Raw genomic sequence first — 87,763 nt, 5'->3', positions numbered from 1 at the left:
TGCAGCTATCGCCAGTAGAATTTGAAAAGCGCTATTTCCAGAGCTTGGAGAGTGTCTAGGAAAGCCGGGGCGATTCACTGTATGGACACCAATGATATTCAAGGTCAATGCAGGTTTTGAAGATACAAAAGGTCGCACCAATCATAAAGAAAGGCTGTGACCGTTTAGCCCTAGGTCTCTAGAAGCAATCGATTGAAGGAGAAAGCCGATCCACTCCTGCACTAGCCTACTCCTCTTCTCAAACAGATCCCCAAGTCACAAAGGGGGATGTTGTTCTCACCAAAGACATGCCTTTCCGTTCATACGTCCACTCGAGAAAATGAGAACCATATTTCAGGAGGCTAGGAAAACCTAGGCAAGGGCTCTTGATGACATTTTTTGATCGTTTTATTCGGCTTTTTCAGCCTCAACAATCAGCAGATCCAAATCACTCTCAAAGCCATCATTCATCGAACGAATGCACAACACCATCCATAAACGATTAAAAGAGCCTATATCGAGCCTTCAGGCAGACTTCGATGCAGTGGTTAGCCGTAGCTCCTTTCTTACCTCAACTCCTGTTAAAGAAGGGGTTCCGATAAATAAATTTATATCAGCTATTCATGAAGGCTTCTGGCATGACTTGCTTGATATATATGCTATTGGGAATGGGAAATTAGCATCGGGATGGCCAGATCTGGAGTTGAGCGATGGAACATCATTCAACTTCGTTGAGGTAAAGGCCCGTGACCGGCTTACTCCCAATCAAAAAGATACCATTCCAATACTTATGGGCCTTGGCCTGAAATGTCGAGTCATAAGATTGATCAGACGATTATCACTTACCTATAGGTCCGACCTAAACGCAGCCTGATGAAGGCAATGGCATAAGAAGGCCCAGCGCTTGGCCGGGCTTTCTTACCTCGAACACTCTTACCGAGGGACGCAGTGACCGCCCTTATGGTGTGAGTTCGTTCCGCCTGTTGGGGAAGTACCCTTGGGGCATGCGCTCGCTACCATGGGTGCGGCCAGAGCAATCATCAAGCTAAGCAATGCAATCTTCTTCATACGGACCTCCATTTTCCTAGCGACTAAAATCAGTCCTCATTGATATCGACTTAACGTTATCAAGCTTTAGGCACTTGAAGAAGCGAGAAAACCCAGCCTGAGCTGGGTTAATGGCTCTAGGAGAGCGGATACCAAGCCTAAAATGATTTCTTAGAAATCATTCTCCTCTAAATCAAGCGTTAAAGTTTCACCATAACGCGGATGAATCTGGTTCATTTTTGATATGAAATCAGAATAGTCTTTGCTCAATTTCATTATCGTAACCGTTGACGCCAGATGCTCTCTTAACTTTGGATGCCCTTTATCGCTTGTAAGACGCCTATGAAGATGGCCCTTCTTCGTGTCTTTGGAATTCTCTTTTTTTAACTCTGCTAGAAGACCAGGTGCGATTCGCTTATAAACGATATCATTAGTAAGTACGCCGAAATATTGAGGTCGATATTTGGCATTTTCTGGAGGATAGGGAAGCCCTCTAAGCCTAAAAAGATGTTCATAGTATTCAGGCGGGAACGTTCTTACCCAAGGCTGAAGCTCTTTCGCTACAAAAGCTTCGAGAATCTTTGCTAGTGCATCTCTAGCACGGTCTTTCTGATATCCAGTAGCCTCGTCGACCAATGCAACGATGCCAACACGAGCAAATCCCCTAACTAAAAGTTCGGCCTGATCCGCAAGCTTCTTCTGCCTTGCCGGAAGCGCTCCATCACGTCTGGCGGCTAAGATTGCATCACATATCTCAGCCAGGAGGGTGGCTTGATAGCCATAAGCAACACGTCCGAAGGTGTCAGCAGTAAATTTTATGGGATTAGCTAATGAAGTAATTGCCTCTTGCGAGAGATAAGGCTTGATAGCTGCACTTTCTAAGAATGCGGTGAATCTATCAACGCCAGCAGTGGGTCCCCCTCTCGTTATTCCTACCCCTGACATTACTCCGCGCTGCGATAATACGCGGGTCCCGTCCTCTAAGACATAACATGGAATCTCTATCCCACCAAGGCGCAAGGGATGGTCAGCAGAGCCGTGAGTAGCTTTGGGAAGTTTCGCTATTTCCGATTTTGCCAAAGCAGCTTGCCTAGCTATCTCAGTTCTTCTTTCTGGAGTAAGCGAGTTTGCTCTAGCAACTGCGCCTTTTGCTTTACCTTTTGGTTCTGCGCCATCCATATTGCATCCTCAAATTTTTGTTTGAGCTTGCAATTTAGCCTATAAGATGATATTTGCAAGCACATGCTTGCAAATTCCGATCAATCTCGCACCTTTCTTGACGTCACAGCTTTTACGCTAAGTGCGGTATAACCAGTGACGCAAAAAGAGGGTTTTAACCCGCAAAAATAACTTGAAACCCTTTATCAACGTGAGTTCTCAGTGGCGCACAATCGGACAATGCACTGCCAGTTTATTATATAACGCATTGCGTTATATGACGCATCACGTTATACTGCGTTCACACAAGTGGAGCGCAGTTGTGATCAAGACCTTCAAGGATAAGCAGACACAAGCAGTAGCTGACGGCAGGGTTGCCCGCAAGCTGCCGCAGGACATGCAGAAGGTTGCTCTTCGTAAGCTGCGTCAACTTCAAGCCTCGATGAAACTGGACGATCTGCGTATTCCTCCGGGCAATCATCTTGAAGCGCTGAAGGATGACCGCGTAGGTCAACACAGCATCCGTATCAACGATCAATGGCGCATCTGCTTCCGCTGGGTTGACGGTGCTGCCTACGATGTTGAAATTGTTGATTACCACTAAGGAGGTGAGCCATGACTCACACTGACACTGACGACATCACAACCGGCGAACTCCTCCCTAATGTTCATCCAGGCGAGATTTTGCTTGAAGACTTCCTAGAGCCGATGGGTATTACTAAGAACAAGCTGGCAACATCCATTGGCGTGCCGGCTACTCGTATCGGCGAGATCGTCAAAGGTGATCGATCAATTACAGCTGATACAGATATCCGGCTGTCTCGTTTTTTTGGCACTAGTGAAGGCTATTGGCTTGCGCTGCAGAATGCTTACGATCTGGAAGAAGCTCACCGGGCTGGGCATTATGACGACATCCCAGGTCATGCGGCCTGATCTATACACTCAGCCTTAACCTTTAGCTCCTCTGCTTCCATAATCCTGACGTCATAAAAGACGTCAGGATGCCTTTTATTCTTCGCGTCACAGAGCTTCATTTTGAGCAATACTTGAATATGGGTAGGCTTGAGTGCTGAAAGTTGACTACCTCGATTGACCGCGGCTGAGGCTTCTTTAATCCTGTTATGTTTAGTCATAAACAGACCTCATAAAGGCTTGAAACCAGAGGGTCAGCTTACTCCGTATATATTTTGACTACACCCTCTAAATATATGAACAGCCTTACGCTATAACAGCCGCTAGGCCTATCTCTGCCTGTGAAGCCCGCTCACAGTGTCTATAAAGGAAATCACTCCACTCCTGCATCAGCTTCCTTCTTTTTTCCAGTAGGTCCCCACGGTTGTATGCCGCTTCTACCTTGCTGCCCAGCGTATGCGCCAAGGCCATCTCACAGACCTCGCGTGGATAATTCGTGGTCTCCGCCGCCCAGGTTCTGAAGGTTGCGCGAAAGCCATGCGGGACGGCCATATGAACCTTTAAGGTATCCAGTACGCGGCCGATAGCATTGCCGGGAATACAGCCCGTGCGGCGACTGTTTGGGAAAACCCACTCCGGATGCTGGCCCTTCTGCTGGCTGATCACCTCAATCATGGCCTCGGTCAGCGGGATACGATGTGTCTTGCCCGTCTTCATGCGCTCGCCCGGGATAGTCCAGAGCTTGTGCTCAAGATCCAGCTCGGACCAGCGTGCGCCGCAGGTCTCGCTGTTACGGGTTGCGGTCAGGATCATGAGTTCTGTTGCGCGTGCTGCAGCACCCTCCAGGCTATCGAGTCGATGCATGAGCCGTGCGGTATCCTCGGCAGACAACGAGCCAAACGGCTTGATCCTGCTGCCCTGTTTGGGCAGGAGCTTGTCCAGGTGCCCGCGCCAGCGCGCCGGGTTCTCCCCTTCCCTCAGTTTTCTGGCCTTGGCCGCATCGAGGACCAGTTCAATACGGTTGCGCAGGCGACTGGCCGTTACCGGGATAACGCTCCAGATAGGCTCCAGCACTTCCAGGATATCATCGGTATCGACTTCGGCAAGAGGCATTGAGCCAATCACGGGAAAGACATGCTTAGCCAGTGAGTTCTGCCACTGCTGCGAGTGCTTGATGCTCCAGCTGGGCGAGTGCGTTCGAATATAGCGGGCAGCCTCGGTCTGAAAGGTCTTGGCTTCCAGCTTCTCAGAGGATCTGCCCTCACGCTCTTTCCGGCGCTCAAGGACTGGGTTGATTCCACGAGAGATTTCAAGCCGGTACTTGTCTGCAGCCAGGCGCGCATCACGTAGGGAGACTGCCGGATAGCTGCCCACCGAAAGATCATGCCGCCGGCCATTGATCATGTACCTATATATCCAGCTCTTGCGCAGCTGGGCGGAAATGCGAAGCTGAAGGCCCCGTCCGTCCTGATAGCTTCCGGGCTCAGCAAGGGCTTTAACGAGTTTGGGCGTGAGCTTGCTCATGGTTAGTCAATATCAACAAAGACAGGCTGAAGTACCCTGCTGGCGCTCTGCTCTGGTGTTTCGTCCCAGCACCAGCAACCGCGACTCTCCCACCACGACTCCAGAAGATCACACGAATGATCAATATAGGGAGCGCCGTCGTGGTATGCACCGCAGTTGGCGACGTAGTTCTCCCCCAGCAGAATGGCAAAGCTCTCATGCTCGATGACCAGTGCCTTGCCCGGATTGGCCTGTAACAGACGGCGGTAGGCTCCTATCATGCCGCGATAGGTCGTCAGGTCGTGTTCGCACTCGCTGTCCCAGGCCGCAGGCCGTGCTGATACCTCCCGCTTCAGTTCGGTGGTGGCTTCTCTACGGTTTCCGAAGAACCGGCGACTCCCTTCCGGCCAGGACAAGATCCATTCCTCCTGTCCTTTGGGTTCGGCCATGTAAAGAGCACCGCTGGGATGCGTCAGCTGGATCTCGGATTGACTGGTCATCGGAAGGGTCTCCAAAGTTGAGGGTATATTCCCTGATTAACGTTCTGATTTCAAAACAATGTATGAGGACACGGTATCCTCATACATACATACCTATAAGCCCCATGAAAACTGCGACTATGCAATAGTGCCTAAAGGTGTCCCACACCTATTCCCCACAGCTCGCCTGCCTCAAACGGCTAGCTATGTCCTAGCGCCTGAGCCAGCGTCTGCCGGGCTACCTGAACAGGGCGATCCACCATTTCGGTGATGAGTGGCGAAAGGGATATGGCCGAGACTGCGCGTTCCAGCCGGTCAAGCGAATTAACCAGTGCTGGCGTAGCCCTGCACAAGGCATCGATACGTGCCATATCCTTTACCCGGATACCGGTGGCGTTCCACTGCTTGAGCAGCAGTGAGCCAAGGTCATCATCCAGACACAGGACGCCAGCCCTCGCATGGGTCTCTTCAGGCAGGTCGAACAGGCACAGCGGGCGACTATCCAGGCACAAGGCATGGTAGTGATCTGTCTTGTACTGCCCCTCGCTGATGGTTCCTACCGCTATTTCCTCAGCCTCAATTCCCAGGTAGCGGGCCAGCGGTGGAAGCCACGGAGCAGTGACCAGTGCATGCGCTAACCCAGACGCCATGCGGCTTTCAGGCTGGCCGCAGATGATAAACGGCCTGCCGTCGCACAGTACCGCTATACGCTGTTTGCCATCCATAAGCGACAGGCGTTTGAGCTTCAGAGGCGAGCCTGCCAGCGCTTCAATGACTCGGCTGGGCGCGAGAACACAGGTCTGCTCGGGATCAACCAGAGGCGCGGGCTCTTCCCGGAGGGCCTCTTCACTTTCATCCTGAACCGGCAGACGAACAGGCCTCGCCTGCTCCGGTACCACCCCATGGCTGGTGAAGGTTTGAAACCATCCCGCTACATAGAGCCGCTCGCTGGTGACATTGGGACGGCCATTAGCGCCTAATTCCACCAGGTCATGCTCGGCAAAGGCCAGAACTCGATCGACGAACCGTTTAATTTCAAGCTCACTGAGCGAATGCTTGGATATATGGATGCCCCCTTCAAGTTTACCGGCATGAGGATTGAATTCACGTGCTTGTTGAAAGACGACTTCATTACGCCCGTTCTTCTTTAACAACCCTTCGGACGTTATCTCAAACGTAATAGTCTGAGAGCGCATGATCGTTCTTTTAAAATCAATTTCCGTAACTTTAAGCGAGGCCATGTCCAACATCACATCAACTACCTGCCCAGACTCCCTGACCTTTTGTTTGGTCTTGTAGGTGCGGTAGTGAACATTGCTGATACAACTGGTGAGAAGTGCCGGTTCCTTGATTGAATCAACAAGTGAGATAAACATGGCTGACCTGCCTGAACACTGGAAGTTACTTCCACTGTCTCATGCAAATCCGATTATGCAAGTACTCCGAAGGGATAAAAGTTAACTAAGCTGGAAATAAAAAAGCCTGCGCGAGCAGGCCTTGATAATCAAAGTCAGATCAGGCCACACTTTCCTTTAATTGCTTGCCCGGCTTGAACGCCACCGACTTGCTGGCCGCAATTTCGATAGGTTTTCCCGTCTGGGGGTTACGCCCGGTACGCGCTGCACGTTCCTTGAGACTAAAGGTACCGAACCCTACCAGAACCACATCCTGACCATCCTTTACGGACTCGGTGATTGACTCGACAAAGCCGTTAAGCGCAGCCTCAGCTTCCTTGAGCGTCAGCTGCCCCTTCTCAGAAATAGCCTTTACCAGTTCAGATTTGTTCATGCTGTTTCCTCTTGTGGTTGAACCGTTATACCCGATCTTGCGGACGCCGTTCAAAGCAGGTGACTACGGTTTTCTGCTCACCGTCCCGGATCAGGAGATACAGGAATTTGCTGGTCTCGTGTCCCCAGGTCTCCACCTCATCCACGCTGCCAAACTTGAACAGCTTGTGGCGTCTGATCCGCTCTGGCATGGGTACCAGCCTAAGCTCAGGATGCGAGAGCCTGCGTGCCAGGCTTGACCATGGACAGCGGGGTTTGCCACTGCTGACACGCTCAAAATAGGCATCTACTGCGTGCTGGGTGAGACTGATTCGGCCCAGGGCAGGCGTTTCCAGCATGACCTTGCACTGGCGATATTCTTCCGTGGGATAGACATACTCCACTTCGCCAAAGTCAGGGTCGTCACGATTGAACGGCAGATCCCGCTCATTGGGCACCTGTGTCTTGGACCCGTAGAGTCGACCCAGTAACGCCGCATAGGGATACAGGTGCTTGGGTGGAAGGCCATTGCCCAGGATCTCAACCATGGACTCATCCGTGACACTTAGATAAATACCGGCCCCTGTTATGGGATAACGATTAAATACCTGCTTGAAGTAAAGAAGATGTCTAATGGCTACCAGTTCAACGGCCAGTTTGACATCCTTTATATACTCCTTGAACTGGACAGAAAGTACACCCTTCTTTTTAAGACCTGTCCACCAGTAGACAAGATAACTTCCATCATCAGCGAGTTCAGTTCGGGTTGATAATAGCATCATGATCTTTTCCCCAGCGACAGGAGAGGTTGTTTGATATAACCTACCACCAAATTTCAGAATGCAAGTCATGGGTGTAAATTTTCTGAAAATACATTAGCTCAAGGTCCAGTTAGCCTCTAGGATAAATCTGTCCCTGATAACTAATGAGCACACCAATATGAGTCTGTTAATTGAATACCGTGAAGCTGAAGCCGAACTAAAGCGGCTTAAAGAACATCTCGACTCTTTGAGTTCCAGTGATGAACTCAAACAGGATCTTAAATTCGTCGAAGAACTTGATGCCCTGATGCAAACCTATGGCAAACGCCCCCGTGACGTCGTGGCTGCAGTAGCCCCGGAGCTCCTGCAAAAAAAGGCCAGTGCTGCGCCAGACGAGCAAAGCAATCCCCGCCGCGCCCGTAACCTCAAGGTCTACCGGCATCCGGAGACCAACGAGATCATCGAAACCAAGGGCGGCAACCACAAGGTTCTCAAGGCATGGAAAGCCCAGTACGGCGCCGACACGGTAGAGAGCTGGATGTCGATCAAGAGCTAAACCCTCCTCATATCTGCGTACCTGCCAGATAGAAAAGAAAACCAGCCCGAAGGCTGGTTTCTTTTTGTCACTTAACAACAAGGTTGTAGCATTCCTTCCCGCATTTCTTCACCAGACGGTGAATGATGCGAGCCGCCATCGTTGCATACGGCCCTGCACAGGTCACAGGACCCTGAGCCGCATACTTTATGATGAACAGAATGCGCGCCTGTGTTTCCCGGGCATCGAAACGATCCCGGATCAGGGCAGCATAGTCCTGCTCGCTCCCCTCCCAGCCGGCCGGAGGCGCAAAAACGCCTCGTGTGGCCGAACCCGGAGTGGTGTCGAGCAGATCAGCAGGCAGGTGTGGATTGGAGTGCATGGCTTAACCTCCCACTACGCTGCGAAGAAGCGCCAGGCTCGGGAAACCCGAAATGCCCTGACGAATGATCACATCGTTCCAATCAATTCCTTTACTGCCGGAAGGGATTGGTGCGGTAGGAAGTATCACGATCACCCTGATACCCTGCTGCTGCAGACGCAGCTTGAGCCTCATGGCCGCCGATTCACCCGTGCAGGATCTGTCCTTGTCAGCCCAGACCAGTACCGTGTGAACCCCTGCTGGCGGTGTAAAGCCTTCAAGCAGTGTTGCATTGACCGTGCTCCAGGTAGCAATACCTGTTGCGCGGTACGCCGAGAGCGCTGTTTCCAGCCCTTCAGCGATTCCAAGTACACCGTCCACTGGCGTACCCATCTGGATTGCCGCGCCTCTGATCGATTTCCCCTCGGGGACCGGCATCATCTTGCGCGGACTCTCCACATCGGCCTTGCTACCCGTACTGCTCAGGTAGGTTCGGTGAAGGGTCAGGATCTCACCCTTGTTGTTTACAATGGCGCAGACAATGGCCGGAAACTTCCCTATCTCAGCGATGGTTTCCCGCTCTTCCCCGGTCTCCATATCCACTTCCGTCACGGTATCCCAGTACGGGAACGCCGGATGAAAGCGTACGCAGTCATTGTCCAGCCAGTCAGCGCCCCCTCGCGGCAACACCTTGCGTCCCTGCAAATACAACCGTGCAGGTTCAGCCTGTGATGCGTTCAATGGTAGCGACTCACGCCAGTGACGCTCGACGTTCAGGCTCTTGCGATCTGACGTCGATGCGGACACGGGCTTACTCTTGACCAGTGCAAGCCTGGGTTTTTCCGGCTCAATAATGATGGCCGGTGCTACCGGTGGAGCTTTCACAGGTTCAGGTTCAGGCTGAGGATCATGCTCAATCACCTCGTACCCAAAGCGCTCAGCCAGGTAGGCAGGTGGCTCATCCTCGGGGGAGGATTGCTCTGTGCCTTCCTGTTTTGCCTTGAGTGCCTCGGCGCGCGCCTTCAGATCAATGGGACCACGACGACCGGGTTTAACCAGTCGCGCCCACTCATCATTGCTCGCCTCTTTAACAGCCGCTTCACGAACCACCGCAGTTTCCTGCATGGCACGTGGAGCGCTGTGGTCCTCAGCTGCCTTTTCCCGCGGACGGGACTGGACAGGACGAGGACGCCTCTCGGACGTCTCACGACGTTGATACCGTGGGGGTTCAGGATCAACCCTCAGGAACTCGGCAACCTCTACAAGCGCTTCCGGAAAGTTTATTCCCTTCACAAAACACAGCAGGGAAAGACCATCACCAAATGCACCGCAGCTGTTGCAGATCGCACCGCCTCGGACATTGAAGTCCTTGAACAGGCGAAACCCGTCCGTTCCACCATGGACCGGGCAAGGCACATGACGACCGAGTCTGGAGATGGCGCGTTCCAGATCAGGCGCCAGTGCCCGCATGATGCCTACCCATCCATACGCCGACGCCTGATCCTTGACCTTCCTGCTGTCGTAGAACTTGCGTGACTCTCTTGCTGTATTGCTGTTCATACGCTCACCTTTCAACGTTGGATTGTGTTGGCCCCAACCCGAAAGGGAGCCTTCCCCATAAGGGAGAAGCCCCCTTATGGGTGGGTAATTGACGTGGCTAACGAGCGGCCACGGATTGCACCTGCGCCTCGAACTCCAGAAGGAGCCTTTCAGCATTGGCAAAGCAGATTTCGCCTGCGTTAAGCCTGCGAATCAGGTCGACCTTGTACATGCCGATCGCCCATTCCCTTGTCACGCTGAGGCGTTCGAGGGCACCACGAGAGATCCTGACGTAGCCGGCCATGATCAGGGATTCGAGCACCTGCTCTGGTGTGGCCCAGGTCATGTGCGCTTTCATCCCCTTGCTGTCGAAGTACTGCGCGCGATACATGCCGGGTGTTGATGGGTCAGGCATGATCACGGCGTAGCTGCGAAGCTTTGGATGTTCCAGCTCAAGGCCAAGCAGCTCACCGTTGGTTTCGATGAGGATGGTTCGCCAGTGCCGGTTCATTTCGATGGCCTTGGGCATCAGATGCCGGATAAACCAGTCGTTGGAAGTGCCTTCTGCAAGGCCCTGTTGTAGCTGTACAAAGTGCGGGTGGTCGCTTACGTGGCTCATGACTCTTCTCCAAAAAGAAGGGGCACGAACCCCCAGGGGGCTGTGCCCCATGGGGTATAAGCGGTATCGCTACCGCACCAGTCGTTGAACACGAACCTTTAACGCTTCTGGATCACATCCGCTTTCCTGCGCGCAGACGGTGAAACTGAAGGGTGTCAGGTGATCGTCTTCAACCCACTCGATCCATTCGTCTCGGGTGGAATTACAGGTTTTCGTCGAAGCCAGTGCATGCAGGGCGTACTGAAGCATCCGCTGCCGGAGCAGGCTGATTTCTTCATCGGTCCACTGGATGCGACTCTGTTCCTCGGAGGAGGCGTCGAGTAGCTCTTCGAAAAACAGGAGGTCCAGGCACAGCTGCAGTTCATTGAAGCGTGCAAGGGCTCTTCTCATGGCGTGCTGCTCCAAATGAAGGGCAGCACGACCCCAAAGGGGCATGTCTGCCCCAAGGGGTTTAACAACATCACAGGAGGGCCAGACCGCAGCCCCCTGTGATACCGGATCACACGGCAACACCCGTCAATGCATCACTCATCAACTGGAATAGCGTGTGTTTAAGGTCATTTACGCTTTCGATCTGAATCGACGACGCAAACAGGCTCGCTACCTTTGCACCTTTGCCGACACCAATACCGATCATCTCGATACCGCTGCGCTGGCAGAGCTGCACGACGTGCTGGCAGGACCCGACGTTATTGGGTTCGCCATCCGTTACCACCAACACCATTTTCCGTCGCTCCCGGGTCTTGCTCAGCTCGAAAGCCGAGTACCAGATCGCTTCGGTCATGGGTGTCCGGCCATCCGGTGAGAAACTGAACCGGCCTGCATTACGGCTGACCTTTTGTCCATGCTTCACCACACTCCAGACGGGCTGACGGCTGTTTTTGCAGAAGAACGTAACTGCCGGGTTTACCCCGTTGATCTTCTCCAACCCCAGCGCCAGTGCCATGGCGGCATCACGAGCAACCTCATAAACGTGTTCACCGGAAGGCATGAGCTTGTCCATGGACGAACTCATGTCTACCAGTAGATGAACCGCCGTATCAGGATGCTTTCGTTCAGCACTACGCCGAAATATGCGCGTATCACCACTGACGAGCCGATGGAGCCGGTTCGTGTCCAGATGCCTGCCATGACGCCCCGGGGTATACCCGTTGCGCTGGCTGGCCTGAACCAGGCCCATGAGTTGCGACTGAATCCGGCTGGATGCTGCCGCCACCTGTCCAATCAACATCTGCCCGGACGCCTGATCATTCATCACCTCAAACGCTGTGGGTACGTTGATAACAGGAGCAGTTTGATCAGTACCGGAGTTGAGGTCAGCCCGAAGGGCATCTGTCTTGTCCTTGAGATGATCGTCTGCTCGTGCATCAAGGATCTGCTGCATGACACCGGGACTGCTGGCGTCTGCAACATCTCCTGTACTCGAAGCGCTACCCGTGGGAGCGCCTTGATCGGGACCCTGAGCGCTGGAACTACCTGATCCAGTGCCTTGAGCATTCCCATCATCGCTATCAGACCCTTGGCCACCCGCTTGACCTGAACCAGCCTGAGGCTGAGTCGAGTCCTGCGGTGACGGCTGGCTCTGAGAAGCCGGCTGTTGCGCGTCCTGCTCCTTCTGGGCTTCCTCTTCAACCATCCTGAGAACTTCCCGTGAGAGCACCAGCGCATCCGCCGTACTTTTCAGCTGCCCTGCTCGCCCTAACAGGACCGCCAGACGAACCTGTACTCCTTTCGGAATGACCTGTTCATAGACGGCTGTTGTGGCAACCAGCGTGTCCTCAATGGCGTGCTGCCCTACTACCTTGCATTGCAGGAAGTACAGGCAGTACGCCTCGAGTATCCCGGCAGGATGAGTATCCCTTGTCGGAATCTGGTAATGACCCTGATCAACCATGTACGCCGCTACAGCATTAAGCGTTCTGGCTGTACCGGGATAGAGCTTGATCATCTCGCGCTCAATCCGGCAGTCTTCAAAGGTGTTGAGCATCGTTCTCAGAAAATCCGAACGCGCTATTTCATCCCTTCCGACTTCAAAGTCAGTCATCCTGACGTGCGCGGCTTCATGTGCAAGGTAGCCCCAGAGAGCATCCCCAAACCTGTCGCCTTGTACGTTAGGTACCACAATGGTCTGGCCATCAGTCATCGCCTGCTGGCCACCCACGATTACCTTCACACCAAACTTCTCGCCATACGCAGCCGCCACGATGGGCAGTGCCGCGAAAATGCTCTGGGAAGCCTTGCTGGAAGCCGTTGCAGTCATGTCACACCTCATTTTTTTGAAAAAAGGAGGACAGACCATCCCCAGTAGCGGGAATGGCCCGCCATGGGGGGAAAGAAACAGCGACTACAGGTAGTAGCTGTCCTCAGGTTCAAACATCTCGAACGCCGGAGCATTCGAAGGCTGAGCCTGTGTTACCGGTTGTGCCACATCCTTGACCGATGACTCGGAAAGAGGTGATGCAACCGTGGGAGAAACAACCGCGGAATCTGCCGGAGCAGGTGCCGTGGGTTTCTTTGCCGCTTCGTCAAAGAACGAATCCATATCATGGAGAAGCTCGTCCAGATCAAAGCTCTGTTGAACGGCTTGAGGTACCTGACGCGCCGGCTTGACCGGAGCAGCAGAAGCCTGAGCCGCTGGTAGCGCTGTAGAGTGAGCCTGAGGTTGCTGGGCCGGTAGAGCAGGCTTTGCATCAGGATCAACCTTACGTGATGCTGCGTGCTCCGTTGATACGGGTAACGAAACATCAAAGCTAAAGGCATCGTCGTCGGGCTGTGCAGCAGGATTACCATCTGCAAAGTCCTTCATCTGGGCCTGATCACGCAGGATCGTGACGACCGAGTAGATCTGAAAGAAGAATGGTGCACCGATGGGACCGTGATCAGCGTGCTGATCGTAGCCATCAACGGTTTCCCTGAGCAGGCTTACTACAGGCTCGAAAGCCCGGTTCAGAAAGCTCAAACCATCCACCTTGTCAGCCAGGCATTCCAGACGCTTGCGGGTACGGACACTGATCTCAGCCTTACCACGAAGGTACTTCTGATAAAACTCGTCCGCTTCCGTTTCGATTTCCCGAAACAGTTGACCTGCAAGGCCCTTGGTCTGGTCTGCCAGACGCTTCTCAGCGTTTGGCTCGCCGGACACCGGCTGGATATGAAACACCTGATAGTTGAAATCCAGACGCTTCTCTACGCTATTACGATCCAGGACGCCGTTACGAATAGCCTCTTCGTAGCCGACATTGTTCGCAATCCAGTTCTGGATAGAACTGTCGTAGTTGCCCAAAAAAGCCTGCTTTTCCTGCTCGAACGTGGTTCGAGCCGTTTCAAGCTTGCCCAGTATTTCCGAAAGCTTGCTGCGAGGAACGGCCCATCCGGTCAGGAAAGGAAGTCCATAGCCCTCCAGCATCCGGCGTGTCGCACCGCGAAGCGAGCGAAACACCTTGAGCGATGCCGGATCGCAGATCGTCTTGTTACCCAGCTGAGCCACACGGTCAGGGGGTAGCTCGCCGCCTTCACCCAACTTGATATCCTTGTCTTCCAGGCGAACCTGTCCGCTCCAGATATCGTAGTCAGCGTTCACAACGACCAGCTCTTGCAGTAATGCCTTGTCAACTGTCATGGATACATCCTCGGAAGAACCGCAGACATATCCAGCCCATACGGGACAGATATGCCCCGGCAGGGTTGAGTTGAAGGTGTCGCTAAAAGTCTTGCTAAAGGGTGTCGCTAATCTTGCATCGTTAGGAGGTATGCAGCCTCTTTTCGCTCCACAGGGGAGTGAAACTGTACTTTCCGCAGCGTCCTTCACTGCCATGCATGAAGCTAAATGCTCAGCAGGGTCAGGACGCTCTGGAAAGGCGAGCAAAGCTCGCCTACTGCATCAGTTCAGGTAAAAGGACTCCGGCTCAGCCGAGGCGTGTTCAAGAGGGGCTAATACCGACGCTTCCACAACATTCTTGGGCGCCAGCTCCTCACGAACCGTGACTCGAACACGATCCGAGGTCTTTTTCCGGTACTTCTCGAAATCCACCATCTGTTGTACAGCGGGATTGGCATCGATCGCCTTCTTGTAGTCGATCTGGCCCTGAACCTTGAAGCGGGTGATCTGAACACCGGCATAGTCGGCCTTCATGAAGTCACTCATCATCTCGGTCAGCTGCTTCAAGTGCTTGTCCTGCTGGGCTTCAAGGTTTTTGATCTGCTCCTTCAAGCCAGCAATACGTGCTTCAAACAGCCTGTAGTGCTCCGACTCGTAGATCCAGCGGGAGGCTTCCTCACCTAACGGCAGATAGAAGTCCTTTTCCGGATCCTTGGGCGGTTCATTACGCAGGCTTACGTCCTGCCAGAAGCCTTGAGCCTCGGTCATGAGCTGCGCGAGCAGGTCACGGTCAAGGGGGATCTCAAAGATCTGCAGCGGATCATTGCCGTGCCAGAAGACCAGCCAACCACGGCGGGACCCTGTACACAGCATCTGGTGCTGCACCTGACAGTAGTAGAGCTGGTACGCCTCCGATTCGGTACCGAGCCGGCAGACCTCCTCCCACGTCTTGTCGGAAGGACACTTGAGCTCGACCGGCTCGCCAGCATTGTTAAGACCGTCCAGGGACGCCCGTAACAGCGCGTTCCTGTCCGACTCGACACATACCGGCAACAGCATGTCCCCGGTATGGTCCTCAAAGGCCTTTCGGGCATCGTCCTCGTGCTTGATGCCATAGCGCACCAGAGGATTACCGGAAAGGTCCACTTCTTCACAGTACCCAACCTTCTCGGCCCACAAACGCCAGCGGGTCTTGTAGGGGCTGCGTCCCAGAAGAATGCAGGCGTCGGTTGCGGTAATACCGCTCTTACGCCAGTTAAGCCATTCATCAGAGCCTTGCGACAGATTGATGATGTTGTAGCCCATGTGCTCTACCTCTTTTAAGTGATGCGAAAAAAAGGGGGAGCACCCCATAGGGGAATACTCCCCCAATGGGTGGGTTTACTTACTCAAGGATCACGGGATATAGGCGCCTTCGGCGTCTTCCAGTGAGTCCTTGATGTCAGCGAAGAGCCCGGCAAATTCCGAGTCCTGCTCTGACATGTCATGAGCCGTCTGATCCATCCCAGACTCAGCCTCGTGGGCATCGTCAAAGGATTCATCGGACTGCGTGGTCTGTACACCTGAGGTCACATCCTCGGCAGACACGGGGTCGGCCTCGGGTATGGCTTCGGTTGCACTGCATAGCTCAGCCTCACGCAGGCGGTTGATGGCGTATTCACGCTCAGCCCCTGAGAAACGCTTCCCTAGCCACTCATAAGCGCTCTGCCAGGCATTTACCGGCTTGGCACGCTCGATCAGGCGATCGACAACAATCCCGATATTCAAGCACTGTCCAGTAGACAGAGTTGGTTCGGCTGTTGCCCTTGCTTCTCCCTCAACGACTCGACTGACCTTGTTGCTGATGTCGACTTCGCTGATACGTTCGGCCTCGTCCTGATCAACGATCCCGACAAACCCAAACGCAAGCCGTGCACACTGGATCATGGCCTTGTGACGATGCATCCGCTTGGGGTGCGTACGCCACGGCCCGTCGATGTTGCGATAGACCTCATCCAGATACTCACGAACAATCGTGGGATGTTCCTTGTCCCGGCGATACATCACGCACTCGATCCATTCATGGGCATCCACTTTCGCACCATCAGGTCTCACCATGGACGCGGAGTAGTTGAACGTCATGCCCTGATACTCAGGGTGTGAGTTCACGATCCGGGACCAGCCATCTACACCCACAACCGGAACAATCCCGTTGTTACGGTCCGGAAAGGCATAGATCTCCTTGGTGAAGGGGTTTAGCTGGTACTGCTCGGCCACAATCATCAGTGCCATCATCTGCACGTCGGTTGGACCTGAACCGTTCCGCTGCTTGAAGGCTGTCGCTTTCAAGGTAGTCATCAGTTTCGTTTCATCTACGCCATATCGCTCAGCTACTCGGGTAAGCAATCGCTTGCCTTTGGCTTCGGACAGGGTTTCAACGTTTTGAACTGTTTGTGTTGCCATTTCAGTGCTCTCCATACAAAAAAGACAGAGGCACTGCCCCTGACAAGGGAGTACCCCTGCCGGGAATCGCCAGTAACGGCGATGGTTAAGTCACGCTATTTGATAAACATTGGCTTGCCGGGTGCGAACTCCATGACCCCAGGACTCTTGCGAGGCTCTGTGTTGGTAATGGAATAAGCCATCAAACAAGCAAACGCTAACCAGAACAGATATCGAAATACCGTCATGCTGTAAGACCCAGTCTCATCGCATCTCTGACAAAATCAGCATGCAATACACGATCAGATCTCTGATTGAAGTACTCACCCAGAAAACCTGCATCTGTCTCAAGCTGCTCTGAATCGTCCGCTTCAAGCAGGAGCTCAACCTCAAGCCCTGCTTTCTCTAGATCCCTTGCAGCCCTGATCAGCATCAGCAGGGGACGATAGCTACCCACGGTAACGCCTATTTCTCCGTGGCCCGTCAGCGTCTCGATACGAATGCTGCTCCAGTTACTCCAGGTCCAGGTCCCTGTTGCGCTGTTATGGTTATAACCGCGCGGCGCCAGCAGGATGCTGTCTTCAAACCATTCACCGTCGTACAACATGTACGGCAGATCGGATTGAGGCATACCCAGCAGTCTGTGAGAGGTCTGAAACGAATCGACCAGTACATTGCGCATCCGAGGAAAGCTTTCCGGCGCTTGCGCATGCCGGAACCACCAACAGATATCAACGTTAACCAGAGACGCTTCGTTACCCACACAAGAGGTTTCAGCAACCTGATTCATAAGTACCCTCCTTACTCAAAAAGAAGGGGGTACCCACCCAAAGGGGTAAGTACCCCTGTTGGGAATCGCTGTTGCCAGCGACGGTTATAAGTAGAAGTCCTCTCCAGCCACACTTTCGAGCTGAGCGGCCCATACCGACTTATCCAGACCCAGGGTCATGGCATCGGCAATGAATCCATCCAGCACAGCAGGATCAGGACAGTTCTGATCTATGAACTGAGTCAGGGCCATGTAGCTTGCCTCGATCACTTCAAAGTCAGCGGTAGCACTAAGCAAAACCTCCAGCAGATAGCCTGCCTGCTTTACATCCCGCACTGCTTTCAGCAGGAGTAGAAGCGGACGATAGACGCCATCCTCCAGATAGATTTCACCTGAACCATTCAAGCTCTCAGGGCAGAAGTTGTTATCTCCAGCCCCAGGGCTACCCAGCATTGCCCGTGTAATGCAGGCCTTTTCCAGATCATCCCGATACAGCAGATGAGACTCATGGGGCCTAGCAATACCCAGTAATTCCAGGGAGTCCATAAACGAGTCGCAGAAGAGCTGTGCGACAACGGGTACGTCATGTTGTGGGACGGACTTTCCAAGCATCCAGTTGACGTTGCATGAGCGTTCGGAGGTTGCACTTACCACAGAGGTATCCTCCTTAAGCCCATTCGCTGCCAAAGACATCTGATGCTAACTGGATGATCGCCGTTACTTCCTCGGGCTTGGCACGACGCAGGAGCGCCATTTCAAGACCGTACTTCAAAGCAGTGGGATGTCCCTTGAACATGCAGGTAAGCGTGGCCCAGCGCTTCAATGTCCGGGTGGACATCGTGACGCTGATACTGCCGCCCTGACCGTTTTCGCCCTTGAACAACTGGCGAACATGCTGGGCTACCTTGATCATGCCGTTACGCAGGATGGCCGGAAGCTTTGGAAAGGCTGACTCAAGAATGAGGGCATCCACGGCTTCGTCATAATCCACGACAGCAACACGATAACGGTCCATTGACGCGATGTTTTGCATGGAGATGCCCTGATACAGCCCCGAGGCATCACCTTGCCCAACAGAGTTACCCGTCGCCACCACCCTGAACATCGGATGGGGCTTGATGATCTCGCCGGCGTTCTGAGCGATCACCAGAGGGCGACCTTCCAGAATGTCGTTAAGACCCGAGAGCTCCGAAGGGTCCATCATGTCGATTTCATTGATCAGGAGCACATGCCCATGCTTCATGGCCAGAGCCAGAGGCCCGTGCATGAACTGCATGGTGGGTGCTGCGCCAGGTGTCGCGCTCACAAGAGCGTGATGCCCGATCAGATCAGACAGCTCCATACGTCCGTGAGCTGTTACCTGCTGAACCGGCCAGTTAAGCCGACCGAGTACCTCGGTGATACCACTGGTCTTGCCGGAGCCCGTAGGCCCGGTGACGTAGTAGGCATCGCCATCAGGTTGGTGCAGAAATGCCCGAAACTCGATTACAAATTCCTTGCGGAACACATAGGACGAGTTGATCTCGGGGATAAAAGGGTTGGTGGTATCCGCAAAGCCCATGATCGACGCATTATCACGCACTTCGATATTGAACGTGGACGCCAGCGGAAACTTAACCAGACCGTTGTTTGTTGCTTGCATGGTGAGACTCCAGAAAACGGGCACACCAGCTCCTTGGGGAGTCAGGTGACGCCCCGAGGGGTTGAAGGGAAACGCTAAAGGGTGGTGCTAAAAGAGATTTCTAATCTTGCATCGTTGGGAGGTATGCAGCCTCTTCTTTACTCACGGGGAGTAAAAAACCGGATCACGCAAAGGCACTGGAGGCCAGTACGCTTGGGCGATCAGGTTCACGAGATGCAGATGATGCTGAAAAGCCGCTGGGGCTTGGAGGGGTATCGTCTGATCCGTCACCCCAGGGGGATGAACAGATCAGAGCGATACCGGAGGAGACATTACACAGAGATCAAGAGACCCCGGCGCAAGTAGGTAGGCTTCTCTAAGTGGTCCCAATTCATGCTCTCTTCAGAGAAGCAGGGCGTTGCGACCGCTTCCACAACATCAGCCGGAGCTGGCGCCGCAGGAGCCTTTACTTTACGAGTAAGCAGATGCTGGATCAAAGCCCAGCTTCTTTTACCAATAACACATGCCAGTTTACGACTGAGCTTACCCAGCCGTCGCAGTCCGAGGACGATGCCTTGTTCAAGTGTCTGGGTCAGCCAGACGCAGTACTTGACGAGCAAGTAAGCCACACCAAAACCTATACCCAGAATGAACACTACAGCGCCTACAAACAATACGAGGTGAAGTATTGAATACATGGTGAGTTTCCTTCAGTGAAGGGGGTACTCACCAGTGTCTGGGAGTGGTCCCCCAGATTGGGAATATTGCTGAAGCTTAAAGTGGTAGCAGCCACTATCAGTTCGCAGAGCGAGTGATAGATTTACAGTAGCGTATTTTTTGAAAGGCAAAAGCTGTGGTTGATACCCGCGCGGGCACGAACTTGAAGAAAGTTGGGGAAAGTTTAAGGCAATTTTCAGCAGCGCAGCTCGAATCAATCCGGCCAGTCAGGCTATTTCAGTATAAACAGGCATAAAAAAACCGCCCAGCGGACGGCTTTTGGATAAGGCAAAAAAAAGCCCCTAGAAGGGGCTTTTTGTCTGAAGCATCAGGAATGACGTTCGCGAAGCGCCTTGCGGGCTTCTGACTCGGAACGTTTCTGGCACCACAGGGCGTACAGACCGGTCCCGCCCATGGTGATAAACACAAACGTGTAAATTAATAATCCGGCAGCAGTCTGGCTCATAAGTTAGTCCTCGACCGTCATGGCTATGCCTATAAACCATAGGCCCGTACCTATCAAGGTAGCGCACATGGACAGGCCAGTCGAGGGGCTAACGAATACACTGATCAGACCAGCAGCTACTGCCGTCGTGCCAACCTTGCGAAGATCTTCGGCAAGTGCCTTGTATTTAACCTTTTTCATGCGAGTGTCGCTCCATAATCTCAGAGCGCACTTTTCCCCGGACGGGGCAGTGACGCCCCGAGGGGTTATTAAAAGAACAGCTAAAGGATGTTGCTAATTTTGCATCGTTAGGAGGTATGCAGCCTCTTTTCACTCCACAGGGGAGAGAAACCGATTAACCAAAGTTGCGGAGCGACAACTCAGCTCAACGGCGCTTGGCTAATCGGTTTTAGGAGGACATGGAAAACCCTGCGCGTAAGAAAAAGCGCGGGCTGGTGGTGCGATAACGTTGAGCGCAAGGCTCACGTGATACTGCTTAAAGGATGCTGAGGCTTAACGTGGTAGCTGCCACGTGAAAGCAAGAGTAGCGAATTTTTCAGCATTGAACAGCGGTGGTTGGTACCCGCGCGGGCACCAAAACAAACAAAATCAAAAAGCGCTAGCAAGTACAGTCGAGGATGTGCAGGACAGTGAGTGTCAGCACGGCTGTGCCGGTAAGCGACCCGATGACCAGTGCAATTTCCTTCCAGCTTAATGTAGAAGCTCTTTCGCACTGCTTGAGGAATTCAGCATGCTGTTTTTGCTGTTCTTCGCGTAGCTCGGCCAGATATATTTCGGACTCTTCTACGGTTCTCATACTTTGCGCTCCGGATTGGGATGGCTCTATTGAAAATACTTCAGAATCTCGCCGATGCAAGCGTGGCAAGGTGCGATCAAGCGGACTTGCATCCAGAGGTTCGTGGGGTACGGTAGTAGTGAAACTACAGATTCACCGCTTCACGAGGACTTCCACATGCAAGATCCAGCTATCCCAGACACAGAACGCTGGCCCACCACTGTCGAGTCAGCCGTCGAGCAGCTCCTGGCCATGCTCAGTGAAGAATCCAAGAGTACCGTTCGCGAAATGCCGGAAGAAGAGCTGATCCATTGCCACTATGGGTTGGGCATGGCCATCCGCAACGAGTTTGGCCTCTGGAAGGGAAACGAGAAGCTGCTCAAGGCAGCCTGTCCAGAGGGAGGGCACCCTGACGATGCCTCGATGGCTATCATTCGGGCGCTATGGGTTTGGCTTCGTTCGAAGCAGGTTATAGAAGGCGTCTACCAGACACTTCATTAACGTGTAGCCAATGCGTGACAAGTCCAAGACGGCTGATCTGTCAAACCGAATTTTCGAAAATATTTGACCCTAAAACCCGTGGTTGGTACCCGCGCGGGTATCAACCACGAGGCTTTGGACGGCATTTCCTGTAGTACGGTGATCCTTGCACTAATCCACAGGGGTTGCTTTATGAATAATATGACCATTCCGCCCGGTTCAATACCCGAGCCATCAGGAAAAAAAACCATTCAGCTCACCCGCACGTCGGTTATGCCCAGCAGCTATTCCCGGCCCATACTGCGACGGTCAATTGAGGTTGCATCTGACCACGCGCAAAAAATGTTTGAACGTACTTTCAGTCGCACCTCCTACTCGTGCTTTTCCATTGAAGTGATCCTGCAGATCATTGGAGAGGAAAAGTTAGTCGACAAGGCGCTTCTGACCATCAGTAAACTCATCAAGAACAGTGAAGATCTGATCGACAAGCAGATTGCTCAGATTACCGAACTCAACAAGAAGCATGAGCTTGATGAGAATTCCGGCTACTCGAATCCGGCCATCTACCATGCAGACATTACGAGTCCTCTAGCCATGCAGTACGCCAAACTGCTGCTTAAGTTCGACCACATGGTCAAGATGATCGACGTCCTGTGGATGAATGGCTTTCTGGAGTCACGTCAGCGTACCAAAGCCCTGCATGACTGGCGCAACAATATCTCTCGCCTTTCCAGCCGCATCATCAGCATCGAGAAAAATGCCCGCATTGACGCTCACAAGCGGGGCAAGCAGGAGGAGGTAGACAAAACCGCTCCTGCGCGAGCAGATGAAAACGATGCCGCCGCCTCGTTGAACGAAGCAATGAACCCTCAGGACGGTATTGACGATGCGTTGCCGGGAGCCAGCGAGTCCAGGCCAGGGGACTTGAGAAAAAAAGGTGATCCCGATTCTGAGGACGACCTTACAGAGCCGGTGCCGGTTTAGGCGAGATCCATGAAGAGTGTCTATATTGAGCGGCTTAGGTCGCTCTTTTTTTAGCGCCAGACTTGCTCACAGGACATCTATTGGTAGTTTCAAGGGAACGGGGGAGAACAACCATGAACACATTAAAGATTGCATCTGTACTGCTGACCGCGGCCATCATGACCGGATGTGCCAGCACTTCTTCAGAGCCCACCGGCAGTTATGCCAGGCAGGTAGCAACCGCAGGCGGACTGCGCCTTGAGGATCAGAAGGTACCCAAGGCTCAGTACGACGCGGCGTTGAGTTCTGTAACCGACGCTGGCCTTAACACAAGCGTGCTGGCCTCCTCCCACGGCTTCAACATGGGCGGTGGTGCTGCGCTTGGAGTAGGTTTGGCTGCGTGGTTGTTTAGCCCTGCGGCACCGGAGCAAAAAGATGCAGTGATAGCATTCGCGCCGATGAGTCTGGGGAATAAAGACCAGGCCTCGGACAAGTTTGCGAAAATGGTGGGTGAGGCCTACAAGAAGGCCTTTGAAGAGATGGAAGGCTTTGTAGCCTCTCCAGTTATCTATGAAGATTTTCTTGGCAAGCGTTACAAGGTTGCAGGCGTAGGGCCAGGCTGTGCAAAAAGTGCTGAGGCTCCTAGCAGAAAGTGTCTTTTTACTGCTGAACTAGAAACGCCTAAAGAATCAGAAGCCCCTAAAGTTGCGGTATCTAACCAGCGAGAGGTATACCGTTTCGGCGCAAGGGATGGAGTGTTGTTTGAGGATACATATGATGCTGATGCTTTTGACAAGCAAACCTTCCTGCTTAACGTAAGTAAGCATCTCCCAGACTGGGCATATGTCTACGCCGCGCCGGTGCGTAAGGTCTCGCCCCCCATGATCTTCCATAAAGGGGAAGTGCATTACTTCGTCGTGCCTGACGCTTGAGTGAGGCTCAGTCCATGACAGCGAAGTCAGAAGAAAAGGATGAGCTTCAGGAAGCGATCGAGGCGCTGGCCAGACTGCGAGTCAGAGGGCCGGCACTGCTCAAGATCGAGCCGCAAACCGTATCGGTAGACCCTTATGATCCAGACTTGCAAAAGAACCTGATTGCTCACCTTGGCACAAAGGCCAGACGGTTGATCAATTTTACCGTTGGCCAGTGCTACACCGAGCATGGCTTCCCGGTGTTTGTCGCTGCGAATCACCGGAAGTGCGTGTTTGGCCGCAAGTCCCTCGCGCCTGATCAGATCATCTCGGTCGAAGTCATCGAGACGCTAACTGAAGAAGACAGGCAGCTGTTTCCGTGGGAGGAGCTTCAGAGCAGGACGCTGTTCATGCTGGCGGTCAAATTGGTCACCGCCTACCGCCCTGCGCTGTACCTGTACCTGAACCTCAACAAGCCGATATCAAGGGATACAGGCATGTATCAGGATGCGCTAGCCAGAGCCCAGGCCCTGTGCGCTGCCATCCAGAGGTTCAAGGAATCAAAAGGGATTTAACAGGGTGTAAATAGAAAGGGGACCTAATAGGTCCCCTTTCTTCGTACCACTAGTTGTCCCGTTTAATTCTGCAGCCCTCCTGGTGCGGCCATCGCATCCGTTGCTCGCTTGGCCGCGCCCTTGAGGTCTACCTCATTGGTAGCCCGGACAGTACGGTCCACGCTGTTTTCACGCAGCTGGTCGGTGTTCAGGAGACTGCCCTGCCCTGTGAGCGTTTCCAGCGTAACGTTTTCGGTAGTCGGATAGAGGTTGTGCAGGTTCAGGAGATTGACCCATTCAGTAAGGTCAATGGTGTCCCAGTTGAGTTGGCCAATCTCATCGATTGTAAGCCCACCGCACTCCGGCTCCTTGGCTTTGCCCCAGTTTTTGCCGAGTTGAGGTCTGGCCTGCTCCTGAATGATGCGGGACAGCGGTGAGTTAAAGCAGCAATACGACTCGCGCTCTTCGATACAGAGTCCCGCTACCTTTGTCTTGCAGTACTTGCCGACCTTGTGGCAGTTGCCCAGCTCACGCTGCGCATTGAGCTCGAATTCCTCCTGCTCGCATTCCCAGATCATTTCCATAATCACCATGGCAATGACGTAATAAGTGTAGATGGTCATCAGAAAGCCCAAAGCACTCGATGCCCCCTGAACTACAGTACCGCCCGGAGTTTTACTCAAAGCAACATCTGTAGCCTCGCTAGCGGCTGCGCTAGCTGCTCCAGTACCTCCTTGCTCAACTGCCGTGCCCATTGCTTTATAGAAAAGATTGTTGAGTTGAGCGGCTAGCTCCTTCTGAACTGTCTCGATGGCTTTATTCTTTAGGCCAATAATTCCATCGTAAAACGATGTAAACGGCTTGGTGATGGGCTGGAAGGTATTGACCACGGGGTTACGCAAGGTGGCGTAGCTGCTCTGGATGGTGCCCAATGCACTTCCGCTTTCAATGCTCATGATTGCTGAGTCGATCTTGGGTACCGCCAGGACCAGTGCCAGGTAGTCGCCTACCGAGACGTTGGTTGGCTGCTCGCAGCAGTCCACCGATCCGCCGATGGCTTTCTTGCACTCACCCGGTTCGGCCTTGAAGATCTCGCACTCAACGTTGGTCGTGGCATCGGCCTCGGCACAGGCCAGATCCTCGCCCATGAACTGCGCCGCCTGAAGCAGCGATGCTGCCTTGTCGAAGTCCTGACTCACCTCTCGCGTGATGCCTATGCACTCTGCGCCCATGCAGCTCACCGAACGCTGGCAGGCCTCGGGATTGTCCACGCACCCCGGAAACGCCTCGGCCAGATCAATCTTGAGCTTGCACGCCACATTCGAGGTCGCCGCACCACAGTCATAGGTCTCGGTAAAGCGAATGCACTCACCGGTCTCGGTGGCCTCACTGCACACCGACTTTACCAGCCCGCACTGGGGATTGTCAGCCAGAGGGGTGCAGGTGTCCTCATAGCCGTCTATGGACTTACTGGCATCGATCGTGGCAGTCATGCTGCGGCACATGGGCGAGATACCCGAAAGCCCGGTACTTGCGAAATCACTCTCGCACACCCTGACGCCGTTCTGGGTCATGCAGCCTGCTGAATCCAGCGCCGGCATCTCTGTGCAGCTGTAGGAGATGTCGCTGTAGTGCTTGGTTGCCTCCTTGGTACGCGCCAGACAATCAGCCGGGTCCCAGCCGTTGTCCTTTACCGCCTTGGTCGAGTCATAGTTAAGCCGGATACGCCCATAGCCTTCCCCTTCCCCAGTAACCGAGACGCGGATCTTGAAGCGCACCGTGGAGCCCGCCTTGACGTTCTTGAACAGGCTGGTGACATCTACCAGGGGGTTGGCGGTCCAGCTGGTGTTCAGCTCACAGGCGCCAGCCGTCTCCGGTGGGAAGTTGTTGTTGGGGCCCTGCCAGATGAGTTTTTCCTGACCGGCAGGCCCTACCCAGACCTGCATATAGTCGTCCCACTTGGCGTACTCCAGCTGGGCACTGATCACCGCTTCGGGATTGATCACCGTGACTTCGGTGTACTGCTCCTTGATCGAACAGTTGCCGGACCAGTAGTTGTCACCTACCTCGCCGATCCACAGCTGCATGCAGCCTGCACCACAGGAGTTGAGGTTGGCTGGGCCTGCATGGTGCTCGATCACGCCCACGGTATAGTCATGGTCTGCCTCGCACTGGCCGTTGGGCATGTTGGGCCGGGTGCACTGCTGGAACTTGTTGGTGCTGGCGGTCGGGTCAGTGCCGTCATCACAATCAGGAAACAGTCCGTCAGCACTGTCGGTGGCCGTATACAGCTGGTTGGTCTGCTTCATCATGGGATCGTTGGTGAGATCCATCTTGCCCACCGCTCGCGCACCCTGAACCACTTCAAAAGCCTGTCCCTGCAACGACACCTCACCGCTGTCCTGCTCGGACCTGAGCGTACTCAGGGCTTCGGTGCCCGCCGAGTTCATCGCATCGCCGTCGTTGTATAGCTGCTGAAGGTCGGTAGGGTCTGCGGCATGGGGGAAGTACTTGTTGACCTCATCACCGGTACCGCCCGGAAACAGCTCATTGACGTTAAGGGAGGTGTTGGCGCCCGGTAGCGTGAGTGTGCCATCCTCGCTGTAGGTGGCCAGGTCAGAGGGATTAGGCGTGATCTCTTTGCCAAATTCCTGAGCGGCCTTTCCAACCGCTGCCATGTCCGCCGCCTGCGCATGCTTCTGGTCGATTGGCATCCAGAGCATCAGGGCTGTCATGGCCCAGGCCGTGGCGCGGTAAACAAGTCCGGCTCTATTCATGGGTGGTTGGCCTCTATTGAGTCATGCAGCAGTCTTTCCAGCGCCAGATCGTGTAGATCGGGTCCTGTCCTTCGGCTGGAATGGTTCTGGCCTGCCCCCAGATCAGCGTGGACTCGCCAATCTTGTGGCCCTTCTTGGTTTCGGGCAGTGGATGCAGGATGGATAGCTTGTACTGGCTCTTGGGAAGCGTTGGTGTGATCTCACCGCCACACATGGCGCCATCCCCCATGGTGCCGTAGGCCAGCCCACGACGATGCAGCGCCGCCAGCACACGCGCGCTCAGGAGCGAGCTGCCCTTGATCACGCCCCGATTGCCCGGCACGCTGCCGACCAGCGGGTACAAGGTGCCCCAGCTGCCCGCGCACCAGAACATGCTTTCAATAGGATTGCCGGTAGCAGACGCCACGGCATCAGCGCTACAGGCAGTGGCTGCGACAGGGTTGGCCACCGCGGCCGCTTCCGGGTTGGCGAAAAAGGCCAGCTCGGCGTTGTTCCAGGTCGGGTCCAGCTCGGACATGTACATCACGTCCAGATCCATGTAGCCGTCGTTCTGGCACCAGCCCGAGGTAAAGAGATCCAGAATCACCAACAGCGGAAAGGCGTAGTAGTGGTAGTGCATAAACATGCCGTCCTGCTTGCCGCCACTGCCATAGCCATGCGTGCCCTGAAAGGTGCGGTCAAAGGGAAAGCGCACGCCGTTAAGTACGGAGGAGCAGCCCGGTACCCGCTGGAATTCCACCAGACGCGCTGGCTCCCACATACCCGAGCTGATACCCGGACGCGGGACGTTGTTGGTGTCCCAGCACATGCAGGCCGACTTCTTGCTGGCGCCCTCCGGCACACCGCTGGTTTCACCGGAGATAGACACACCGGCAACCCGCAGGGGAAACAAGCAGTCCCAGCAGATATCGGTAATCAGCTTGGGGCCAATCACATCACCGCTGTAACAGCCCACGGCGGCATTGGCAGATGACATCCAGCACAGAAAGGAGAAAGCCAATGCCGACAAAAAACGAGAGATTTGCATGTTCATAGCGCACTCCCGTTCTTGGCTGTCAGCTCCTTGACCACAAACACCTTGCCGTCACTGGTCACGATGCTGGGGGTATGCTCGATCTCGAAGCGCTCGATGATTTCCTTGGTCACCAGGTACACCGGCGCTTCGAAACGGTTGGAGAGGTCTGTATACCCTTTCCAGCCCTGCTCCTTGTCCATCTGGGTAGCCAGATAGGTCAGCTGCCGGATGTTTGGCTGTTTGGCCAGTTCAGGAAGAACACGGTCAAGAATCTTCATCTGGCCCGGTACCGATGGATCAAAGATCACCAGCGCCTGCATAAAGGGCACCTGATCCAGCGGGTTGAGTACCGTACCGGCTTTCATCAGGACCTTGCCGTCAGCGCCAGTCAGATCCTGCAGCACGGTCACGCTGGGATCGATGGTGCGGGTACGCGAGTGTGAGGCAGGCGGAATGTAGTTGAACTGCTGCTTTTGCCAGAACCGTCCGACGGCAGCCTGCTTTTTGGCTTCCCAGTCCACCGAGGCCACGCGCTCCTGCATCATCTCGATCAGGTCCTGCTCGGCAATCTCCATGACCGGCCCCCGGCGGCCCTGATCGCCGGTCTGGCCCTCGGCGACCTGCTTTTCCAGCCATTCCGGTGAACTCAAGCCTTCTACCCGCGCCAGCACCTTTCGATCCACAAATTCATCATGGGCGGTATCGTCCATGGCAATAATCGTTGGGACTTCAACTACCTTGAAGTCACGGTACAACGTAGGATCGATCACGAGGTTGGGCAGCGGGTCGTATTCAGCAATGAGATGCTGGTAGTGCTTCATCCCTTCGTCGAGCTTCATGCCTTCCGGTACGCCACGAAATACCAGCACCACATCCTGACGCTCGGAGGCCATCTCGAAGACTTCCTTGAGCGCCGCCTTGCCCAGGGAGAGCGAGACAAACAGAAGCATGGAGTGATGGGCATAGGTCTCGTTCTTGCGCGCTTCCATTTTGGCCGCCCGTAGCGTGGGATCGGTTTCCTCCATTGAGCGCACCAGCTCGGTGGCCTCCCCCATGGCCTTGTCCATCGAAGAGTTCTTGAGCATATTGAGGTCAATGGCTGCGCCAGCACCCTGCCTAATAGCTTTGCCCTGCTCCACAATGGCCTGATCCTCAGCAGTCAGCGCCGTGCTGCCCAGATGAGTACTGCCTACCACTGCGCTTCTTTCGGTGTCCTGCCGGGGCGTCAGGAAGGTGCGAAGGTCGCGCCCCTGCTCGATTTCCGGCGGCATGTTTGCAAGATCCGGAAGGTCTGCACCAGGGGCGGCCTGAGCTGCCCCCAGTACCAGTGAAAGAGCCAGCATGGCCCTAGAAAAAGGGATATGAGCGTCCAATGATCTGCTCCTTGGTCACGGTGCCCCAGTAGCGGGAGTCAAAGGAAAGCGGGGCATCCCCCATGAACCAGTAGGCGTTGGGACCCAGCGTGCCCTTGCCGATAAAGGACGAGCGCGAGCGCCCGAGCTTGTCGGCATGAACAAGGCCCACGGCCACGATCTCGCCGTTGACCTTGACCTGCTCCTTGAGGTTGATCTCGACCTGATCCGACGGCACGCCACGCAGGTACTTCACCAGTCGATGCTCAGGGGTGTAGATGCCCGGAATGACCTTGGGGTGAAAGGCGTAGAGCTTGCCCTTCTCCATGCTCTTGTCGCCGCGATCGATCAGGTAAAAGCTGTAGCCCTTGATGCTGATGACCTGTTGCGGGTCATAGGCAAAGGTAAAGCGGGAAAAGAACATGGCCCCGCTGCCCACGATCAGCGCCGTGGTCAGGGCCATCTTGACCGTGAAGCGGCCCCAGGACTCCTTCTTGTTGACGATACGATCAAACCTTCTCATGACGGTCCTCTCCCGATAAGTCAGTGGAGGCCTGCCCAAGGACCGCACCATCCCGTACATCCTGTACAGGGCTGTCTGTCTCACTCTTGAGCCTGAAGGTAATCTTGCAGTTGGCCAGAATGATCTGGGCTAGCTGCTCACGCATGGCAGCATCGTTTCGGTAACTCATGGCTGAGTCCTCGCAGGGGCTGACAGGGGATTAAGTGCAGGAACGCCAGCGGAGGAACCACTGGCGGATGGGCCAGACGCCGTTAGCTGCTCTACAGGCAGATACAGATCATCAGGAGCGGTTAGGACCGCTCGGGCATCCAGCACCGTGACGCCCTGCGCCTTGAGTTCAAGCACGCGCCGGTTGGTGTTGGCCATGATCTGTGCCACCTGTTCGGCAGATGCCCCTTCCCGGCTGTAGCGCTGCGCCAGCGCCACAAAGTCCACCACCACGAGCGAAGGCTGGCTGGTCTCAAGCGCCACGATCCGCTTGAAAAGAATGCCGCAGATAATGAACAGGCTAACTAGTGCCACCAGCATGAGCATTTGCAAGGTCGTCATCGAGCTTTGCTCAAGGGGAACATGGCTTGAGGAGGGTTTGGCCGACGAACCTGTACTTTCTGGAGCCGTAGAGGGTTGCTCTCTGGACGCAGTTGCAGCTGGGATGTCTGCAATCGGGTGTGCTATTGACTGGCTCATGGAGTGACCTCCTCTTCAGCGGTGGCAGTGGCTGGCGTGGATACAGGCTTTGCCGCAGACTCTTCGTCGGTAGCCTCCGGCTCCTCGGGGAGCGTGAGTGGCACCAGTCGGGGTCCCGTCTGAGGTGCGCTGTCCCTGGGGCGATTGCTGCGCAGCATGCGGGTATGGGAATCGGCAAGCTCGATGGCTTCCTCATCCACCTTGCTGGCAAGATCGCCTCGGTCGCGCATGACGGCATAGATGGCGTCGGTGACGCTCAGCCCCATTGCCCGGTAGCGGTCGATCTGGCCAACGTCATTGGGATCGGTGGAGTACAGCAGTTTCTGGAACGGCCCCACGATCAACCGACCCACGCCTACACCTGACTTGCCGCGGATAAAGATCTCCGAGTACACGCCCGATACCGTGTGTACGGTCTTGAGCAGACTGAAGCCTCCCTCGGTTAGGGTTAGCCTGCCAGAGCGCTTGACTGACTCAATCGTTTCGCTGGTCTGTCCCAGCAGGAACATGAAGGCGCTGTTCTCGGCAATGGCCCGGCCTACCGGGTTCTCATACAGGTCATTGATGGACTGCGTGGCGATCAGCACCGACCCCTGATACTTACGGAACTTGCGGTAGGCGTGCTCCATAAACTCTGAGATATCGCCCTCCTTGAGCAGGTCCCAGGCTTCATCGATAAAGACGATCTTCTTTTGATTGCGATCACCGTGATACACCGCCTGCTGGATCTGGTAGATCAGCTGGAGCAGCACAATCTGGCGCAGGTGCTTGCGGCCCTGCAGCTCATCCAGCTCAAGCACCGTGAACTGGTTGGTGAACTGCATGTTGTTCCGGCCATGGAAGTACTTGCCGTAGCTGCCGTCCTTGGTAAACACATACAGCTGGCTGCCCACATCCTTTACGCGCTGGTCATGATGGGCAAGGCAGGCCTCGGCAATGTCGTCCACCAGCATCGCAGTGCCCTTCTGTCTCCAGATGTCGCCCATGAGCCGGCGCGTCTCAGCAATCTGAAATTCCTCAAGGTTGCCCTTGGGCGAAGCCATGGCCATGACCTGCGCGACCAGGGCATCCTCGTCTTCCTCGTAGTCCACCACGATATCGAAGGGGTTCAGGCATATGTTGGAAGACTCTCCAAACTGGACGTAGGACCCCTCCAGCGTGTCGCAGAGCTTCTCGTAGGACTTGCCTGCATCGATCACCCAGGCTTGCGCGCCCTCGCTCATGTAGGCGGTCAGCAGTTCGTTGGCAAAAAACGACTTGCCTGAACCGGACTCCGCTGCAATCACGCCGTTCTTGTTGGTTTCCGAGTCGTGCAGGGACAGTGACATGAACTGCCCGTTGCGCGAGACCAGCCCGACATGAGGCGTGCCGGTGCCCTTCCATTCCCCAAAAAGCGGCAGGAGGACCGTGGCGTGCTCGGAGGTCAGGGTCTTGTAGCGGTTCAGCTCAATAACCGCCTTGTGATCGGCACCGAATGGCAGCGAGTTGATGAGCATGGGCATCTGGATAAACTTGTCCTGCATCATCGTGAACTTGCTTTCCGCCCAGATATCCTGAAGGGCGGTGGCCGCCGATTCCACGCGCTTTAGTGTGGGCGCAAAGATGATGACCGAGTAGTTCATGCGCAACGGGCGATTACCGGCCTGAATGGAGCTTTCGAGTACGTCAAAGCTCTCCTTTTTCTCGCCCAGTACCGGCACGATCTTGAGCAGCGGGCCAAAGGCCTGGTTCACCGTCAGGGTGCGCTTGCGGTCCAGCCTTTTCTTCTGCTTTTGCACATTGGGGTAGTACACGTTGCAGCAGATGGCGTAGTTTTCCTTGATCGACTGCCCCTGCCCGCTCAGGTCTCCGACATAGCCGATGGCGTCACCAAAAAACATGGTCTTGGGCAGGCGCTTGGCCGATAGGATCTTGGCGTAGGTATCGCCCATGCGCAGATGGGTCTTTTTCACCTCAACGTCGGTGTCATAGTCAAAGATCTGCTCATTGATGGGCGAGGTCTCATCCCATGTCTCCTCACCCAGGCGCCAGCTGGAGCGCTCGCCCCAGTTGAGCAGGGTGGTCATGGTGCGCTTGAGCAGGTCGGCGTCAAGCTTGCGCGGCGCAAAGCCGATATTGTTGAGCGAGGACTCCAGCTTTTCCGCAGCCGTAAACAGCTCCTCCAGTTCTTTCTTGCCCGGCAGGCGATCCTTGATCGGGATCTTGAGGGTAATCACCAGCTTCTGGTCATGAATGACGCCGTTGTTGAAGTAGCCCTTGCGGCCACGGGAAATCATGGGCTCACGGGTATGGTGATTAAGAAAGCTGACGCGGTTCTTGACGATCTCGCTCAGAAGCGGGTGATGAAAGTTTTCCCGCAGCTGCTCCATCGACCCCAGTGACGCCTCGATCTCCGGCGACAGGAACAGCAGAAACGAGATGATCGTGTCGTTGGGAAAGGCCTGATTGAGCATGTTGTTGATGCGGTCCTGCAGTCCCTGGTCCGCCCCCGGCAGCGGCCGGCACATAAAGCCAACCCCAATGGTGCCGTCGTTGTTGAAGAAGTATTCCTTTTCCTCGTCATAGGCGATCACCGGTGAGAGCTGGGAGGCCCTGACCTCGCGCGGGATAATGCCCTCGGCGTACTCTTCTCTTACGCTGATAAACTCCATTACTGATCCCCCTTGCCACTAAGCCATGCTTCGAAGTTTTTCGGGCGCCCACGCGAAACCCGGCCGTCATCGCTGATGAGGTACGGAATACCGTCCACACCGAGCAGGTTGGCGGTCACCAGGGACTTGGCGTATTTCTCTTCGGGGCACTTGTTGAGCGTTTCGAGTTGCTCGATCGTGCCGTTCAGGAGGGCATCGAGCTGCTGGCGCTCATCTCTTGCGCAGGCCAGGCGCTTGATCAGGCGATTGGACTCATCGCCCAGCGCAGGGACCGGCACAAACACAAAGGTGAACTCGCTTGTGTACTGGTTGGCTTCATTGGCCAGCGCATGGCAGTAGGAGCACTGTGGATCGGTAAAGAACACCACTTCCTTTGCGCCATGGCCCATGCGTATGGAAAGCAGGTCATCAACCTTGACGCCCATCTTCGAGAGCAGGATGCGCGAGGAGGACTCCTGCGCCTGTGCAATAGTGTCGATATGGCTTTGTAGCCAGGTGTCAAACACCTCACCCCTGAAGACATACCGACCGTTGCCACTGATGAAGTAGAGCTTGCCCTCGGACTGGAGCACCTTCATGCCATCCACCGGAAGGCTGGCCTGCCCGGTAATGGTCTTTGCGGCCTGTTCGATGGTCTGGGGGGTAATAGGCTTTGCAGCCAGGGCCGATTCGGCTAAGCCGAGGCCCACTACCAACGCGAGCGCAAGGTTGAAAGTTGGACGAGACATGCAGACCTCGGAACACTAAGTGTGAGGTCTGCAAGCGTAAACCCAAGAGGGGCCGGGCTATGGTCGTGGTTGATACCCGCGCGGGTACCAACCACGAGGTTTGGGTATAAAAAAATAAAATATTTTCTGGGGATGGCTACTGCGAAGGATCAATCTGCATCGCATTTAGTACGTCTGAGGTTGTCTTGTTACGGTGTGTAAAGACGGTTTTACTTGCGGATTTTTGTGGCTGTGCTTATATACAGTGATAGCTAATAGATATCAATAATAATATGCATCGGAGGCCACGTCTTTGAATACAGATCCAGTGCTCATCGATACTTATGAAGATCTAACCTCACGCCCAGCATTTCAACCGTCTCTAACCTTTCATCCAAACGGAAGCCGACGCTTTGGGACGGTTATTGCACCTTATCGTTTTCTTGAAAAAATTCATTGTGGCATTGCTTCGTGTCATAAAGCTCATTTAACTGGCTATCTCATTACGACAAGCGATGGGCTGGAAACAGCTATTGGTGGGTACTGCGGAAAAAACCACTTTGGTCTGACATTTACTCGTGAAAAACAGCGCATAGATCAAGCAGTGGCCCGTAGACGTCGAATCAATTCGATCAATGGGTTCTTAAATGAAATGTCGCTCCAATTGCCTGCAGCTGAGTTGCTAGCCAATGAGTATCAAACCCTTCAGGAACTCAAGATACGTCTTCAAGGAGCAATAGATGTTGATGTGTTTCATAAGCTAAAGCGGAGAGCAGAAGTCGGTAACACCCGAATCGAAGAACCTATACCGATGACGGCTGCTGAAGCAGAAGCATATTTTGAAACGAACCCACGCAAACCTGGTGATCCATGGCCAACGAAACTAGTTCACCTAGCGACGCTTGATGGTCTGTCCTTCCTAAAAGCCCGCCTCAAAGATATGCTTGTTACAAACTATATTCAGCCAATGCGTGAGCTGAGCAAAACCAGTATCTCCGATATCGAAGCCATGAGTAGGCACCACTTGCATGCAACTGCCAAATGGGTAGGTGAAGTTCGTCAGCACAGGGCTAGAGCTGAAGAAATTGTAGAGGCCGGGAAGCGTTTTTTTTCTCCAGATAACCTGGAAAAGCTTGTACACCTTGGAGCTAAGACAGGGCCTTTAGAGATGATGATTAAAGATCTTAGACCCTTATAGAAAAGAGCCGCATACAAGCCCTTGGCAGTTAACCCTCCTCTTGACTTTTGCTTCAGTCACTGTATGATTTGGATCAACAGCGCCAAATTCTCTCCTGGTCTAGCATCAGTGACAATTTGGCCTTTTTTTTGCTCGAAGAAAGTTGCGCTATGGAACAGCTATTAAAGCAAGCTAAGCCGTTCTTAGATTATGACGAGCAGGTCGATCAGCTGCGTGCCAGAGGCATGGTCATTGAAGACAGGCAGCGAGCCATACGGAAAGTCACTCAGGTAGGCTACTACCGTCTCTCTGGCTATTGGCACGGCGCACGATACTTTACACAAGATGGTCGCACTCGTGTGTATCGAGATGAGTTTCGTCCCGGAACCTCATTTGATGCTGTCTATGATTTCTATTTGTTTGATAAAAAGCTTCGTCTGGAACTGCTGGATGCTCTCGAACGAATAGAAGTGTACTTTAGAACAGTAACCGCGCATGAGCTGGGCCGTAGCAACTCTCTCTGCCACCTAGACAAGAAGAACTTTTCTCGAGATGCATTTTCATCTGCCGGCCAGACTGGAAAGGTACCTTCTTATGATGCTTGGCTTGTTAATCATGAGAAGCGGATCAAGGAAAGCCATGAAGATAGCATCGTCTCGCATCGAAATGCAGGAAAGCCAATACCGATTTGGGTAGCAGCTGAGGTCTGGGATTTTGGGAGTCTGTCCAAGTTTTACAGCATGTTAAACGGTAAGAACCAAGACCTGATTTGTAATCGGATTGGAATCACCGAGCGTAACGTACTTGAAAATTGGCTTATTAATTTGTACGTATTGCGTAATCGATGTGCTCATCATTCAAGAGTATGCAACAGAACGAATCCTCGGACATTGAAATTACCAAAAAAAGGTTACTTCAACTTAATTGGATTGAATAACACTGGTCTAGACAGGATATACGGACTAATTACCGTTATCTGGTTCTTATTGAAGCAGATAGCTCCAAGTTCAGATTGGATTCTACGAATAGCAAACCTCTTCGATCAAAAGCCAGATGTGCCTGGATTTGGATTTCTTGCAATGGGTATAGCGGGTAATGCCTTCCCTAGAGATCGGTTTGTAGAGACGCAGACTCCTGTTACTCCTCCAAAAGATTTTCGTACACTAGCCGCTGAGGCCAGAACTTCATCAATCAGATGCGTAGACTATCTCAGAAGCCATGTAACTGAGCCTGACTTTGCCGAAGAGGCTGGCAGGCTTACTGATTTCTGGCTGCAAGCTGCTGAAGATATTGAAACGCTCGTGAGCAATACTGATCGATAAATGTACATTTATCATTAATAGTATTCGAGTAAGTAAGCGCCATAATGGATCTTTAAAACAACAGGGAGCAAGCCCATAAATGGGTATGTATGATAGGGATTGGTATCGAGCTGAGCGTAAAGCTCAGAGAGCGGTTCAAGCACAACCCAAAGAGCCTATAGCACCGAAAGCTCAAAGAAGATCCGTGTCAGCAATGACTATCATAAGCGGCCTTACTATCATCTTGGTGGTTACAGTAATCATTGGCCTTCTTAAATAGCACAGGATGATTCAGCTCGGCCATTTCGATCAATGGATCAGCGATCCGAATCGTAGGTTGCAGTCCCCTCGCCTACCTCTATCCACTGCTCCTCGGGCATACCGGGTTTGCAGATTGACAGGCTGACCGACTGGCCATCGGCAGGCTCAGCCGGAAGGATTGCGGCATGTCGAAACGGGGTGTAATCCGGCGGACGCATGTAGGAGTTGGCACTTCGGTGAAACTCCCAGATGCCATGCTTGCCAGCATTGCCTACCGATTTTTCCAGTGTATAGGTCACACCACTTTGCAGACGGACAATGAGCATTGGCGCATTCCTGAAAAGAAAGAGTGTACCGAGTTAGGCCCCGTTCAGGGGGACTGATCAGCGTATTTGGTTATAGCAAAAGGCTTACACGACGACAGGAAAAGCGACTCTTTCTCCAGCAGCGGCAGATCACTAATCTATGCGCATTGGATGGAGCGCAGGACGCGCTTAGTCAGGTCAAGGATGATGACCAGGCCAGGATGGCAGCTTGATACGGATATTGAGTCAGGTCAGCAAAAACCCGCTTCGGCGGGTTTTTTGTGTGCGCTGGAAATGGCTCCTAAGTGCTGTACAAGCGGTGAGCTTTAGGGCGGGGAGGATGCCAATAGTGCATAAATCGCCTGAGCGAGGCTTGCCGGATCAGCCTCCTCAAATCTCCACACCTTGCCCTTTTTGTTACGCACCTCCGTTAAATAGCCCCAGCGTGGCATGCCATATTCGTCGGTGATTTCCCGAGGTCTGGAAACCCTGATCTCTCCTTCCGCACAAAGCAGCGTGTTGCCACGATCGAGGGCTATACGAATAGCCTCGGGACTCAGGTCATCGCAACGCACAGCCCGGCCATGCTCAAAGGTTGTCTCGTAGATATAGGCCAGATCACCAAAAGCATCAAAGAGGGGCGAGTGCCGAGCATCTCGCCCCGTCTTCCGGCAATGCCTTGCCAACCGCTCAAGTGCAACGACAGCGCTATACACCGCTGCACTGCAAGTCTTTCCAGCATCGGTATCAGGCTCCGAGCAAGGATGGATTGAAAGTAGGAGCCTGTGCTGTGCGCAGGCTATTGCAGCTGCCAGCAAGAGTTCGAAATACCCGTTACTGCTAGCCATAGGCGTGGCTTGAGCTATCACCTGAAACCTCCCAATGGACCTCACTAGAGTCAAATAAAAGGAATATTTTCCAGGGCACCCTCCAAAGCTTCCCGCGCTTCTGCAATTGCTTTCAGTGACGCGTCTTCAAGCTTATCGAGCGAGACGCCATTTAATCCTGACGCATACAGAAGTACCTCGGCATCCGAGGCCGACATTCCTTCAGCAACCCGATGCACCTCGCAGGCCACCTCGTATTCCCACTGCTCCGCAATATGAGAGGTACCGGCTCGCTTTTCGATGGCGTGATACAGGTCGAAGGCATCGATATAACGGCCCGCCTCATAGACCGGCACCTGTCCTGCCAGTACCCGCAGCCGTATCGAATCCAGCCCGCGAAGACGCGCCAGAAAGAAGGCGCTCCAGGTCTGAAGGTTCAAGTGGTACTGGGCCAGCCAGATCTGATCAGAAAGGTGTAATGCAGTAGCGGTTTGCATGGACGTGACCTCGCGCATCTCAAGGGGTGTATTACCAACGTCTCACGGGTTTTCAATGATGCAAGTGTTAGTGGTCAAAAAGAGCCACCAACAAAAAGCGGTAGCTCCAGGGCTACCGCTTAAAGGAGAGGGCGTTAAAGGGAGGGTTAGAACAGGCTCAGTCCGTTGGAGATGAACTGCATGGTGGCCGGCATGGCCGCGATGTGCGAGAGGGTGGAGCCCATGATCGATTCCACGACCGTAGGCGCGTTGTACAGACCCATGCCCATGGCAAGGCCCACGGCAAAGGTCATCAGCGACTGGCGAACAACGCCAACGCACGCACCGACCAGAATGATACCGATGGCAATGATCCGGCCCAGCGTTCCCTGCGTCCAGTCCACCAGCGTTTGCCACACATCCTCAAACTCGGCGCCGCCCGTACCGGCCATGGCCGCTTCCGGTACAACCATCATCGCCCCCATGGCCCCCATGACCGCAGCGGTGCTCAGTGCTTGTCCTGATACCTTGCTGCGTACCTGAGTGGCCTTGGCTTTCAATGCAGTTACAACGTCAACCAGCTGGAAGTTCTTGGTCATTGCAATCGCTCCGTACGTGTTGTTTCGTTCGAGATCCCCGGTTTTTGTTCAGTACCGTGACTGCTGGTACCGTTGGTGTTGCTACCGCTACTTACCGGCGAGAGTGCCTTGAGCCTCGGGGCGGCTGTCGGCGCCTCTTCGCCAATAACCCATCTACGCGGCTGAATCTCCGTGTAGATATATCCACTCACCACTAGATCACCGGTGTCGTCTTCCCAGGGTGCGAGCCAGACCCGCATCACCTGCGCGGGGGTTCGTACCGGAACCGGCTGATCCGGCAGACGCGGTGACACAAAGGTGCTCACCACGTCCTGCGGGTTCTCGCTGCGGCCGGAGAGTTTTTGCTCCCGGCTTTCTGCGTGCCCCTCATGTTTGCCTTCCCTGCCCTCCCCTGACGGGTCCATGGGCAAGGGCACATTTCCATCGTCGGTCGCGCTGTAGATATCGCGACTCGACTTGCACAACGCATCGCCCGGCATACCCGGACAGCTGTAGTCGTTCTCGCCTACCTGCATCCATGAGCAACCGCTCAGGACCGCTGTCATCACCGCAACTGGAACGAATCCTAACTTGATCATTTCGGTACCTATCCTCGTGGTTGGTACCCGCGCGGGCACCTAAATGCAGATTTCTTGTTAGCAAGTCTCTATTCGGGTTACTTCCCGATAAACGGTACTAGCGACGCTCACGTGGGTTACGCTTCTTGACCTGCGAGAACTTGAGCTCCGCCCCTTTGCTCAGTACCAGCTCGATCTGGCGTCCGGCATCCACCTCGATGACCGGAAAGATGTTTTCCGCCATGTCGATGTAGAACTGGGCAATACGCTCAAGCGCACTGGATGCGCCGCTGGCCGCCGCCCCTTGAACCATGTCGGGGGAATAGTTCTGCTGGTACTGCTTGGTCGAGCCAACGTTTCCGGTTTGCAGTACCGGGATGGGGCTGACGTTAAAGGCTTCGGCTGCGCCAGAGGCCAAACCGGCGAGCAGCGAGCGCGCCACGATCGAGCCCTGCTTGGAGACCAGACGGCCACGAATACCGGCCTTGCCATCCTCCCCGACTGCATAGGCATCCAGCGCCGCTTCCACCACCTGGCCGTCGTTGCGTACGCAGGAGATCCGCTCGCCGCGCAGGTAGGCGCGCTCGGACGACAGGTCGCCAAAGCCGCTGATAATGGCGTGACAGTCCCGGATGTCGGCCTTGAACCGGTTGGGCAGGATGGCGTCGTACTGCACCCGCACCATGGCCGGGAAGGGATCGCGCCGTGCGCCCTGTGACGTCGGGGCGTCCATGCCGTTGATCAGCGCGACCGTCACGATCGACGCAGGCGGCAGATATACCGATTCCTCATCGGCTGCCTTGGGCTTGGCTGCTTCGTCCTCCTTTTCCTGATAGGTCCGGATCTGCATGGGTTCGGGTGCCTTTTGCTGGCGCTCGCCACGACCGGTGCTGCGAATCTCCGGCCCCTGCCCATCCGGTCCGGTGGCTACAGCCGGATTGCGGCTAAAGGCTTCACGGACAGGATTAGGGTCGGCCTTGCTGCGCTCGGGTACATAGCGTTCGCGTGAAGCGGTCTTGCGTCCCTCCTGCGTACCTGCCTCACCCGGTGCCTGTGCAAAGTAGTTTGGGGCTGCCCCGCCAACGCCACTGCTGCGGATCTCGTCCACCTGTGACTGAAGCCCGCCTACCGCCGCCTTGATCTTTTCATCAATCAGGCCGGGGCGGTTGCTGGCTTCCATTTCGCGCGAGAGCACGTCCAGCTTGCGCGACAGGTCGTCCTTGTCCTTGTCAAACTTCTGCAGCTGCGCCACCAGCGAGTCGAGGGTGATGTCCTTGAGGTTCTGGTCGGTAAGGCCAGTCGTGACAGGCTTGTCCGGTACGGTGTTCTTGGGAGTGCGCTCGCCTTCCCCGGCAAAGATGGATATCACCACCCCCATGACGAGCACGCCTGCACCAACCATAACTATGCGTCGATATCTGGGATTCACGTTATCCCAGCGCGCTTTAACCGTAGTGAGCGTATTCATACTTACTGCCCTCCGGAAAGCAGCGATGGCCGTGGCGTGGTGCGCGTGCGATCCGGCGCATTACGCATGATCACGAACACTTCGGTGCGCTCCTGCGGGGTCAGGATGTTGCGTGGATAGGCCGCGACGGCCGCCACATCCCAGTTGCCACAGGCCGCTTCCTTGAATTCGACCGGCTGTGAGGAGGTGTTCTTGGCTACCCCGATAAAGACCTTGAGGTTATGCCCGAGCATCTGCTGGCCACGGGAGAAGTCGAAGGCCAGTCCATTCTGTACGCAGCGCGGCAGGTCATAAGTGTTGGTCCCCACCGGCTTCATGGAATAGCCACTAGGCGTCTGCCCCAGCGCCAGGTCGCGCATGACGTCCTTGATCGTGGCGACATAGGGCTGGCTGGTCTCCCACTTCTCGGCCTCTTCGCTGGCTTGAGGCAGGCGCATGCCGGAAAGACCCTGCTCCTCCAGCTCAAAGGAGACCTCGCGCGCCGGGATGGTTTGCGGAATCAGCGTAATGGACAGGGCAACGCCGGGATTGCCCTTGTCGTTGATAAACAGAGTCACCGGTGCCTCATCCGAGGAGGCCACATACACGATGTTGTTAAGAATCTCGGTCGTGGCACTGGAGGTGGTCTTGACCTCGGGTTTGCCAAAAGGCGTCACTATCCGGTTGAGCTGATAGCGGGCGATGGGCACCAGCACGTTTTCCCCGGACTTGAGCCGGATATGCGAGGCATGGTTCAGCTCCATGCTGGCGGGATTAGCACTGGTCTGGCCGCTACGCGCCTGCGACAGCGTGATGGGCCGCGGCACGCCTTCGGTCATTACGCTGCGGCTGACCGAGGGAATCTCGGGCGTTGTGCTTCGAACCGAGGACGGATGCACCGGCGCCTGTACGGAAATGGCCGGGCCGCCCCCCTCGGCGTGGTTGGCCGGAATAACCGGAATATCGATACCGGCTGCCTGCGTCGGCTGCATGCTGCCCAGGGCAAGGGCCAGCGCTGTCATGAAAGGGATGGGTTTCACAGGTGGCTCCTCTATTTACCGGCTTTGCTGGCGCGCTCAGCCGCACGCTCGGCGGCCTTGCCTTGCTTTTCCAGCACATCAAGCGTGTGGGGACGGTCGGCGTAGGTCGTCATGAACGTGACGACAGGCAGGTAGTTGTCGATCTTGATTCTGAACTCATAGGTACGGCGGTCACGGCGCGTCTCGCCGTTGGGGCTGATCACCGAACTGTTACCAAACACAAAGACCTTGCCGGACGCGCGCTCGAACACCACGTTGCGTGGCTCGAAGGTCATGCTGATGCGGTCCTTTCTGATGATCTCGGCCTGAGACTGGATCGCTTCCATGGCTTCCTGAAAGATTCGGGGCGACAGCAGCGGCTCAAGGCGCTCACGCACAAACTGCACATTACCCGGTGTGATGTTGCCCATCAGCAGCGAGAGAAACATGCCCCACGCCTCGTGATAGGACTGTCCGGCTTCGTCAGCCGTAACAAAGGCTTCCTGCTTGAGGGTATAGGGCTGAAGCACCACAACCGGCCTCTTGAACACCAGCATGCCCAGTGTTAGCGCCAGACAAGCCACCAGACCCACAATGGCGTAGCGGGAGTACTTGTTTTCCAGCAATGCCCAGTTCCACTTGCTCAGCATGGCGTTCATCTTCACGGCAGTACCCTCTGAATAAAGGGATTGAGCAGCGTTTTCGAACGGGCCGGGATCGCACCAAACCAGTAGGCGATATGGACAAGGTAGCCATCGGCATGACCGTCCTTGTACTTCTGGTAGAGAAACGTCACGGCATAACCGATAGCACCGCACAGGAGCGCCTTGCCGATGGCCATGCCAAAGAGCAGGCCAACGCCCAGAGGCACCAGCTCATCAAGACTCCAGATCAGAACATGCAGCGGATCGTCACAGCGCGTAGGGATGTTTATGGCTTTCACAGTAGAGCCCTCAGTCTGTTACCAGGTCAGGGCTTATTGTGAAGTAAGAGGTAGACGGGCTATGGTCGTGGTTGATACCCGCGCGGGTATCAACCACGAGGTTTGGGTATAAATAATTCTAAAATTTTTAGGCGCGGCTCTGAAAAAATACTCTTTCACGTATTGGAGGATGATGCTCGTACATCTTCAAATCTGCTTTTGCAGGTTGCCGACAAACACGCCCATCATCACGCACACAAACATCATGACAATCGGCAGGATGGCCGGGTTGATGGCAATGGGACTGATAAAGGCAATCAGTACCGCCTGAGCGGCAACCGAGGCACTGAGCATGCCGTAGCGGTTCCAGACGGGAGAGGCGTAATCGTAGTTGGTCTGCTTGACCCTGCGCCGCATGAGTCCATCCCAGATGGCCGGGATCAGCAGCAGCGCCATATAAGGTAGCCAGATCGACAACAGCGCCAGCCGCGCGCAGATCTGGTAGACCATGTGCATCAGCGCATCGAGCCGGTCTTCCATCCATGAGAAGAGAAAATCGCCCATGCGCTCCATGCCCCGACTGCGAGCGGCTTCCTCTTCACTGGGTATCATCAGGCGATGCAGCGCCGGATAGACGCCGGTTTCAAACACGGCGCCCTTGTACCAGTTCATGGCCTTGGTGTTGACGTAGGCCTGCGATTCCTCGCCCAGGTGACTGCGCACCATGGCCGACTCCTCCCGAATCACCCGCTCGGTCCAGTCGCCCGGAATAAAGACCGTAACCAGCAACAACTCAATAGCGACGAGGAAGAGTGTCAGCCACAATGGCGTCTTCATATTTGGTACCCGTCAGTATGTCGAGATAGCGATCATGCAGGAGGCTGATCAAAAGACGCCGTGCCTCGGTGATTTCAGCTTGCGTAAGCGGCGTGGCAGTCAGCGGGTCATCGGCATTAAGCACTTCACAGGCAGTCCTGTCAGAAAGCAGGTTCCACGAATGACCGGACCTGTCCGAAAGGGTCACGCTCAGGAGTTTTACGGTAGTGGATATGATCGTATTGACGATGACTGCGAGCCGATAATAATTATTAAGTTTGCCATCGCCGTTTACATTAAGTACGGCGGCGGTATATTCGGTCATGGTTTTATCTACAACCGACCAGATGACCGGGCGGTTCTGGTGCAGGATTCCCTCGCCAATGTGGTTATAGACATTTTCCATGTAGGCGTTGATGCGTGCCCAGTCAATATCAAGTATTTCCCAGTAATGAATATGCTTATTCAGTGAAGTAATGGCCCTGAATCTTCGATTGAATCCCAGTGGCTTGATTATAAGATTTACTTCCGGGTTTAAGGTGTAGTAGTTGGAATTATTCATAAGTCCGTCCAGGGCTGCCACTCATATGAGATCGGGATACTTCCCTTGATAACGATTTGGCTTGTTTAATAGAGAATCGGAAGAGCATTAGCCACGATGGGTTCTTCATATCGCGTATCCGTCAGGATTCCGCGATAGCGCTCATGCAGAAGGTTTAACAGCCGGCGCCTGGCCTCAGTTATCTGGCTGGCAGACAAGGGCGTGGCAGAGAGCCTCTGGTCGGGCTCAAGAACTTCACAGGCGGTTTTTTCAGAGAAAAGATTCCATGCGTTTCCTGATGTATCACTTATAGTGACATCAAGAAGTTTGACCGTGCTGGATATAATGTTATTGATAATAGTTGCGAATCGGTAGAAGTCATTCAACTTGCCATCGCCATTGACGTTCTGAACAGCAGCGGCATATTCAGCCATGGCCTTGTCAACCACAGACCAGATTATCGGGCGGTTCTGGTGCAGGATACCTTCACCAATAGTGTGATAGATATCTTCCATATAATCTTTTGCACAAGGCCAGTCTATTTCCAGAATATTCCAGTAATGGTGGTGTTTCTCAAGCGAGCGTATTGCCCTGAATCTGCGGTTGAATCCGTGCTGCTGAACGATCAGGTTTACTTCAGGATTTAAAGTGTAGTAACTGAAATTATTCATGTCTTTGTCCAGGGCTCAACTAATGTAAGATCGGGATTCTTCCCTTGATTACTTTTCCGCCAGATAACTTCGCAAAATATTCCAGATTCGGTAGCATGGTTAAAAGTTGGTAATCAAGCAGAGGCACCAACTCCTCCATAAGTCGCTCACCCTGTCCACCGCCATGAAGCAGCGGGTCCTCTCCCCCGGAATTCATGTTTTGAGACCGTACTACATATTTGATACGGGTTTCGGGGATATCCTTTACAAACTGTTCCTGTGTTTCAGCATCTTTTAAGCGCAGGGCAATGGTATTGTTAACATTGCCCAGTACTTGTTGCGCCTTGTGCTCACTACCAAGTCGCGCACAGAAATCCGCATAAGTTTGGGTGGCCACATATAATGTCAATTTGGCTCCCCGGCCCTTGTTCAACAGCATGATAAAGGGCTCATTGATAACTTCGGCCGCCTCATCGACAAATACATTTACTGGACGGTTATCCACCCCAAAGTTATAGCGATCACCGGCAACAGCGGTCAGGTCCGAAAGTAGAATAGAACCAATGGCTGACGCAACCATGTTATCAGTAAGAGAATCCAGCCCAATATAGGTAATTGCGCCCTCATTTATTAATAAGGCGCTATCGGTTATAGGCCTGTCATCGGTAGGGTCTTCAGGGTCAGGCGAAAGAAGTGGGCCAAGATCGCCCGAGGTCAGCATGTTCAGGACGGGCAGGAGCGTTGCGACCATCTTGGAGAAGTGCGCGCTGTCATGCTCAAACATGTTGAGCAACCCTTCCAGTTCTGAACTGGCCCGCACCGGTTGAATGACCTGCTTATAAAACGCATTGGCCATCAGTGCCTTTTTGCGGATTGGCAGTGGCTCCAGCCATTTATCAAACAGGGCCACCATCATGGACTCCCAGTCCTCACCCAGTGCCTGCCGGGCATAGGCCGAGACGGTACTGATCACAAGGCTATCCACGCCGCCTTCAAGGTAGCGACGCAGCAGCTTGAGTGTGGGTCGCTTGTCAATGATGTACAGCCCCTGACAGACGTTGTTCAGTGCCTGCCAGCCAAAGCTCTTGAACGGGTCCGAGCCGGTTTCCGAAGGAATCAGGGCGGCGATGCGTGAGGCAATCTCGGTGACGCGGGTAAAGTTCTGCAGCGGGTTGATGCGCATGCATTCATCCGGAAAGGCCGGGTGAAAGCTGTAGAAAGGCCGTCCCACAAACGCCGCTGCGCGACGGGCATTCTCGCGCATCTCCTTGTCACCCTTCGGGTCAATGATCAGCACGGCCTCACCGCGCAGCGCTTTCTGGCTGATAACGAGGTCAAACAGACGGGTCTTGCCCGCACCGGTCGTGCCCTTGATCAGGACGTGCCCTTCGGTGTGAGGAATCGGCTGAGTGATCTGGATTTCACGCGGCTCAAGCCCATGAATCCATGGCGCACCCATCTGCATCTCATCCCTACCCTCAATGCCCTTGCTGGCGCGGGGGTTGACGATCTCGGACAGGTTGCGCTTGAGGATCTCGTATACCAGCTGGCAGTGTCGGTTCTCCCAGTAAAAGCCCTTGCCCAGCCATAACTGATCAGGATTTTTCCGGATGGCCTTGTTCAGCTGCTCAAGGGTGATGAATTCGAGTTTCTTGCCCTGCAGGTTGCGCTTGACGTAGTGCAGGCGGATCGCCGCCGGCAGGCGACTGATGGCCATGATCGAGCAGATGCTGCTCATCCAGTACACCGGCTCGGGCGGCATGTCGGTGACCTGATTGACCAGGTAGGCGACCGAAGACGCAGCGACCCAGCCCATGCAGGCCATGAATTCATAATTGGGCCGAAAGGGCATCTCATAACGATCATTCATGGCTGCCCTCCCGCTCAGGCGCCTTGGGTCTCACGTAAATGAAGTACCTGTCGACTTCCAGTTCATAGCGGGCCGTTTTTTTCCTGATGATGTAGCGCAGCGCCTTTTCCAGATCCTTGCGTCTGATGTTGGGGTAGTCGGCGCTGACCATATCCAGGCACGCTATACCGGCAGCAATCCCCTTTTTTGTCTTGCGAAGGGTGTCGGGTAGCCAGCGACCATAACCCCTCATGATCATCTCGAAGAGTTCTTCAAGGCACTGCTCAGGGCTAGCACTGTCAGAGAACTGCACATCCAGTTCTATATGCTCCTGCTCGTCTACGATTGACTCCTGCTCACCTTCGGCCTCATCCCACTCGGGCATAGGGTGACTCTCAATCTGAAAGGGTTGGCCATCAGGAGAATTGGCCGGTGCTTCAACCGTATGCAGGTATTTGATGGGTACAGGTCTTGGCTGCTCCAGAACGATGGGCATTGGTCGAGATGACTCGGTCAGGGCAGCGTTCACCGTCTCAATGTCTACAAACCGGTCCAGTCTCAGATCCGGCACCTTCATATTGAGCGGTTTGAAACCCTCTACCGAGCCAGGCAGGCGCGAATCGCTGTGCCTGATCTCCTCGGCCTTTGATCGCCGGTGCCGGGGCTTGCGTTGGGGAGGCGTTATGAGGGCGTGTTGGCCAGTGCTTTTTCTATCAGCCTGCCCTGACATAACCTGCTCGGTCGGACTGACATTAACCGGTTGCCTTGCCTGATCCACCGGCGCACCAAAAGGCAGGTCCATGACTTCAAAGCAGGCGTCGTCCTGATGCACCACGGGCACGACAGGCTTTAGTTCATCATCTACAAGGTCCAGCAGGCTCGGCATGGCTGGTTTAGCGTCGTCAGGTACGGCGGCCTCTGTCTGCTGAGCCTTGGTTTTCGCCTTGCTGGATGTCTTGTGGCTACCGCGCTTGGGCTTGCGGCCGGTATCAGGTTCGAGCAGCTGGAAACCATGCATTTGCTCGACGTCCCGCTCCTGCGCCTCAATGGCTTCCAGTTCCTGCTCATAGGCGTCCAGTGGAGGCCCGGCCAGTGTTTCAAAAAAATCAGCGCCCAGGTCCATGCCAATGGGGCTTTCCGATACAGGAGCGGGTTCTGGATTTGCCCCTGAACCGCTGATTGTCTCTGCCTCAAGGCTTTCGACTTTTGGCTGCGGTCCTCCTGTGACATGTTCAAGCAGCGCATCAAACTCGCTGGTCGCCTTGGGTGATACCGCTGATACGTCTTCCTGCGTAGATGATGTCTCTGCCTCTAACGGGCCAGTGGCAGCAACTCTCTCGCCTGCCTTTGCCTTTTTCTTCCGTCTGGCTGTTCCCTTGTCAGTTGTGTCAGTTGTCTCGGGTGAGGCGTTTTGCGCCACGTCCTTCTTCTGAGCAACTGCGTCGGACTGTGTAATGGCCTGCCCCTTTTCAGGCGCATCGGTCAGGACACCCTCTATCGGAGCCGGTAGCCCCATGGGGTAAAAGAGGCCGGTCTCCTGAATCTTGAGCAGTGCCAGTAGCGGTCCCTCGGTCTCTCCAAATTGAGGCCTGATCGCCCAGTAGCGGTAGGTGATGACGGGTTCGCCCGGGCGGGTTGGCTCGATCTCTCGTGCGGTTGCGACCCCACATTGAATCAGCATGTCTGCCTGAATAGCGATGTCCTTGGGAATGGCCTGAATACCGTCCTCGTTCAGGCGGTCCACCACATCACGTGACGCCGCCTTCCAGTTGATAAAGAGGCCTTCCCTGAACACATACACTATGCCGCCGGGTTCATTGATCTTCCAGCGCCCGGACTTGATCATCCGGCGAGTCCCTTCCACCAGGTAGCGCTCAACCGAGGGCATAAAGGCCTGAGAGCCATCCCCACCGCCGTTGAGCTTCAAGTCCAGTGTGACACTGGCCTGATCTGCCTTGAGCACCACATGGGCAATCTTGGACTGCACGGCGTAGCCACCAATGGCCTCGTCGATCTGGTCCAGCATTTCCATGGTGTTGTCAGGCGTTAGAAAGGTCCGCGTCTGTTTGGGAATCAGAAGACGCGCAATTCCCGGTCCATGAAAGGCATGGCGGTTATGCAGCCGATCCTCGCGCCACGACACAAAGTAGCGCTGGACCTTGTTGTCCCGCGCCCAGGGTACCAGCCGGTAACCGTACTCCTGAAGGGCAAAGTTCCAGAGCAGGCCCGTGTCGCTGGTGATCTTCATGTCGCACACGGGCTTGCCGACGTCATGCAGCAGACCCGCAAGGGCAGTTGCCACACGCCAGACCTTTTCCCGGTTACGCCGCTCACGAGGCGTGGCGTCCGCATCATAGATGACCGCCCCGCTCATGCGCGCTGCATGAAAGGCCACTTCAAGGCCGTGGCGCAACAGGCCGCCGCGTCCCTTGTGGTGGTGATCCTGCGAGGCCGGCAGCAGATGCACAAACTCGGCATAGCGCACCAGGACCGGATCGATAACCGTCCTGAACTCCTGCTCGGAGAGCCCCAGCGACTGCTTGAGGCGCGCTATCTGGGTGCGATGCCCCGCCAGCAGCCTGCGCGGCTCGACTATCTCGCAGCCTTCGGGGAAGGGTGGATAGCGCGTACCGGGATCGGCCTCAAAATCGGGCAGGTAGATGTTCTCGACAAAATACAGCGGGGCACTGGAGCCATCGGCTGGATTTCTCTTCTGCCTTCCTAAAAGACCACGCAAAAAACTGAACATGACGCGCTGCGACTCCAGTCAATCGATCCTGAAAGCTATCGTCGCAGATTTTTTTGCTACCAAACCTCGTGGTTGATACCCGCGCGGGTACCAACCACGAGGAATAGCCACATATTTTTGTTCGTAGACTGTTCCCACCCCACCACGGAGCAGTTCACATGAAGGCTTACCTCGCTACTGACGGCTGTGTTCACCTTGTTTTGAAGACGCAGGCCGAGATCGATGCACTCTGGTCCATTGCCAGTCACATCGGCGGAACGACCCAGACCCTGCGGGCAGTGTTTTGTGACGGCACAACGGCCGAGCCGGGCCTTCAGGACGCCCTGCTGCCCTTTGCCTCAAAGCATGAAACCGATACCCCCAACCTCCAGCCGGGCGATCCCAGCGCGGTGCTTGAAAACCGGTACGGCCAGTACCTGGACGGCACCCTGTTCTTTCGGCCGCTTGCGCGCCGCAGGGGCAGCTATGTCTAAGCTCATCCTCTCCCTTGCCCTGGCCACCACCCTGTCCGGCTGCATGGGCCTGCAAAGCAGGTTGCACCCACTGCCTGAGATACCGGACGAGCCCTCGCGCGAATGGGTAGAGATGAACCTGCCCGAGTTCAAGCGCATCGCTGAGCAATACCCGACCGAGGAGAACCGGGCCGCGCTTAACCGTCTGGAGATGTATGCGGCCTACTACAAGGAGCTGACCTTACGCGCCTCACGGGTGGACCGCTCGCTGTCACTGGCATGGATCAATACGGGCCGCGCCGGTGCCGCCATGCGCCAGCCCGCCTACGTCCACTCGCTGGGCGGTGACTTCAACACCGAGACCCGCAATGGCGCGGCGCTCGATCCACGGCGCGGCATCGTCTACGACCCCACCCGCGCCCGGACGCCCTCCGTACCCATGGTGCCGGTAGTACACACCCAGACCTTTGCTGCACGTCCAGACCGGGCGCGCGGCTACTCCATCTATGAGACCTCCCGCTGGGTGCGCTACTGCGACAACGGCAAGGGCATGGATGAAGCCGATTGGCAGTTTGTGACCGATGAAGGCCAGCAGCTGGGCATTCCAGACTACCTCACCGGACGGTGCCGCGCGCCCACCTATGACTACAACAGCTATCTGGCGGCATGGCGGGGCTTTTGTAGCCGATCAGACCTCTCGGCGCCGACCCGCGCCATCGTGAAAAACAGTGTGCGGCCCAAATCCATTGGCGGCTGCGCGGCCCTGAACATCCACTGATCCTGACGGAGCCGGACCATGACAACACCTACTGATGAAACAGTACTTCCCGAGATCAAGGCAGAGCGCGAACCTGAACAGGAGAAGAAACAAAAGTCGCCGAAAAGGATGATGCTTCTGGCCGTGGCCATCCTCTGCGGACTGGGCATCTCCTATGTAGCCACCCACAAGGGCAAGCCGGAACATTCGATCCCACAGACGCTCGTCAGCAGTGATGTGCCGATGTCACAGGCCAGCGATCCGGCATTAAAGAGAGATGCGGCTCAGCTGGATACCGCAGCGCCTGAATCAAGCAGTGAGGCAGCCGATGTCGGGACCTCTCATACCTCCCTCGCTATCGACCCGGACGCCGACTTTGAAGAGGATGAATTCTCAGGCGAGCCTCCACCCCAGCCCATCCAGGCGCCTGAGCACAAGATTACCCGCGAGGGTGTAGAGACGGTTCCGCCTACCACGAAGCCTGTTGAAGAGGAGATGACCGCTGACGAATCGCCTGAAACCACTCCAACCCCTGCCTCAGAGGATAAGACGACTCCAGTTGCAAGTAGCGCTACGGCCCCAGCCAGCGCCAACCCGACCCCAACAGGTCAGGATGAGGTATCCCCGTCCGAAAAAGACCTCGCAAGCTTTGGCTACAGCATCAAGCCCAGTCAGGTAGGCACACCTCCCGAAGCTGCGGATGCACACCAGAAGCGACTGGCAGCGCTGGCGCAGACCCCGGCCTACCAGAACATGGTTACAGCGGTGGGCATACGGGTGGGCCAGAACTGGAAAGCACCCGAGGACTACGAAAAGCATGGTGCACAGGTCCGGGTAAAAGTAGGAGCGGACGGCGTTCTGACCGGGTTCGAAGTGATCCGCTCTTCCCATAACGACGCCTACAACAAATCCGTCATCAGCGCTGCCGTCGAGGCCTCGCCCTTTATCGAGATCAAGACCCTGCCCGCAGCCGATCGGGATGTCGTCACCGAGTTCACCCTGAACTTTGGTCGCAGGATTTCGGATGCCGAGCACAACGCCGCCAATGCCCCTGCGCCCACTGCTCAGGCAGAAGAGTTCGAACAGGCTGAACAGGCTTCCGAGTTTGATAGCGATGCCACTCACGGGCCTCTGGCCGCTGCACCCATGGCCGCGCGCCAGGTACAGGACCCGCTCAAGGCCATGTTTGAAACCAGCCATGCGATGACCGGAGGCCAGTGATGGACGCCGTGCAGGTAGATGAAGATTCCTATAGAGACCTTCTGGTCATGCTATCCGAAGCCGCCAACGCGCAGAGCCCACTGGATGCGGTATGCCTGATTACGGTCATGCTGCAGGACATCCAGCAGAACCACCGCCTCCCACAGCTGGAAACGGTGGTCAGGGACTGGAAGCTGCTCTATGCCCTGCACAAGGAACGGCCTCAACCCAGGGAGAAGCGCTCATGATTCCTCAGCTGGTGGCGCTGGGCGTTATTGTGGCGCTGCTCTACTCAACCAATGTGCTGTTTTTCAACAAGGACGATATTCCCGAGGGGAACGCACCCGAGTCCAGCCAGCAAAGCCCGGGCGGACGAGACATTGCCCAGGCCTTCAACCTGGTCAATCAGGAGCTGCTGGGCAAGCTCAAGGATGGCAGCGGCACCCATGTCACGGATTTTACCGGCCCGGAAAAGGAAGAGGCCGAGGAGAAGCGCCGCAACGCCGATGTCGAGGAAGTACGCTCCGTCGCCGCCGAGATTGCTGAGGAAATCGGGCTTAACTGGCGCATCAGCGACGAGCTGTATGCCCAGAACTACGCCATCGTGGCCATTACCTTAAAGGACAGCGGCAAGGTCGCGGCGGTCGAGACGCTCTACTCCACCGAAAACCGTTTCTTTGATAACAGCCTGCGTCGTGCCATCCGCAAGGGCGAACCCTATCGCCAGTTCAAGGACATGACGACGCGCCAGCGCGAGCAGCTCACCGAGATCGTGCTGCACTTTGGCGCAGGCAAGCCTCCCACCGAACGCCAACTGGCCTCGATCAGACGATCAAGGGGTGATTTATGAGTGTGGACGTATATCTGGCCGAAAAGCCCAGCCAAGGCCGCGCGCTGGCTGCGGTACTGGGCTGTGACAGGACCGGCAAGGGCTGCATGCACAATGGCAAAGGTACCTTTGTCACCTGGTGCATTGGTCATCTCCTTCAGGCGCTCAAGCCTGACGAGTATTCCGAGGACTGGAAGGGCTGGAAGCTGGATCACCTGCCCATGGTACCCGGCGAGTGGAAGCATCAACCCAATAACAAGACCCGTGACCAGCTAAAGGTTGTCTCTGAACTGTTAAGGAAGGCGGGAAAGGTCTATATCTCCACCGACTTTGACCGTGAAGGCGAAGCCATTGCCCGCAACGTCATCCGTTATGCCGGTTATCAGGGTCCGCTGTACAGGGTGTGCATCAAGGCCCTGAACCCCAAGGGACTGCGCAAGGCGCTGGACGCCATTGTGCCGGGCAAGGACACCATCAATCTCTACCATTCCGCCGTGTGCCGTGAACGCTCCGACTGGCTGGTTGGCATGAACGGGACACGCCTGTTTACCCTCATTGCCCGTGGCGCAGGCTTTCAGGAAACCCTGCATGTGGGCCGCGTGGTCTGTCCCATGATCAATCTGGTCGTGACCCGTAATCAGGCCATCGCCAACTTTGTTCCCAGGGACTACTGGGACCTGTGGGCCGATGTCGCCGTACAGCGAGGCCAGTTCCGGGCGAAGTGGGTACCGCCAGAAGAATGCACGGACGAGGCCGGACGCTGCATCAACAAGACGCTGGCCGAGCAGGTCTCTGCGCAGCTGACCGGCACCGGTGGGGTTATTGAAAAGGCGGAGACGACGCCCTCCAAAGAAAGTGGGCCCCTACCCTTCCACCTGAACAGCCTTCAGCAGTACGGCAACGTGCGCTTTGGCTACACCGCTGATGAGGTACTTGCCGCTGCTCAGTCCTTGTACGAGAACCATCAGGCCATCTCCTACCCGCGTACCGAATGCCGTTACCTGCCGGAAAACATGCACGCCGAAGCGCCGGAGGTCATGCAGGCATTGATGCTCAGCGACCAGAGCATTTCCGGTTTGATTGCTGGCGCTGACCTCAAGCGCAAGGGCCGATGCTTTAACGACAAGCAGCTCGAAGGCAAGAGCCATGAGGCGATCATTCCGACTGCTGAAAAGATAAACCTTGGCGCCTTGAGTGAAATCGAGCGCAACCTCTACGACGCCATCCGCCGCTTCTACATCGCCCAGTTCTACGAACACCATGAATTCAACCGCACGGTGATCCATGTCAGGGCTGGTAAACATGAGTTCATTGCTAAAGGAAGGCAACCCACGAAACAGGGCTGGAAGATCCTGTTTCCGGACACCGAAACCTTTAGCGAAGCCGATAGCAATGAAGAGGATGACTCGGAGGAGCAGAGCAGCGCGCTTCCCCCAGTCAACCAGGGCGAGCCGGCCATCATCAGCGGGCCGGAAGTCACCGGCAAGCACACCCGTCATCCGCCCTACTTCACCGAGGCCACTCTGCTGTCGGCCATGGAGCACATCAGCCGCTACGTCACCGAAGAACAGTTCCGCCGCATCCTCAAGGAGACCTCGGGTCTGGGTACACCGGCTACGCGTGCCAGCATTATCAAGACGGCGGTAGATCGCGGCTACCTGATCCGCAAGAAGCGTCAGCTGCATGCCAGCGACAAGGCGGTAGCGCTGATGAAGGCCCTGCCGCCTGCACTCAAGTCACCCGGGCTTACCGCCGCGTGGGAACAGGAGCTGGAGCGGGTTGCTCGCGGTGAAGTCAGTCAGGATGAGTTCATGCGCAAGATTACTGATTGGGTCTCGCGCATTGTTCACGGTTTTAAAGCCAGCCTTGCGGCCACTGAGGGACAGGGCAGCACGCAGGCGGCAGCGCTCAAGCAGACCTTTAGCGAGGCCCGCGGCACGCTCCATAAGTGCTTCGCCTGCGGTGCGGAGCTGCACCGGGTAAAGGGCCAGAAGGGCTTTTTCTGGGGCTGTACCAACCGCGATACCTGCAACAAGACCTTTCCCGACCAGAAGGGCCTGCCGCAAAAAACCATCAGTGATGAAGACCGCCCGCTGTGCGGCGACTGCGGTCGCCCGATGACCCTTCGCATGGGCAGGAAAGGGGATACCAAACGCGCCAGCCGGTTCTGGGGCTGTTCAGGCTATCCCGAATGCCGCGCCATTGCGCCCTATACCAAACCCAAAAAAGATCCACTGGAGGCATGACGATGAGTTGGTTTAAACGCAACCGAAGTAGTGATGTACCGCCCTATTCCCCGGATGACTCCATCGAGGTCCTGCAGGAGCGCCAGCGCCTCATGCAGATCCACACCTTTGACAAGTGGGTGTCGGGTACCGTCAAGCAGAGCCGCGCCCGGCACCGCTGGACCCTGATCTTCAAGGGCATGCTGCTGCTGATCGTCCTGCTCAGCGCCTTTAACACCTGGTACTTCCTGCGCCTGTTTGATGAGGCCTCGGAAGTCAACGAAGGGGCCAGCCATGTCGGCGTGGTGGATGTGATGGGACCGATCGATGCCCAGCAACCGGCCAATGCCGATCGCATCAACAAGGGCCTGCGCCAGGCCATGGAAGACCCCAATACCGTGGCGGTGGCCATCCGCATCAACAGCCCCGGTGGCAGTCCGGTCCAGTCCAAGCGGGTCTATGACGAGATCCGTTATGAAAGCCAGCGCCATCCGGAAAAGCCCATCTTTGCCGTGATCGAGGACATTGGTGCAAGCGGTGCGTACTACATCGCCTCGGCTACCAGGGAGATCTATGCCTCGCCTACTGCCATTGTCGGCTCGATTGGCGTGATCAGTACCGGCTTTGGCTTTGACAAGACCATCAAGCTCTTTGATGTCGAGCGCCGCGTCTATACCGCCGGCACCAGCAAGTCGATGCTGGACCCCTTCTCGCCAGCCAGGGATGAGCAGGTCCAGTACTGGAAGACCGTGCTGGGCGCGACTCACCAGAAATTCATTGCAGACGTAAAGCAGGGCCGTGGAGATCGTCTCAAGCCTACCGAAGGCATGTTTGAGGGACTGGTCTGGGAAGCCGGTACGGCCAAAACCATCGGCATCATTGATGACCAGATGACCCTTGAGCAGCTGGTGCGCCAGCTGGTACCGGACGATGACGGCAAGCTCAAGATGAAGAACTACACCCCGCGTCTGAGTCCGTTTGCCGACTTCAAGAAGGGGATCTCGCTGAGTTTTCAGGAAGCGCTGGGGCTAGGTACGTCTGAAGGCTACAGCTCACCTGTAAGAGCCATGCTTCCCTAAGCAATAAGCCCCTGTATGCGCTGATGCGTACAGGGGCCACCCCACCAGGAAGACCGTCATGACACAGTTACTTGCTCTCTTGGGTGTGACCGCCGCTGTGCTGGCTCTGATCGGCCTTGCCAAGCATTTCCTGATTGCCAGTCCCAGACTGCCCACCTGGCCCGCCTATGCCTTTACCGGCATGGTGGGCTCACCCATACGTGAAACCGCCCGCGCCGTTATTTGCCTGTGCATGGGCTTCAAGCTCACCCGTATAGCGCTGTACAAGCGCAGTGATGCCGACGGCACGCTGGGTTACGTGGACTACACCTTTTTTCCCGGCCCGCTCAGCTACATGGGACGTGCCTTGGAAGGGCTGGCACCCTGCGCGGTAGGCTGCGTGCTGTTGTGCCTGCTGACGGGCATTGCCTATGACGTCCCTACTCCCCCTCAGAATCCAATAGACATCCTCGTCTGGATACCGACAGCAATTGAGGAAATCCTCTGGAGCCTATGGACCGAGGCAGACAGCGATCCGCTGAGCCTGCTCATTATCACTGCTCTGTTCCTTGTGTCGCTGCATGCGGTACCCACGCTGACCGACCTGCACCGGCTGAGCTATGGGCTGATTACCTTTACCCCTATTGCCGCGTTTATTGGCGCCCTGCTCTGGTTTATCCGCTCGGCTCATTTCCCCTATATCGAGGGCCTGTTTATCCAGGTCGAGCGCTGGCTGGTCCCGTGGATCTTTGAGGCGGTGCAGTGGATAGCGGTGAGCAGTCTGATGTTATGTGTAGCGGCGGTGCTGTCGGCTCTGTTGTTTGTTGTGATCCCCACCCTTGCCGTCGCGCTCTGGCACAAGCTTACCCGCAAGCCAGTTGCCAACCCGGAGGCTATTGAACCATGAGAGCCGCTTTGGTCCTGCTGGCGCTAACCTTCTCGGGAGTGACATGGGCGGCCCCGGAAACCTATTACGATGCCAAGCACTTCCTGCGTAACGACATATACGGTGATCAGAATGCAGGCGAGAAGGCCTCGGGTGATCTCTACTGCGGCTGCCAGTGGGAATGGGTAGGCCGTAGTGGCGGCGTCATGGATCATGAATCCTGCGGCTACCAGACACGTGCCCTGCCCGACCGCGCCATACGTCTTGAGTGGGAGCACATCCAGAGTGTCTGGTCCTTTGGCCATCAACTTCAGTGCTGGCGCGAAGGCGGTTCAGGCGCCTGCCGAGCCGATCCGCTGTTCAACCGAATCGATGCGGACCTGCACAACCTGGCGCCCGCCATTGGAGAGGCCAACGCCGACCGAGGCAGTTATCTGTACGGTGAACTGCCGAGCACGGCCAGCCGTTACGGGCGCTGTGATCTCCGGATCGATCCTGCGCTGCGCACGGTCGAGCCACGGGATGCCGTAAAGGGGCTGATTGCGCGGACCCACTTCTACATGAGCGACCGCTACGGCATTACCCTCTCACGGCTTCAGCAAAAGCTGTTCATGGATTGGGACAAGCGCTTTCCGGTCAGCCAATGGGAAAAGGAGCGAGACAACCGTATAGCGAAGGTCATGGGCCATCACAATCCGTTTGTGACCGGTCAGGCCAGCTGGACATTGGATCGAAAGCCCGGGCTTGCCGGCATCATCCGGCGCGACAAGACGGTCAAGGAACTCTTCCCCGATCTGCAGAAGATTCCTGCCTCGAATGATGTTGAAAAAGAGGAAATCGAACCGTTTGACCCAGCCCGCACGGAAGGCATGGTGTATGCCTCACGCCGCACGGGAACCTACTTTGTGCCAACACTTTGCCCTTCCTACCACTCGATCCCGGCACGTATCCGAGTGGCCTACCGGACTGAGCGTGAGGCGCAGTCTGATGGGTACAGGAAGGATGTTGAATGTCGATGACTGGCCAGATCAAAACACCCATCTTTCGAGCTTGCTGACGGAGCCTTTTTGTTCAGCAAATACCACGGGGGGCTTTATCGGTGAGAACGATGTAGCTCTCAATGGATCCGTTATCGTGGATAATCCGGACGAGGACTTTTCAAAAGGTGCTCTTGCAGAGAACTCAAAGAAGAAGGCCAAGCAGGTAAAAAAAGAGGCGATATACATAGGCTGAGCTAATAAACGAACCATTCCTTGGCTCCAGTGAATCACTATAAAGTGATGATATCATAAGGCCAGTCAAAACTGTGACGCTCAGCAGACAAGGTGCCACTAAATTGGCCTCACCGGTCAGCACCTGATAGCGCTATATCTATTTTAATTATCAGCAGCTCGATACCTTGCAATTTCTCCAGTATTTATCAGTTATGCGTGGAAAACCCTATACTTCTAGTTTCATTTCAACGCTCTGCCCTTCCTACCACTCGATCCCGGCACGTATCCGGGTAGCGTATCGCACTGAACGGGAGACTCAGTCCGATGGGTTCAGGAAAGTAGTGGAGTGTCGGTAGAACAGCGCTTGAAGTGTAGTCGTTAGATGTAGCGAATAGGCTATGTAGTCGTTTAAGTCCCCCTGCCTATTTATCACTACACCCAGACGATAACGAGCAGCTGTTACCGCTGGGGTACACCCAAATGACTACACAAAAAGCTATAACTTAGCCAAAGACTAGCTAGGATTGAGGGGGTCGGTCTTATGAAAGCAAGGCAGTTTGTATATCACCGAATTTCACTACTTCAGTAGGTCGTACCGCCTCATTGAGTTCTCTACGCCAATATCCTACGTCATGCCATCGGTCGTGCTTGAATCCTACTTCTGGATAGGTACCGATGTGCTTAAAGCCCAGCGCCTCATGAAGGCCGACACTCGCGTTATTGGGTAGGGCAATGCCAGCATAGGCAGCATGAAATCCTTGCTCTGTAAGGATAGGTAGTAAGCCTTGGTAGAGGGATCGCCCTATTCCTTGTCTATGTACTGTTGGGTCTATATAGACCGTAACATCAACAGACCAGCGATACGCTTCTCTGGCCCGATGTTGGCTTGCGTAGGCATAGCCAATAACCCTACCGTTTTGCTCTGCCACCAGATAAGGGTAGGTCGATAAGGTGGTTTCAATCCTATTCGCCATCTCTTGAACTGTCGGAGGTACAAGCTCAAAAGAAATGGCGGTATTCAAAACCATAGGAGCATAGATTGCCTGGATGGCTGAAGCGTCATCTGGTACAGCTACCCTTACTTTGCAGCTCATGCTTTGTCCTTACAATTATCTAATAGTCTCCACGGCTGAATGACATGCCGTTGGCACAAGCGCCGTCGACACGTCTATCCAAGCCCTTATTCATTATAAATCTCGCATTGTTTTGTAAACCAGAACGGCGATTCCTGTCGTTACCCTATTAGAGGGGCTGTTCAGGAACTGTAGTCGCTGAGGTATACCCTAATGGCTACACGAAAATAGCTACTCCCATTTAGCTATCCAATTGAGGACCGGAAAGCATTTTCGGTGTAGTTTCTTCGGCTTGAGGGAAGCTAGGCTGACGACTATCGATAGCATCATCAAATCGTACTACTCGATTTCTTCCTTCGCGCTTGGCTCGATAAAGTGCCAGATCAGCATTCAGCTTTATCTTGTCGTTTTCTCTGCCATCAAGGGGGAAAGCGGATACCCCAATAGATACCGTAACGGGCGGCAACGTCTTGCCATTTAGATCGATGCGAATCTGCTGCACCTGATCTCGTATGCGATCAGCAACCAGCAAGGCGCTGTCAGCGTCTGTTTCAGGGAGGGCAACAATAAGCTCTTCACCACCATAACGGCAGGCAATGTCTTCTCCTCTCAGTCCTGACAACAGTTTTCCCACCTCAGCCAATACCATGTCGCCACCCGCATGACCGTATACGTCATTGAAGTGTTTGAAGTGGTCGATATCGAGCATAAGAATCGCATAGGGTTTGTCATGACGAAGGCTGCGTGCATGGAGCTGTTCGAACGCCTCTGTCAGGTAACGACGATTATATAAGCCAGTCAGTTCATCCCGTGTTGAATGAAACCTAAGAGTGTCTCGCAGCTTTAAGCCGCTTAATGACAGAGAGAGTTGCTCAACCGCAGCGCCAAGAATCGAGTGTCGTGCCTGGAGCTTCTCGTCTACGTCCTTTAACACCACGATGCCCAGTTGCTCACCTGGGTTACTCAAAGCCATACAAAGGACAGCTTGCTTATCAAAAAGCGGACTATTGATGTGCTTACAGTTTGGCGTTTGGGTTGTACCCTTGGAAAAGTGATCCTTGCCGCGTCGTAAACACCAACACTCGCCAGGATATACGATGGGAGAGGCTATTTCGTCTTCGTGTCCCCAGTACGCTTTTAGCTCAAGGTAGTTCTGCGAAGCCTTGGTTAAATAAACTTCTGCGCTCGCATCGGGAATCAGTTTCGTAAAGAGAGTTCTCGTCATCTCAAGTGACTCTTCAATGGTTTCGCAGCTTTGCAAAAAGCCCGCAAACTCACCAAGCGAGTTCAAGTCTTCGGAGGTTGCCTTGAGATCACTCACAGCACTTACTGCTTCCTGCTCGGCCTGAGCACGCCGCAGCAATTCACGGTTGAGCAGCAAGTAGACCAGCAGCACCATGGCGAGTCCTAGTGGAATACCCGCGACTGCGGAAAAAAATAGGATATTCGCACTTTTGGTTGTTGCCTGAATTCGAGTGTTTAGTAGCTGCTGCTCATGTTTGATCATTAAGCTAATGTGATCGCTTAATGCTTTTTGGGTGGCTGTACTTTGTGGCAACACTGCACGCTGTGCTCCCTGTATTCCCCCTGAAGCATACCCTTCCAGCGTAGCGGTAAGCTGTGCCATTCGAATATCAATGAGCTCATGGAGCTTACCTACATTCTTAACCTGCACAGGGTTATCATCTACTAACTCCCCTAGGTGAGAGAGGTGGTTTGGAAGCGCCGCCGCCGATAACAGATAAGTTTTATACTGGTCTGCATTGCCTGAGATCATATAGGCGCGAGCCGCCGCCATTGCTGATAGCAAATCGACATTAGCCTGATTTATATCACTGATTACTTCTTGCGTATGGGCTACCCAACTCGCATCTTCAAGAGTGCGATTAACCCCATAGTAGGTCCCGGAACCAATGGTAATGAATACCAAGGCAGCCCCGGCCAGGGTGAGTTGGATACGGCGACGAGTTTGAAAGAGTCTTTTCATGTTTAAGCCACGCTCCACTATGCCTGAGTAACGGGTTAATTCGTGGCTGTTAGCTATGCATCGCTCATCTCATTTGTTCTTAGCGATATCTAAAAGATAACCACAGACTACTCTCTGGACCATCTTCAGCTTAAAGATGCTCACTGCACATCATTCATGAGATAGCTTTACACATGTCCATCCCTTACGTGGCCTGACACTGACAGGCTGAACAGTAGCTGTATCCAGCGGCTTTTAGGGTGAGGGCAACTCACTAAGATGTAGTCGCTGGGGTATATCCTAATGGCTACAGTAAGATGTTACATGCACACTATGATGGTTAAGGTTTGGAATTAATCGGAAGAACTTGCCCTACTAGCCCTCAGTAACGTGTCCAGATGATAGCTCTGAATCTCTATATGCTCATTTACAGCCTGAAGCGTTCCACGTGCACTGCGTGAGTTCATGCCCCTTTCTTCTAAGTCCCTAATAATAACGATCAAAGCATCTCGTCGCTTACAGGAGCAGGCCAGTCTGGCCTGAGCTGACGCCAGGAACCAGGAGTGCCGTGAAAGAAAAGGCATGCGTTGGCGAGGTCAGCTATACGTGGCCCATACAAACGAGAGGTTGCAGTCGGGACAATACAAAAGGCGAAGGGTATACATACGTGCGAGGCCAGAGGTCCCGCATGAAGGGCAATTGTTAATTGTCGCCATGGGCTACCTCTTGATGCTTGGAGCAGTTCTTTTAAGTTAAAAAGAACTGCCGCAGGCTGGGGGTGCTGCAGGACCTGCGGCAGTTACACACAAGAAAAGCAATATCCATTGCTCCCATAAGAAAGACCCCCTCGCCATTGACTGGGTTTCGACCGTTGGTCACCAGTGAGCCTGATACTATCCATATGCTTATAAGTATCGCGTGACAAGCGTGCCTTATGGTTGCTATGAAAGAGCAGAGGTGGGTTTTGACACAGCCTCAAGCTCTGCTTCATGTACCCATTCCGGCTGGATCTCATCAGTCACGTTATAGCTCCAGTAAAGCGCGTCTGCTGTTTTACCCAATGTCAGGCCAATGATCTTGCCATCAGTAATCCCTGTCCCGGTAGAAGTAGCCACAATAACGGATTGGTTCATGTGATACCGGGGCATCTGGACCTCAGCAAACTGGATCTCCTCGTGACTCGGGTCACGATGCAGAATCACGGTGAGTTCCTTCTTGATATCCCGGATACCCTCATTGAAGACCGTATCTACCAGGAACTGAACATTGCTGCTGGGATCTTCTTGACCACCCTCTTTTTTGCCCTGGCTGATCATATGGGCTGCCTGCTTAAACATCCTATCCAGCTCTTGCGGTGTATCAGCTGTCAGGGTAATGGTGATCTTGCGTTCATAGGCGTGCTTGATCATGAGGAAGCCTTAAAAAGAGGAAGTCCGCGACGTCTTGGCTAGGGTAGCGCTCCACGTTTGGCAAGCGCCGTTCACGACTGTGAGTATTGGTAGCCTGCTAGGTTTCCGTTGAATGTAACCTTTCAGATGAGACTTTGAACCAGACCAGGGTCTGCTATGGAAAGCCCTGCCATTTGTAGGTTTCTCTGAACTAAAGCGGCAAACCCTGACTCCAGACCTTTAGTGGCAATGATGCCAGCTAGCGCACTTGGACAGTCTGATGACATCAGATCCGTTGCGCTTAAAGACTTGCTAGCTTGGATGCCAGATACCAGGCGTGGTGCAAAGCACACCACTTAAACCCATCACAGCCAAGGCTGTTGAAGAGACACAGAGGTGACCTATGCAACATACTCTAGTAGCCGCGTTTGATCGCTATAACGAAGCTGAACTGGTTAAACGCGAACTCCTGGCCAAGGGCGTTTCCCAGACCAATATTCAGATTGCCGCTGCCAACGAAACCGGTGTGATGGATGGCACGACCGATACGTCTATGCGCACAGACGCATCCCATACCGATACTCACGACGGCTCGGTCTCTGAAAAAGTAGGCCATTTTTTCCGGTCACTCTTTAGTGATGATGACACCGAGCATAAAGGCTATCGGGATACCTACACCGAAGCGGTTCGTCGAGGCTCTACCGTAGTAACTGTGACCGTTAATGATGACGCTCAGGTCCCGGTAGTCGAAGACATCCTCGAGCGTAACGGCGCAATCGATATTGATGAGCGCAGCGCTACCTGGACCAGCCAGGGCGCAACGGCTTATACCAATACCATGGGCGATAGCGCAGTCACCAGCGATGCCACCATGGCGCCAACAGCTACCTCAACTACGGCAGCTACCATGGGCGTAAACGCTACCCCACTGGCTGATCAGATGCCGGCTGAAACAACGGCCATTCCAGTGATGGAAGAAGACCTGAAGGTGGGTAAGCGAGAGAATCGCCTGGGACGAGTGCGTGTGGTTTCCCATATGACCGAACGTCCCGTTGAGGAAACCGTAAACCTGCGTGAAGAGCATGCAGTTATCGAGCGTCGCCCGGTAGATCGTCCGGTCTCAACCGATGATGTGTCTGCATTCCGTGAGGGTACGGTTGAGATTCAGGAAACCGCTGAAGAGGCTGTTGTGGCCAAGACTGCCCGAGTCGTTGAAGAAGTAGTAGTGGGCAAGGAAACCACACAGCACACCGAAACGGTACGCGATACCGTACGCCGTACTGATGTGGATATCGAGAAGGATGGCACTCGCTCGCACCTGAGCGGTACTCATGACTCAGACACCGACCTTACCGATCGCACCAAGCGTTAATGGTGTTTCGAGCTTTTAAGACGACAGGAGGCTGCTATAGGTAGCCTCCTTATAATCGTCCTTTAACAAAACACATTAGGTGGAGGTCTTCGTGTCTGTGCTGCCCGATGAAGAGGATGCCCTTGTTCGTCGTGTCGAATGCGAGGAATGCGGCGAGATGAGGCCATGTCATTACACGCTTCATCCTGAAAGTGATTCCCTTGCCTGGCTCTGCCCATTTTGCAAAACAGAGCTTCAACCCGCATAAGTGCTTAACAGCGTTCAGAATAAGGTCTCTAAGCATCAACAGTTACCTTACTCACTCTTCTGCTACTCGATTGAGAGGAGCAGTTACTGATACTTATGAAGATCTGGATGTATGGCCGCTCCGTGGTCAGGCGGCTTACTAGATGCATATCTAAACCCGTGCTACCGCTTGTTAAGGCAGCTTATGCAGAGCCAGACAGAGATATAGGTTTTGGAATCATATTGAAGAGTACAGGAGCGTACCTGTTCACAGTGGTAACAGGCCAGGCGACGCGCCTTGGCTTTTACTGGACGAGCCTTGTCTTGTACTTTCACAGAACGAGCTGGCATGACTGCTTCCTTTGCAAACTGGCTTACTGGCAACCAGGGCGGAGTTCAGCAATGCATCTGGGGCAAATCCATCTAAGCGTGTCGCATTCAGGATGCAGGGTATACACACAGGCCCTTACCTCACCACATTCCTCACACTCGATACGACGAATGACCACGTCATCGGTGTCTGAATCTGTCTCGTACATCGGTACATCCCTTACAACGCCGTACTCATTCGGTGAGCTGAACAAGGCGCGACGCCTCAAGCTTTGGCAGTAATCGTACGGCAATATCATATACATGGAACTGTAACATATAATCATTAGCATCCTATCGTCTGAAAGACACTTCTGAAGGTTTAGCCCTGCTTTGCAGGGCATTTTTATTTAAAGTGATTGCTCTATCACCTCTGCCCTCTTCCTATCGCTGCCTTCTGTTTATAGGCGCCCTAAGCCGCGGCCTAGAGCCTACCGTCTGTAACTTTTCCTGCTTGATGGGTGGTCAGCATGGCGAGGTTAACGTAAACAAGGTCTTTGACGACAAGAGCGTGTCACCTCGCCTTGCACGGATAAAGTTTCGCAATCGCGCCTGCGTGTTTGCCACAACGAGACCTCTACCTATGAGCAATGACCTTGAGAGCTACCTGTTGCCTCTTGAACGGCAACTCAAGCTGGCGGCACTTGGCTGCGGCTACAGGATCGTGGACTGGGTGGAGGAAGGGTCAGTCCCGTTGGTGGAAGGCAAAACGGAAAAGCCTGCGCCATGGCAGCCGCATCTTGATGATGGTGACTCACGCCAGCTTCAGATAGCCATGGAAATCCACCTCACCTTTGGCATGTGTTCAGAGAGTGCCGGCCGTGTTGCCAGGGTCAGTTGCCCAGCTGCTGGCATACCAGGCAAGGGCCGACTTGAGTGGGAAGTGCCACTGAACGAGATCGATACAAACGAGACTATTCGAGCGCTCGTATTGCTGTGCGCCGCGTACCGTATGCAAAAGTTACTGGACCCAGATAACGGCTCAAACGTTATTGTGCTTAAAAGGCATTGGGTCCGCTAAAGTCTTTGCAGCTACAAGTTAATTGGCTCTAAAGGAAAACAGATGCGCGGGCTGGGAAAAAGGCTACTGTCAGGAAGAATAGAGGTAGGTCAGGACATTGGTGTACAGGTCTTTGCTGCTGACGGAGCGTTGATTGACTCTATCGCCCCTGGTTCAATGACGGTCACCGATTGGGGTATCGTTTACGAACGTTGGGTGGGGCTAGAGCTAGAAAAGGAAGGTTGGGAAGTGGATTATCGAGGCCTAAGCCTAGGCTTTTATGATGGGGGTGTGGATCTGGTTGCTTTCAGGGAAGGTAATACCCGTTATCTTCAATGCAAGTTCAAGAGCAACTCCATGGGTAACCAGAGGATTCAAAACGTTCTTTATGCTGCAGATCGATATCTCAATGACCAGCCATTATCTCGTAGTGACACCTTTGAGCTAGTCGTTCCCTCTATAGCGAAAGCGTTCCCCACCAAGCCCAGAAAGAACAAGCAAACCAAGCCCAACCTAGCCGAGCAGCGGTTTAAAGCAGCGAATAATAGAATCACAGTCAAAATAACCGAGATTCCAATGCCCCTAGGTCATCTTCACGATCGTCCAGAGCCAGCTTTACTCCCTATTGCTTAATCCAAGACCTGTGAGATGCTATAGGCCTGTAGATCACCTCTTTTACTGCCGCATAGGCAGCCTATAACCGAGGAGAAAACCATGAAAGCACTGATCATCAACAGCCAGAACGACATCCTGTTTACAGCTGATCTGGACGAAGGCGTCCGAGAAATCGAGATTGCTGGCGCTATAGCCCATGACGGCGCCCCGGTTAATCGCCATATCTACAAAGTTACGCGCAGCCAGGCCAATCTCAAACGTGCTGAGCGTATGGATCTGGATCACTTGAAGCGCCACACCTACAGAGACCTAGTGTTTTACACGGCCTGATGCCTCATTCACTGCCGAACAGGCAGCTATCTTCACAGGAGGCAAGCATGGCTATCACTCAATATCACCCCGAAGTGCAGGACCGTCTCTTTTCCTTTCTGGAAATCCAGTACGACAAGGCATCGCAGCGCTGGGCTGTCTGGTTGATACCCTGGACCCTGCAGGGCTTTGCAACCGAACCGCTGCTACCGGGCCAGTCAATACCTGTCGGCTGCACAGGCTTTCAGGTTGAGTACGACGGAGAGGTCTGGATTGAGCGCAAATCAGCGGAAAAGCTCCGCACCCACAGAGACCTGAGTAAATGGGCTGTGAGGCCTTTTTTTCACAGCTTCGAGAGCGCTCAACGCAAAGCAATGCATTGGCTCAACCACAACCGCCGCGATCTGGTTGAAGCCTGCATCAAAGAGACCAGAGAAGCCCTTGGCTATCGAGCGCGGCAAACTTCCAGAGTGGATGAACATGGCGCGGTATAGCATCTATTTGAACGACGAATTGCAATGTGAGACTGATTGGCCGCCCATGGCTCAGGCTGCATGGAACCGAGCTGGGCGTGACCGCAATGCCGCCCAGCACGGAGGCATCGCAACGCTCAAAAAGGACGGGGAGATGTTGGCAAGCGCTCAGCCACAAACCCTAAAAGGGCTCCCATGGCCTGATCACGACGAGCCTGAATGCGACCTACGCGACGTTGTAAAGTCCTTGTTACTTCTACTCAGGCACGATGGCTGGGACGCCAGGGAGATAGCCGAGGCCATGACCGCTCACGGGCTGCCTACAACCAGGTCACGTATAGATGCACTGCGGGGATCGACTCAGGGCAAGCGCACTGAAGTTACAGCGGCCGAGCTGGTGGTGCTGATCAGCTCAGTACTTAACGAGTACAAGAGAAGTGAGTCGTAGACGTTGGCTGCTTATCTTCCTAATTGTTAAAAACCAGCATTAGGAAGAAATAGCCGCAGATTTCCTGATTTTATCCAATAGTACACAATCCAGAGAGTCATATACCGCCTGATATATTTCTGGATTTCTGGATTCACTCGGGCCGGCAATATTGATAACTCTCGGGCCTTTTTCCTTAAGCCAGTCCTGGACATTCCTAAGCTGAGAATCATCGTTTGTAGCTAGCTGATAAACCACGAATGGCTTGGCCAGCTTTTTAGCAAGCGTATAGGTTAAGAGCGAACCACCCACAAGTGGCCCTAAAGTGAAGATTAAGGTAGCATCGCTCGATTCGATATTGCGTCGTGTCCGCTGCCGATAACCCGATGATTGGGTTTCCATCAGGTTATACCGACCATCAATACGTCCATCAGTGGCAAGCCTACCTTGAGGGCACCAGCCACCATGATCGATTCCATGATCTATAGCCCAATCGAGACCCGCTCGATCTGCTCCTGTTTGGCCGCCTGAAATAATCTGAACGATCGACCAAGGCCATGCCGAAGCCTTTGTATCGTTGGTCATAGGTTGTTTTCCTCGAACAGTTAAAGCACGCGCTTGAGTTTAAAAGTCCTTATTAGCATTAAAGCTGTAAAGCCACCGGCCAGACTATTCAGGCATAAGAGGCCTAGCCAAAACCATGCTGGTGACTGGACCGGATTGACATCCAGCAACCTGAACATCGCAAGCAATACGGCAGTACCGATGCTTGCACCTGCTAACATGATCAAAAGATCGGTAACTTCTTTTCGGTTATGCATCGCTGTTTCCTCTAACTCTTCCAGTCGTTGGCCTGAGACAGCATCTCTCGACCGTTCCCCCAGGCAAACTCGCCACGTGTTTGCTCCCAGCAGCAGAAATTCAGGAAGTCTTCGTCTCGCTCAGAAACAGGCTCCCAGGAAATCATGCTTACTTTCCTTGATCAGTCGCTGGCAAGAATGGATACAGCTCCACCTCTGTCCAGCGCTGGTAAGGATCAGGCTCAAAGACCTGCCCGGTACTGCGGCAAAACTCCCATTCGGTTCGAAAGGCCTCAGCGGTAAGCGAGGCATGCAACTCCTGATGCCACTCGAAAGTGCCCACGCGGCCTACTTGGAACTGCTTTACACGTTTTCTGCCTTGGTCATCCGTCCAATTAACCCCGTACACCACATAAACTGGACAGCCGAGGCGGCGGCGATCCTTTTTCAGATAGCGGGTGATTCCGACGCGCCCGACGCTACGTTTGTGCGCCATTGGGAAAGTGCGGAAGCTGCCACGTCCATTCCCAGCATTGGGCAGTTTCGCAAGCATCTGGTCTCGCCAGTTTACTGCCGCACGCAGCGCCTTTTCTTTGCTGACGAATCGCGACCAGGCGAATGTGGCAGAATATTCGTAGTCACCTCGCACGATCCTGACCTGATAGGCATCGTAGCCTGGGACGGTGATGTTGTCTGGCAGGAAGCGAGGGAGAGCAGGCATCTTTTTTCCTATTCAAAATGGTGGGTAGTTCAAGCCAAACACCAATCGCAGTGCCGACAATCACTAATGCACATGTTTGTAGAGGCCCATTGCGTTTTCCTTTAACTATTTGCGCTCAATTGCCCAGAGCGTGAAACCAGTGAAACCAATGAGAAGCATCGCTGTAGCCAAGGAGTAGAAACCAACTTGGCCGAGCATCTCTAGCGGGTGCTCAAACCACAGAAACGGTAGTCCCAGAACGAAGCTGCCAATGATCATATTTGTGCTGCCTGCAAACGTCATTGTCGTTTTCCCTTTACTCTGCAACCAGACGCTTTAACTCAGCGCCCCACATGCACCCCTGAACGAGGGAGCGCCCTCTCAGCATCTCCGTGATTACAACGCAGAGGTGATACTCGAAGTTCTGATCAATCTCAGGGAACTGAGCACTTAATTGATAGGTAGCACTGAATGCTGCAGAACTGATGGCCCCTTTAACGTCGCGGTCGTCCGCTTCTGGCATATAAGCCACTTGGTCAGCATTGCTCATGATGGTTTCCTCTGGTAGTCATTCAAAACCAGCCTCTCATGGGAAATGCGTTATGCAAGGCCCTGTCATCCGGCGAGGCAGTCACCTTTCCAAACACGCAGCATTATCGAAATTCAGCTGCAAGCTCAGAATCGCCAGCCCACTCAAGCGCATCAGCCATATCATTGAAGGCGCGGCAGTGGTTGTCAGTTTTGCTGACCTCAAGGATTCGCTTGTTGTCATGGATCTGGAGAACCCAGTACTCATCGGTCTCGCGGATTAATGAGGTTGCTATGAGGTTTCCGTTTCGGGCTGCCAGGATCATGGCTGGTTTCCTTCGTGGTAATCCGTTGAAAAAGTGCTTAAAGTGACTCCTGTCGCTGTGCCTACCAGCCACCTCAGAGCTTCGGACAGGATCAGCAGAAACGCTGCTGCCGCTACGGTCAGGCCAAGGCTGGACTCAAAGCCCGGCGTGTATTCGCGTATCCCGTAAGCGAAATACAGGAGTATCAATGCTGGCACTAAGACCACTCCAATACTCACTATAAAGGCCTGCCATATAGTGAATAATCGGCTCAGGGTGAGGCCGGGGCCTACCACGGCCAGTACCCACAAAGCGCAGACGGCTCTGGCAAAAACCTCACTCCCAAAGCCAATAACCAGGGCCAGCACAGCGTAGTAGATAGTCGCGTATATACATATCGCCGCTACCCTTTTTCCAAAAGGCTGTGCCTTCGCAGATCCCTCCATCACTCGGTACCCTTTTGCGGGGTTTCCAATACATCGTCAATGTCGCCAAGGACTAATGTGAATAGCAACATACATGCACCGACGAGAAACCAAAAAATGCTAAGCATGGCAGGAAGAGCAAGATAGCCGGGCTTGAACCAGGGTGCGAGATGAGGATCAACGTTCTCAAGAGTTGACAGCACGTTAAACCAAAGATACGTCATCAGAGGGAGAGGCACAGTGAAGAGAGAACCCAGCAGCAGGCGTTTGCGAACAATCCAGAAATACCTGGCTATCCTCTTTGTTCTTTGAAAGCTCATGTCTGTACTCCATTGCAGTTGTGTCGGAAAAGTCGACTACTCAAAGCAGGTCGGACATTGTCAGCGTCTCATGGAAAATGCCTGATGCAAGGGCTGCTATGTGCGATCTTTCTTCCATAGCATGCATACGAATATCCAGAAGAATAGGAGGAGGGCCAGGGTTTCCGCTTCAGTGGTTACTCCGGTCTCAGTGCTATAAAAAAGACCATTTTCTTCTGCTCGCTCAAGGAAAGATGGAGGAAGGAAGAAGTACACTAGTGTTGTTGCTGCTACGCAGCATGAAAGTATTAACCGAACAATTTTGTCGACAGCTGTCAGTTTTATTACGGTTTCCTGTGACACCGAGTCGTCGCGCTTCATTGCGGTTGTCCTCTGATTCAGAATCGTCGGGATTCAAGCCGTTCCAGGCAACTACAAATTCACTGTTCGTTCTTTGCCTGCTCGTTAAACTGATCCATTGCCTGGCCCAGCTGCACGCTGGTCCCTTCGATATAGTCCGGCCATGGCACGAAGGGATTGGAGGTCAATGCGTTAAGCACGTAGGCCTTGGGGCAGCGATACACCACCGGCTGGCCATACTCGTAGTGCGCCAGCACGATGTCACTCTTGCAGTCTGGCATGTCCGTGATCTCGGCTATCTGTTTGATGGCGCCGTAGTTCACCATGCCGCTGTTTTCGGCCATGAATGTGAGCTGTTTGACGACAGCAATGGCGCTGACAAGGCCGATCAGGATGGGCATTACAGCAAAGCCAACAGCGGAGAAGGAGCTGCGCTGGCTCAAGCCTCGTAGCTTGTACGCGCCAATCCCGGCAACCAGTATCGAGCCTGCCAGCGCCAGCCAGATGACCAGCTTTCCGGAACCCATGGTGATCTCGTTACCGCGCGCTACCATAACCCCCTGATAGACCGTCATCAGTACTGGCGCAGCCATCAAACAAGTAGCCAAAAACAGGAGCGCCATGTACTCGGCCTTTTGCCACAACCTGTTTGTGAATATCAGGTTAAACTGGTAGGTGACGGACGCGCCCATCATGATCGAGCATGCAAGTAGATACACTGTATTTCCCTATTTCTGATTCTGATCTTTGATAGCCAGGGCAATAGTGCCCAGCAGCAGTACCGCTGCGGCGAGGTTAAGCGCCACAAGCAGGCCCATCGACATTAACCAGGTGAACACAAACTCAATGCAGTCCACAGCGCCTGAGGCGCCACTGTCACAGACCTGAGACTGCTCAGCCAGCACGGCAAAGATGGTTTCGTAGTAGGCCAATTCCCATACGAAAAACGCAACGGGCGTCAGAATGAGCGATACCAGAAAGGGGCCTGACCCTGTCTTGCTGGTATCAGCCTGCTCTGTTTTGTACTCAATGCTTTCGTTCAAAGCTGCAATCTCTCTGTCTATTCAAGCCTTCGTTCAGGCTGGCGATTGATGCTGATTACGGATCTGATCTAGTAGATCATCGAGTCCTGCTGGCGCGTTCACAGAGGCGGAAACACGAATATCGACAAAGCCCGGGATGGCGCTGCGGTGCAGCGTGGCATTGCTGCGAAGCCATCGATAGTTTGCTGCCTCGGCCCTTAATCCTTGCCTTGCGCGATAATGCTCTTTCAGTGCAGCCTCCTTCTCGGCAAGTTCTGCGTCTTTATGCTTAAGGGCTTGCATGAGCTGCTCACGCTCTGCCTCCAGCTCAGCGAGTCTTTGTTCGGCTGGCTCGGCTTTGGCCTGCTCAGCTTCCTTGCTCACGTGCAGTACATAAACAGGACCATGGCGGTCCAACCAGTCCTGCACATCCCCACCGGACCACATCTTGCGCAGCATGGTAGGAAAGCGCAGCGGAACCAGTTTCGTTTGTTCAGCCGGCTCGGCTGATATCTCACCCACAGATGCTTTAGTGTTCATGGTTACTCCTCGTTTGGAGTGGCTGGGATTATCTCTGGATTTGTTGATTTCTAGCCTGATCGAACCGCTCAGTAACTGTCTTGCCCAGTGCGGCCATGCATAGAAGGAAAAGCGATAGAAGTGCACCCAACAGCGCTACGGCCATGATGCAGCTGACCGCAACAACGACATAGCCGGGCTCCAATATCCCCTCAAACCAACTGAGAGCCAGTTGCGCTGGATCAAGCTTGAAATAGGTGGCGACGGTTGTGATCAGGTAGCCCACTCCATAAAGAACAGCCCACAGCCCATAGAGGACGCCCCATAGAGCGGCTACACCGCCCACCAAAGTCCCAAGGCCTATGCAGATGTATCGAAAAGTGGACATGGCTGCTCCTATCTACGTGTCTTCAGCGTCATGCAGTAGAAGCAGGTCGCGATGAACAGGCCGATCAGATAGCGAACCAGGTCAGGCGTATCCACGGTTGAGAGCACGTAGGCCACCAGGCCAAAGGCGGCTACTGTCAGTACGCAGCGCATGATGGCGGCGGAAAGCGTGTCGGTGACCGCCAAACCAAAGCCCGCCATGACGATGCCCAGCAAGGCAAAAAGCGCAATCAGCCATTCCGGGATAAACAGGTTCAGCTCGCCACCTGGTGTCATCTGCCACATGGAAAGAGTCAAAGATGCGGCCACTAACGTAATTGACCCTGCCAGCGGATACAGCCATCTGCGGTTGCGATCATAATAGTCCGGCTTGTCTTCGGTCTCGGTGATCCTGTCAAAGAGGCTCATGTTCTGTTCTCTCCGTACGCTTCAGGTTGTAGCCATTGCATCGCCTGCTTCTCGATCCGGTCCTGCAGCTGCCTGACCGAAGTGTTCACGTCTTCACTAGCTGTGAACTCAAGCATTTGCTCGAGTACGATCTTTGCGGCCCTTGCCGCTACCGCACACGCGATGTCATAGCTGCGGGAGCAGGGTTGCTGGGCAGGTCGGTACCATGGCCAGCCGGCATGTGTTCGCTGGCCCGGCATCCACTCGTCCACGGATCGATCAACCAGACAGAACCACCCCACCGTCCATAAACCCGTGTCGGAGCTCCAGGATGGCAACAGCTTCACGACTACCGTGGCATGGCCGAACTTGCAGCGGTGCTCGCCTTCAAACACGACCGGATCCACGAGTGCCTCCAGCGTTTCCGGAAAAAGCTCTGCGTTGCATTGAATGCTCATCGCTGGATCTCCTGAGCAGTGGGTGTATATCCACCCTCTCACGGGTTATTCGGGATGCAAGCGGTCTACTTTGGCTTTTTAGCCAGCCACTGTTTGCATTTTTTAACCAGGCGCGGGTTGTAGATTCCTTTCTCGAAAAACAACATGTAGGCAAAGGTAAAAGCCATACCCGTCAGGATGATCTTGCTGGAGAGAAACTCATCGTTGGGTAAACTCAAGCCGTAGCAGCCGCAGAGGGATAAGGCTACAGCGAACGCCACTCTCACTTTTTCATCTTGTTCTTTGTTCATCTTGGAATCTCCGTCAAGGTTGATACCTCGCTGGGTTGGGATGCCCTGTTCAGCGGTACGGCTACTGGCAGGGCATACTCAGTTGATGACAAGATCACTCGCCGCCAACGATCCATGCGGTGAGCATGGGCAGCATGACCGTGCAGATACCGGTCAGGGTCAGTGCTTCAGGAATACCAATAGCCATAACATCCTCCTTCTCTCGTTTTATGGGGTGGGTGACACAGGGTGTAGTGCAGAGCGTGCATCCCAGCAGACGAGCACCAGCTCGCCCGGGATGGCCACTTTCAGATACCGGCGCAGGAGTTCATCGCGGCGGTCGTTGAAGACATTGCGCACACCACCGCGCAACAGCGTGGCGATGCCGCATGAAAGCCCAACGGCCACCATGACGACAGATGTCAGCGGGGATGACAGCAGAGCCGGCAGGCCACGGGAGATCAATAACTGGAAGTCGTCTGGCGCCAGCAGGCCAAGGCTCAGCAGCGCCCAGAAGGCAAAGAGAGGCACAGCCCGGAAAAACAGGGTGAACATGCGCAGTGCGTACTTGAGTACTTCCACGGCTTGCGCCAGATACAGGCGCCGGTCACGGCGGCTCTGCTGGATCAGCCACTGATAGCGGCTGTCCTCGATCCGGCCAACCCGTACACCATTAACCAGCACGGTCCAGATCAGTTCTCGTGATGCGGTCATGACTAAATACTCTGCTAGAGTCCAGGTGTGCACTCGATATCGCCAAGCGGCGTGGTCAATTGCCCGCACAGCGCATGGGTGTTTTTCCAGTTCACGGTGTACGTCAGGGCCACGCTGGGGTTGTTGCGGATGTTCTGCTCGGCGATACGCAGCCGCGATAACTGCTCAGGGGTTGGCGAGGGATAGGCGCGGCGCCATTCGTTCACGAACGCGTTGACGGCTGGATCGTTTAGGGCAGTGAGGCCGACCAGAATGCTGTCCTGCGCTTCATTGCGCTGGGCCGAGTAGTTCACCTGTGCAGCCTGCTCTGCATCGCCGCTCCAGAGCCAGAGACCCCACGCCAGCAGTGCAACCAGTAGGAATGGCATTAGCCTGCCCTCACGTCCCCATGAAAAGGACTGCCAGTGTAAAACGGGTACAGGCCCTCTAAACCTCGTGGTTGATACCCGCGCGGGTACCAACCACGAGGTTTGGGGTATAAAAAAAATATTGATTTCTTGAAATAACCTGCTAGCCGCCTTACCCAAAGCGGCGCTGTACAGAATGCACAAACCTTTTGCCGCCCCGATTAAAAGCGCCCTTAAAGGGTATTTTTGGCTGTACAGCCTGCACCCGTAAAAATCCTCTTTGGAAGCCCAAAAAACTTTAAAAATTAGTGCCTTAAAGTGCCTTTTCGGCACTTGCATAACCCGATTTCGATGAGACGCTGGACTTAAGAAGCAGGAACAAACCCACCGTCTGAACAGAGGTCAGCCATGTCTGAATCGGTCGAAATCAAGCACCTCGCGGTTGCCCGTATCCGCCGCAACTCCAACCAGCCGCGCAAGGGGCGTAATGCCGAGCGCTACGAGGCGTTCAAGCAAAGCATCAAGGCTCAGGGCGTCTTGCAGCCGATCCTTGTCCGCCCCGTTACTGATGATCCCGATCACGACTACGAAGTGGTGGCAGGCGAAACACGCTGGCTGGCGTCCAGTGAGTTGGGTGTGGCGTCGATCCCCTGTCTCGTTCGTGTACTCAGCGACGACGAGGCTCGCGTGGCGGCTGTGACCGAGAACGTACAGCGCAGCGACATGACGCCGATTGAGGAAGCCAACGCGGCGGCGGCGCTCTTGGTGCAGTGCGAGAACGACCACGACGAGGTGATGCGGCTGCTCGGATGGAGCCGTTCCAAACTCAGCGCCCGTATCCTCCTGACCCATGCCAGCGGTGCGGTGGAAAAGGCATTGTTGGACGGCCAGATCAAGCTCGGCCATGCCGAACTGCTGTGCCCCCTGGAACACCACGATCAGGACATGGTGCTGGCCAAGATCATAGAAGGCAATGTCGGTGTAACCGAGGCGCGGGACCGCCTGATAAAGCTCACCCGCCGCTTGGATCAGGCAGTGTTCGATACCGCCAAGTGCGTGGGCTGCTCGCACAACTCATCTTCTTATGCAGACCTTTTTGATACAAGCGTAGGTTCAGGCCAGTGCCAGAACCTCACCTGCTGGGGTGACAAGGTAAAGGCTCATCTGGATGCCGCTATCGAGGACGCCAAGGCCGAATACGGCACGGTTCACCGCGCCGATCAGGTTCCGGCCAACAGCTACCAGATCATTGCCACAGACGGCAGTAAAGGTGTGGGACAGGAACAGGCAACAGCCTGCCTGTCCTGCGCCAGCTACGGCGTCATCCTTGATACCCGCAACGGCAAGGAAGGCTCACTGGTAGGCCGTTATTGCTTCAACAGCGCATGTCATGAAGAAAAAGTCAGTGACTACCAAGCCGCCGTAAAAGCGGCAACTCAGCCCCTACCCGTACCCACGACAACTACGGGCACGGCTGGCGCAACGTCAATCACTACCGCGCCCAAGGCCAAGCCCTCATCCAGCAAGCCCAAGACGCTTCGCACAGCCCTGCGCCGCGTGGCACACAAGGCCCATGTCAAACTCGCACATGGGCACTTTACCAGTGCTCCGGCCTACGGCTACGCACAGGCTATCTCAAGCGTGGTAAATGACCTGAGCCGCGACATCGAAGCAGGACTTGCAGACAAGATGCTCACGTCAGAAGGTCTTCCCCCGCGCCCCTCAATGGTTCGTGAGCGCGTGAAATGGATTGCTGATCTTGCCCAGCACGAAGAAGCCAAATTGCTGGCCGTACTGGTCCAGCTTTCAGGTCTCGCCTTCTGCCGCACCGTTACCAATGACGAGTTCGATAACCATGAATCCGGCCTGTTGGCAGGCGAGCTGATCAAACGCCACAGCCTTGATCCGCGCCAGACGTTCAGCGTTACCCGCGAATACTTGGACATTCTGACCAAGGACGAACTGGTAGCGGATTGCGAGCGCTCAGGGTTTATCGCGGCTTACGAAAACACACACGGCAAGGGGGCATTCAAGAAGCTCACCTCAAGCAAGGTCAAGGAACTGGTCGAGGCCATGCTCGTTCCGCTTGAAGGTTTCACTTGGCAGGGCTACCTCCCCGTCTTTCTCTCGCCCGCACCGGCAAAAGCGGCTGATACCAGCCCCTCCGTAGCCGCCTGATTCCCTCTACCAAGGAGCCTCACATGACTTTTTTCACCTCCATTGCCACCGCTGTCACTGCCCAAGGCCGCATCAACATCGAAGCCTCCGGTGCAGGCGAGGGCCGCGTTCGGCTGGTCCTGTCTGCCAACCTCGGCCCTGTCGAGGACAACGCCAGCGACGAGATCAAACAGGTCCATGCCCTGATGACCCGCCCGCTGGTAGCCACTGGCACACCGGAAGAACTGGAAGCGGCCTTGTCAGCCAAATTGGCGAGCCTGAGCGCCGTGGTAGCCGAAGGCACGGCCACGCTTGAAGCGCTGCGTCAGATCAGGGAGCAGGCCAGCAGCAAGGCAGTAACGGCTCCTGCACCAGCAGCCACCCCAGCCGCGACCGCACCCGCGCCAGCCGAGGACGCCAGTGAGGATGAACGCGAACCTGCCACGTCACCCGTCGAGGCGGAAGACATTCCCTTCTCCATTGGCGACCATTTCTGAGGGTTACGACTATGCCTGCATCCATTCTCACGCTCACCCGCATTTTCCGTTCCAGCGGCCAAGACCTGCCGGACCCGAACCCTGAGCTTTCGCCCGAGGAAGTCCTGCGCCATTACGCACGAAGCTACCCGCGCCTGCTAGGGGCCAAGATCGTCGAACCCATCATCGAGGGAGACCGCCATGTTTACGAATTCCGGCAAGCCAGCTTTGGAGCCAAAGGTTGATCCACTGGAAATCTTGGACGCATGGGGCAGCGGCGATCTCGCTGCCCATATGGCGTCACGAACCAATGGACCTTCACTCACTCACGCGCAGATGAAAACGCTATGGGCACTCCTGAATACTCCATCAGTACCGGGCACTATCCGTTCCCCGCTGCCACGCTAACGCCGCTCATGCTGCCAGCGGTCTCGCTGGCCATGCGCGAGGCGGTCAGCACGGCGTTTGAAACCCATGAATCCTATCGGGTGGATAGCCAAGGCCATGCCCTGCTCTGCCGTGATGCCTTTGACAGCGGGCTGATCGACGCCACCGCGCTGGAAGTGCTAACAAGCTATCCCAACACCTACGGCCTGCACCTGCTCACGCAGCGTGCGGTCACGGCCATTGAGCAGCGGATGCTGATTCAGAAGAAGGGATTGATTCCAGGAATCAAAAAGCGCGTCAGGCAACTGAGCCAGCCCGTCATTGATGAGCCTTTCGTTGCTCGCCTGACCGCCGCCTGCATCCGGCAGGAACTGGTGGAGCTTGAGGATGTAGAGCCTGAGCTTGCAGACGGGCCAGCGTGTATGCCTCAACTGCTGGCGCTGTGTCAGACGGCTTTGCAGGATGTACTGATGACTGAGGGGGAAAAGCTCAGGTGGCACTTCGAGGCCACCATCGAGAACGAAAAGTTCGTCCTGTACGCCAGCGAGTTCAACGAGATCGACCTGTCCATTCCGCTGGACCGAGAAGACTGTCGTGAACTCAATGTCCTGATCTTCAAGACGCTCGATGCCATGAGCTGGTTTCTGGTGCCGTTTCATACCCCCATGAGCTTTATCGGACCTGACGGCGTGTACTCGCATCTGCACAGCGAAGCCTACATGGCAATGAAAGAGAGCCTTGCCGTGTGGGAAGAGGCCGAGCTGCTGGACTATCTCAAGGACACGCCCAGCGAAGACCTGCCGTTTGAAGACTGGGCACTGGGTCTGGACGGCGAGCCTGACGAAGACGCCTATGCGCGCGCCGCCGCGATTCTGCTTGAGCTGCATGACTTTGATCAGCACTGCAATTTCCGTCTGGACCACCGTACAGGCTGTGACCACAAGGCCGAGATGCAAACGCTGATCCGGCAGATAGACGACTCCCTAGCCACCGCCCCCGCCTATGCAGCAGTGCTGGCCACACTCAGGGAAGCGCTTGAAGTGTGCATCGCAGCGGCAGAGTCGGGCTTTGATTTTAACGAGCGCGACTTTGAGACCTCCGCCGAGGACAGCGTGGGCTTTTTCGAGACCCTTTACGCCTCGGTTGCCGGTGTCCGGTTCTCCCTGCTGGAAGACGATGCCCGCGATCACTTCGACGGCTATGCCCAGAACGCCTGTGGGCTGTTTGTTGCATTCCCGCTTTCTCATGAGAGTCTGGAAATGCAGGTATTGCCCGTCCTGCGACGAACCCAGCAATGCCTCTACCTGCTGGACAAACTCGATACCGTACTGGAGGAATTCAAGCATGTTTCATGAGCAGATCAGTTCAAAGGCGCTACTGGTTCATCACCACAAGGAAACCGGCAGGCTCGACCTCACCATCCATGAAGTGCTGGCGCTGGAAGGCGGCAAACAGTTCACACTGGGCGCAGGTCGGGCATTCAGCGCATCGGACAAGGAGGCATTGCTGAATCTGTTGCAGGAGGAATCCGGCGAGGCCGAGTTCATTGATCCGAGCATCCTCATGCGTGGGCGCAACCTGATCGTCTGGTATACCCCACGGCAGGTACTGGACATTCCCTTTCCCAACGAGATGATTCGCGCGCCCCTCCCCGGCCTGATCTATGTGACACAGGCGGGAGTCGAACTGCGCTGCTTTGCGTTCAAGGGCAGCAACCGCCCTACGCCGGATACCGAGCTGTTCTACCCACCGCTGGGCAATGTGTATTCCGGTGGCACATTCTGTAGCGGCAACGTCCATCTGCCGCGAGAGATTGAGCTTTCCAACATACCGCAGTGGCAGCGCTTTGTACTGGAAAGCACCAACACTCATCAGGGAGGTCTCTGTCCGATCAAGGGGCTTGATAGCTTTGCCAAGCTGATCCAGTTCTACCGTGACCTCTCATGCAAGAAGACCTTTCCTGCTGCCAAGCTGGTGCCGGTACTGCGCCGTCAGAACATGCAGGTGCTCACCCTGCGTGAGGCCATCACACAGGAGGCTACCGTATGAGCGCCGCCACTCCTCTGTACCCTGAACCCACCGTGTTCAAGACACCCGATCACTGGCGCTCGAAAGCACCGTGCATTGTGGTCATTGGCGCGGGTGGTAATGGCAGTGAGGTGGTGGACACCCTTGCTGCATTCCATCACGCGCTGGTCTCGCTGGGTCATCCCGCAGGACTACACGTCACGATCATTGACGACAGCGTTGTGCGTGAGCCGAATCTGGTGCGCCAGCGCTTCTGGCCCTGTGATCTAGGGCAAAACAAGGCCATAAGCCTTGCCAACCGCTACAACCTGATGCTGGGCCTGTCATGGAGCGGCCTTCCCTACCGTTTCCCCTGCAAACAGACCTATTCCGCCATTGAAGGGGCTGATCTCATCATCTCGGCGGTAGACCTGCCCTCGGCTCGCCGTGATATATCACGCATTCAGTACGGCAAACGGCTGTGCATGTGGCTGGACCTTGGCAATGGCCACCGGCACGGGCAGGCTGTTTTCGGGGCGCTGCATGAGCAGAGTCGCCGCCGTTATCCGTGCGTAGTAGACGTATTTCCCGAGATCGCTACGCTGGAAGACGACTTGCGTAAATCCTGTTCAGCCGCTGAGTCGATTGCCACGCAGGACTGCGTGATTAACCGCGCCGTCACCACGGCAGGCATGAGTATTGTGTGGGAGCTGTTGCGCTACGGCCAGACCAGCAAGCACTGCGTGTCGGTCAATCTGGAAACAGGCGAGCAGATGACAGCAGGGTTTCCCTAACGCTTTTTAATTCCAGACACGGTGAACCGCCATGCTCAACTCAAACACTACTTCCATCGACGCTCTATCCGAAACCAGCTCATGTGACCTGTGCGCAGGAATCGGAAGGCTACCCACCAGCGACCCAGTGGAGCGCTCCCCTGATACAGCACCATGCCCATTGTGCCTAGCGGCAGGCCGAATCGCTCCATCCATGCCGCTCAAGTGCTACAGGCTTGGCGAGCATGACTATTTTGCGGCTGAGTCGGCGGCGCAGGCGATGGCCTTGATGCGTGAGCTGGTGGGTGATGATGACTGGGACTATGAAGTCGAGGAAGTCACGGATGCGTATCTGGACAAGGAATGGGGTGGCGAAGACACGCCCGATGAAGTGTGCGGTACGCTCAGGCAATGGCTGTCAGATGCTACTGAGCCGCAATGGATTGCGGGTACAGAGTGACGCCCTGCAAGAGAAAAAGCACAATACCCACAGTTAGAAAGACGAGCGGGATTAGTGTGTTGTATAGGAAGGTTTTGAAAGTCGAAGGTTCGAACTTTGTGGCCAGCGCAATCTGGGAGCAAGGGCCGGAGGGCTGGACGTGCATCGAGGCAGACACAACACTGGCATGGCTCAAGGGCCGCAGTGATGTCGGTGTAGGCTGGTTCATGCAGCGCAAGGGCTGGCAGTACTCGTGGTCCGATACCAATCAGGTTCGGACATCCTAGCAAGACACAGCATGCTGGCGCTGGCTGGTTATGGCTACAGAGGGAGCAACATCGATGGGGTTTCAGCTTTTAACTGTTTTGTTTTCAGCCATCCTGGTAGTGGTCCTTTTTGTCTCCCAGCGCTCGGCAAAACGCTACAAATACTATGGCACTCGTGCATCGACCGACTTGGCCATGGACGCCGCGCAAAGGTGTATTGAGGGCAGGAGTTCGGCCTCAGTCGAAAGAAGCCTTTTGATCGAGAAGATTGGCTTGCACGATCAGGGAATAGAGGTGTTTGACGAATGTTTGCGGATTAACGGGGTGCCCGGAGGCGTTGTTATAAACGCAAAGGGGCACGACCGGTTCTGCGCACTTCTGTATGCCAACCTCTGCATTTTCTTCATCGTCAAAATTGGACTGGTCAAGTACTACCTCATTGATAGCCTCGGATGGGTCAGTATTGACGCTATGGCTGCGCTTGTCGGCTTATGCTTGTTCGTCTACCACATGTATCAGGCCGTGGCGAAATCCAGAGGAGGGTTCAGATATGGCTGATCAGGAACTGGATATGAGCTTTGGCTCACCGGATCGGGAAACCGTCTGGAAGGCAAGACCGCCAGGCTTCAAGGCTTGCCACCGCTGGAATGTGCTGAGTGCTTTTATCTCAGGCCAGATCAGCGTCAGGTCACTCCTGTTCGGGTTGAGATACCCAGCTGCGGTTGTTCACCTTGCATCGAAACGGCCACAGCAAGGGATGATTTGTGTATGCCCAGAGATCAGGGAAGAAATCAGTCATCTGATGCAAGGGTGAAGGGTGATAGGTCACCATCACCTATCTCATCATTACCTGAATCTCATACCCCTTACCCGACGGCCATATATCCTTTAGCACCTCTACCTCGCCGCTTCCGACATTAACTACAACAGGTTCGCCTTTGGCGATAGCTTTTCGCACAGAATCGGGAAGAGGCACGCCTAATGCCTTTGGGCTTAGCTTGGAGGCTGCGTTGGAGAGTTGCTTGATTGCTGGCGCAGCAGCGTTAGGTTGATTAGCATTCATGACCAATTTAACCCGCTCTGCCTCGTTCCCTTGCCCCATAACGTAGTAAGCGAGGTTATTTGCTAGAGGAACTCCGTTTCCTATGTCTTTATAGTCACTGGCGCAGCCAGCTGTACCATCACCATAATCAGTCCATTTTCTCCCTTTAAGATCAGACGCAGCCAAAAACTGGCATACGGAATCAGGATCAGTATCGGCCAGCTCTGCGTGTGCAAGGAGAGGGAAACTAATAGTGAGGCAGACAATGAAATGCTTAAACATAAACCGGCTCCAGCCTATTTATCCGAGGGTTCGTAACTGCAAACAACGGCCTTCAAAGAAATATTTAGCACAGTTCCCCAATGCCTGCTCTTGCGAAAAACGATGCTAAGTCTTCGATTTTGAGGAGCCTGACATTCACCGGTTAGACATGAATGATATCGTCGATCATTTGGACGCCTGTTTCTCGGTAAGCCGATAAAACAGTACCAGTTGTGATCGATCCCTTAGGACACGGTTGCTAACGCCTACAAACTCAACGGTGCTCTTTCCATAAACTGTATCCAGATAGTCCTGCGGCGATAGCCCAGAACTGATCGGCTGATACTCGTAGTGAACGCCCCGCACACTAAAAAAGCCGTCGTTTACACGCGTTTTGATCGCACAACCCTTCTTGTAGGCCACTATACGCTTCTCTTCCAAGCGCTCAGGGCAGATACGAAACTCGGGGCCCTCCTTATAGAACTCGCTCACCTCAACAAATGCATCATTGCGCTGGGGTGGTAGAGGAATCTCACTTTGACGCTCCTCTCGATCTCGTTGCTGCCGTTGCATGGCTATAGTGGCGACAATAGTGCCCCCACTAGCCATGGCAGGCATTGATATCAGGCTGCAAAGGAGCAATGGTGAAAAAAGCTTGAGACAGAAGCTGTTTGTACTCATTAGGTTGTCCTTAATCTATTGTTGACACTTCAAATGTCTCACAGCTTTTGTAACATGCAAGGCAGCTAACTTGCAGCTCAGTCACGATTTTGCAGCAAGCTTAAATGATGCCATTTAGATGGCATTTGTTTGGATACTCCAGCGTACCCCGCCCAAATACACGCTTTCTCGCTTAACGAGGCATGCTCGCTGCGCTCCTTTGCATAGGTTGAAACATTGACGGGAACTGTATGCATGGCCATGCTGTATAAAAATACACACAACCATGTCGCTCGGATGTCGTCATGCAAACCCATTCAATCACCATTTTAGGCCCTCTTTCGGCCACGGATCTGACCCTCCCGCTTTATGGGTATCGCGTTCCGGCAGGCTTTCCCAGTCCCGCCCAGGACCACATCGAGGAACGCATATCGCTGGACCATCTGCTTGAGATCCAGGCACCGCATACCTATCTGGTGCGTGCGCACGGCGACAGCATGATTGGGAGTGGGATCCACGACGGTGACCTGCTGGTGGTTGATCGATCAGCCGATGCGGTACAGGGTGACGTGATCATTGCCGCCATCAATGGCGAGCCGGTTGTTAAACGCCTCGGCAAGGTCGGCGAAACGCTGGCGCTTCTCTCCGACAATCCTCTCTACCAGCCCCGGTTGATCCTTGAAGGTGACGACCTTGAGGTGTGGGGCGTTGTGCGGTGCAGTCTGCGAACTCATCGCGGCCATGTTTGATAAAACCTATTGTTTGGCAGATTGCAATAGCTTCTACGCATCGTGTGAGAGAGTATTCAGGCCTGATTTAAAACACACTCCGATTGTCGTCTTAAGCAACAACGATGGCTGCGTTATTGCCCGCTGCGCCTTGGCCAAGAAATTAGGGATCAAGATGGGTGCGCCCTATTTCCAGATCAGGGACGAGCTAAAACGCCTTGGAGTTCAAGTGTTTAGCTCCAATTATGCGCTTTATGCCGACCTTAGTGCTCGGGTCATGTCATGTATAGAATCTATTAGCCCTGCCTGTGAGATATATTCTATAGATGAAATATTCCTAGATCTATCAGGAATACAGGAATGCCCTGAAAAGCTTGGCAGGGAAATCAAGGCGCGGGTGTACAAATGTACCGGCATCCCTATAGGTGTTGGGATCAGTACCACCAAGACGCTGGCTAAGCTGGCCAACCATGCAGCCAAACGCTGGTACAAGTCCACCGGTGGTGTACTGGATCTACGCGACCCGGACCGGCGCAACCGGGCACTGCAGCACATCGATGTCGGTGACGTCTGGGGCGTTGGGCGACGACTTGAGGAAAAGCTCAAGCTGCTGGGCATCGAGAAGGCATGGGACCTCGCCCAGTACGACGCCTGGTCGATTCGCAAGATGTTTAGCGTCGTGTTGGAAAAGACAGTGCGCGAGCTGCGCGGCATCTCGTGCATCGATCTGGAGGAAGTGGCACCACCCAAGCAGATGATCTGCACATCCAGGATGTTTGGCCAGCGCCAGTACACCTTTTCAGCCGTGGCCGAGTCGGTGGCCAGCTACACGGCTCGGGCAGCAGAAAAGCTTAGGGCGCAGCATTCGCTCTGCCAGGTCATGCGTGTAGGCATCCAGACGGGTATGCACGGCCCGCCCGAGGAGCGCTACTCCAATGGAGTCATCCTGAACCTGCCCTACCCCACCGATGACACCCGTGTAATGGTTCAGTACGCCCTGCACGGACTCAAACACATCTACCGCGAAGGCTATGGCTACGCCAAATCCGAGATCCTGCTCATGGACTTAAAGCAGCGTGGCGAATACTCCATGGACCTGTTCCAGCCCGAGCAGTCAGCTGGGGCCGATCGGCTCATGAGTACCATGGACAGCATCAACCGCAAGTTTGGCAAAGGCATGCTCCGCCCTGCGCGTATTACGGCTCAACCCGGCTGGGCCATGCGGCGCGAGCTGATGAGCCAGAGCTATACCACCCGGCTGGATCAGCTTTGGACGGTGCGTAGTTGAGAGAGTCGCTTCGACCGGGGAGTGAGAGAAGGTACGGTCAGCCTTCCTGCGGAACCGTCCAGAAGATCTGGACATTGCCATCATCGCGAAAGGCCAGGGTCACGTTGTCAGTATCACCCAATTCCTCCATGACCCGATCCCAGGCGTCATCCGGATCGCTTTCCAGTCGTTCAAGCAGGGCTGTCTTTGCGCGCTGAGCAGCTGGACTGTTAATCACGCGCTGAAGACGCATTGCCAGGACTTCATAGGGTTTTGGAGCAGGTGGAGACGCTGTTTTCTTTGGCATACGCATAGCCTTATACTGTATATGCTTACAGTAGTATATGGGAAATATGTTGTGCAAGACCTTTTACGCTGAACAGCCTGATCACACGTATACTGCTTTCTACAGCCTATACATGCTATGAAAGGAGCGGCGGATGGAATCAGTAGATCGACTGATCGTTATCGGCGCCTCCTCTGGGGGATTCAACGCCCTGCACTGGCTGCTGGCCAAGCTGCCCCCTGACCTAAAGGCTGGCGTCCTGGTTGTGGTGCACATGAGTCCAAACGAACAGGCGCTACTCGATGTACTCTCTCAACATTGCGAACTCCCCATTCGTTATGCCAAAGACATGGACCCGCTCGCTCAGGGCGAGATCCTGTTGGCTCCGCCTGACAGGCATATGCGTGTTGAAAACAAGAAAACCCGAATCGTCTACGGCCCTAAGGAAAACTTTGAGCGGCCTTCTATAGACCCGTTGTTTCGTTCTGCTGCCATTGAGTTTCGCGAGAATGTTATAGGCGTAACCTTACCGGGCGATATGGAAGATGGCGTGCTGGGCATGGAGGCCATCAAGTGCCATGGCGGGATCACTTTGGCTCAGGACCCGCTTGAAGCAGTTAGTCCCTTTATGGTCAACAACAGGCTTGACCCTACCTATATCGACTATTGGCTTCCCGTTAATCAGTTAGCAGATAAGCTGGTAAGCCTAACCTATGAAGCGGTCGAACCGTCACAACAGAAGGTGGCTTGGCTGGCGACAGAAGATCAGGTATCCAAGCAGAGATCCTCTGGTATTCCCGGGCTGGAAACGATCGGTGCTCCCTCCCCGTTCAGCTGTCCGGAATGCCACGGCGTACTCTATGAGATCAAGCAGAACGGGCTATTTCATTTTCGCTGCCACACGGGTCACTCCTACTCCGCTGAGATACTATCCAAAAGTCAGGAGCGGCTTGCCGAAGAGGCCATGTGGACGGCAACACGTGTATACGATGAAAAGGAAGCCCTGCACATTCGCCTTGCCGAGCACGCTCGAAAAAGTGGCCAGAAGGAGTGTTGTGAACAGCATCTTCAGGAAGCCGCAAAGGCACGCTCGTGCTCGGCTCGTCTACGTGAAATGATTCGCCTCCATAGCCGTTGAGCAAAGCTCGCCATGGATTATTGCAGTCTTTCAATCTCTAAAGTTAGCGACTCGCTTTCAATCAGTCCGTGGCTTTCCGCTCACCAGCCGGTTCAACTCTGTGCGAACCATATTGCGATACTGCTGCGGCTCAAGCGCCTCGATCTGGGCGTCTGCCCAGGCCCGAAAGCCCGCCTTGCGCTTTTCCTTCTCGCTGAAGATTCTGCCTGCTTCGGCATAGCTGCGCTCGCGATTCTGCTGCCAGAAGGCAAACATCTCGGCCTTTTGGGCCTCAAGCGCGGCTCGATACTCAGCCGGGTGATTGGCAAGGTTCAAGGACAGTGTAGGGCTGGCGCTGGACGTGATTTCCATGGGTTTAGGTACTCCTGATACAAGCGGCCCAATCATACCTGCCTCTGCGGCAAAGGACGTGCAGCTTGTCTGAACCCAGCGCTTCGGATGCTGCGCAGACGAACTTGCATCACTCAAATTCCATGAGACCTTGGATACAAGCCCAAGGAGAACATCATGAGCACACGTCCTGCCGTAATCGTTGAAAAAGTCCTGAATTCGAGAGGTGATATCAGCCACTGCCGTATCCAGATAAGTAGAAAAAATGCAGAAGATGGCAGACAAACATCGAGCAAGCCCTCACGCTCCAGCTGTGTTGGCAAGCGGTGAAACTGTATCGAGAGTGCCAGTGGCCAATAACCAATTTGTCCGAGGAAACAATGTTGAAATTGATTTGCGCAGCAATGCTCAGCCTCACTGCCAGCGCCGCTCTAGCTGCGGATAACACCAACACCAACATCATGACCTATCACAAAATGCTTGGGACTGCGATGGTCACCGCTGTATGTAACGCTAAAACACAGCCGACCTTGGAGGTCGGGGCAGATGGCTCCATCAATGAGATTTATAACGCCAGCACCGAAGACCTGCACCGCTGCCAGTACATCAACGAGATGATCGCTTCGGGTTGTGTTTTAGCTGAAAACTGCCAGGGTTATGAGGATTGGACGAGAGCCAATACAGCTATCTGGCCAGCCCTTCCTCGCGAAGCCTTTCTGTCCGCCCTGGAGGCACGAAAAGCTGCGTCTCACCCCAAAGACAACTGATCACGGAAAACTGACGGTGATTGAGAATCATGCCTCAAGCACACTACGCCGACGATATTCACGCATCCTATCCAGATAGGCGCGATGCCGCTCGGGATCACGCCGTATCTGATCGCGGTAGCGCCGAGCATAGAGCCGCTGATAGGTACGAATACGAACCCGCCAATGGGCCAGTTGCTCCGGCGTCATGGCATCCAGTCGGGCTCGTCGGCGCGCCTGAATCTCTACACGATTGGCAGCGTAATGCGCCGCCATGTACTGCCTGATGGTTTCTCGATT

General features: G+C 54.6%; 107 protein-coding genes and 1 pseudogene. 41 read left to right on the top strand and 67 right to left on the bottom strand.

Annotated features, from left to right (window positions below; all coding sequences use genetic code 11):
• Window positions 1–1,197: 1,197 nt before the first annotated feature.
• Entirely contained in the window at window positions 1,198–2,205 is a 1,008-nt protein-coding gene (locus GM154_RS23145; protein ID WP_125913028.1) for a P63C domain-containing protein, read from the bottom strand.
• A gap of 301 nt (window positions 2,206–2,506) precedes the next feature.
• Here GM154_RS23145 and GM154_RS23140 point away from each other — a divergent pair, with 301 nt between their 5' ends.
• A complete protein-coding gene (locus tag GM154_RS23140) occupies window positions 2,507–2,788 on the top strand; it encodes a type II toxin-antitoxin system RelE/ParE family toxin (RefSeq protein WP_308460631.1) in 282 nt (93 codons plus the stop codon).
• A gap of 11 nt (window positions 2,789–2,799) precedes the next feature.
• Window positions 2,800–3,117 carry a HigA family addiction module antitoxin gene (locus GM154_RS23135; protein WP_073450803.1) on the top strand — a complete coding sequence of 106 codons (318 nt, stop codon included), beginning with the start codon at window positions 2,800–2,802 and terminating at the stop codon, window positions 3,115–3,117.
• A 285-nt stretch (window positions 3,118–3,402) separates the two neighbouring features.
• Here GM154_RS23135 and GM154_RS23130 read toward each other — a convergent pair whose 3' ends face one another.
• The 5 genes from GM154_RS23130 to GM154_RS23110 form a co-directional block, all read right to left on the bottom strand.
• The gene (locus GM154_RS23130) at window positions 3,403–4,620 is read right to left on the bottom strand and encodes a site-specific integrase (RefSeq protein WP_219653517.1); all 1,218 of its coding nucleotides are present in this window, start codon (window positions 4,618–4,620) and stop codon (window positions 3,403–3,405) included.
• A gap of 2 nt (window positions 4,621–4,622) precedes the next feature.
• The gene (locus tag GM154_RS23125) at window positions 4,623–5,099 is read right to left on the bottom strand and encodes a hypothetical protein (RefSeq protein ID WP_219653516.1); all 477 of its coding nucleotides are present in this window, start codon (window positions 5,097–5,099) and stop codon (window positions 4,623–4,625) included.
• 179 nt (window positions 5,100–5,278) lie between these two features.
• Window positions 5,279–6,454 (bottom strand): hypothetical protein, encoded by a 1,176-nt coding sequence (locus GM154_RS23120; protein WP_219653515.1) that lies wholly within the window; start codon window positions 6,452–6,454, stop codon window positions 5,279–5,281.
• Between the two features lie 139 nt (window positions 6,455–6,593).
• Entirely contained in the window at window positions 6,594–6,866 is a 273-nt protein-coding gene (locus GM154_RS23115) for an HU family DNA-binding protein (RefSeq protein WP_122044533.1), read from the bottom strand.
• 25 nt (window positions 6,867–6,891) lie between these two features.
• Window positions 6,892–7,626, bottom strand: a complete 735-nt coding sequence (locus tag GM154_RS23110; protein ID WP_219653514.1) for a hypothetical protein — start codon at window positions 7,624–7,626, stop codon at window positions 6,892–6,894.
• Between the two features lie 157 nt (window positions 7,627–7,783).
• Between GM154_RS23110 and GM154_RS23105 the strand changes: the two genes are divergently transcribed.
• Window positions 7,784–8,161, top strand: a complete 378-nt coding sequence (locus GM154_RS23105) for a histone-like nucleoid-structuring protein, MvaT/MvaU family (RefSeq protein WP_219653513.1) — start codon at window positions 7,784–7,786, stop codon at window positions 8,159–8,161.
• A 67-nt stretch (window positions 8,162–8,228) separates the two neighbouring features.
• Here the strand turns inward: GM154_RS23105 and GM154_RS23100 are convergent, their stop codons facing one another.
• The 15 genes and pseudogenes from GM154_RS23100 to GM154_RS23030 form a co-directional block, all read right to left on the bottom strand.
• Entirely contained in the window at window positions 8,229–8,522 is a 294-nt protein-coding gene (locus GM154_RS23100; RefSeq protein ID WP_197873349.1) for a hypothetical protein, read from the bottom strand.
• A 3-nt stretch (window positions 8,523–8,525) separates the two neighbouring features.
• Complete coding sequence (locus GM154_RS23095) at window positions 8,526–10,061, bottom strand: toprim domain-containing protein (RefSeq protein ID WP_219653512.1); 1,536 nt, start codon at window positions 10,059–10,061, stop codon at window positions 8,526–8,528.
• Window positions 10,062–10,158: 97 nt separating this feature from the next.
• Window positions 10,159–10,659 carry a hypothetical protein gene (locus GM154_RS23090; protein WP_219653511.1) on the bottom strand — a complete coding sequence of 167 codons (501 nt, stop codon included), beginning with the start codon at window positions 10,657–10,659 and terminating at the stop codon, window positions 10,159–10,161.
• Between the two features lie 69 nt (window positions 10,660–10,728).
• A complete protein-coding gene (locus tag GM154_RS23085; RefSeq protein WP_197873353.1) occupies window positions 10,729–11,049 on the bottom strand; it encodes a hypothetical protein in 321 nt (106 codons plus the stop codon).
• A 109-nt stretch (window positions 11,050–11,158) separates the two neighbouring features.
• Entirely contained in the window at window positions 11,159–12,919 is a 1,761-nt protein-coding gene (locus tag GM154_RS23080) for a VWA domain-containing protein (protein WP_219653510.1), read from the bottom strand.
• 84 nt (window positions 12,920–13,003) lie between these two features.
• A complete protein-coding gene (locus GM154_RS23075) occupies window positions 13,004–14,278 on the bottom strand; it encodes a DUF3150 domain-containing protein (RefSeq protein ID WP_219653509.1) in 1,275 nt (424 codons plus the stop codon).
• A gap of 261 nt (window positions 14,279–14,539) precedes the next feature.
• Window positions 14,540–15,562 carry a YqaJ viral recombinase family protein gene (locus GM154_RS23070; protein ID WP_122044524.1) on the bottom strand — a complete coding sequence of 341 codons (1,023 nt, stop codon included), beginning with the start codon at window positions 15,560–15,562 and terminating at the stop codon, window positions 14,540–14,542.
• Window positions 15,563–15,883: 321 nt separating this feature from the next.
• Window positions 15,884–16,699: pseudogene (gene bet, locus GM154_RS23065) on the bottom strand (phage recombination protein Bet); the annotation flags it as partial.
• Between the two features lie 223 nt (window positions 16,700–16,922).
• Window positions 16,923–17,468: a hypothetical protein gene (locus GM154_RS23060; RefSeq protein ID WP_219653507.1), complete on the bottom strand. Its 546-nt coding sequence runs from the start codon at window positions 17,466–17,468 to the stop codon at window positions 16,923–16,925.
• Window positions 17,469–17,552: 84 nt separating this feature from the next.
• On the bottom strand, window positions 17,553–18,101 hold the full coding sequence (locus GM154_RS23055) for a hypothetical protein (RefSeq protein ID WP_219653506.1): 549 nt from the start codon (window positions 18,099–18,101) through the stop codon (window positions 17,553–17,555).
• A gap of 13 nt (window positions 18,102–18,114) precedes the next feature.
• Window positions 18,115–19,089 (bottom strand): AAA family ATPase, encoded by a 975-nt coding sequence (locus GM154_RS23050; RefSeq protein WP_219653505.1) that lies wholly within the window; start codon window positions 19,087–19,089, stop codon window positions 18,115–18,117.
• 311 nt (window positions 19,090–19,400) lie between these two features.
• Window positions 19,401–19,766: a hypothetical protein gene (locus tag GM154_RS23045; RefSeq protein WP_125890210.1), complete on the bottom strand. Its 366-nt coding sequence runs from the start codon at window positions 19,764–19,766 to the stop codon at window positions 19,401–19,403.
• 347 nt (window positions 19,767–20,113) lie between these two features.
• A complete protein-coding gene (locus GM154_RS23040) occupies window positions 20,114–20,251 on the bottom strand; it encodes a hypothetical protein (protein WP_219653504.1) in 138 nt (45 codons plus the stop codon).
• Window positions 20,252–20,254: 3 nt separating this feature from the next.
• On the bottom strand, window positions 20,255–20,431 hold the full coding sequence (locus tag GM154_RS23035) for a hypothetical protein (RefSeq protein ID WP_162997726.1): 177 nt from the start codon (window positions 20,429–20,431) through the stop codon (window positions 20,255–20,257).
• A gap of 418 nt (window positions 20,432–20,849) precedes the next feature.
• On the bottom strand, window positions 20,850–21,047 hold the full coding sequence (locus GM154_RS23030; protein ID WP_219653503.1) for a hypothetical protein: 198 nt from the start codon (window positions 21,045–21,047) through the stop codon (window positions 20,850–20,852).
• Window positions 21,048–21,203: 156 nt separating this feature from the next.
• Here GM154_RS23030 and GM154_RS23025 point away from each other — a divergent pair, with 156 nt between their 5' ends.
• From GM154_RS23025 to GM154_RS23010, 4 genes are all read left to right on the top strand, one after another.
• Complete coding sequence (locus tag GM154_RS23025; RefSeq protein WP_219653502.1) at window positions 21,204–21,527, top strand: DUF6794 domain-containing protein; 324 nt, start codon at window positions 21,204–21,206, stop codon at window positions 21,525–21,527.
• Window positions 21,528–21,848: 321 nt separating this feature from the next.
• Window positions 21,849–22,490: a hypothetical protein gene (locus tag GM154_RS23020; protein ID WP_258020002.1), complete on the top strand. Its 642-nt coding sequence runs from the start codon at window positions 21,849–21,851 to the stop codon at window positions 22,488–22,490.
• 158 nt (window positions 22,491–22,648) lie between these two features.
• Window positions 22,649–23,401 (top strand): hypothetical protein, encoded by a 753-nt coding sequence (locus GM154_RS23015; RefSeq protein WP_219653500.1) that lies wholly within the window; start codon window positions 22,649–22,651, stop codon window positions 23,399–23,401.
• A 14-nt stretch (window positions 23,402–23,415) separates the two neighbouring features.
• Window positions 23,416–23,955, top strand: coding sequence for a hypothetical protein (locus GM154_RS23010; RefSeq protein ID WP_219653499.1), 540 nt, complete (start codon window positions 23,416–23,418; stop codon window positions 23,953–23,955).
• 62 nt (window positions 23,956–24,017) lie between these two features.
• Here the strand turns inward: GM154_RS23010 and traN are convergent, their stop codons facing one another.
• From traN to GM154_RS22970, 8 genes are read right to left on the bottom strand one after another with little or no spacing between them, the layout of a single operon-like run.
• Window positions 24,018–26,711 carry a conjugal transfer mating pair stabilization protein TraN gene (gene traN / locus GM154_RS23005; RefSeq protein WP_219653498.1) on the bottom strand — a complete coding sequence of 898 codons (2,694 nt, stop codon included), beginning with the start codon at window positions 26,709–26,711 and terminating at the stop codon, window positions 24,018–24,020.
• Between the two features lie 13 nt (window positions 26,712–26,724).
• Window positions 26,725–27,744 carry a TraU family protein gene (locus GM154_RS23000; RefSeq protein ID WP_258020001.1) on the bottom strand — a complete coding sequence of 340 codons (1,020 nt, stop codon included), beginning with the start codon at window positions 27,742–27,744 and terminating at the stop codon, window positions 26,725–26,727.
• Window positions 27,741–29,099, bottom strand: coding sequence for a TrbC family F-type conjugative pilus assembly protein (locus GM154_RS22995; protein WP_219653497.1), 1,359 nt, complete (start codon window positions 29,097–29,099; stop codon window positions 27,741–27,743). The genes GM154_RS23000 and GM154_RS22995 overlap by 4 nt, the downstream gene beginning before the upstream one ends.
• The gene (locus GM154_RS22990; RefSeq protein ID WP_219653496.1) at window positions 29,074–29,601 is read right to left on the bottom strand and encodes a S26 family signal peptidase; all 528 of its coding nucleotides are present in this window, start codon (window positions 29,599–29,601) and stop codon (window positions 29,074–29,076) included. The genes GM154_RS22995 and GM154_RS22990 overlap by 26 nt, the downstream gene beginning before the upstream one ends.
• Window positions 29,588–29,770 carry a hypothetical protein gene (locus tag GM154_RS22985; RefSeq protein WP_219653495.1) on the bottom strand — a complete coding sequence of 61 codons (183 nt, stop codon included), beginning with the start codon at window positions 29,768–29,770 and terminating at the stop codon, window positions 29,588–29,590. The genes GM154_RS22990 and GM154_RS22985 overlap by 14 nt, the downstream gene beginning before the upstream one ends.
• The gene (locus GM154_RS22980; protein ID WP_219653494.1) at window positions 29,767–30,288 is read right to left on the bottom strand and encodes a hypothetical protein; all 522 of its coding nucleotides are present in this window, start codon (window positions 30,286–30,288) and stop codon (window positions 29,767–29,769) included. The genes GM154_RS22985 and GM154_RS22980 overlap by 4 nt, the downstream gene beginning before the upstream one ends.
• A complete protein-coding gene (gene traC / locus GM154_RS22975; RefSeq protein WP_219653493.1) occupies window positions 30,285–32,939 on the bottom strand; it encodes a type IV secretion system protein TraC in 2,655 nt (884 codons plus the stop codon). Before traC ends, GM154_RS22980 begins: the two co-directional genes overlap by 4 nt.
• The gene (locus GM154_RS22970; protein ID WP_219653492.1) at window positions 32,939–33,667 is read right to left on the bottom strand and encodes a thioredoxin fold domain-containing protein; all 729 of its coding nucleotides are present in this window, start codon (window positions 33,665–33,667) and stop codon (window positions 32,939–32,941) included. The genes traC and GM154_RS22970 overlap by 1 nt, the downstream gene beginning before the upstream one ends.
• 292 nt (window positions 33,668–33,959) lie before the next feature.
• Between GM154_RS22970 and GM154_RS22965 the strand changes: the two genes are divergently transcribed.
• Entirely contained in the window at window positions 33,960–34,844 is an 885-nt protein-coding gene (locus tag GM154_RS22965) for a hypothetical protein (protein WP_125890183.1), read from the top strand.
• Window positions 34,845–34,993: 149 nt separating this feature from the next.
• The gene (locus GM154_RS22960) at window positions 34,994–36,145 is read left to right on the top strand and encodes an Abi family protein (protein ID WP_125890182.1); all 1,152 of its coding nucleotides are present in this window, start codon (window positions 34,994–34,996) and stop codon (window positions 36,143–36,145) included.
• 296 nt (window positions 36,146–36,441) lie between these two features.
• On the opposite strand, the gene GM154_RS22955 is transcribed toward GM154_RS22960, so the two are convergent.
• The 14 genes from GM154_RS22955 to mobH all read right to left on the bottom strand — a co-directional run bounded on the left by GM154_RS22955 (window position 36,442) and on the right by mobH (window position 49,142).
• Window positions 36,442–36,711 carry a hypothetical protein gene (locus tag GM154_RS22955; RefSeq protein ID WP_125890181.1) on the bottom strand — a complete coding sequence of 90 codons (270 nt, stop codon included), beginning with the start codon at window positions 36,709–36,711 and terminating at the stop codon, window positions 36,442–36,444.
• A 305-nt stretch (window positions 36,712–37,016) separates the two neighbouring features.
• Window positions 37,017–37,538: a hypothetical protein gene (locus tag GM154_RS22950; RefSeq protein ID WP_125890180.1), complete on the bottom strand. Its 522-nt coding sequence runs from the start codon at window positions 37,536–37,538 to the stop codon at window positions 37,017–37,019.
• Window positions 37,539–37,588: 50 nt separating this feature from the next.
• Entirely contained in the window at window positions 37,589–38,014 is a 426-nt protein-coding gene (locus GM154_RS22945) for a hypothetical protein (protein ID WP_258020000.1), read from the bottom strand.
• Window positions 38,015–38,160: 146 nt separating this feature from the next.
• Window positions 38,161–38,592, bottom strand: coding sequence for a TraA family conjugative transfer protein (gene traA / locus GM154_RS22940; RefSeq protein ID WP_219653490.1), 432 nt, complete (start codon window positions 38,590–38,592; stop codon window positions 38,161–38,163).
• Window positions 38,589–39,170, bottom strand: a complete 582-nt coding sequence (traV, locus tag GM154_RS22935) for a type IV conjugative transfer system lipoprotein TraV (RefSeq protein ID WP_219653489.1) — start codon at window positions 39,168–39,170, stop codon at window positions 38,589–38,591. Before traV ends, traA begins: the two co-directional genes overlap by 4 nt.
• Before the next feature lie 97 nt (window positions 39,171–39,267).
• On the bottom strand, window positions 39,268–40,617 hold the full coding sequence (locus tag GM154_RS22930) for a TrbI/VirB10 family protein (RefSeq protein WP_219653488.1): 1,350 nt from the start codon (window positions 40,615–40,617) through the stop codon (window positions 39,268–39,270).
• Between the two features lie 2 nt (window positions 40,618–40,619).
• On the bottom strand, window positions 40,620–41,636 hold the full coding sequence (locus GM154_RS22925) for a type-F conjugative transfer system secretin TraK (RefSeq protein ID WP_219653487.1): 1,017 nt from the start codon (window positions 41,634–41,636) through the stop codon (window positions 40,620–40,622).
• A gap of 11 nt (window positions 41,637–41,647) precedes the next feature.
• Window positions 41,648–42,274: a type IV conjugative transfer system protein TraE gene (locus GM154_RS22920; protein WP_258020003.1), complete on the bottom strand. Its 627-nt coding sequence runs from the start codon at window positions 42,272–42,274 to the stop codon at window positions 41,648–41,650.
• A 2-nt stretch (window positions 42,275–42,276) separates the two neighbouring features.
• Complete coding sequence (gene traL / locus GM154_RS22915) at window positions 42,277–42,558, bottom strand: type IV conjugative transfer system protein TraL (protein WP_125890224.1); 282 nt, start codon at window positions 42,556–42,558, stop codon at window positions 42,277–42,279.
• 186 nt (window positions 42,559–42,744) lie between these two features.
• Window positions 42,745–43,374, bottom strand: a complete 630-nt coding sequence (locus GM154_RS22910) for a DUF4400 domain-containing protein (RefSeq protein WP_010799357.1) — start codon at window positions 43,372–43,374, stop codon at window positions 42,745–42,747.
• Window positions 43,331–43,915 (bottom strand): hypothetical protein, encoded by a 585-nt coding sequence (locus GM154_RS22905; RefSeq protein WP_219653485.1) that lies wholly within the window; start codon window positions 43,913–43,915, stop codon window positions 43,331–43,333. The genes GM154_RS22910 and GM154_RS22905 overlap by 44 nt, the downstream gene beginning before the upstream one ends.
• 65 nt (window positions 43,916–43,980) lie before the next feature.
• Window positions 43,981–44,565, bottom strand: coding sequence for a hypothetical protein (locus GM154_RS22900; protein ID WP_019365470.1), 585 nt, complete (start codon window positions 44,563–44,565; stop codon window positions 43,981–43,983).
• 19 nt (window positions 44,566–44,584) lie between these two features.
• On the bottom strand, window positions 44,585–46,414 hold the full coding sequence (gene traD, locus GM154_RS22895; RefSeq protein ID WP_219653484.1) for a conjugative transfer system coupling protein TraD: 1,830 nt from the start codon (window positions 46,412–46,414) through the stop codon (window positions 44,585–44,587).
• Window positions 46,407–49,142, bottom strand: coding sequence for a MobH family relaxase (gene mobH / locus GM154_RS22890; protein WP_219653483.1), 2,736 nt, complete (start codon window positions 49,140–49,142; stop codon window positions 46,407–46,409). The genes traD and mobH overlap by 8 nt, the downstream gene beginning before the upstream one ends.
• A 158-nt stretch (window positions 49,143–49,300) precedes the next feature.
• Between mobH and GM154_RS22885 the strand changes: the two genes are divergently transcribed.
• Genes GM154_RS22885 through GM154_RS22840 form a run of 10 tightly spaced genes read left to right on the top strand, consistent with a single transcriptional unit; the run spans window position 49,301 to window position 57,782 of the window.
• A complete protein-coding gene (locus tag GM154_RS22885) occupies window positions 49,301–49,615 on the top strand; it encodes a hypothetical protein (protein WP_219653482.1) in 315 nt (104 codons plus the stop codon).
• Complete coding sequence (locus tag GM154_RS22880; RefSeq protein WP_219653481.1) at window positions 49,608–50,372, top strand: hypothetical protein; 765 nt, start codon at window positions 49,608–49,610, stop codon at window positions 50,370–50,372. The genes GM154_RS22885 and GM154_RS22880 overlap by 8 nt, the downstream gene beginning before the upstream one ends.
• A gap of 18 nt (window positions 50,373–50,390) precedes the next feature.
• A complete protein-coding gene (locus GM154_RS22875; protein WP_219653480.1) occupies window positions 50,391–51,572 on the top strand; it encodes a TonB C-terminal domain-containing protein in 1,182 nt (393 codons plus the stop codon).
• Window positions 51,572–51,799 (top strand): hypothetical protein, encoded by a 228-nt coding sequence (locus GM154_RS22870; RefSeq protein WP_167517147.1) that lies wholly within the window; start codon window positions 51,572–51,574, stop codon window positions 51,797–51,799. Before GM154_RS22875 ends, GM154_RS22870 begins: the two co-directional genes overlap by 1 nt.
• A complete protein-coding gene (locus GM154_RS22865) occupies window positions 51,796–52,401 on the top strand; it encodes a TonB C-terminal domain-containing protein (RefSeq protein WP_185755848.1) in 606 nt (201 codons plus the stop codon). The genes GM154_RS22870 and GM154_RS22865 overlap by 4 nt, the downstream gene beginning before the upstream one ends.
• On the top strand, window positions 52,398–54,626 hold the full coding sequence (locus GM154_RS22860; RefSeq protein ID WP_219653479.1) for a DNA topoisomerase III: 2,229 nt from the start codon (window positions 52,398–52,400) through the stop codon (window positions 54,624–54,626). Before GM154_RS22865 ends, GM154_RS22860 begins: the two co-directional genes overlap by 4 nt.
• A gap of 2 nt (window positions 54,627–54,628) precedes the next feature.
• A complete protein-coding gene (locus GM154_RS22855) occupies window positions 54,629–55,684 on the top strand; it encodes a S49 family peptidase (protein ID WP_219653478.1) in 1,056 nt (351 codons plus the stop codon).
• A gap of 58 nt (window positions 55,685–55,742) precedes the next feature.
• Window positions 55,743–56,570 carry a hypothetical protein gene (locus GM154_RS22850; RefSeq protein ID WP_219653477.1) on the top strand — a complete coding sequence of 276 codons (828 nt, stop codon included), beginning with the start codon at window positions 55,743–55,745 and terminating at the stop codon, window positions 56,568–56,570.
• Entirely contained in the window at window positions 56,567–57,568 is a 1,002-nt protein-coding gene (locus tag GM154_RS22845; RefSeq protein ID WP_219653476.1) for an endonuclease, read from the top strand. The genes GM154_RS22850 and GM154_RS22845 overlap by 4 nt, the downstream gene beginning before the upstream one ends.
• On the top strand, window positions 57,555–57,782 hold the full coding sequence (locus GM154_RS22840) for a hypothetical protein (protein WP_219653475.1): 228 nt from the start codon (window positions 57,555–57,557) through the stop codon (window positions 57,780–57,782). Before GM154_RS22845 ends, GM154_RS22840 begins: the two co-directional genes overlap by 14 nt.
• Before the next feature lie 520 nt (window positions 57,783–58,302).
• Here GM154_RS22840 and GM154_RS22835 read toward each other — a convergent pair.
• The 3 genes from GM154_RS22835 to GM154_RS22825 all read right to left on the bottom strand — a co-directional run bounded on the left by GM154_RS22835 (window position 58,303) and on the right by GM154_RS22825 (window position 62,211).
• On the bottom strand, window positions 58,303–58,857 hold the full coding sequence (locus tag GM154_RS22835) for an arsinothricin resistance N-acetyltransferase ArsN1 family B (protein WP_125889998.1): 555 nt from the start codon (window positions 58,855–58,857) through the stop codon (window positions 58,303–58,305).
• A gap of 220 nt (window positions 58,858–59,077) precedes the next feature.
• On the bottom strand, window positions 59,078–60,823 hold the full coding sequence (locus GM154_RS22830) for a diguanylate cyclase (protein WP_219653474.1): 1,746 nt from the start codon (window positions 60,821–60,823) through the stop codon (window positions 59,078–59,080).
• Between the two features lie 920 nt (window positions 60,824–61,743).
• Entirely contained in the window at window positions 61,744–62,211 is a 468-nt protein-coding gene (locus tag GM154_RS22825) for a hypothetical protein (RefSeq protein WP_219653473.1), read from the bottom strand.
• A gap of 382 nt (window positions 62,212–62,593) precedes the next feature.
• On the opposite strand from GM154_RS22825, the gene GM154_RS22820 reads away from it, so the two are divergent.
• The 6 genes from GM154_RS22820 (at window position 62,594) to GM154_RS22795 (ending at window position 67,001) form a co-directional block, all read left to right on the top strand.
• Window positions 62,594–63,562: a YsnF/AvaK domain-containing protein gene (locus tag GM154_RS22820; RefSeq protein ID WP_219653472.1), complete on the top strand. Its 969-nt coding sequence runs from the start codon at window positions 62,594–62,596 to the stop codon at window positions 63,560–63,562.
• Between the two features lie 1,177 nt (window positions 63,563–64,739).
• Entirely contained in the window at window positions 64,740–65,177 is a 438-nt protein-coding gene (locus GM154_RS22815; protein WP_219653471.1) for a hypothetical protein, read from the top strand.
• A gap of 42 nt (window positions 65,178–65,219) precedes the next feature.
• Window positions 65,220–65,789, top strand: coding sequence for a restriction endonuclease (locus GM154_RS22810; RefSeq protein ID WP_219653470.1), 570 nt, complete (start codon window positions 65,220–65,222; stop codon window positions 65,787–65,789).
• Between the two features lie 81 nt (window positions 65,790–65,870).
• The gene (locus tag GM154_RS22805; RefSeq protein WP_219653469.1) at window positions 65,871–66,101 is read left to right on the top strand and encodes a hypothetical protein; all 231 of its coding nucleotides are present in this window, start codon (window positions 65,871–65,873) and stop codon (window positions 66,099–66,101) included.
• 47 nt (window positions 66,102–66,148) lie between these two features.
• Window positions 66,149–66,574: a hypothetical protein gene (locus GM154_RS22800; RefSeq protein WP_219653468.1), complete on the top strand. Its 426-nt coding sequence runs from the start codon at window positions 66,149–66,151 to the stop codon at window positions 66,572–66,574.
• Window positions 66,522–67,001: a hypothetical protein gene (locus GM154_RS22795; protein ID WP_219653467.1), complete on the top strand. Its 480-nt coding sequence runs from the start codon at window positions 66,522–66,524 to the stop codon at window positions 66,999–67,001. Before GM154_RS22800 ends, GM154_RS22795 begins: the two co-directional genes overlap by 53 nt.
• Before the next feature lie 39 nt (window positions 67,002–67,040).
• Here the strand turns inward: GM154_RS22795 and GM154_RS22790 are convergent, their stop codons facing one another.
• From GM154_RS22790 to GM154_RS22775, 5 genes are all read right to left on the bottom strand, one after another.
• Window positions 67,041–67,565: a putative molybdenum carrier protein gene (locus GM154_RS22790; RefSeq protein WP_219653466.1), complete on the bottom strand. Its 525-nt coding sequence runs from the start codon at window positions 67,563–67,565 to the stop codon at window positions 67,041–67,043.
• Between the two features lie 20 nt (window positions 67,566–67,585).
• A complete protein-coding gene (locus tag GM154_RS22785; RefSeq protein ID WP_219653465.1) occupies window positions 67,586–67,801 on the bottom strand; it encodes a hypothetical protein in 216 nt (71 codons plus the stop codon).
• Between the two features lie 11 nt (window positions 67,802–67,812).
• Window positions 67,813–67,947, bottom strand: a complete 135-nt coding sequence (locus GM154_RS25740) for a hypothetical protein (RefSeq protein ID WP_258019999.1) — start codon at window positions 67,945–67,947, stop codon at window positions 67,813–67,815.
• A 2-nt stretch (window positions 67,948–67,949) separates the two neighbouring features.
• Window positions 67,950–68,501 (bottom strand): hypothetical protein, encoded by a 552-nt coding sequence (locus GM154_RS22780; protein ID WP_219653464.1) that lies wholly within the window; start codon window positions 68,499–68,501, stop codon window positions 67,950–67,952.
• 295 nt (window positions 68,502–68,796) lie between these two features.
• A complete protein-coding gene (locus tag GM154_RS22775; protein ID WP_125890019.1) occupies window positions 68,797–69,030 on the bottom strand; it encodes a hypothetical protein in 234 nt (77 codons plus the stop codon).
• A gap of 52 nt (window positions 69,031–69,082) precedes the next feature.
• On the opposite strand from GM154_RS22775, the gene GM154_RS22770 reads away from it, so the two are divergent.
• Entirely contained in the window at window positions 69,083–69,292 is a 210-nt protein-coding gene (locus GM154_RS22770) for a hypothetical protein (RefSeq protein WP_219653463.1), read from the top strand.
• Window positions 69,293–69,330: 38 nt separating this feature from the next.
• On the opposite strand, the gene GM154_RS22765 is transcribed toward GM154_RS22770, so the two are convergent.
• The 11 genes from GM154_RS22765 to GM154_RS22715 form a co-directional block, all read right to left on the bottom strand.
• Window positions 69,331–69,759, bottom strand: a complete 429-nt coding sequence (locus GM154_RS22765; RefSeq protein ID WP_219653462.1) for a hypothetical protein — start codon at window positions 69,757–69,759, stop codon at window positions 69,331–69,333.
• The gene (locus GM154_RS22760; RefSeq protein WP_219653461.1) at window positions 69,759–70,058 is read right to left on the bottom strand and encodes a hypothetical protein; all 300 of its coding nucleotides are present in this window, start codon (window positions 70,056–70,058) and stop codon (window positions 69,759–69,761) included. The genes GM154_RS22765 and GM154_RS22760 overlap by 1 nt, the downstream gene beginning before the upstream one ends.
• Window positions 70,059–70,477: 419 nt before the next feature.
• On the bottom strand, window positions 70,478–71,020 hold the full coding sequence (locus GM154_RS22755) for a hypothetical protein (RefSeq protein ID WP_219653460.1): 543 nt from the start codon (window positions 71,018–71,020) through the stop codon (window positions 70,478–70,480).
• Window positions 71,021–71,125: 105 nt separating this feature from the next.
• Entirely contained in the window at window positions 71,126–71,440 is a 315-nt protein-coding gene (locus GM154_RS22750; protein WP_219653459.1) for a hypothetical protein, read from the bottom strand.
• A 33-nt stretch (window positions 71,441–71,473) separates the two neighbouring features.
• Window positions 71,474–71,959 carry a hypothetical protein gene (locus tag GM154_RS22745; protein WP_010799333.1) on the bottom strand — a complete coding sequence of 162 codons (486 nt, stop codon included), beginning with the start codon at window positions 71,957–71,959 and terminating at the stop codon, window positions 71,474–71,476.
• A gap of 28 nt (window positions 71,960–71,987) precedes the next feature.
• Complete coding sequence (locus GM154_RS22740; RefSeq protein ID WP_197873368.1) at window positions 71,988–72,326, bottom strand: hypothetical protein; 339 nt, start codon at window positions 72,324–72,326, stop codon at window positions 71,988–71,990.
• Between the two features lie 8 nt (window positions 72,327–72,334).
• Complete coding sequence (locus tag GM154_RS22735; protein ID WP_197873369.1) at window positions 72,335–72,733, bottom strand: hypothetical protein; 399 nt, start codon at window positions 72,731–72,733, stop codon at window positions 72,335–72,337.
• Entirely contained in the window at window positions 72,730–73,170 is a 441-nt protein-coding gene (locus tag GM154_RS22730; RefSeq protein ID WP_197873370.1) for a hypothetical protein, read from the bottom strand. The genes GM154_RS22735 and GM154_RS22730 overlap by 4 nt, the downstream gene beginning before the upstream one ends.
• Before the next feature lie 65 nt (window positions 73,171–73,235).
• On the bottom strand, window positions 73,236–73,460 hold the full coding sequence (locus tag GM154_RS22725; protein WP_125913255.1) for a hypothetical protein: 225 nt from the start codon (window positions 73,458–73,460) through the stop codon (window positions 73,236–73,238).
• Between the two features lie 207 nt (window positions 73,461–73,667).
• On the bottom strand, window positions 73,668–74,153 hold the full coding sequence (locus GM154_RS22720) for a hypothetical protein (protein WP_196122172.1): 486 nt from the start codon (window positions 74,151–74,153) through the stop codon (window positions 73,668–73,670).
• A gap of 14 nt (window positions 74,154–74,167) precedes the next feature.
• On the bottom strand, window positions 74,168–74,521 hold the full coding sequence (locus GM154_RS22715) for a hypothetical protein (RefSeq protein WP_219653458.1): 354 nt from the start codon (window positions 74,519–74,521) through the stop codon (window positions 74,168–74,170).
• A gap of 387 nt (window positions 74,522–74,908) precedes the next feature.
• Between GM154_RS22715 and GM154_RS22710 the strand changes: the two genes are divergently transcribed.
• From GM154_RS22710 to GM154_RS22665, 10 genes are all read left to right on the top strand, one after another.
• A complete protein-coding gene (locus tag GM154_RS22710; protein WP_219653457.1) occupies window positions 74,909–76,678 on the top strand; it encodes a PRTRC system ParB family protein in 1,770 nt (589 codons plus the stop codon).
• Between the two features lie 23 nt (window positions 76,679–76,701).
• Window positions 76,702–77,154, top strand: a complete 453-nt coding sequence (locus GM154_RS22705; RefSeq protein ID WP_219653456.1) for a PRTRC system protein E — start codon at window positions 76,702–76,704, stop codon at window positions 77,152–77,154.
• Window positions 77,155–77,165: 11 nt separating this feature from the next.
• Window positions 77,166–77,378, top strand: coding sequence for a PRTRC system protein C (locus GM154_RS22700; RefSeq protein ID WP_010799322.1), 213 nt, complete (start codon window positions 77,166–77,168; stop codon window positions 77,376–77,378).
• A gap of 102 nt (window positions 77,379–77,480) precedes the next feature.
• Window positions 77,481–78,875 (top strand): hypothetical protein, encoded by a 1,395-nt coding sequence (locus tag GM154_RS22695; RefSeq protein ID WP_219653455.1) that lies wholly within the window; start codon window positions 77,481–77,483, stop codon window positions 78,873–78,875.
• Entirely contained in the window at window positions 78,865–79,569 is a 705-nt protein-coding gene (locus tag GM154_RS22690) for a hypothetical protein (protein ID WP_219653454.1), read from the top strand. The genes GM154_RS22695 and GM154_RS22690 overlap by 11 nt, the downstream gene beginning before the upstream one ends.
• Window positions 79,566–80,321 carry a PRTRC system ThiF family protein gene (locus tag GM154_RS22685; protein WP_219653453.1) on the top strand — a complete coding sequence of 252 codons (756 nt, stop codon included), beginning with the start codon at window positions 79,566–79,568 and terminating at the stop codon, window positions 80,319–80,321. The genes GM154_RS22690 and GM154_RS22685 overlap by 4 nt, the downstream gene beginning before the upstream one ends.
• Window positions 80,322–80,352: 31 nt before the next feature.
• Window positions 80,353–80,760, top strand: coding sequence for a hypothetical protein (locus GM154_RS22680; protein WP_219653452.1), 408 nt, complete (start codon window positions 80,353–80,355; stop codon window positions 80,758–80,760).
• A gap of 74 nt (window positions 80,761–80,834) precedes the next feature.
• A complete protein-coding gene (locus GM154_RS22675) occupies window positions 80,835–81,026 on the top strand; it encodes a hypothetical protein (protein ID WP_150345733.1) in 192 nt (63 codons plus the stop codon).
• 54 nt (window positions 81,027–81,080) lie between these two features.
• Entirely contained in the window at window positions 81,081–81,563 is a 483-nt protein-coding gene (locus GM154_RS22670) for a hypothetical protein (RefSeq protein ID WP_219653451.1), read from the top strand.
• The gene (locus GM154_RS22665; RefSeq protein WP_219653450.1) at window positions 81,556–81,819 is read left to right on the top strand and encodes a hypothetical protein; all 264 of its coding nucleotides are present in this window, start codon (window positions 81,556–81,558) and stop codon (window positions 81,817–81,819) included. The genes GM154_RS22670 and GM154_RS22665 overlap by 8 nt, the downstream gene beginning before the upstream one ends.
• Before the next feature lie 21 nt (window positions 81,820–81,840).
• Here GM154_RS22665 and GM154_RS22660 read toward each other — a convergent pair whose 3' ends face one another.
• On the bottom strand, window positions 81,841–82,329 hold the full coding sequence (locus GM154_RS22660; RefSeq protein ID WP_219653449.1) for a DUF6030 family protein: 489 nt from the start codon (window positions 82,327–82,329) through the stop codon (window positions 81,841–81,843).
• A 165-nt stretch (window positions 82,330–82,494) separates the two neighbouring features.
• Window positions 82,495–82,989 (bottom strand): hypothetical protein, encoded by a 495-nt coding sequence (locus GM154_RS22655; RefSeq protein WP_219653448.1) that lies wholly within the window; start codon window positions 82,987–82,989, stop codon window positions 82,495–82,497.
• A gap of 284 nt (window positions 82,990–83,273) precedes the next feature.
• On the opposite strand from GM154_RS22655, the gene GM154_RS22650 reads away from it, so the two are divergent.
• On the top strand, window positions 83,274–83,717 hold the full coding sequence (locus GM154_RS22650; RefSeq protein ID WP_219653447.1) for a LexA family transcriptional regulator: 444 nt from the start codon (window positions 83,274–83,276) through the stop codon (window positions 83,715–83,717).
• Entirely contained in the window at window positions 83,710–84,984 is a 1,275-nt protein-coding gene (umuC, locus tag GM154_RS22645; RefSeq protein ID WP_219653446.1) for a translesion error-prone DNA polymerase V subunit UmuC, read from the top strand. The genes GM154_RS22650 and umuC overlap by 8 nt, the downstream gene beginning before the upstream one ends.
• 37 nt (window positions 84,985–85,021) lie before the next feature.
• On the opposite strand, the gene GM154_RS22640 is transcribed toward umuC, so the two are convergent.
• A complete protein-coding gene (locus GM154_RS22640) occupies window positions 85,022–85,270 on the bottom strand; it encodes a DUF1654 domain-containing protein (RefSeq protein WP_219653445.1) in 249 nt (82 codons plus the stop codon).
• A gap of 133 nt (window positions 85,271–85,403) precedes the next feature.
• Between GM154_RS22640 and GM154_RS22635 the strand changes: the two genes are divergently transcribed.
• Window positions 85,404–86,387 carry a chemotaxis protein CheB gene (locus GM154_RS22635; protein WP_219653444.1) on the top strand — a complete coding sequence of 328 codons (984 nt, stop codon included), beginning with the start codon at window positions 85,404–85,406 and terminating at the stop codon, window positions 86,385–86,387.
• Between the two features lie 57 nt (window positions 86,388–86,444).
• On the opposite strand, the gene GM154_RS22630 is transcribed toward GM154_RS22635, so the two are convergent.
• Window positions 86,445–86,738: a hypothetical protein gene (locus GM154_RS22630; protein WP_232235732.1), complete on the bottom strand. Its 294-nt coding sequence runs from the start codon at window positions 86,736–86,738 to the stop codon at window positions 86,445–86,447.
• A 156-nt stretch (window positions 86,739–86,894) separates the two neighbouring features.
• On the opposite strand from GM154_RS22630, the gene GM154_RS22625 reads away from it, so the two are divergent.
• Both GM154_RS22625 and GM154_RS22620 read left to right on the top strand, forming a co-directional pair.
• Window positions 86,895–87,047 carry a hypothetical protein gene (locus GM154_RS22625; protein ID WP_219653443.1) on the top strand — a complete coding sequence of 51 codons (153 nt, stop codon included), beginning with the start codon at window positions 86,895–86,897 and terminating at the stop codon, window positions 87,045–87,047.
• A gap of 50 nt (window positions 87,048–87,097) precedes the next feature.
• Entirely contained in the window at window positions 87,098–87,484 is a 387-nt protein-coding gene (locus GM154_RS22620; protein ID WP_219653442.1) for a hypothetical protein, read from the top strand.
• A 27-nt stretch (window positions 87,485–87,511) separates the two neighbouring features.
• On the opposite strand, the gene GM154_RS22615 is transcribed toward GM154_RS22620, so the two are convergent.
• On the bottom strand, window positions 87,512–87,763 hold a 252-nt coding region (locus GM154_RS22615; RefSeq protein WP_374940343.1), incomplete at its 5' end, for a hypothetical protein.

The organism is Pseudomonas sp. MAG002Y (assembly GCF_019400845.1).
Lineage (GTDB): Bacteria > Pseudomonadota > Gammaproteobacteria > Pseudomonadales > Pseudomonadaceae > Chryseomonas > Chryseomonas luteola.
Note: the sequence above shows the minus strand (reverse complement) of the source record. Positions and strands in the feature narration are given on the sequence as shown.

Coding starts and splice junctions, on each gene's coding strand:
- GM154_RS22820 (WP_219653472.1), top strand. CDS start 62,594: ATGCAACATACTCTAGTAGCCGCGTTTGATCGCTATAACGAAGCTGAA.
- GM154_RS22850 (WP_219653477.1), top strand. CDS start 55,743: ATGACACAGTTACTTGCTCTCTTGGGTGTGACCGCCGCTGTGCTGGCT.
- GM154_RS22785 (WP_219653465.1), bottom strand. CDS start 67,801: ATGCATAACCGAAAAGAAGTTACCGATCTTTTGATCATGTTAGCAGGT.
- GM154_RS22765 (WP_219653462.1), bottom strand. CDS start 69,759: ATGGAGGGATCTGCGAAGGCACAGCCTTTTGGAAAAAGGGTAGCGGCG.
- GM154_RS22625 (WP_219653443.1), top strand. CDS start 86,895: ATGAGCACACGTCCTGCCGTAATCGTTGAAAAAGTCCTGAATTCGAGA.
- GM154_RS23135 (WP_073450803.1), top strand. CDS start 2,800: ATGACTCACACTGACACTGACGACATCACAACCGGCGAACTCCTCCCT.
- GM154_RS22780 (WP_219653464.1), bottom strand. CDS start 68,501: ATGCCTGCTCTCCCTCGCTTCCTGCCAGACAACATCACCGTCCCAGGC.
- GM154_RS22640 (WP_219653445.1), bottom strand. CDS start 85,270: ATGCCAAAGAAAACAGCGTCTCCACCTGCTCCAAAACCCTATGAAGTC.
- GM154_RS22665 (WP_219653450.1), top strand. CDS start 81,556: ATGGCTGATCAGGAACTGGATATGAGCTTTGGCTCACCGGATCGGGAA.
- GM154_RS23090 (WP_219653511.1), bottom strand. CDS start 10,659: ATGAGCCACGTAAGCGACCACCCGCACTTTGTACAGCTACAACAGGGC.
- GM154_RS22815 (WP_219653471.1), top strand. CDS start 64,740: ATGAGCAATGACCTTGAGAGCTACCTGTTGCCTCTTGAACGGCAACTC.
- GM154_RS23100 (WP_197873349.1), bottom strand. CDS start 8,522: ATGCACTCCAATCCACACCTGCCTGCTGATCTGCTCGACACCACTCCG.
- GM154_RS22845 (WP_219653476.1), top strand. CDS start 56,567: ATGAGAGCCGCTTTGGTCCTGCTGGCGCTAACCTTCTCGGGAGTGACA.
- GM154_RS22960 (WP_125890182.1), top strand. CDS start 34,994: ATGGAACAGCTATTAAAGCAAGCTAAGCCGTTCTTAGATTATGACGAG.
- GM154_RS23040 (WP_219653504.1), bottom strand. CDS start 20,251: ATGAGCCAGACTGCTGCCGGATTATTAATTTACACGTTTGTGTTTATC.
- GM154_RS22630 (WP_232235732.1), bottom strand. CDS start 86,738: ATGGAAATCACGTCCAGCGCCAGCCCTACACTGTCCTTGAACCTTGCC.
- GM154_RS22900 (WP_019365470.1), bottom strand. CDS start 44,565: ATGAATAATTTCAGTTACTACACTTTAAATCCTGAAGTAAACCTGATC.
- GM154_RS23010 (WP_219653499.1), top strand. CDS start 23,416: ATGACAGCGAAGTCAGAAGAAAAGGATGAGCTTCAGGAAGCGATCGAG.
- GM154_RS22635 (WP_219653444.1), top strand. CDS start 85,404: ATGGAATCAGTAGATCGACTGATCGTTATCGGCGCCTCCTCTGGGGGA.
- GM154_RS23085 (WP_197873353.1), bottom strand. CDS start 11,049: ATGAGAAGAGCCCTTGCACGCTTCAATGAACTGCAGCTGTGCCTGGAC.
- umuC (WP_219653446.1), top strand. CDS start 83,710: ATGTTTGATAAAACCTATTGTTTGGCAGATTGCAATAGCTTCTACGCA.
- GM154_RS22945 (WP_258020000.1), bottom strand. CDS start 38,014: ATGCAAACCGCTACTGCATTACACCTTTCTGATCAGATCTGGCTGGCC.
- traV (WP_219653489.1), bottom strand. CDS start 39,170: ATGATCAAGTTAGGATTCGTTCCAGTTGCGGTGATGACAGCGGTCCTG.
- GM154_RS22705 (WP_219653456.1), top strand. CDS start 76,702: ATGACTTTTTTCACCTCCATTGCCACCGCTGTCACTGCCCAAGGCCGC.
- GM154_RS22775 (WP_125890019.1), bottom strand. CDS start 69,030: ATGAGCAATGCTGACCAAGTGGCTTATATGCCAGAAGCGGACGACCGC.
- mobH (WP_219653483.1), bottom strand. CDS start 49,142: ATGTTCAGTTTTTTGCGTGGTCTTTTAGGAAGGCAGAAGAGAAATCCA.
- GM154_RS23020 (WP_258020002.1), top strand. CDS start 21,849: ATGTTTGAACGTACTTTCAGTCGCACCTCCTACTCGTGCTTTTCCATT.
- GM154_RS22865 (WP_185755848.1), top strand. CDS start 51,796: ATGATTCCTCAGCTGGTGGCGCTGGGCGTTATTGTGGCGCTGCTCTAC.
- GM154_RS22920 (WP_258020003.1), bottom strand. CDS start 42,274: ATGAACGCCATGCTGAGCAAGTGGAACTGGGCATTGCTGGAAAACAAG.
- GM154_RS22770 (WP_219653463.1), top strand. CDS start 69,083: ATGCAAGGCCCTGTCATCCGGCGAGGCAGTCACCTTTCCAAACACGCA.
- GM154_RS23000 (WP_258020001.1), bottom strand. CDS start 27,744: ATGAACATGCAAATCTCTCGTTTTTTGTCGGCATTGGCTTTCTCCTTT.
- traN (WP_219653498.1), bottom strand. CDS start 26,711: ATGAATAGAGCCGGACTTGTTTACCGCGCCACGGCCTGGGCCATGACA.
- GM154_RS22660 (WP_219653449.1), bottom strand. CDS start 82,329: ATGTTTAAGCATTTCATTGTCTGCCTCACTATTAGTTTCCCTCTCCTT.
- GM154_RS23120 (WP_219653515.1), bottom strand. CDS start 6,454: ATGTTTATCTCACTTGTTGATTCAATCAAGGAACCGGCACTTCTCACC.
- GM154_RS23125 (WP_219653516.1), bottom strand. CDS start 5,099: ATGACCAGTCAATCCGAGATCCAGCTGACGCATCCCAGCGGTGCTCTT.
- GM154_RS22710 (WP_219653457.1), top strand. CDS start 74,909: ATGTCTGAATCGGTCGAAATCAAGCACCTCGCGGTTGCCCGTATCCGC.
- GM154_RS23130 (WP_219653517.1), bottom strand. CDS start 4,620: ATGAGCAAGCTCACGCCCAAACTCGTTAAAGCCCTTGCTGAGCCCGGA.
- GM154_RS22885 (WP_219653482.1), top strand. CDS start 49,301: ATGAAGGCTTACCTCGCTACTGACGGCTGTGTTCACCTTGTTTTGAAG.
- GM154_RS22680 (WP_219653452.1), top strand. CDS start 80,353: ATGCTCAACTCAAACACTACTTCCATCGACGCTCTATCCGAAACCAGC.
- GM154_RS22810 (WP_219653470.1), top strand. CDS start 65,220: ATGCGCGGGCTGGGAAAAAGGCTACTGTCAGGAAGAATAGAGGTAGGT.
- traD (WP_219653484.1), bottom strand. CDS start 46,414: ATGAATGATCGTTATGAGATGCCCTTTCGGCCCAATTATGAATTCATG.
- GM154_RS22835 (WP_125889998.1), bottom strand. CDS start 58,857: ATGAGCTGCAAAGTAAGGGTAGCTGTACCAGATGACGCTTCAGCCATC.
- GM154_RS22695 (WP_219653455.1), top strand. CDS start 77,481: ATGGGCACTCCTGAATACTCCATCAGTACCGGGCACTATCCGTTCCCC.
- GM154_RS22790 (WP_219653466.1), bottom strand. CDS start 67,565: ATGACCAACGATACAAAGGCTTCGGCATGGCCTTGGTCGATCGTTCAG.
- GM154_RS22715 (WP_219653458.1), bottom strand. CDS start 74,521: ATGCCATTCCTACTGGTTGCACTGCTGGCGTGGGGTCTCTGGCTCTGG.
- GM154_RS23105 (WP_219653513.1), top strand. CDS start 7,784: ATGAGTCTGTTAATTGAATACCGTGAAGCTGAAGCCGAACTAAAGCGG.
- GM154_RS22690 (WP_219653454.1), top strand. CDS start 78,865: ATGTTTCATGAGCAGATCAGTTCAAAGGCGCTACTGGTTCATCACCAC.
- GM154_RS23015 (WP_219653500.1), top strand. CDS start 22,649: ATGACCGGATGTGCCAGCACTTCTTCAGAGCCCACCGGCAGTTATGCC.
- GM154_RS22760 (WP_219653461.1), bottom strand. CDS start 70,058: ATGAGCTTTCAAAGAACAAAGAGGATAGCCAGGTATTTCTGGATTGTT.
- traA (WP_219653490.1), bottom strand. CDS start 38,592: ATGACCAAGAACTTCCAGCTGGTTGACGTTGTAACTGCATTGAAAGCC.
- GM154_RS22990 (WP_219653496.1), bottom strand. CDS start 29,601: ATGAGAAGGTTTGATCGTATCGTCAACAAGAAGGAGTCCTGGGGCCGC.
- GM154_RS25740 (WP_258019999.1), bottom strand. CDS start 67,947: ATGATTTCCTGGGAGCCTGTTTCTGAGCGAGACGAAGACTTCCTGAAT.
- GM154_RS22870 (WP_167517147.1), top strand. CDS start 51,572: ATGGACGCCGTGCAGGTAGATGAAGATTCCTATAGAGACCTTCTGGTC.
- GM154_RS22685 (WP_219653453.1), top strand. CDS start 79,566: ATGAGCGCCGCCACTCCTCTGTACCCTGAACCCACCGTGTTCAAGACA.
- GM154_RS22745 (WP_010799333.1), bottom strand. CDS start 71,959: ATGAACACTAAAGCATCTGTGGGTGAGATATCAGCCGAGCCGGCTGAA.
- GM154_RS22800 (WP_219653468.1), top strand. CDS start 66,149: ATGGCTATCACTCAATATCACCCCGAAGTGCAGGACCGTCTCTTTTCC.
- GM154_RS22880 (WP_219653481.1), top strand. CDS start 49,608: ATGTCTAAGCTCATCCTCTCCCTTGCCCTGGCCACCACCCTGTCCGGC.
- GM154_RS22950 (WP_125890180.1), bottom strand. CDS start 37,538: ATGGCTAGCAGTAACGGGTATTTCGAACTCTTGCTGGCAGCTGCAATA.
- GM154_RS22985 (WP_219653495.1), bottom strand. CDS start 29,770: ATGAGTTACCGAAACGATGCTGCCATGCGTGAGCAGCTAGCCCAGATC.
- GM154_RS22955 (WP_125890181.1), bottom strand. CDS start 36,711: ATGCTCATTGTCCGTCTGCAAAGTGGTGTGACCTATACACTGGAAAAA.
- GM154_RS23060 (WP_219653507.1), bottom strand. CDS start 17,468: ATGAATCAGGTTGCTGAAACCTCTTGTGTGGGTAACGAAGCGTCTCTG.
- GM154_RS22970 (WP_219653492.1), bottom strand. CDS start 33,667: ATGTCTCGTCCAACTTTCAACCTTGCGCTCGCGTTGGTAGTGGGCCTC.
- GM154_RS22805 (WP_219653469.1), top strand. CDS start 65,871: ATGAAAGCACTGATCATCAACAGCCAGAACGACATCCTGTTTACAGCT.
- GM154_RS23070 (WP_122044524.1), bottom strand. CDS start 15,562: ATGGGCTACAACATCATCAATCTGTCGCAAGGCTCTGATGAATGGCTT.
- GM154_RS22860 (WP_219653479.1), top strand. CDS start 52,398: ATGAGTGTGGACGTATATCTGGCCGAAAAGCCCAGCCAAGGCCGCGCG.
- GM154_RS23115 (WP_122044533.1), bottom strand. CDS start 6,866: ATGAACAAATCTGAACTGGTAAAGGCTATTTCTGAGAAGGGGCAGCTG.
- GM154_RS22905 (WP_219653485.1), bottom strand. CDS start 43,915: ATGAATAATTCCAACTACTACACCTTAAACCCGGAAGTAAATCTTATA.
- GM154_RS23095 (WP_219653512.1), bottom strand. CDS start 10,061: ATGAACAGCAATACAGCAAGAGAGTCACGCAAGTTCTACGACAGCAGG.
- GM154_RS23045 (WP_125890210.1), bottom strand. CDS start 19,766: ATGTATTCAATACTTCACCTCGTATTGTTTGTAGGCGCTGTAGTGTTC.
- GM154_RS23145 (WP_125913028.1), bottom strand. CDS start 2,205: ATGGATGGCGCAGAACCAAAAGGTAAAGCAAAAGGCGCAGTTGCTAGA.
- GM154_RS22720 (WP_196122172.1), bottom strand. CDS start 74,153: ATGACCGCATCACGAGAACTGATCTGGACCGTGCTGGTTAATGGTGTA.
- GM154_RS22830 (WP_219653474.1), bottom strand. CDS start 60,823: ATGAAAAGACTCTTTCAAACTCGTCGCCGTATCCAACTCACCCTGGCC.
- GM154_RS23025 (WP_219653502.1), top strand. CDS start 21,204: ATGCAAGATCCAGCTATCCCAGACACAGAACGCTGGCCCACCACTGTC.
- traC (WP_219653493.1), bottom strand. CDS start 32,939: ATGGAGTTTATCAGCGTAAGAGAAGAGTACGCCGAGGGCATTATCCCG.
- GM154_RS22910 (WP_010799357.1), bottom strand. CDS start 43,374: ATGAAGACGCCATTGTGGCTGACACTCTTCCTCGTCGCTATTGAGTTG.
- GM154_RS22875 (WP_219653480.1), top strand. CDS start 50,391: ATGACAACACCTACTGATGAAACAGTACTTCCCGAGATCAAGGCAGAG.
- GM154_RS22930 (WP_219653488.1), bottom strand. CDS start 40,617: ATGAATACGCTCACTACGGTTAAAGCGCGCTGGGATAACGTGAATCCC.
- GM154_RS22755 (WP_219653460.1), bottom strand. CDS start 71,020: ATGGCGCTCCTGTTTTTGGCTACTTGTTTGATGGCTGCGCCAGTACTG.
- GM154_RS22730 (WP_197873370.1), bottom strand. CDS start 73,170: ATGAGCATTCAATGCAACGCAGAGCTTTTTCCGGAAACGCTGGAGGCA.
- GM154_RS23035 (WP_162997726.1), bottom strand. CDS start 20,431: ATGAAAAAGGTTAAATACAAGGCACTTGCCGAAGATCTTCGCAAGGTT.
- GM154_RS22725 (WP_125913255.1), bottom strand. CDS start 73,460: ATGAACAAAGAACAAGATGAAAAAGTGAGAGTGGCGTTCGCTGTAGCC.
- GM154_RS22650 (WP_219653447.1), top strand. CDS start 83,274: ATGCAAACCCATTCAATCACCATTTTAGGCCCTCTTTCGGCCACGGAT.
- GM154_RS23110 (WP_219653514.1), bottom strand. CDS start 7,626: ATGATGCTATTATCAACCCGAACTGAACTCGCTGATGATGGAAGTTAT.
- GM154_RS22740 (WP_197873368.1), bottom strand. CDS start 72,326: ATGTCCACTTTTCGATACATCTGCATAGGCCTTGGGACTTTGGTGGGC.
- GM154_RS22855 (WP_219653478.1), top strand. CDS start 54,629: ATGAGTTGGTTTAAACGCAACCGAAGTAGTGATGTACCGCCCTATTCC.
- GM154_RS22735 (WP_197873369.1), bottom strand. CDS start 72,733: ATGAGCCTCTTTGACAGGATCACCGAGACCGAAGACAAGCCGGACTAT.
- GM154_RS22700 (WP_010799322.1), top strand. CDS start 77,166: ATGCCTGCATCCATTCTCACGCTCACCCGCATTTTCCGTTCCAGCGGC.
- GM154_RS22620 (WP_219653442.1), top strand. CDS start 87,098: ATGTTGAAATTGATTTGCGCAGCAATGCTCAGCCTCACTGCCAGCGCC.
- GM154_RS22825 (WP_219653473.1), bottom strand. CDS start 62,211: ATGATCAAGCACGCCTATGAACGCAAGATCACCATTACCCTGACAGCT.
- GM154_RS22655 (WP_219653448.1), bottom strand. CDS start 82,989: ATGAGTACAAACAGCTTCTGTCTCAAGCTTTTTTCACCATTGCTCCTT.
- GM154_RS22980 (WP_219653494.1), bottom strand. CDS start 30,288: ATGAGCCAGTCAATAGCACACCCGATTGCAGACATCCCAGCTGCAACT.
- GM154_RS23075 (WP_219653509.1), bottom strand. CDS start 14,278: ATGACAGTTGACAAGGCATTACTGCAAGAGCTGGTCGTTGTGAACGCT.
- GM154_RS23080 (WP_219653510.1), bottom strand. CDS start 12,919: ATGACTGCAACGGCTTCCAGCAAGGCTTCCCAGAGCATTTTCGCGGCA.
- GM154_RS23050 (WP_219653505.1), bottom strand. CDS start 19,089: ATGCAAGCAACAAACAACGGTCTGGTTAAGTTTCCGCTGGCGTCCACG.
- GM154_RS23030 (WP_219653503.1), bottom strand. CDS start 21,047: ATGAGAACCGTAGAAGAGTCCGAAATATATCTGGCCGAGCTACGCGAA.
- GM154_RS22670 (WP_219653451.1), top strand. CDS start 81,081: ATGGGGTTTCAGCTTTTAACTGTTTTGTTTTCAGCCATCCTGGTAGTG.